The 115,343-nt window shown below is 43.3% G+C and carries 103 protein-coding genes (2 of these 103 only partly in view); 61 read left to right on the top strand and 42 right to left on the bottom strand.

Annotated elements, in window-relative coordinates; all coding sequences use genetic code 11:
• The 8 genes from ACQY73_RS27405 to ACQY73_RS27370 form a co-directional block, all read right to left on the bottom strand.
• On the bottom strand, positions 1–700 hold the beginning of the coding sequence (locus tag ACQY73_RS27405) for a ThuA domain-containing protein (RefSeq protein WP_428657323.1). Its footprint begins 2,750 nt before the window's first position; the window shows 700 of its 3,450 coding nt (coding positions 1–700); its start codon is at positions 698–700; its stop codon lies beyond the left edge, outside the window.
• Positions 701–986: 286 nt separating this feature from the next.
• Entirely contained in the window at positions 987–1,379 is a 393-nt protein-coding gene (locus tag ACQY73_RS27400) for a response regulator (protein ID WP_428657322.1), read from the bottom strand.
• 7 nt (positions 1,380–1,386) lie between these two features.
• Positions 1,387–1,974 carry a chemotaxis protein CheB gene (locus ACQY73_RS27395; RefSeq protein WP_428657320.1) on the bottom strand — a complete coding sequence of 196 codons (588 nt, stop codon included), beginning with the start codon at positions 1,972–1,974 and terminating at the stop codon, positions 1,387–1,389.
• The gene (locus ACQY73_RS27390) at positions 1,956–2,765 is read right to left on the bottom strand and encodes a CheR family methyltransferase (protein ID WP_428668542.1); all 810 of its coding nucleotides are present in this window, start codon (positions 2,763–2,765) and stop codon (positions 1,956–1,958) included. Before ACQY73_RS27390 ends, ACQY73_RS27395 begins: the two co-directional genes overlap by 19 nt.
• A gap of 14 nt (positions 2,766–2,779) precedes the next feature.
• Positions 2,780–3,145 carry a response regulator gene (locus ACQY73_RS27385; RefSeq protein ID WP_428657318.1) on the bottom strand — a complete coding sequence of 122 codons (366 nt, stop codon included), beginning with the start codon at positions 3,143–3,145 and terminating at the stop codon, positions 2,780–2,782.
• A gap of 58 nt (positions 3,146–3,203) precedes the next feature.
• Positions 3,204–6,806 carry a response regulator gene (locus tag ACQY73_RS27380; RefSeq protein ID WP_428657316.1) on the bottom strand — a complete coding sequence of 1,201 codons (3,603 nt, stop codon included), beginning with the start codon at positions 6,804–6,806 and terminating at the stop codon, positions 3,204–3,206.
• Between the two features lie 73 nt (positions 6,807–6,879).
• Complete coding sequence (locus ACQY73_RS27375; protein WP_428657314.1) at positions 6,880–8,451, bottom strand: hybrid sensor histidine kinase/response regulator; 1,572 nt, start codon at positions 8,449–8,451, stop codon at positions 6,880–6,882.
• A 311-nt stretch (positions 8,452–8,762) separates the two neighbouring features.
• Complete coding sequence (locus ACQY73_RS27370) at positions 8,763–9,113, bottom strand: hypothetical protein (protein WP_428657312.1); 351 nt, start codon at positions 9,111–9,113, stop codon at positions 8,763–8,765.
• A 371-nt stretch (positions 9,114–9,484) separates the two neighbouring features.
• Between ACQY73_RS27370 and ACQY73_RS27365 the strand changes: the two genes are divergently transcribed.
• Positions 9,485–10,447: an SGNH/GDSL hydrolase family protein gene (locus ACQY73_RS27365; protein ID WP_428657310.1), complete on the top strand. Its 963-nt coding sequence runs from the start codon at positions 9,485–9,487 to the stop codon at positions 10,445–10,447.
• 59 nt (positions 10,448–10,506) lie between these two features.
• Here ACQY73_RS27365 and ACQY73_RS27360 read toward each other — a convergent pair whose 3' ends face one another.
• Together ACQY73_RS27360 and ACQY73_RS27355 are read right to left on the bottom strand one after the other, a co-directional pair.
• Complete coding sequence (locus ACQY73_RS27360; RefSeq protein WP_428657308.1) at positions 10,507–10,956, bottom strand: N-acetyltransferase family protein; 450 nt, start codon at positions 10,954–10,956, stop codon at positions 10,507–10,509.
• A gap of 26 nt (positions 10,957–10,982) precedes the next feature.
• Entirely contained in the window at positions 10,983–11,969 is a 987-nt protein-coding gene (locus ACQY73_RS27355; RefSeq protein WP_428657306.1) for a patatin-like phospholipase family protein, read from the bottom strand.
• A 325-nt stretch (positions 11,970–12,294) separates the two neighbouring features.
• Between ACQY73_RS27355 and ACQY73_RS27350 the strand changes: the two genes are divergently transcribed.
• A complete protein-coding gene (locus tag ACQY73_RS27350) occupies positions 12,295–13,269 on the top strand; it encodes a polyprenyl synthetase family protein (RefSeq protein WP_428657304.1) in 975 nt (324 codons plus the stop codon).
• Positions 13,270–13,287: 18 nt separating this feature from the next.
• On the opposite strand, the gene ACQY73_RS27345 is transcribed toward ACQY73_RS27350, so the two are convergent.
• From ACQY73_RS27345 to ACQY73_RS27335, 3 genes are all read right to left on the bottom strand, one after another.
• Positions 13,288–13,638: a transmembrane 220 family protein gene (locus ACQY73_RS27345; protein WP_428657302.1), complete on the bottom strand. Its 351-nt coding sequence runs from the start codon at positions 13,636–13,638 to the stop codon at positions 13,288–13,290.
• A 21-nt stretch (positions 13,639–13,659) separates the two neighbouring features.
• Positions 13,660–13,983, bottom strand: coding sequence for a cupin domain-containing protein (locus ACQY73_RS27340; RefSeq protein ID WP_428657300.1), 324 nt, complete (start codon positions 13,981–13,983; stop codon positions 13,660–13,662).
• A gap of 170 nt (positions 13,984–14,153) precedes the next feature.
• Positions 14,154–16,793, bottom strand: a complete 2,640-nt coding sequence (locus ACQY73_RS27335) for a sodium-translocating pyrophosphatase (protein WP_428657298.1) — start codon at positions 16,791–16,793, stop codon at positions 14,154–14,156.
• A 146-nt stretch (positions 16,794–16,939) separates the two neighbouring features.
• Between ACQY73_RS27335 and ACQY73_RS27330 the strand changes: the two genes are divergently transcribed.
• From ACQY73_RS27330 to ACQY73_RS27300, 7 genes are all read left to right on the top strand, one after another.
• Positions 16,940–17,611, top strand: a complete 672-nt coding sequence (locus ACQY73_RS27330) for a hypothetical protein (protein ID WP_428657296.1) — start codon at positions 16,940–16,942, stop codon at positions 17,609–17,611.
• Between the two features lie 155 nt (positions 17,612–17,766).
• Entirely contained in the window at positions 17,767–19,956 is a 2,190-nt protein-coding gene (locus tag ACQY73_RS27325; protein ID WP_428657294.1) for an ATP-binding protein, read from the top strand.
• Between the two features lie 58 nt (positions 19,957–20,014).
• Positions 20,015–21,064, top strand: coding sequence for a M20/M25/M40 family metallo-hydrolase (locus ACQY73_RS27320; protein ID WP_428657292.1), 1,050 nt, complete (start codon positions 20,015–20,017; stop codon positions 21,062–21,064).
• Between the two features lie 77 nt (positions 21,065–21,141).
• Complete coding sequence (locus ACQY73_RS27315; protein WP_428657290.1) at positions 21,142–21,555, top strand: element excision factor XisH family protein; 414 nt, start codon at positions 21,142–21,144, stop codon at positions 21,553–21,555.
• Positions 21,543–21,884 (top strand): XisI protein, encoded by a 342-nt coding sequence (locus ACQY73_RS27310; protein ID WP_428657288.1) that lies wholly within the window; start codon positions 21,543–21,545, stop codon positions 21,882–21,884. The genes ACQY73_RS27315 and ACQY73_RS27310 overlap by 13 nt, the downstream gene beginning before the upstream one ends.
• Before the next feature lie 110 nt (positions 21,885–21,994).
• Positions 21,995–25,696, top strand: coding sequence for a DNA polymerase III subunit alpha (gene dnaE, locus ACQY73_RS27305; protein ID WP_428657286.1), 3,702 nt, complete (start codon positions 21,995–21,997; stop codon positions 25,694–25,696).
• Positions 25,697–25,864: 168 nt separating this feature from the next.
• Complete coding sequence (locus ACQY73_RS27300) at positions 25,865–26,509, top strand: hypothetical protein (RefSeq protein ID WP_428657284.1); 645 nt, start codon at positions 25,865–25,867, stop codon at positions 26,507–26,509.
• 274 nt (positions 26,510–26,783) lie between these two features.
• Here ACQY73_RS27300 and ACQY73_RS27295 read toward each other — a convergent pair whose 3' ends face one another.
• Positions 26,784–27,092, bottom strand: a complete 309-nt coding sequence (locus tag ACQY73_RS27295) for a winged helix-turn-helix transcriptional regulator (RefSeq protein ID WP_428657282.1) — start codon at positions 27,090–27,092, stop codon at positions 26,784–26,786.
• Positions 27,093–27,265: 173 nt separating this feature from the next.
• Between ACQY73_RS27295 and ACQY73_RS27290 the strand changes: the two genes are divergently transcribed.
• The 13 genes from ACQY73_RS27290 to ACQY73_RS27230 all read left to right on the top strand — a co-directional run bounded on the left by ACQY73_RS27290 (position 27,266) and on the right by ACQY73_RS27230 (position 36,453).
• The gene (locus ACQY73_RS27290) at positions 27,266–27,646 is read left to right on the top strand and encodes a DoxX family protein (protein ID WP_428657280.1); all 381 of its coding nucleotides are present in this window, start codon (positions 27,266–27,268) and stop codon (positions 27,644–27,646) included.
• Positions 27,647–27,775: 129 nt separating this feature from the next.
• Complete coding sequence (locus ACQY73_RS27285) at positions 27,776–28,327, top strand: GNAT family N-acetyltransferase (RefSeq protein WP_428657278.1); 552 nt, start codon at positions 27,776–27,778, stop codon at positions 28,325–28,327.
• Between the two features lie 93 nt (positions 28,328–28,420).
• Complete coding sequence (locus ACQY73_RS27280; protein WP_428657276.1) at positions 28,421–29,347, top strand: NAD(P)H-binding protein; 927 nt, start codon at positions 28,421–28,423, stop codon at positions 29,345–29,347.
• A gap of 13 nt (positions 29,348–29,360) precedes the next feature.
• Positions 29,361–30,278, top strand: coding sequence for a helix-turn-helix domain-containing protein (locus ACQY73_RS27275; RefSeq protein ID WP_428657274.1), 918 nt, complete (start codon positions 29,361–29,363; stop codon positions 30,276–30,278).
• 213 nt (positions 30,279–30,491) lie between these two features.
• Positions 30,492–30,863 carry a VOC family protein gene (locus tag ACQY73_RS27270; RefSeq protein WP_428657272.1) on the top strand — a complete coding sequence of 124 codons (372 nt, stop codon included), beginning with the start codon at positions 30,492–30,494 and terminating at the stop codon, positions 30,861–30,863.
• A 23-nt stretch (positions 30,864–30,886) separates the two neighbouring features.
• On the top strand, positions 30,887–31,810 hold the full coding sequence (locus ACQY73_RS27265; RefSeq protein ID WP_428657270.1) for an AraC family transcriptional regulator: 924 nt from the start codon (positions 30,887–30,889) through the stop codon (positions 31,808–31,810).
• Positions 31,811–31,896: 86 nt separating this feature from the next.
• Positions 31,897–32,358: a VOC family protein gene (locus tag ACQY73_RS27260; protein ID WP_428657268.1), complete on the top strand. Its 462-nt coding sequence runs from the start codon at positions 31,897–31,899 to the stop codon at positions 32,356–32,358.
• A 93-nt stretch (positions 32,359–32,451) separates the two neighbouring features.
• Entirely contained in the window at positions 32,452–33,105 is a 654-nt protein-coding gene (locus ACQY73_RS27255; RefSeq protein WP_428657267.1) for a transglutaminase-like domain-containing protein, read from the top strand.
• A 92-nt stretch (positions 33,106–33,197) separates the two neighbouring features.
• Positions 33,198–33,971 (top strand): helix-turn-helix domain-containing protein, encoded by a 774-nt coding sequence (locus ACQY73_RS27250; RefSeq protein ID WP_428657266.1) that lies wholly within the window; start codon positions 33,198–33,200, stop codon positions 33,969–33,971.
• A 68-nt stretch (positions 33,972–34,039) separates the two neighbouring features.
• Positions 34,040–34,519, top strand: coding sequence for a hypothetical protein (locus tag ACQY73_RS27245; protein WP_428657265.1), 480 nt, complete (start codon positions 34,040–34,042; stop codon positions 34,517–34,519).
• A 138-nt stretch (positions 34,520–34,657) separates the two neighbouring features.
• Positions 34,658–35,386: a carbon-nitrogen hydrolase family protein gene (locus ACQY73_RS27240; RefSeq protein ID WP_428657264.1), complete on the top strand. Its 729-nt coding sequence runs from the start codon at positions 34,658–34,660 to the stop codon at positions 35,384–35,386.
• A gap of 30 nt (positions 35,387–35,416) precedes the next feature.
• Complete coding sequence (locus ACQY73_RS27235) at positions 35,417–35,869, top strand: GNAT family N-acetyltransferase (RefSeq protein WP_428657263.1); 453 nt, start codon at positions 35,417–35,419, stop codon at positions 35,867–35,869.
• A complete protein-coding gene (locus tag ACQY73_RS27230) occupies positions 35,866–36,453 on the top strand; it encodes a putative glycolipid-binding domain-containing protein (RefSeq protein ID WP_428657261.1) in 588 nt (195 codons plus the stop codon). Before ACQY73_RS27235 ends, ACQY73_RS27230 begins: the two co-directional genes overlap by 4 nt.
• A 6-nt stretch (positions 36,454–36,459) precedes the next feature.
• Here the strand turns inward: ACQY73_RS27230 and ACQY73_RS27225 are convergent, their stop codons facing one another.
• Entirely contained in the window at positions 36,460–36,819 is a 360-nt protein-coding gene (locus ACQY73_RS27225; RefSeq protein ID WP_428657260.1) for a winged helix-turn-helix transcriptional regulator, read from the bottom strand.
• A 93-nt stretch (positions 36,820–36,912) separates the two neighbouring features.
• Here ACQY73_RS27225 and ACQY73_RS27220 point away from each other — a divergent pair, with 93 nt between their 5' ends.
• The 6 genes from ACQY73_RS27220 (at position 36,913) to ACQY73_RS27195 (ending at position 41,055) form a co-directional block, all read left to right on the top strand.
• On the top strand, positions 36,913–37,485 hold the full coding sequence (locus tag ACQY73_RS27220) for a hypothetical protein (protein WP_428657259.1): 573 nt from the start codon (positions 36,913–36,915) through the stop codon (positions 37,483–37,485).
• Positions 37,486–37,640: 155 nt separating this feature from the next.
• Positions 37,641–37,997, top strand: coding sequence for a YciI family protein (locus ACQY73_RS27215; protein WP_428657258.1), 357 nt, complete (start codon positions 37,641–37,643; stop codon positions 37,995–37,997).
• Positions 37,998–38,051: 54 nt separating this feature from the next.
• Positions 38,052–39,281, top strand: a complete 1,230-nt coding sequence (locus ACQY73_RS27210) for an RNA polymerase sigma factor (protein ID WP_428657257.1) — start codon at positions 38,052–38,054, stop codon at positions 39,279–39,281.
• 145 nt (positions 39,282–39,426) lie between these two features.
• A complete protein-coding gene (locus ACQY73_RS27205) occupies positions 39,427–39,888 on the top strand; it encodes a helix-turn-helix domain-containing protein (protein ID WP_428654236.1) in 462 nt (153 codons plus the stop codon).
• Entirely contained in the window at positions 39,771–40,496 is a 726-nt protein-coding gene (locus ACQY73_RS27200; protein ID WP_428668418.1) for an IS630 family transposase, read from the top strand. Before ACQY73_RS27205 ends, ACQY73_RS27200 begins: the two co-directional genes overlap by 118 nt.
• A 31-nt stretch (positions 40,497–40,527) precedes the next feature.
• Positions 40,528–41,055, top strand: coding sequence for a hypothetical protein (locus tag ACQY73_RS27195; protein WP_428657255.1), 528 nt, complete (start codon positions 40,528–40,530; stop codon positions 41,053–41,055).
• A gap of 209 nt (positions 41,056–41,264) precedes the next feature.
• On the opposite strand, the gene ACQY73_RS27190 is transcribed toward ACQY73_RS27195, so the two are convergent.
• The 4 genes from ACQY73_RS27190 to ACQY73_RS27175 form a co-directional block, all read right to left on the bottom strand.
• Positions 41,265–44,246, bottom strand: coding sequence for an amidohydrolase family protein (locus tag ACQY73_RS27190; RefSeq protein WP_428657254.1), 2,982 nt, complete (start codon positions 44,244–44,246; stop codon positions 41,265–41,267).
• Positions 44,247–44,439: 193 nt separating this feature from the next.
• Entirely contained in the window at positions 44,440–45,273 is an 834-nt protein-coding gene (locus ACQY73_RS27185) for a ferritin-like domain-containing protein (protein ID WP_428657253.1), read from the bottom strand.
• 13 nt (positions 45,274–45,286) lie between these two features.
• Positions 45,287–45,988 (bottom strand): ferritin-like domain-containing protein, encoded by a 702-nt coding sequence (locus ACQY73_RS27180; RefSeq protein ID WP_428657252.1) that lies wholly within the window; start codon positions 45,986–45,988, stop codon positions 45,287–45,289.
• Positions 45,989–46,062: 74 nt separating this feature from the next.
• Positions 46,063–46,533: a hypothetical protein gene (locus ACQY73_RS27175; protein ID WP_428657251.1), complete on the bottom strand. Its 471-nt coding sequence runs from the start codon at positions 46,531–46,533 to the stop codon at positions 46,063–46,065.
• 255 nt (positions 46,534–46,788) lie between these two features.
• On the opposite strand from ACQY73_RS27175, the gene ACQY73_RS27170 reads away from it, so the two are divergent.
• Positions 46,789–47,052, top strand: a complete 264-nt coding sequence (locus tag ACQY73_RS27170) for a hypothetical protein (protein WP_428657249.1) — start codon at positions 46,789–46,791, stop codon at positions 47,050–47,052.
• Between the two features lie 73 nt (positions 47,053–47,125).
• Here ACQY73_RS27170 and ACQY73_RS27165 read toward each other — a convergent pair whose 3' ends face one another.
• Positions 47,126–48,226, bottom strand: coding sequence for a Gfo/Idh/MocA family protein (locus ACQY73_RS27165; RefSeq protein ID WP_428657247.1), 1,101 nt, complete (start codon positions 48,224–48,226; stop codon positions 47,126–47,128).
• Between the two features lie 150 nt (positions 48,227–48,376).
• On the opposite strand from ACQY73_RS27165, the gene ACQY73_RS27160 reads away from it, so the two are divergent.
• Positions 48,377–50,908, top strand: coding sequence for a M14 metallopeptidase family protein (locus tag ACQY73_RS27160; RefSeq protein WP_428657245.1), 2,532 nt, complete (start codon positions 48,377–48,379; stop codon positions 50,906–50,908).
• Positions 50,909–51,183: 275 nt separating this feature from the next.
• Here the strand turns inward: ACQY73_RS27160 and dapA are convergent, their stop codons facing one another.
• Complete coding sequence (gene dapA, locus ACQY73_RS27155) at positions 51,184–52,068, bottom strand: 4-hydroxy-tetrahydrodipicolinate synthase (protein ID WP_428657243.1); 885 nt, start codon at positions 52,066–52,068, stop codon at positions 51,184–51,186.
• Between the two features lie 87 nt (positions 52,069–52,155).
• Complete coding sequence (locus tag ACQY73_RS27150) at positions 52,156–53,439, bottom strand: aspartate aminotransferase family protein (RefSeq protein ID WP_428657241.1); 1,284 nt, start codon at positions 53,437–53,439, stop codon at positions 52,156–52,158.
• Positions 53,440–53,582: 143 nt separating this feature from the next.
• Between ACQY73_RS27150 and ACQY73_RS27145 the strand changes: the two genes are divergently transcribed.
• On the top strand, positions 53,583–53,984 hold the full coding sequence (locus ACQY73_RS27145) for a hypothetical protein (RefSeq protein WP_428657239.1): 402 nt from the start codon (positions 53,583–53,585) through the stop codon (positions 53,982–53,984).
• Positions 53,985–54,095: 111 nt separating this feature from the next.
• Here the strand turns inward: ACQY73_RS27145 and ACQY73_RS27140 are convergent, their stop codons facing one another.
• The 7 genes from ACQY73_RS27140 to ACQY73_RS27110 form a co-directional block, all read right to left on the bottom strand.
• A complete protein-coding gene (locus ACQY73_RS27140; RefSeq protein ID WP_428657237.1) occupies positions 54,096–55,418 on the bottom strand; it encodes a RagB/SusD family nutrient uptake outer membrane protein in 1,323 nt (440 codons plus the stop codon).
• Positions 55,419–55,444: 26 nt separating this feature from the next.
• Positions 55,445–58,543 carry a SusC/RagA family TonB-linked outer membrane protein gene (locus ACQY73_RS27135; protein WP_428657235.1) on the bottom strand — a complete coding sequence of 1,033 codons (3,099 nt, stop codon included), beginning with the start codon at positions 58,541–58,543 and terminating at the stop codon, positions 55,445–55,447.
• A 445-nt stretch (positions 58,544–58,988) separates the two neighbouring features.
• Entirely contained in the window at positions 58,989–60,185 is a 1,197-nt protein-coding gene (locus ACQY73_RS27130) for a hypothetical protein (RefSeq protein WP_428657233.1), read from the bottom strand.
• Between the two features lie 19 nt (positions 60,186–60,204).
• The gene (locus ACQY73_RS27125; protein ID WP_428657231.1) at positions 60,205–60,447 is read right to left on the bottom strand and encodes a type II toxin-antitoxin system HicA family toxin; all 243 of its coding nucleotides are present in this window, start codon (positions 60,445–60,447) and stop codon (positions 60,205–60,207) included.
• On the bottom strand, positions 60,448–60,660 hold the full coding sequence (locus tag ACQY73_RS27120) for a type II toxin-antitoxin system HicB family antitoxin (RefSeq protein ID WP_428657229.1): 213 nt from the start codon (positions 60,658–60,660) through the stop codon (positions 60,448–60,450). It lies immediately after the preceding gene.
• 62 nt (positions 60,661–60,722) lie between these two features.
• Positions 60,723–61,556: a type 1 glutamine amidotransferase gene (locus ACQY73_RS27115; RefSeq protein WP_428657227.1), complete on the bottom strand. Its 834-nt coding sequence runs from the start codon at positions 61,554–61,556 to the stop codon at positions 60,723–60,725.
• Between the two features lie 192 nt (positions 61,557–61,748).
• Positions 61,749–62,894, bottom strand: a complete 1,146-nt coding sequence (locus tag ACQY73_RS27110) for a Gfo/Idh/MocA family protein (protein ID WP_428657225.1) — start codon at positions 62,892–62,894, stop codon at positions 61,749–61,751.
• Between the two features lie 378 nt (positions 62,895–63,272).
• Here ACQY73_RS27110 and ACQY73_RS27105 point away from each other — a divergent pair, with 378 nt between their 5' ends.
• On the top strand, positions 63,273–66,035 hold the full coding sequence (locus ACQY73_RS27105; protein ID WP_428657223.1) for a putative LPS assembly protein LptD: 2,763 nt from the start codon (positions 63,273–63,275) through the stop codon (positions 66,033–66,035).
• Between the two features lie 21 nt (positions 66,036–66,056).
• On the opposite strand, the gene ACQY73_RS27100 is transcribed toward ACQY73_RS27105, so the two are convergent.
• A complete protein-coding gene (locus ACQY73_RS27100; RefSeq protein WP_428657221.1) occupies positions 66,057–67,217 on the bottom strand; it encodes a T9SS type A sorting domain-containing protein in 1,161 nt (386 codons plus the stop codon).
• A gap of 738 nt (positions 67,218–67,955) precedes the next feature.
• On the opposite strand from ACQY73_RS27100, the gene ACQY73_RS27095 reads away from it, so the two are divergent.
• The 3 genes from ACQY73_RS27095 (at position 67,956) to ACQY73_RS27085 (ending at position 72,189) form a co-directional block, all read left to right on the top strand.
• Positions 67,956–68,504 (top strand): nucleotide exchange factor GrpE, encoded by a 549-nt coding sequence (locus ACQY73_RS27095; protein ID WP_428657219.1) that lies wholly within the window; start codon positions 67,956–67,958, stop codon positions 68,502–68,504.
• Positions 68,505–68,588: 84 nt separating this feature from the next.
• Entirely contained in the window at positions 68,589–69,743 is a 1,155-nt protein-coding gene (dnaJ, locus tag ACQY73_RS27090; RefSeq protein ID WP_428657217.1) for a molecular chaperone DnaJ, read from the top strand.
• A gap of 634 nt (positions 69,744–70,377) precedes the next feature.
• On the top strand, positions 70,378–72,189 hold the full coding sequence (locus tag ACQY73_RS27085) for a sensor histidine kinase (protein ID WP_428657215.1): 1,812 nt from the start codon (positions 70,378–70,380) through the stop codon (positions 72,187–72,189).
• A gap of 37 nt (positions 72,190–72,226) precedes the next feature.
• Here ACQY73_RS27085 and ACQY73_RS27080 read toward each other — a convergent pair whose 3' ends face one another.
• Complete coding sequence (locus tag ACQY73_RS27080; protein ID WP_428657213.1) at positions 72,227–72,529, bottom strand: LytR/AlgR family response regulator transcription factor; 303 nt, start codon at positions 72,527–72,529, stop codon at positions 72,227–72,229.
• Between the two features lie 166 nt (positions 72,530–72,695).
• Here ACQY73_RS27080 and ACQY73_RS27075 point away from each other — a divergent pair, with 166 nt between their 5' ends.
• The 8 genes from ACQY73_RS27075 (at position 72,696) to ACQY73_RS27040 (ending at position 84,617) form a co-directional block, all read left to right on the top strand.
• Entirely contained in the window at positions 72,696–74,648 is a 1,953-nt protein-coding gene (locus ACQY73_RS27075) for a histidine kinase (RefSeq protein ID WP_428657211.1), read from the top strand.
• Positions 74,614–75,255: a response regulator gene (locus ACQY73_RS27070; RefSeq protein ID WP_428657209.1), complete on the top strand. Its 642-nt coding sequence runs from the start codon at positions 74,614–74,616 to the stop codon at positions 75,253–75,255. Before ACQY73_RS27075 ends, ACQY73_RS27070 begins: the two co-directional genes overlap by 35 nt.
• A gap of 75 nt (positions 75,256–75,330) precedes the next feature.
• Positions 75,331–76,683, top strand: a complete 1,353-nt coding sequence (locus ACQY73_RS27065; RefSeq protein WP_428657207.1) for an MATE family efflux transporter — start codon at positions 75,331–75,333, stop codon at positions 76,681–76,683.
• Between the two features lie 166 nt (positions 76,684–76,849).
• Entirely contained in the window at positions 76,850–78,370 is a 1,521-nt protein-coding gene (locus tag ACQY73_RS27060) for a serine hydrolase (RefSeq protein WP_428657205.1), read from the top strand.
• 118 nt (positions 78,371–78,488) lie between these two features.
• Positions 78,489–79,940 carry a TolC family protein gene (locus ACQY73_RS27055; protein ID WP_428657203.1) on the top strand — a complete coding sequence of 484 codons (1,452 nt, stop codon included), beginning with the start codon at positions 78,489–78,491 and terminating at the stop codon, positions 79,938–79,940.
• Between the two features lie 109 nt (positions 79,941–80,049).
• Entirely contained in the window at positions 80,050–81,456 is a 1,407-nt protein-coding gene (locus ACQY73_RS27050; RefSeq protein WP_428657201.1) for an efflux RND transporter periplasmic adaptor subunit, read from the top strand.
• Between the two features lie 128 nt (positions 81,457–81,584).
• Positions 81,585–83,714 carry an OmpA family protein gene (locus tag ACQY73_RS27045; protein ID WP_428657199.1) on the top strand — a complete coding sequence of 710 codons (2,130 nt, stop codon included), beginning with the start codon at positions 81,585–81,587 and terminating at the stop codon, positions 83,712–83,714.
• Positions 83,715–83,735: 21 nt separating this feature from the next.
• Positions 83,736–84,617: a serine hydrolase gene (locus ACQY73_RS27040; protein WP_428657197.1), complete on the top strand. Its 882-nt coding sequence runs from the start codon at positions 83,736–83,738 to the stop codon at positions 84,615–84,617.
• A gap of 23 nt (positions 84,618–84,640) precedes the next feature.
• On the opposite strand, the gene ACQY73_RS27035 is transcribed toward ACQY73_RS27040, so the two are convergent.
• The gene (locus tag ACQY73_RS27035; protein ID WP_428657195.1) at positions 84,641–85,846 is read right to left on the bottom strand and encodes a serine hydrolase domain-containing protein; all 1,206 of its coding nucleotides are present in this window, start codon (positions 85,844–85,846) and stop codon (positions 84,641–84,643) included.
• Positions 85,847–86,048: 202 nt separating this feature from the next.
• A complete protein-coding gene (locus ACQY73_RS27030; RefSeq protein ID WP_428657193.1) occupies positions 86,049–86,453 on the bottom strand; it encodes a DUF1573 domain-containing protein in 405 nt (134 codons plus the stop codon).
• Between the two features lie 273 nt (positions 86,454–86,726).
• Between ACQY73_RS27030 and ACQY73_RS27025 the strand changes: the two genes are divergently transcribed.
• The 3 genes from ACQY73_RS27025 (at position 86,727) to ACQY73_RS27015 (ending at position 90,917) form a co-directional block, all read left to right on the top strand.
• A complete protein-coding gene (locus ACQY73_RS27025; protein WP_428657191.1) occupies positions 86,727–89,135 on the top strand; it encodes an alpha-ketoacid dehydrogenase subunit alpha/beta in 2,409 nt (802 codons plus the stop codon).
• Between the two features lie 282 nt (positions 89,136–89,417).
• Positions 89,418–90,209 (top strand): phosphosulfolactate synthase, encoded by a 792-nt coding sequence (locus ACQY73_RS27020; protein ID WP_428657189.1) that lies wholly within the window; start codon positions 89,418–89,420, stop codon positions 90,207–90,209.
• A 48-nt stretch (positions 90,210–90,257) separates the two neighbouring features.
• Positions 90,258–90,917 carry a DedA family protein gene (locus ACQY73_RS27015; protein ID WP_428657187.1) on the top strand — a complete coding sequence of 220 codons (660 nt, stop codon included), beginning with the start codon at positions 90,258–90,260 and terminating at the stop codon, positions 90,915–90,917.
• A gap of 231 nt (positions 90,918–91,148) precedes the next feature.
• On the opposite strand, the gene ACQY73_RS27010 is transcribed toward ACQY73_RS27015, so the two are convergent.
• The 7 genes from ACQY73_RS27010 to ACQY73_RS26980 form a co-directional block, all read right to left on the bottom strand.
• Positions 91,149–92,111 (bottom strand): MlaD family protein, encoded by a 963-nt coding sequence (locus tag ACQY73_RS27010; protein ID WP_428657185.1) that lies wholly within the window; start codon positions 92,109–92,111, stop codon positions 91,149–91,151.
• 98 nt (positions 92,112–92,209) lie between these two features.
• Entirely contained in the window at positions 92,210–92,995 is a 786-nt protein-coding gene (locus ACQY73_RS27005; RefSeq protein ID WP_428657183.1) for an N-acetylmuramoyl-L-alanine amidase family protein, read from the bottom strand.
• 236 nt (positions 92,996–93,231) lie between these two features.
• Positions 93,232–93,819 (bottom strand): NifU family protein, encoded by a 588-nt coding sequence (locus tag ACQY73_RS27000; RefSeq protein ID WP_428657181.1) that lies wholly within the window; start codon positions 93,817–93,819, stop codon positions 93,232–93,234.
• Between the two features lie 102 nt (positions 93,820–93,921).
• Positions 93,922–95,151, bottom strand: coding sequence for a PSP1 domain-containing protein (locus ACQY73_RS26995; RefSeq protein ID WP_428657179.1), 1,230 nt, complete (start codon positions 95,149–95,151; stop codon positions 93,922–93,924).
• A 78-nt stretch (positions 95,152–95,229) separates the two neighbouring features.
• The gene (gene purD / locus ACQY73_RS26990) at positions 95,230–96,519 is read right to left on the bottom strand and encodes a phosphoribosylamine--glycine ligase (RefSeq protein ID WP_428657177.1); all 1,290 of its coding nucleotides are present in this window, start codon (positions 96,517–96,519) and stop codon (positions 95,230–95,232) included.
• A gap of 102 nt (positions 96,520–96,621) precedes the next feature.
• Positions 96,622–98,862, bottom strand: coding sequence for a DNA helicase RecQ (gene recQ, locus ACQY73_RS26985; protein WP_428657175.1), 2,241 nt, complete (start codon positions 98,860–98,862; stop codon positions 96,622–96,624).
• 331 nt (positions 98,863–99,193) lie between these two features.
• A complete protein-coding gene (locus tag ACQY73_RS26980) occupies positions 99,194–99,667 on the bottom strand; it encodes a DUF4293 domain-containing protein (RefSeq protein WP_428657173.1) in 474 nt (157 codons plus the stop codon).
• Between the two features lie 207 nt (positions 99,668–99,874).
• Between ACQY73_RS26980 and ACQY73_RS26975 the strand changes: the two genes are divergently transcribed.
• A complete protein-coding gene (locus ACQY73_RS26975; protein ID WP_428657171.1) occupies positions 99,875–101,416 on the top strand; it encodes a YifB family Mg chelatase-like AAA ATPase in 1,542 nt (513 codons plus the stop codon).
• A 16-nt stretch (positions 101,417–101,432) separates the two neighbouring features.
• On the opposite strand, the gene ACQY73_RS26970 is transcribed toward ACQY73_RS26975, so the two are convergent.
• Positions 101,433–102,884: a flavin monoamine oxidase family protein gene (locus ACQY73_RS26970; RefSeq protein ID WP_428657169.1), complete on the bottom strand. Its 1,452-nt coding sequence runs from the start codon at positions 102,882–102,884 to the stop codon at positions 101,433–101,435.
• Entirely contained in the window at positions 102,885–103,373 is a 489-nt protein-coding gene (gene folK, locus ACQY73_RS26965; protein WP_428657167.1) for a 2-amino-4-hydroxy-6-hydroxymethyldihydropteridine diphosphokinase, read from the bottom strand. It lies immediately after the preceding gene.
• 191 nt (positions 103,374–103,564) lie between these two features.
• Here folK and ACQY73_RS26960 point away from each other — a divergent pair, with 191 nt between their 5' ends.
• The 14 genes from ACQY73_RS26960 to kdpA all read left to right on the top strand — a co-directional run.
• A complete protein-coding gene (locus tag ACQY73_RS26960) occupies positions 103,565–104,473 on the top strand; it encodes an alpha/beta hydrolase (protein ID WP_428657165.1) in 909 nt (302 codons plus the stop codon).
• A 167-nt stretch (positions 104,474–104,640) separates the two neighbouring features.
• A complete protein-coding gene (locus ACQY73_RS26955) occupies positions 104,641–105,162 on the top strand; it encodes an RNA polymerase sigma factor (RefSeq protein ID WP_428657163.1) in 522 nt (173 codons plus the stop codon).
• 82 nt (positions 105,163–105,244) lie between these two features.
• Positions 105,245–105,808: an anti-sigma factor gene (locus ACQY73_RS26950; protein ID WP_428657161.1), complete on the top strand. Its 564-nt coding sequence runs from the start codon at positions 105,245–105,247 to the stop codon at positions 105,806–105,808.
• A 35-nt stretch (positions 105,809–105,843) separates the two neighbouring features.
• Complete coding sequence (locus ACQY73_RS26945; protein ID WP_428657159.1) at positions 105,844–106,599, top strand: hypothetical protein; 756 nt, start codon at positions 105,844–105,846, stop codon at positions 106,597–106,599.
• Between the two features lie 20 nt (positions 106,600–106,619).
• On the top strand, positions 106,620–107,900 hold the full coding sequence (locus ACQY73_RS26940; protein WP_428657157.1) for a hypothetical protein: 1,281 nt from the start codon (positions 106,620–106,622) through the stop codon (positions 107,898–107,900).
• Between the two features lie 11 nt (positions 107,901–107,911).
• Complete coding sequence (locus ACQY73_RS26935; RefSeq protein WP_428657155.1) at positions 107,912–109,366, top strand: hypothetical protein; 1,455 nt, start codon at positions 107,912–107,914, stop codon at positions 109,364–109,366.
• A 95-nt stretch (positions 109,367–109,461) separates the two neighbouring features.
• A complete protein-coding gene (locus tag ACQY73_RS26930; RefSeq protein WP_428657153.1) occupies positions 109,462–110,397 on the top strand; it encodes a homoserine kinase in 936 nt (311 codons plus the stop codon).
• Between the two features lie 27 nt (positions 110,398–110,424).
• Entirely contained in the window at positions 110,425–111,909 is a 1,485-nt protein-coding gene (locus ACQY73_RS26925) for a M28 family peptidase (protein WP_428657151.1), read from the top strand.
• Positions 111,910–111,952: 43 nt separating this feature from the next.
• Positions 111,953–112,180, top strand: coding sequence for a hypothetical protein (locus tag ACQY73_RS26920; protein WP_428657149.1), 228 nt, complete (start codon positions 111,953–111,955; stop codon positions 112,178–112,180).
• A gap of 98 nt (positions 112,181–112,278) precedes the next feature.
• A complete protein-coding gene (locus ACQY73_RS26915; RefSeq protein ID WP_428657147.1) occupies positions 112,279–112,587 on the top strand; it encodes a PIN domain-containing protein in 309 nt (102 codons plus the stop codon).
• A gap of 16 nt (positions 112,588–112,603) precedes the next feature.
• Complete coding sequence (gene galU / locus ACQY73_RS26910; protein ID WP_428657145.1) at positions 112,604–113,479, top strand: UTP--glucose-1-phosphate uridylyltransferase GalU; 876 nt, start codon at positions 112,604–112,606, stop codon at positions 113,477–113,479.
• A gap of 100 nt (positions 113,480–113,579) precedes the next feature.
• Complete coding sequence (locus ACQY73_RS26905) at positions 113,580–114,911, top strand: sigma-54-dependent transcriptional regulator (RefSeq protein ID WP_428657143.1); 1,332 nt, start codon at positions 113,580–113,582, stop codon at positions 114,909–114,911.
• A gap of 225 nt (positions 114,912–115,136) precedes the next feature.
• Positions 115,137–115,253, top strand: a complete 117-nt coding sequence (gene kdpF / locus ACQY73_RS26900) for a K(+)-transporting ATPase subunit F (protein ID WP_428657141.1) — start codon at positions 115,137–115,139, stop codon at positions 115,251–115,253.
• 51 nt (positions 115,254–115,304) lie between these two features.
• Positions 115,305–115,343, top strand: partial view of a potassium-transporting ATPase subunit KdpA gene (gene kdpA / locus ACQY73_RS26895; RefSeq protein ID WP_428657139.1) — the 5' portion only. Its footprint extends 1,704 nt past the window's final position; the window shows 39 of its 1,743 coding nt (coding positions 1–39); the start codon lies at positions 115,305–115,307; its stop codon lies beyond the right edge, outside the window.

Raw genomic sequence — 115,343 nt, 5'->3', positions numbered from 1 at the left:
ACAACGGTTCGCTATAACTTTCGTCGGTATGGCCGCTGCCTGTATAAAAGGCGCGCCCACCGTCGTATTCATGGTACCAACTGATGGGGTGATTGGCACCGTTTGTGCCGCCTTCGTAGGTATTTTCGTCTAAGTTGGCTAACACGCGAATGCCGGTAAAAAACGAACGATAATTATACCATTCATCGGTGCGTTCCCAGCGGTCGGGCAGCATTGAGGTAGCTCCGTGGGTTTTGTCCGTTACGTCTACCATCGCTTTTCGAATGTTGGAATTATGCGGATGACTGGCAAAGTGAGCGCCCATGAGTTTTCCGTACCAAGGCCAATCGTACTCGGTATCAGCGGCGGAATGAATTCCCACGTAGCCCCCTCCTGCCTGAATATATCGCTCAAAAGCTGCCTGCTGCTCTCCGTTGAGCACATTGCCGGTGGTATTGTTAAAAATGACCGTACTGTACTTTTTGAGACTGTCGTCGGTGAAATAAGCGGCATTTTTAGTCGTATCTACCAGAAATCCGTTTTCTTTTCCCAATTTCTGAATAGCCGCAATGCCAAAGGGAATAGAAGAATGTTTCCACCCTTTTGTTTTTGAAAAAACCAACACCCGAGCTGTAGGAGCCGGCTGTTTTAAGGCCGTTGAAAACAACAACAACACAATTCCAATCAATCCACCGGAAAGAAATTTAGCTTTTGAAAACATGAGTGCAACGTCGAAAGATGAATACTGAGCAGCCGCTTTGATTACACTATTTCAAGCCTTTTCAGTACTATATCTACTTAAATTTTGTTAAGTGCCTGAGTATAAATTTTTGTGCTATTTGAAATAATATATCGCTTTTCGGTACCCGGTCGGGTTGTAAGCAACCCTCTGCACAGGGACACTCTCCGTGTCGAGGGTTGCTCACAACCCGACCGTTAAAGTAAACTTGAAATGTATAAATGCAAAAAGACCGCTTGCGGCGGTCTTTTTGCAGCACGAATGCCTATCAGTTTTCAGCAATTAAGTTTTCCAGAATATCGCTGAGTGCCTTAATACTGGTAGGCTTAATGATGACATCCGTAGCACCGAGTTGTTTTACTTCCGCCACCATTCTGGGATCGACCGATGTAGAGTAAATATAGGTAGGGACGTGTTTGAGGCGTTCTATTTTTCGTATTTCCACCAAACATTCTTTGCCGTTCATGCGCGGCATGTTCATATCCAGAAATATGTAATCAGGAACAAATGATTCATCTACGTTCAATTTCTCAAGGGCTCTTATTCCGTCATTGGCATATTTACACTCTATGGTTTCAGAAATGCCTTCCAAAGCTATTAAAAATATCTCCTGGTCGTCAGTGTCATCGTCAATTAAAAAAAAGGTCACCGAATTTTCCATAGTACGGCTAGTGATTTAAGAATGAATTAATAAAGGTTGCCAATTCGTTAACGTCAAAAATAAAATCAATTGAATTGTTACTTATAGCCTGTTCAGGCATATAAGCTACTTGGGCGGTCTCGGGTTTCTGGGCTATAATAAGCCCTCCTGCCCGTTTGATGGCTTTCAAACCATTGGTACCATCGGCATTCGCGCCCGATAATACTACACCTACCAACGACGACCCGTACACTTCGGCGGCCGATTCAAAGGTTACATCTACCGATGGGCGACTGAAATTTATTTTCTCGGAACTGTCCAACGAAAATTCATGGTTATTTTCAATCAATAAATGATAGTCTGCGGGAGCAATGTAGATATTGCCGGGTTCCAATACATCTTTGTCTTCCACCTCTTTAACAGGGATGACGGTTTTACTCGCAAACAGCTCTGTCAATGTGGATTCAAGGGAATTTTTACGGTGCAATACAAGGATGATCGCAAACGACAAAGGTACATTTAAGGTTGGTAATAATTTAAGCAAAAAATCAATACTTCCTGATGAACCTCCAATAACAAGGAGCTTACATTCTCTTTTTATCTTATCTTCTGCCATATTTTCTCCTTATTCAATTGCTTAAACTTTGATTGTATGGACGAAAACTTCAACGTTTCTTTGGCTCCCAATGCCAAATAGCCCAATGGCCCTACACTATCGTCAAACAGTTTTAAGACGCGTTCCTGCAAATTTTTGTCAAAGTAGATCAGCACATTACGACAAAGTATTAGATCAAATTCGTTAAAAGAACGATCAGAGACCAAATTATGCATCGAAAAAATCATCTTTTCGGCCAACATTGTGTCAAACTTCGCCTGTCCGTAATGTGCTGTATAGTACTTCGAAAAATCCTGAGCTCCCCCCGAAGCTATATAGTTTTCAGAATATTGCTTCATTTGAGATAGGGGAAAGAGCCCTTTGCGCGCTTTTTCGAGCACGCTTGGATTCAGATCGGTAGCATACAGCAATGACTTTTGGAGAAGATTCGCTTCCTGCAATAAAATAGCCATCGAATAGACCTCCTCTCCTGTGGAACAACCTGCATGCCAGATTCTGATAAATGGCTTGGCCGCCAAATTTTTGATCACATCAGTGCGGAGCGTTCGATAAAACAGCGGATCGCGAAACATCTCCGTTACATTGACCGTGATCTCTTCTACAAACCGCTTCAGGTAGTCGGTATCGGTGCGAATACGGTATCGAAGTTCTACATAACTTGTAAATTTATCAAGCGAGCACAAACGGATAATGCGCCTTTTTAGTGATGCCCTTGAGTAATTGGTAAAGTCGTAGCCATACCAGTCAAACAGTTCAGTCAGCAACAGTTCGACTTCTTCCTCTTCGCTCATTTTGATTCTTTCCATTAAACAACCGACAGCAATTGTAACAATCTATCCACATTGATGGGCTTTGATATGTATTCTGTAGCGCCCGCCTGCAGGCACTTTTCACGGTCTCCCACCATAGCCTGCGCCGTTACTGAGAAAATAGGCGTGGCTTTTCTTTTCTCAATCTTTTTTATGTGCGGAATTGCCTCATATCCGTCCATATCGGGCATCATCATATCAATAAGAACAGCATCTATTTCTTCATCACTGTTCAGAATCTTAAGGGCTTCCTGAGCGCTCAGACAGGAAACGCACTCATACGACTTGGCTCGCAGGGTGGCGACCAAGGCAAAAATATTCCTTGCATCATCGTCAATAATCAATACCCGTTTTTTACGCATTTCCTATTAGTTGTTAAACGTTAAGCAGTTTAATGTTACCCCCTTCTTCCGATAATCTTTACGACCGTTCATACAACCAAACCCGCAGCAAAGAAATCAGTTGGTCTATGTCTACCGGTTTTGTGATGTAATCAGATGCTCCCGCCTGAATACACTTATCGCGGTCGCCGGTCATGGCTTTGGCGGTCACGGCAATGACGGGTAAGTTCCTCCAGTGGTAGTTTTCTCTGATTTTTTTAGCAGTTTCGTATCCATCCATTTGCGGCATCATCATATCAAGCAGCACTACATCAATGGCCGGATTTTCGTGTAATTTTTCCAATGCTTCTTTACCGTCAAGCGCTGTCACTACGTTCATTTTGTAGTTCTCAAGCGCTTTGGTCAGCGAGAAAATATTTCTTACATCGTCATCTGCGATAAGCACCGTTTTACCATTCAGAATCTCACCCAATACGCCTGATTTTTTAGTATCACCGCTTTTCATCGCCGCCTGTTTATTTTCTTCTACCAAATGCAGGAAAAGAGATACTTCATCAAGCATTCGTTGATAAGAGTGGGCAGTTTTGATAATGATGGAATCAGCGTACTTTTTGATTTTCAATTCCTCGGTCATCGACAGGCTTTTTCCCGTAAAAATAATGATCGGAAAGTTTTCCAGTTCCGGATTCTTTTTGGCTTCTTCGAGCAGATCATAGGCTTTCACATCGGGAATACCCATGTCCAGAATCACACAGTTTATTTCTTTCCGTTGGAGGGCTTCAACTCCTTCGGAAATATTGCTTTTGAGTTCGGAACTGATATTAAAGGTCTCCAAATAATAGGCAAGCGCTTTGGCATGTTTTGGATTATCTTCAATAATAAGCACTTTTTTAGCCTTACTGCTCAATACATATTCTATTTTCTCAAACACTTCCTTTATTTGTTCGAAGGCTGCGGGTTTGTCCATAAAATCGACGGCTCCTTTCATCAGGCTTTCATTTTTCAACTTATGAGAAGACATGATATGAACCGGAATATGCCGCGTCAACGGATTGGCTTTCAAGGCATCCATCACTTCCCAACCGCTCATAACAGGCAGCTGAATATCCAACAATATACCTAAGGGCGCATATTTGCCGGCCAACGCCAGCCCTTCATCTCCCCTGACGGCCACAATCCCTTTGTATCCTTTGCGGCGAGCATAGTCGAGCAATGATTTGGCAAAATTGGTATCATCCTCAATGATCAGGATCAATTTATCGGCAGTGGTTATAGCAGCTCTATCGTCAGGAATAGACTCCGGAATCGTTGCACTGATGAATTTAGTATCTGCAGAGAGTGGTTTTGCTGCAACGATAGCAGTGGTTTCTTCCTTCCATTTATAGTCAGATTTGGGTTCAGTGTGAGCAGTATGTATCGGAAGGTACAAGGTAAATTCGCTTCCCTGATTTACTTTACTGGAAAGAACGATTTCACCACCCAATAATTTTGCCAATTCCCGGCTGATCGACAATCCCAGTCCCGTACCGCCGTATTTTCGTTTTGTAGAACCATCGGCCTGTTGGAAGGCTTCAAAAATAAGTCGCTGTTTTTCAGGAGGAATTCCGATGCCCGTATCTTTGACGACAAAACACAGCCTATTGAGCATTTTTGTATGAGGCGTTATTTCAAGCGTAACCGAGCCTTTATCCGTAAACTTAAGTGCATTCGAAATAAGGTTTTTCAGGATTTGCCCCACCCTCATTTTATCTGTTTCAATAATCGAAGGCGTATTTTTTGCGACATCGATTTTAAAGTCCAATTTCTTTTCTTTGGCTAGTGGTCCAAACAATGCCTGCTGCTCCTCCACAATATCATTGATGGCTACCTCAAGGTATTCCAACGTCATTTGCCCCGCTTCAATTTTTGAAAGATCCAGTATCTCATCAATCAGGCCCAACAATCCATTGCCCGACGACTGGATGACCTTGGAATACTCCACTTGGTCTTCGGTCAGGTTCTCTTCGGTATTCTCGGCCAACAGACGGCTCAGCAACAGAATCGAATTGAGTGGCGTACGAAGCTCATGCGACATATTAGCCAAAAATTCCGATTTGTAACGGGTACTCAATTCCAACTCTTTGGCTTTTTTCTGGATCTCATCGTTTCGTTCTTCCAGGAGTGTGCTGCGTTCCTGCAACTCCGTATTGGTTTGTTGCAATTCTTCCTGTTGCACACGAAGCTCTTCTTCCGATGCCTGTAGTTTCTGAGATTGGGCTTCGAGTTCGGCATTTACATTTTCGAGTTCATTGTGCTGCGCCTGGAGTTCTTCCGATTGGGCCTGTGTCTCTTCCAGAAAATTCTGTAATTTCAGATAATCCAGCGCAGAGTTGATACCGATCGCGATGGCCTCGGCGTTATTTTCCAAAAATTCGATCTCAAGCGGATTTAATACTCTCAACAACCCAATTTCCAACACGCCTATGCATTCATTGGCGAATACCAAAGGCACAATGATAACTGAAGCCGGAAGCACAGAACCTAACGAAGAGCTGATTGGCAGGTAATCAGCCGGTAAGTCGCGCAAGATCAGCGTTTTTTTGCTCTCAACGGCTTGACCTATTACTCCTTCTCCGGCACGAATCATTTGAGGAGCATTGATTGCCGCAAAATTCCCCGTTAATTTAAAATAAGCCTGATTCTCGATCACGTACAGGGTTCCCAAAGGCGCATTCACATAACCGGTAATGGTCTCAATCAATCTGTTGGTAAGTAGATTCAGGTCGCGTTCTCCCCGAATAGCGTTGCCTATTTTTACGGCTCCTTCCTGCAACCATGTTTTGTTCCGGAGATCATTGAAGGTTGTTTCCAACGCGCCTGTCATGGTATTCAGCGCTTTTGAAATTCGGCCGAGTTCATCTTCTTTTGTGTCCGAAGCTCTTGCTGCGTAATTTCCTGCCGCTACTTCCTGAGTGAATTTTTCCATTTGCGTAATTCGCCGGGCGGTCTCAATGTATTTTTCATCCGCCAATTTCTGCTCCGCAATTCGAGTGTCAAGATCCCGTTTGATACGCAGGTATGTAAAAGCCGTAATCAGTATCGAAATGATCGCGGCGATCACCAACAATATAGGCGTATAAGTGATGTAAATACGTTGTTGCGCAATGCGCTTTTCAAGCATATCATTTTCTTCCTTTTTGACGCGGTTTATCGCCCCTCTTAAGTCGTCCATGATCTTTTTCCCTCTCAACATTTCCTGATGCCGAATGATTGTATCACTGCTTACGATCCTGTTTTTCCGGGCAATGTCAATAATTCGCTGCATCTGATCAAACTTAGCCTGATACAGTTTTTTTATTTCTTCAAGGTATTTTTGTTGAACAGGATTGTCGATGGTCAAAGCGGTAATTTTGTGGTAGCTGACCGATGTTTTCTCGTAAGCGCCATTGTAAGGTTCCAAAAAAGTCGGATCTTCCGTGATCAGGAATCCCCGTTGACCCGTTTCGGCATCTTTCATGAACGAAATAATATTTTCTGCCTCAATCAGTACCTCATTGGTATGATTTACCAATTCAGAATTTGCGATCAGTTTTTGTGTACTGTAAAAAGAAGCAAAAAGGCTGACTACCAGTAGAAATACAGAAATCGAAAAGACAATTTGTAATTGCCGGATAACAGAATCCGAAGTAGCACGAAGAGGCATAACGAATCGTTTAAATTTTTATCGGGAAATGGTACTGTTTTAAAAGAGAGACTACACTGATTTTTTAATTCACCTATTCTTCCGTTTGTACTACGGGCAATACAATGATAAACATAGCTCCTTCGTTCAAACGGCTTTTAGCCGAAATAAGCCCGTTGTGCATATCAATATTTTTCTTGGCAATAGCCAACCCAATGCCGGTACCTTCGTAACTGGTTCGCTCATTCAGGCGTTGAAAGATGACAAAAATGCGGTCAAGAAACTTTTCATCAAAACCAATACCATTGTCAGTCAACTCAATACGGCAATATTTCCCATCAGGCGACGGCTCTCCGTCAATTTCTTTTGTTTTAATAAACTCAGCACTGAGCTTTATGACAGGTTGCACATCACTTTTGGAGAACTTTAGTGCATTGCTTATCAAATTCTGAAAAACTTGGCGTATTCGGCTCGGAATAATTTCTAAAACGGGCAACTTACCTACGAGGATTTGGGCATTTTTGGCACGTATAACTTCATCAAAATCAATGAGAAGTTCATTAAACAGCACGTTCAGGTCGGTAGGTTGGAAATTAGCAGATACCGATAATTGAGAATATTCCAGCAAATCATTGATAAGCTTCGACATCCGCGCCGACGAGTTGATGGAGCGGTCAACGAGCGTAACGGCAGTTGTATTTTCTTTCAGGTATTTTTCCTTAATCATGTCGTTAAGGATCTGAATTTTGCGAAGAGGCTCTTTCAGATCATGCGACACAACCCAGGCAAACTGTTGAAGTTCATGGTTGGTGCGCTCCAATTCTTCGTTTTTGGTGAGCAGTTCTTTGGTTCGCAGTTCAACTTTTTGCTCCAACAACTCGGTAGCCAGTTTTTGGTCGTGAATATCCGTAAATGTACCCACCCAACGAATCGTTTCCTCTTGCTGCTTAATGGGCGTAATGCGCAAAAAATGGTATCTATAATCCCCGGTGACAAGTTCCCGCAGACGCACCTCCCGGGTGTATTCCAAGTGTTTTTCAAAGTAATTTTCCCATCCCTGGTAGCCGGAATCTTCCGGGTGGGTTTCGGGAAAAGTGTTGGATTGGGAGGAATAAAGATACCAATGCTCGTTCACGTACTCAATTTGGCCTTTGGGGTTGATGGTAAAAGCCATCTGTGGCAAAGAAGCCAGCACCGACCGCAGTTCCTGCATTCGTTCCACCAGATCCTCCTGTGCCTGCTTACGGACTTCCACTTCCTTCCTGAGCGACACTTGTGTGGCTCTCAGTTCCTGTTGCTGTTCATACAGGCGGTGAAGGGTTTTTACTTTTAATACGAGAATATCAGCATCAACGGGCTTAGTGAGGTAATCAATACCTCCGGAAGTATACCCTTTGGTAATGAATTTTTTTTCTTTGTTAATGGCCGAAAGAAAGATAATGGAAGTATCCCGGGCTTTACTGAATCCTGCAATGGCAGTAGCTACTTCAAAACCATCCATTTTGGGCATTTGAACATCCAGAATAATGACAGAATAACTTGTATTCAATACCTTCTTTAATGCTTCTTCTCCCGATTCTGCGGTGTCAACCGAAAAGTGATGCAACTCAAGAATTTTTTTTAACGGTAGAATATTTTCCGGCCTGTCATCAACAATTAGAATCATATTCAAAAGAATGGTTAATGATAACGTTAAAACCGACGAAAGAATGGCCTGCTCAAAAACACCTACTTTTCGGTTCGAGTAAAGCGAAAGGTACCAAAAGTAGTGGTTTGGTTACTTTTGGAACTTTTTGTAAAGATATACTACATATTTGGGTAGCACAAAATCTAACGACAACTATGGGCGACAAATACAGAATTGTTCATTTTTTTTACAATCTCAAAAAACAGTTTTTGCGCTTATCCCCTGACTGAAACTGCAAAAGCCCCCGATTTTCGGAGGCTTTTGCAAAATGACTGATCCGGTAAAGAAACTCAAATCAGCAGGTTGATCATTGCTTTTAAGACTTTCCCTGTAAAAGGCCACGTCAGATATGCCGTAGGTCGATTTGGAATGGGCGAGATCATTAATGGTCCTTCGGTAGAGCCTACAAACACAATTGGGATGTTTTTTTTGATTCTCCGCTCAGCACTCAACACGAGGTTGCTGTATGAGTCTTCACAAATAATCAAGTCGGGTTGGAGCGTAAAAATGCTCTTAAGGAGTTCGTCAGATGCAGAGGCCAATACGCGCAACACTTCGTATCCCGGCTCTTCAATCATCTTTTCAATAGGGTGTACACGGTCGGAATTATCCTGTAACAGGAGTGCTTTAATGTTCGTCATTATTGAGTTAGGGTAAAGTATTAAATTGTAAAAATACAAAATAGTATATATAGTTACTATAAAAGGTATATTTTTTTTGCTTTGGGCTTTTTGCGAGCAAAATACTAAATAGTAACATAGCGAGATTTTAAAAAAATTACGTTGGCTGTTTTTATTTTACGGTCGTTGATTTTGGTCATTATCCAAATCATAGACTTTTTCCATCAGGTATTAAAATCAACTTATATGTAATAATTTATTATTACGTATATTAGACTGAATTAAGATTCTGAGTAACGGTATATTTGAATAAAAATTTATAAAATTTTCAGGATACTTAATTTTGGGTCAAAAACTTGATTGGTATATATTACGGAAAAGTAAAATTCAAAATGGTCTCAGTTCTCAAAAAGGATTACAGTAAGTATTATTGCTGCTTTTTTATCTTCTTTATCTGTTCTTCAACGGTAGTTGGTTATGGCCCGAAACCATTTCCTAAAAAAGTGTGCCGGGTTCTTTTTATTGGAAACAGTATCACTTATAGCGGGCAGTACATTACAGATATAGAAGCCTATCTGACAGTACATTACCCCAAACGGCATTTTGAATTTATTAATGTGGGCTTACCAAGTGAAACCGTTTCGGGGCTTTCCGAAGACAATCACGCGGGCGGAAAGTTTCCGCGCCCTGATTTACATGAACGCTTGGAAAGGGTACTTGCTCAAACCAAGCCTGACTTTATTTTTGCCTGTTATGGAATGAACGATGGTATTTATCTCCCGCTGGATGAAGTTCGTTTTCGTAAGTTTCGAGAAGGAATCAATTGGTTACATGCCCGAATCGAACAAATCGGCAAACCAATTGTTCACCTTACTCCGCCCATTTTTGACGACATTAAGGGCAAAAATGTAGGGTATGGTGCTGTACTTGACGTTTATTCGGAGTGGTTGTTGAGCCGGCGCGATTCACTGAAGTGGGAAGTAGCTGACCTTCATTTTCCCATGAAAACCTATTTAGAAGATCAACGTAAAGTCAAGCCTGACTTTGCGTTGGCAAAAGATGGGGTGCACCCCGATGCGTTGGGCCATTGGATAATGGCAAAACAGGTACTTATCTATCTGGGCGAAAAAGGATTGGAAGGCGTCGAAGACGTAAAAACGACATTGGCATTCCATCCAAACGGGGAAGCGATCTTAAAACTGGTCTCAGAAAGGCAACAAATCATGAAAGATGCCTGGCTTACTTCTACCAAGCACCAACGTCCTGAAATGAAAGTGGGATTGCCCCTTCAAGAAGCCAAGGCAAAATCGGCAGAAATAGAAAAACAACTGCGTAAATTAATAAAGACCAAATAAAATTATTTCTCTAAGTCCTTCATTCACCAACAGTTGTTGTTTCATTTTAAAGTTGATGATCAAAAATCCAAATGGCAATTGATCCACCCTTCATCAAAACGGGCTTCGTATTTTTTATAGAATTGAATGGCAGGTTCGTTCCAATCAAGTACCTGCCACATCATGCCCGTACATTGGGTATTTTTGGCTTCTTCGACGGTAGCATCAAAAAGCTGTTTTCCTAATCCATAACCTCGCATAGACTCCGTTACTACGATGTCTTCGAGGTAAAGGCGTTTGCCTTTCCAAGTGGAATAGCGATAGTAATACAACGAAATGCCCACCACGCGCCCATCAACTTCCGCCACAAAAAGCCCAAAGATCGGGTCGGGGCCAAAGCCGTCATGGAGCATCATTTCAGGCGTATTGGTTACTTGCTCAGGGGCTTTTTCATACAAAGCAAGCTCACGAACCAACTCAAATGCCTGTGGTACATCCTCAGCAGTACCTTTACGAATCCGGATATTCATGTTAAAAAGAAGAGTAATTTTAGTATTTATTCAAATTGGCTGTCATAATACTCATTGGTATCTTTTTTGACTTTTTCGGCAGTTACTTTGGTGCCGTTCAAGAGGGGTAAACCATTTGCCTGAATGTATTCAAATCCGGTTTTATAGCCTTGAACGATCAACCGCACAATATCGTCGGAGTTAAATTTCAGCATATCAAGATCCAACGGTTCGTGAGGGCGCAAAACCGACAATTTCAGTGAACGGCCTTTAAGGCCCTCTTTTTCGACGTATGTTTGCCCCCAGGCAATATCGCTGTTGACGATCTGGTTGACATTGATGTCTTTGACCCGGTCCAGCAATTGCAACAGATTGCGGTAATTAACAGGTTCATTATTATAAATATGCTCTGCATGACAGGCAATACACACTATCTCAGTAGCGCCGTCTTCAAGCGCGGCTTTGAGCGGAGCCACCACTCGAAGGCCGCCGTCCAAAAACGCCGCTTTCCTTTGTCCTTTGATGAGAATTGCGGGCATCAACGTTGGCAATGAACTGCTGGCCATTACATATTCTACAAAACTTTCATCGTCAGGGGTAGCGTAAACCATTTTTCCGCTCACTACATCCACGGCACCTACTTTGAGTTTAACGGGGCTGTTTTTGAGAATAAATTCGTCCAGATTGTTGCGGATCAACGTGTGCAGAGGCGTCGTATCCAGCAGACCGTCAAACCGACTCATGAGGGTATCAATTCCCAAGGTAAAGCGCGACCGTACAAGGGCGATATCTTCCGGGCGGGTAATATTTTTGATCCAGAATTCAATCAATTGACGGCTGATACCGGGCCAATCCACTTTCTTTTTTTCGATGAATTGCTTCCCGGCCTCATTGACCATAAAACCGGCATTCAGACTGCCTACCGAAATACCATAGATCATTTCAGGTTCAAAACCGTTTTCCAACACTGCCTGGATCACCCCCACTTGAAAAGCGCCCTTCAAAGAGCCTCCACCGAGAACTAATGCCTTCATATTTAATTATCTTTATTTATCAACAAAGTGGCTAAACCTGCTCGTCCTGCATTGTGTTTAGTATTTATACACAGCGCCACTCCTACTATCCTACATTTAAAATTATTCGCTTTTCACAAAAATGATGTAATGCTTCTCATTTATTGAATTGCAACTGAAACAAATTATCCAACTTTCGTGTAATGTTAACAGATTTTGTACCAAATTTGGCGTTTGTCTCATAACAAAACAAGAAAAGGTTACAACAGGCTGAATTTGTACATTAGTTTACGGCTGATCTGTCCACCCATTGCTCACGATTTGCCGCAAACTTTCCTCTGAAATTATGTCTCTTTCCATTAAAGATATTCAAGCCCCCATCTCCTCAGAAATGGACGCTTTTGAGCGAAAATTTCGGCAATTTATGAAAAGTGAGGTAATGCTTCTCGACCAGATCATGAATTATATTGTGCGTCGAAAAGGGAAACAACTACGACCTATGTTTGTTTTTTTGACGGCGGGTATCAGCGGCAGCATCACCGAAGCTACGTATCGGGGCGCGGCACTCATTGAATTACTCCATACCGCTACGCTTGTCCATGACGACGTGGTAGATGATTCCAATTACCGTCGGGGCTTTTTCTCGGTCAATGCACTTTGGAAAAATAAAATAGCGGTGTTGGTAGGCGATTACCTATTGTCGCGCGGTCTTCTTCTTTCCGTTGATAATCAAGACTTTACTTTACTGCAAATTGTTTCTAACGCCGTTCGGGAAATGAGTGAAGGCGAACTGCTCCAACTTGCCAAAGCCCGACGTTTAGACATTACAGAAGATATCTACTTTGAAATTATTCGTCAAAAAACAGCTTCGCTTATTTCTTCGTGCTGTGCCGTAGGCGCCCGGTCGGCCGGGGCTACTGATGAATTGGTTGATAAAATGCGCCAATTTGGCGAGAAAGTAGGATTGGCTTTTCAAATCAAAGATGATCTCTTTGACTTTGGAGAGGCCGAGGTGGGAAAACCGCTCGGCATTGACATCAAAGAAAAAAAGATGACCCTCCCGCTGATCTACGCTTTACGCCAAACTACCTGGATCAAGAAGCGTCACATCATCAATATTATCAAAAACCACAGCGACAAACCCCCAAAGGTAGCGGAGGTTATCCAATTTGTACGAGATTCGGGGGGTATTCAATACGCCACTCAAGCCATGCAAAAGTTGGTTGAAGAAGCCAAAGTTATTTTACATTCATTCCCTGAATCCCCTTATCGCACTTCATTGGAAGGCTTGGTTCAATACACCATTGACCGCAGTAAGTAATCTCTCCTTTTTTTACAATTATAATTTGGTACGCAAATACGCCATGAGCAGCATTGCCAATCCACAAACGCTCAGCCCCAGTGACTCGCGGGCGAGTTCGATGTTGATGCTGCGCATTTTCATCTCACCCCAAAATATGCCTTCGTATTGCGGAGGCCATTGTTGATAGGAAGCCACAAAATAAGCTACTGCCATTACTACAAACACATACGTATGAGGTGCTTTGCCGAAGAAGATACTAAGGCAAGCTGCAACGGCAATTCCGTAAATAGGCATCCAAACCTCGGGATCGGGGTCATTGTATTGCACAACTACAAAGTAGACAAACAAAAGAGAAAACAGAAGCGAAACAATTTTGATAGGGCTCATAGTTAAGAAAGTTTCAATGCATTAACGATACTCTTCTCGAACGGGCGAAAATACATCAATTACTCGCACATCGGTCAGGGCCTGTCCATAATGTACGGTATTTGATGGAATCACAGCTACATCCCCTGCTTTACAAATACGCGTTTCGTCGCCAATAGTTATTTCCAACTCTCCTTCCAAGATATTGGAGACTTGTTCGTGCGGGTGCGAATGCCGGGGAAAGGGACTGCCTGCGCTTGCGCGATAATAGGCAATGGTCATTTTTTCGCCGTGGATCATTCGGCCAAACCAATTGGGAAAGATCTCTTTTTCGGGAGTGGTTTCCACATTATGAAAGATAGACATCGCGTAGGGTTTTGTGATTATATAAACCTATAAAGTATGAGTAGCTACAGCATTCATACCTTATAGGTTTGGTTTTGGGCAAATTTACATGTTCAGAGTATTACAAACAAAAAGCCTTGCTCCAAAACGGTCAGAGCAAGGCTTTTTATGATATGAATCAGGAATAATTCCTACTTTTTCGTTACACGAATTGAGATACGGCGATTTTTAGCGCGTCCTTCTTCTGTATCGTTGGATGCTACAGCATATTGATCACCGTAGCCTTCTGAATCGATACGAGTATTATCAATACCCATATTTACTAATTCAGTCTCTACCGCAGCGGCACGATCACTCGAAAGTTTAAGATTGGCGTTGGCATCACCTGTATTGTCAGTATATCCTCCCAATTTAATGTTCACGGCAGGATACGCTTTCAAAATCTCCGATACATTTTTCAATTGCTCCTGAGACTCCGGCTTCAACGTTGATTTACCTGTTTCAAACAACAAACGGTCAAAATCAAACCAAGTTGTTTTATCAACGGCTTTGTCTGAGCGAATGAAGTCGATCAGACCTACCTCGATTGGGTTGCCACTGGCTGCAATGTTGAGTTCAGTACCATTGTCCAATTTTACCGAAGCCGCACTCATTGTAGTGCTTTCCATCATCGGAACTTCCTGTACCGGCGACATCAAATCAGTATGCGCAGATTTCACTGCGATGTAAGGCGCAATGACCAACGAAACGATTGACATCAATTTGATCAAAATGTTCATCGAAGGACCTGACGTATCTTTGAACGGATCACCTACTGTATCTCCCGTCACAGAAGCTTTGTGCGGTTCTGATTTTTTGAAATACATCTGGCCATCGATCATTACGCCTTTTTCGAAAGACTTCTTGGCGTTGTCCCAAGCACCACCTGCGTTTGACTGGAAAATCCCCATCAACACACCTGATACCGTTACCCCTGCCAATAATCCACCCAATACTTCAGGTCCCATGGTAAAACCAACCAATACCGGTGTGATCAACGCAATGGCTCCCGGCAGGATCATTTGCTTAATAGAAGCCTCTGTAGAAATGGCAACGCATTTTTCGTATTCAGGCTCGGTTTTGTATTCCATAATGCCCGGAATCTCACGGAACTGACGACGAACTTCGTTCACCATTTCCATCGCCGCTTTACCCACCGCAGAGATACACAATGCACTGAAAATAAATGGAATCATACCACCTACGAACAGGCCGGCCAATACGTCGGCTTTGTAAATGTCAATCTGAGTAATGCCCGCAATTCCTACGAAAGCGGCAAATAATGCCAACGAGGTCAAGGCAGCGGAAGCAATGGCAAATCCTTTTCCGGTAGCGGCGGTTGTGTTACCAACGGCATCCAAGTTATCGGTACGGCCACGTACTTCCGGAGGCAATTGTGACATTTCAGCAATACCACCTGCATTATCGGCAATAGGCCCGAAAGCGTCAATAGCCAATTGCATGGCCGTCGTTGCCATCATTCCGGCAGCGGCGATAGACACGCCGTAAAGACCGGCAAATTTGTACGAAAGGATAATTCCCGCCGCTAATACTAAAATAGGCAATACGGTTGATTCCATCCCAACGGCCAATCCACCAATGATATTGGTCGCGTGTCCTGTGCCTGATTTTTCAATGATCGACAACACCGGGCGTTTGCCCATAGCAGTGTAGTATTCCGTAATCATTGACATCAATGTACCTACGGCCAATCCTACAAGAATGGCATAAAATACATCCATAGCTCCAAAAGGGATTCCACCGCGAAGCACCATATTTTCAGGTAATAAATAGGTTACCAAGAAATAACAGGCAACCAACGTAATGGCAATCGAAGCCCAGTTACCGATGTTCAACGCATTTTGTACCGACGAATTTTCATCCTTGATACGTACAAAGAATGTTGACACCAACGAAGCCAACAACCCTACACCCGCGATCAACATAGGAAGTAACACCGGAGAAAACCCACCGTAATTATCTGTCACTTCAATTTCCTGACCCAATACCATCGTGGCAAGAATAGTAGCCACATAAGATCCAAATAAGTCGGCACCCATCCCGGCTACGTCTCCTACGTTATCACCAACGTTATCGGCGATAGTGGCGGGGTTACGAACATCATCTTCCGGAATACCGGCTTCTACTTTACCTACAAGGTCAGCGCCTACGTCGGCTGCTTTGGTATAGATACCACCGCCTACCCGTGCAAACAACGCGATAGATTCGGCACCCAATGAAAAGCCTGCCAATACTTCAATGGCGGTTTTCATTTCGTCGGAAGTCAACGGTTTGCCGGCAGCAAAATGATTGTAAAACAAAATGAAAAGACCACCTAAGCCTAAAACGGCTAAACCGGCTACGCCCATTCCCATTACAGAACCACCCGTAAATGAAACTTCCAGCGCTTTAGCAAGCGACGTGCGGGCGGCGTGTGCCGTACGTACGTTGGCTTTGGTCGCTACTTTCATACCGATGTACCCTGCCGTAGCTGACAACAACGCCCCAATCAAAAAGGCAACGGCAATAAGTGGTGAAGAATGGATGGGATTTTCGGGGGTACCTTCCTGCGTACCCAAATACCCTAAAATAACGGCCGTTGGAATGGCGAAATAAGCCAGGATTTTCCATTCGGCTTTTAAGAAAGCAATGGCTCCATCGGCAATGTAACCGGAGAGTTTTTGCATGTTTGCATCACCGGCCGGCTGATTCGACACCCAGCTAAAACGCCAAGCAGTGTACAATAGCCCCACGACACCAAAAGCAGGAACGAGATAAACGATATTATTCATGCGTTGTAATTAGGATATTTAATTTAAGGTTTCGAAAAAATTCGGGCAAATATAGCAGAACCTGCCCCATTTACCCAATGTCCAAGGTAGGAATTTGCTTATTTTATATCGCTTTTGTACTATTTTTGTACTAAACGCTCTTCACTATGAAAACTATCTTTGCTACTCTTTTCGCGTTTGGACTTGGCATTGCCTGTTATGCGCAAAATGATTCTTCGTCAGCAGAAAGCCAATTCAAGCGCACTTGGGCGCTAAGCACTTACGGCGGGCTCAGTCAATTTTACGGGGATTTACGGGAATATAAGTTTTGGCCAATTCCCGAAAACAACTTCGACAGCCAATCAGAGCGCGGAACATGGCACGTAGGAGCAGCACTCAAATACCACATTTCACCCATCTTTGGCGTGCGGGCCGATGCAGGAATGGGCACGCTCAACGGAACCAAACGACGAATCTATTACTCCTATTTTCGCGCGAATTATGCGCAAGCCACTGTCTCAGCTACCTTAGACCTCAAAAATCTCCTGTTAGGAACTACTCGGGCAAATCGCTGGGAGATCGAAATGTACGGTGGAGTGGGCATGATACGCTTCCGTTCCACCGCTTATCAATTGGGCTCAGGTATACTACAGCGACGTTCCAATGATAATGCATGGGCATTCCCGCTCGGTCTGACGGCTTCTTATGCGCTCTCTCAACGCTTTCAGGTCTTGCAGAAACTAGCTATACCAATGTTACTACAGATTTGCTTGATGCCACTGCTCCCACCTCCGGACCCAACAAAATGGACAGCTACGCTTGGGGAGCGTTGGGATTGACCTATCAATGGAAAAAATAGGCCGGTTGTTTTTATTGTTAAAGAAAAATAAATTCAGATGCCTGTTTTTTTACCTTTTAATATGTCGTACAATTACCTGACTTTTCTTACAGAAAGAGATAGTCACTGATGGTAATTCAACAAAACAGCCCCTTTATGAAAAGATTGTCTTTTCCGGCATTCACTTTATTGGCCTATTTCTTATTCTTTTTACTACCCTATCTTTCCCAAAGTCAACAGGCGGGAATCTCTATTCAAACGGGACAAGTCCTTTTCAAAAACGAACAATGGAAATTTAAGGCAGGCGATTCGGCCGAATGGGCAAAGCCAAACTATGACGATCGTCACTGGCAAATATCCACCAATTCCCTCTTAAAAAACAAGGCTCTTTGGAAAGCTAAAAGAGGCTGGTTCAGGTTAGAATTTAAACTATCCAAGAGTAAATTATGGACTGATTACAATTTGATTATCAGACAATTCGGCCGATCTGAGCTATATTTGGACGGACGGCGGCTGGCTCACATAACCGCCACCGATCCGGACGATTCGACATCGCAGCTTGCCATTATGCAACTTCCGTTTGCCATTACCGACACCAATACTCACGTTTTGGCTTTGCGTTATTCATTTCGTTCATCTCCTCTCTACTACGCATCAACCAATCAGGAGGCTTTCAACATTTGGCTTGAGCCATCCAATCAATCTATATTTAATCAACTGTTGAGTACTGCCTGGAATGCCGGTATCGGTGGCATACTGGCCGGCTTGTTCGGGATTCTCTCATTGCTTCATTTCCTTTTTTTTCGGGCCAATCCCAACCAGCGCGTACATTTGGTTTTGGCTTTTTCCACCTTTTTCTTTACGCTCTTTTTCGTGCTGAGCATGATGGATGGATTTACCGGAACCCTTACTCAAAAATCGTTGCTTGATCTGGGGCAAATTTTAAGTATACATCTGGCTTTTGGCTTATTATTGACTGCCGTTTATACCTATTTGAAACGAAGACATGGTTGGTTCTTTTACCTCATCATTGCCTTACTACTTACCGGTTTTACCCATCAATGTTTTATTGGGCCCGTGCCCGACAACTTGGCTTTTGTTCCCTTTATTCTGCTTACGCTTGATTATATCAGGGTTAGTTGGCTGGGTAAACGATACGGCAGTCCCGATGACAAATTGCCTTGGAATTCGCTGCGATTTTCATTTTTTGCCTTTGTGTTGATGATTTGTTTGGTCATCGCAACCGCAATTACAGATATTATTATTGATTTGGATGGCAACGCATTTATCTTTGTTTTTTTTCTTGTTATCTTCGTTTTTGCGGTGATTTTGAGCATTCCCATTGGGTTATCGCTCTCGTTGGTACAGGATTATACCCATGCCTACCGCTCTATGCGCCTGAATCTGGAGGAAGTACAGAAACTATCGGCCAAAACACTCGCGCAGGAGCAGGAAAAACAACAAATTCTGGCTACTCAGAACGAAACCCTTGAACGTCAGGTCAAGGAGCGAACCGCCGAGTTGAACCAATCGCTTGAAACCCTGAAAACCACCCAAACTCAACTCATTCAAAAGGAAAAGATGGCTTCGTTGGGAGAGCTGACAGCCGGCATTGCGCATGAGATCCAAAATCCTCTGAATTTCGTCAATAATTTCTCCGAAGTATCCGGTGAGTTGTTGAATGAATTGCAGGAAGAACGGGCCAAATCACTTAAAGAACAAAACAAAGAATTGGAAAATGAATTGCTGGCCGACTTGCAGCAAAATATGCAAAAGATCACCCATCATGGGCAACGGGCAAGTTCAATTGTGCGCAGTATGCTGGCACACTCACGCACTTCGTCCGGCCAAAAGGAGCCAACCAATCTTAATGCCTTAGTCGACGAATACCTGCGGCTCGCCTACCACGGCCAACGCGCCGCACAAGCAACTTTTAACTGCCAACTGATCACCGATTTCAGTACTGACATTCCAACGATCACCCTTGCCGCTCAGGATATAGGTCGGGTGTTGCTGAATCTGTTCAATAATGCCTTTTATGCCCTCCAACAAAAGCAGCAGCTTGCCGGCACTTCCTATGAGCCAACGCTTTGGGTGAGTACATTCCTGCGGGACAATAACACCGCTGAAATACGTATCCGCGACAATGGCATGGGTATTCCGAAAGCCATTATTCAAAAGGTATTTCAACCGTTTTTTACCACTAAACCAACAGGAGAAGGCACAGGGCTTGGGCTTTCGTTATCGTACGATATTATCACAAAAGCCCATCAGGGAATGCTCGACGCCGTAAGTACCGAAGGAGAAGGGACCGAGTTTATTATTACGCTACCGCTTGATAAGTAAATTTATTTTCAGCGTTTTGGGAGCTTTCTATTATATTAATAAATCCGCATTCATGAACATGAAAAACGGCCACCATTGGTCTTTGACGGCTATTTTTTGGACAATCTTTTCCTTTCAAAGCTTTGCTCAAACCGATGTTTCGCCTGTTTGGGTTTCAAAGGATTTGCTAAAAAAACACGTTTATACCTTAGCTTCCGACAGTTTACAGGGACGTGGAAGTGGCACAGTGGGACAGTTCAAGGCGGCCGATTACTGTGTTAAGGATTTCAAGAACAGCCATTTGTTGCCTATTTTTCAGCTTGATAGCTTAAATTGGTCATTTTTGCAGAAATATTACTTTACACCAAGTTTAGTAGCTTTTTTTGGCAGAATGGCTGTCACAGCCAAGCGCAGCGAACTATCTGACCCTCCCTCACCTAACTACAGCGATAGCCGGATATTGTTTGCCCATAACGTGGGAGGGTTAATTGTTGGGAAAGACTTGCCTAATGAAACCGTTATTGTTTCTGCCCATTATGACCATTTGGGAAAGATTGGCAGCCTAATTTATAATGGAGCGGACGACAATGCCTCCGGCTCTGCTTCTGTCTTAGCAATTGCCGCCGCCTTTGACAGTTTGGCGCAACAGGGCATCAGACCTCGTAGAAGTGTTTTATTTTTATTGTTTTCGGGCGAAGAAGGCGGACTCATTGGCTCTAAATACTTTGTAGCAAACAGTCCAATTCCCATGAATCAAATCATCTGTGATCTAAATGTAGATATGGTAGGAAGAACCGATTTTAAACACCGAAAAAAGCCTGATTACTGCTATTTGATTACCGGTAAGCAAGACAATGAACTTCGCCAAACTATCAAAACGGCCAATCAAAAATCGGTCAATATCAATGTAGATCACAGTTATGATTCCGAAAACGATCCCAGCTCATTTTACTATCGTTCAGACCATTACAATTTTGCCAAACAGGGTATTCCTATCGCCTTTTTTATGGATGGCGAACATCCTGATTATCACCAACCTTCGGATTCAGCCGACAAAATTAACTATCCATTACTTCAAAAGAGGGCTACTTTAGTATTCCAAACAGCATGGATGATGGCGAATCCGTGAGAAAAAAGTGCCGAAAAGGATCATCAGAATAAACGTCAAAAATGCCTAACTTTGATTTCTATTGTAAAACTGATTAAATGGCCAGAGACAGATACCATAAACTTGTAAAGAATGCCTTGATTGCCGAAGGTTGGACTGTGACAGATGACCCGTTGTATATTCCCACTTTCAAAAGAACTGTACAGGTTGATTTGGGGGCTGAGAGATTAATTGGAGCAGAAAAAGCTAACCTGAAAATAGCGGTCGAGATTAAAAGCTTCATTGGCCTGTCTGAAATACATGAATTTTACAAAGCGTTAGGCCAGTTTAATTATTACCAATTGGCTATCGAAGAAACCCAACCTGAACGTATTTTGTTTTTAGCAGTACCGCTTGATATATATGATACGCTTTTTGAAGAGCCACTTACTCAAAAAGTAATTGAAAGATTCGGCCTTAAAATCATTGTTTATCACGTTCAAGAAGAAAAGATTGAAAAATGGATAAGCTAACATATTACAAATCAGTTATTTTAGATTTAATGAATGATATTATTAAATCGTTTGAAACCGCTTCCAATCCCATTAAAGTACAATTGATAGTGGATGAAAGCCACGGTCAATTCTTATTGTATCAAAATGATTGGCGAAATGAGCGACGTATGTATGGAGCCATGCTCCACTTGGAAGTAACTCCCAATGGTAAAATCTGGCTACATCATGACGGTACAGACCTCGTCATTGCCGAATCATTATTGGAAGCCGGCGTTCCCAGAGAAGATATTGTCCTCGGTTTTCGTGCGCCTGTGGTTCGCCCTGATACCGGATTTGCGGCGGCATAAGCTTAGATATAGAACTACACAAGAAAGTACGAAGTTTATTTAGAGATTTTTAACAACTCTAAAAAAGTCGAACTATCCTTTAGCTCAGAAAAACGACATTTCAAATTAATATGCAATTTTCCCACCTCCATTGCCATACCCAATACTCATTGCTCGACGGAGCCGCTGACATTAAAAAGCTGTTCAAAAAAGCCAAAGCCGACGAGATGCCCGCCATCGCCATTACCGACCACGGCAATATGTTCGGCGTGTTTGAATTCGTGGCCGAAGGTCATAAACAAGGCATTAAACCCATCGTAGGTTGCGAGTTTTATCTGGTAGAAGACCGCCACAAAAAACAGTTTACCAAAGAACAAAAAGATGTACGCCGTCACCAACTGTTGCTTGCCAAAAATGCCGAAGGCTACCGCAATTTAGCCAAGCTTTGTTCATTGGGTTTCATAGAAGGGATGTATGGCAAGTATCCGCGTATTGACAAAGAACTGTTGGTAAAGTACCACAAAGGGCTGATCGCTACCACTTGCTGCATTGGGGCAAGTGTACCGCAGGCCATCATCAAAAAAGGCGAAGATGCCGGACGGCAGGAGTTTAAATGGTGGCTGGATCTGTTTGGCGATGACTACTACGTCGAAATCCAGCGTCACGGAATCCGTGACCAAATTGTTGCCAACGAATCACTGCTCAAATACGCCAAAGAGTTCAATGTCAAGGTAATATGCTCCAACGATAGCCATTATGTGGAACAGGATGATGCTAACGCGCACGATATTTTACTCTGTGTAAACACCGGCGACAAACAGGCGACACCTACCAATAAGGATTTTGACGACGCCAATCCTATGCCCAAAGGCACCCGTTTTGCGTTTTTCAACGATGAATTTTATTTCAAAACCAAATCCGAAATGCTCAAAACGTTCAGCGACCTTCCCGAATCGCTGGACAATACGCAGGAAATCGTCGATAAAGTGGAGCTTCTGAAGCTTAACCGCGACATTCTGCTTCCCAACTTCCCGATTCCGGAAGAGTTCAAAAAGCACAGTATTTCGCAAATGATCGACTTCAACGGTAAGATGAAAGAACTTACCGCCGACGTACTCAATCAGTGGGAATTCCTCAAACACTGGACGTTTGAAGGAGCGCGAAAAAAATACGTTGAAATCACTCAGGAAGTGGAAGAACGCCTCAATTTTGAGCTGAATACCATTAAAAACATGGGTTTTCCCGGCTACTTCCTTATCGTGGCCGATTTCATTCAGGCAGGCCGTGAAATGGGCGTACTCATTGGCCCCGGGCGGGGGTCGGCGGCGGGAAGTGCCGTGGCGTATGCGATTGGAATTACCAATATTGACCCTATCAAGTACGATTTACTGTTTGAGCGATTCTTGAATCCGGACCGTATCTCCATGCCCGATATTGATACGGATTTTGATGACGAAGGCCGTCAGAAAGTAATCGATTATGTGGTGCAGAAATATGGCAAAAATCAAGTGGCGCAGATCATTACGTACGGTACCATGGCCGCCAAATCATCCATTAAAGACGTGGCTCGGGTGATGGATCTGCCGTTGTCAGAAGCCAATGCCGTGGTGAAGTTGGTTCCTGATAAGCCAACGTATAACATGAACTTGGACAAAGTTTTCAAAGTTCCCATCGAGAAAATGGCTGAAATGATCTCGCCGGATGAAGTGGAAAACCTGAAAAAGCTGCGCGAAATGCTCAAAGGCACCGACCTTACGGCTCGGGTTTTGAAAGAAGCACAGAAACTGGAAGGAACGGTTCGCAACGTAGGCATCCACGCAGCAGGAATCATCATTGCTCCTGAAGACCTCACCAATCTGATTCCCGTCAGTACGTCTAAAGAATCAGAGTTACTGATCACACAATACGAAGGAAAGATCATTGAAGACGCCGGTGTTATCAAAATGGACTTTTTGGGGCTGCGAAACCTCACCATCATCAAAGAAGCTCTGCGGATGATCGAGGCCAATCACGGCGTCAAAATAGACATTGATTATATTCCGCTCGACGACCCTAAAGTATTTGAATTGTTTCAACGGGGCGATACCAACGCCGTTTTCCAGTTTGAATCCGACGGGATGAAAAAATACATGCGCGAACTTAAACCCGACCGTTTCGGGGACTTGATCGCCATGAACGCCCTGTATCGTCCCGGCCCAATTGCGTACATTCCCAATTACATTAACCGTAAACACGGCCGTGAAAAAGTAGAGTACGATCTGCCCGAAATGGAAGAGTATCTCGCTGATACTTACGGAATTTGTACGTACCAAGAGCAGTTAATGTTGCTTTCTCAGAAGTTAGGCAACTTCACCAAGGGCGACGCCGACGTGCTGCGGAAAGCCATGGGAAAAAAGCAGATCGAGGTATTGAACAAGATGAAAGGCAAGTTCATCGAAGGTGGAACAAAGAACGGGTTGGATGCCAAAAAACTGGAAAAAATCTGGACTGACTGGGAAGCTTTTGCGTCGTATGCTTTCAACAAATCGCACTCGACCTGCTACGCTTTTGTTGCCTACCAAACCGCTTATCTCAAAGCTCATTATCCGTCGGAATACATGGCGGCAGTGATGACGAGTTCGTTGGGTAACATCGAAAAACTGACTTTCTTTTTGGAAGAATGTAAAGCCATCGGCCTACCCGTACTGGGCCCGGATGTCAACGAATCGGAGCGGCGCTTTGGTGTGAACAAGCGCGGCGAGATTCGTTTCGGACTGGGAGGCATCAAAGGAACGGGCGACGCCGCCGTGGAAAGTATCATCGAAGAGCGCGATAAAAACGGCCCCTATAAAGATATTTATGATTTTATGACCCGCGTTAACCTGCGGACGGTCAATAAAAAAACCATCGAATCATTGGCCTACGCAGGAGCGTTTGACTTGTTTGAGGAATATCACCGAGCGCAATACTTTGCAACGATTGACGGTGAACAACAAAACCTCATTGAAAAATTAACCAGATATGCCAACGCCGTTCAGGCCGATAAGTCCAATGCGCAGGCATCGCTCTTTGCCGGTTTTGGCGGTGGCGGTGCCGCAATTGCCAAACCTAAAGCGCCAATCGTGGAGCGTTGGGGCGACATCGAACGCCTTCGTAATGAGAAAGATGTGGTGGGTTTCTACATCTCAGGCCACCCGTTGGATATGTTCCGTCTTGAATTAGACAATTTTTGCACATGTACTCTTGACCGCGTTATGGCAACCTCCGAACTTATTGAAGCCTCTGATGAGGAGGAGGTAGAAGCAGGCCCAGTCAACGTAGAACTTGGAGGAAAACCGTTATTGTTTGGCAAAGACGTTACAGTAGGCGGAATTGTGAGCAGTTTTCAGATTCGTACCACTAAAAACGGTAATCCGTTCTGTATCTTTAAAATGGAAGACTACGCCGGTTCAATGGAAATGGCGCTCTTTGGTGAAGATTTCGTTAAGTTTTCGGCTTACATCCAAACGGGTCACTTCCTTTTTATCAAAGGCAAAATTCAAAACCGTTGGAAATCGGAAGACCAATTTGAATTCAAAATCACTTCGATGCAATTGTTGAGCGAAGTGCGCGAAAAACTGACCAAAGAGATTCGTCTGAAATTGGATCTGGAATTGCTCGATGAAGTGCTGGTTTCCAAACTCAACGCAGCCGTGCAGGCTTACCCAGGCAGTTGCGCGTTGACGGTTTCTGTGTTCGATGATGTTACCCGCACAGAGGTCAAGCTTCAATCGCGCAAACACCGCGTAGCACCTACCAACGAGTTTTTTAAACTGATCGAAACAATGGGCGGCGTGAAGTTTTCGGTGAATTGATACAGTATAGAAGAATCTATAAATGCGCATTTTGTATTGTTTTTCCATCCGTGGATTCACAATGTAAGATGTGCATTTTGTATTATGAGGTAAGACAATTCAGTTCGTCGTTCTAAAACCAACCTTCCTCTATCAATTCAAATTCAACAATTATAAAACATATTAATTATGAACGGAAGACTAAAGGAATACTTTGAATCAAATATTATCACCTCAGAGGAAAAAATACTTGAAAATATTTCTATTGAGTGGATTGCGGAAATTTACAAGAATGCAAAACTAATCAATAGACATACTGAAGCAGACAGAATTTTTAGTGAAATCCTTACAAATTGTAATGAATGGTGGATAAACGAAACAAAAAATATAAATCCGGAAGAAAAATTATATTGCATTTTCTTTGAATATGATTATATCTATTCTGAAAATCTTGATGCTGTTGCTTACGGGATTAATATTGGTGATTTCAGAAAATTACAATTAGAACCATATGATATTGGCCTTTCATACGATTTCGCATCAGGATTCTATGCTTGTCCCGGATTTACAATTAAAACATTTAGTCCCTTATCAAATCTTGGGATTGATATTTGGGAAGAAACTTTGCTTGAGAATGGATTGCCTATTGCTTACACGCCTGAATGGGAAGCGATTGTAAAATATTATAAAAATATAACTTATTCTATTGTTCATAACGCCTTAGAATTATTTGTCAAGACAGACGCCTTCCAAAAAATCAATAAACATGACTCATTTCAATTATTGATTCAAGAACATGATATGGGAGAATCTCAACCTGTATATTTTGTTTAGATTTTCAGTCGACGCGAAATAAAAATAATCCTGCCCTTGATCATAGTCGTCAAGTCAAGAACCTCGGAGAGGCTTAACCTTTGTAGATTTGTATAAATGATTGAGTTTTTTTAAAGGCTTCGGAGAAGCCTAACCATAACCATAAATTAATGTTAGGCTTCTCCGAAGCCTTGTAACTGATTATTGGTTGGCAATCAATTACTACAAAGGTAGGGCTTCTCCGAAGCTGTTTTGAAGCCCTTGGTCTTTGGCATAATAAGATGAAAACAGACAACTATTTCCCAATAACCTCCCGGCGATGAGCCAATCCCCAAAAATGAAGTTCGTCTATCACTTTTTCAAGTGACAAACCATGCGGAGTGATGGAATACTGAACGGTTGGCGGAAACGTATCGTACACTTCCCGAACAACAAGCTTGTTCGCTTCCAGATTTTTTAATTCCTTGGACAGCGTTTTATCCGTTATTCCACTGACTTCTCTTGCTATTTGCTTGAATCGTTTTGGACTTTCTGACAACGAAAATAAAATAAGTAACTTCCATCTTCCCTCAACAGCTTCAAGGGCATCTTTTATGGAAAGCATTGTTTTTGGGCAACCGCCTTTCGCCAACATGTCTTTTCAATTTTTACATTACTTCCTGTTTGGATAGTGCTTTCCGAACAGGAAGTGCTATCGTTTGGATAGCAAATGTAAGTAATTTTGGCCCCATAAAAAGAAAAGACACTATGGCAAGCGCACAAAAAACGTCAAAAACAATGAACATTCTCCTCTGGATAGCGCAGGTACTTTTAGCAGTTAGCCTTATTTGGTCAAGTACCATGAAACTGTTTCAACCGGCCGATAAATTAGCCGAAATGTGGCCGTGGACCGTCGAGAATGCAAACTTAGTTAAGCTGACAGGCGTATTGGATTTTCTGGCGGGCATTGGGTTGGTTTTTCCGTCATTGCTTCGTATCCAACCCAAACTGACCATTTATGCCGCCTACGGAACGATTGCGCTCATGATCGCTGCCGGCATTTTTCACATCGTAAGAGGGGAAGCCTCTCAAATTGGCGTAAACATTTTCTTTGCGGTTTTTGCCGTTTTCATTGTGTGGGGGCGGCTAAAAAAAGCACCGATCACTCCTAAGCCTTAAAATTGATTTACCGTCTGTGCGGCGAAACTACCTAATTGTTGAATTTTGATGCTTCTCAGCAACGATAATACAAAAACAAAATCATAAATTGTTCGTGGTCAAACATTGAAAAATTCATCATAGGACATCATGCTGAACAGAATTTTTACACCTTTCCCAACTTTGGCAACTGAAAGACTTACACTTCGTCAATTAGTAATGAATGACCGACAGGGAATATTTGCGTTGCGTTCCAACAGTGAAATAAACAAGTATCTTGACCGGCAACCAAGCAAGACACTCAAGGATGCAGAAAACTTTATCAATAAGATCAATGATACTATTAAAAAAAATGACTCCATCTATTGGGCAATAACGTTGACCGATAATAATACATTTGTAGGTACAATCTGCCTTTTGGGCTTTTCAGATCAAAATGACAAGTGTGAAATCGGCTATGAACTTTTGGTTGATTTTCAAGGGCAGGGAATAATGAAAGAAGCGATAGAGAAAGTTATTGAATACTGTTTTCAAACAATGCAACTTCAAACAATTGAAGCATATACACATAAAGACAATCAGCGTTCTGCAAAGCTTTTAGAGAAATCTGATTTTATAAAATCACCGGCATCAGATAACCCACATCACAACTATCACGTTTTCACCTTGGTGCATTCAAATTGGCAACCTAACCGTTACTGAACTCAATCCTGACAACGAATTTTCACAAAACGCATTTTTTGACTACAACAAAAGGCGATTTGGCTACATCTGTCTATTTGCGACTGCGGACCTTTGCAGAAACAAAAAATACAGAAAATGAAAATCGTACTAACAGGTTCTTTAGGGAACATCAGCAAACCGCTGGCCATTGATTTAATAGAAAAAGGTCACCATGTAACAGTAATCAGCAGCAAAACCGAAAGACAAAAAGACATTGAAGCTCTTGGCGCAACAGCGGCAATAGGCTCAATGAATGACATTGATTTTCTAGCAGATACTTTCAAAGGTGCCGATGTGGTTTATCTGATGGAAGCACTTGCTCCGGGCAGTTTCTTCAACCCAAATCTTGATGTTGTTGAAGCTGTAACCAAAATTGGGAGCAATTACAAACAGGCTGTTGAACAATCCGGCGTAAAGCGTGCAGTACATCTCAGCAGCATTGGTGCCCATACCGACGTTGGCGTTGGAATGCTTAAATTTCATTATAATGTAGAAAATCTATTGAAGCAATTGCCGGAGGATGTTGCAATTAAATTTATGCGGCCTGTCGGGTTTTACTATAATATGTTGGAATTTATTCGTTCCATAAAAACACAAGGTGTGATTGCCACAAACTACAATGCGGCTTATAAGGAGCCCTGGGTGTCGCCATTGGACATTGCGGCTGTTATTTCCGAAGAAATCGAAAAACCTTTCGACGGTAGGGAAGTTCGTTACATAGCAAGTGATGAAAAAACGAGCGATGAAATTGCCGCTATCTTGGGAGGAGCCATCGGTAAACCCGACCTGAAATGGGTAGCCATTCCTGATGACCAATTATTGCAAGGAATGATTGCCGCAGGGATGAACCCAAAAACCGCTCAAGGCCTGATAGAGATGAATATGGCAAGACAAAGCGGAACATTGTTTGAAGATTATTATCTCAACAGACCAACATTGGGCAAGGTAAAAATCGCAGATTTTGCACACCGGTTTGCAACGATTTACAACCAAGAATAACTATCTTAGCAATGTGAACAGACAACCGCAACGAATAAAGACAATCAGCGAATTCCATCAATTCAGGGGTTTGCCGAGACCCGAACACCCATTAATCAGTGTGGTAGATTACAGTGCTATAAAACATTCACCTGATTCGGGAACAACAAGTTGGTTTTTGGATTTTTATTCCATATCAATAAAACGAAACGCCAATGCCAAAATAAAATACGGCCAACAGGAATATGATTTTGATGAAGGTATCATGTTCTTTATGGCTCCGGGTCAGGTTTTCAGTGTTGAAGTTGATAAAAATTTTCCACCAAAACATTCGGGATGGATGCTGCTCATTCATCCCGATTTTCTATGGAATACGTCTTTAGCCAAAACCATCCGACACTACGAATACTTCGACTACTCGGTAAACGAAGCATTGTTTCTTTCCGAAAAAGAAGAAATCACCCTTGGGGGAATTATGGAAAACATTCAGCAGGAATACCATTCCAACATTGACAGATTCAGTCAGGATTTGATCATTGCTCAGCTTGAATTGTTGCTTAAATATTCAGAACGGTTTTATCAACGTCAATTCATCACCCGGAAAATAAGCAACCATAAGATTCTTGATCGTCTGGAGGCTATTCTGACGGACTATTTCAACAGCAATGCTTTGATAGATAAAGGATTGCCCACGGTTCAATCCATTGCCGAATCCTTAAATGTATCGACCGGTTATTTAAGCAGCCTGTTGAAAGTGCTGACCGGTCAAAGCACCCAACAACATATCCATAATAAACTCATCGAAAAAGCTAAGGAAAAATTATCCGTTACTGACTTATCAGTGAGTGAAATCGCGTACGAATTAGGGTTTGAACATCCGCAGTCGTTCAGCAAGTTATTTAAGACAAAGACCAATTTTTCTCCTCTGGAATTCAGGCAATCGTTTAATTGAAACAAGGATAGCTGACGAGTAAAACCGTTATCACTAATTAAAGCAATCTTCCAATGGCGAAATTGCTCTGAATTATTTTGTCTGACCCCGTACGGGGTCACATATTTGTAGGAGTAAAGCTTTTTCTACAAACGTTTGACCCCGTACGGGGTCAGACAAGACGCAAATAATTTAAAGTAATTTAAAAAAGCACTATAAAACAAAAAACGAGCTATGAAAGTAGGTGCCTTTTCGATAAGCCTTAGTGTCAAGGACATTAAAGCTTCAAAAGAATTTTATGAAAACCTGGGCTTTAGCGTCTTTGCCGGAGACATTGCGAGAAATTACCTCATCATGAAAAATGGGAATGCACTCATTGGATTGTTTCAGGGAATGTTTCAAAACAACATTTTAACCTTCAATCCCGGCTGGGATGAAAACGCCGGGAAAGTTGAAGCATTTGATGATGTTCGGGAAATTCAGCGGGAGTTAAAACAAAAAGGTGCCAATTTAATAACCGAAGCTAACGAAAATACTTCCGGCCCTGCGAGTTTTATGATCACCGACCCAGATGGCAATATTGTTCTATTTGACCAACATGTTTAGCATTTAACCCAAGGAAGCGACCTATGCTGCAAACAACGTTAGACAGCAAAACAATTGACACTCTTCGGGATATTCCCGACCTTATTCCCGTCTATCGTGAGTATTATGAAGACTGGAATATTCGCGTATTCAACAGGAAGCAGCATGAATGCCGAAATTATCTGTCGCCCAACCGGCGGGAATTTTACAAAATTCTCCTTATTACTGAAGGTGTCGGGGTATTTACCATGGGACTGAATACCTACTACATTGAAGAACCCACTATTTTATTCATTCACCCCAACGACATTATTTCCTGGAAAAATATGTCTAACGAAAGCGGTGGATTTTATTGCCTGTTCAAAAAGACATTCATCAATGAACATCCCCAATTAAAAGCGACCATTGACAAATACAGCCTGTTCAGCGATAAAAACAAAAGTGTCATTCGTTTAAAGAAAAATGAAGCTGCAACGTCGGAAAACCTTTTTTCCCGAATGCAGGAAGAAGAAGTTTCTGCTTCCGCCTATAAAGAAGATGCGATGCAGGCCTACTTACAATTGCTGTTGATAGAAAGTATCAAAGTGGGCAATTTTCCAAAACCTGACCATGTTTCTGACGAATTCAGGTATGTTCACGCGTTTTTCCAATTGCTGGAGCAGGAAATCACCGGCATTAATTATACCACTCCGATCCGTATCAAAACCGCTAAAGAATTTGCAACCAATTTATCGGTTCATCCCAACCATTTGAATGCGTTGCTGAAAAAGCATACCGGCCAAAACGTAAGCACCCATATTCGTAATCGATTACTGGAAGAAACAAAGGTGTTATTGCTCCAAACTGATTGGAGTTTACAGGACATCGGGTACAGTATTGGGTTTACGGAACAGTCCAATTTCAATTTGTTCTTCAAAAAAAATACCGGAATTACGCCCGCCGAATTCAGAAAAAGCGCCCATCTTTGAAATTCATAAAACCTCCTTTACTTTCCATACAAAACGATTTTTGAATTGTATCCACCTTTGTATCATCAATTAAATACAAAGCAAAAATGGAAAACATAAAAATTCAAATCCCTGCAAAGAATACACAAAGTGAATTCAGCAGTATGCGCGGCGCCCACGTTGCCTTACGCGTTCCCGATTATGAAGCAAGTAAAAAATGGTTTATGGAAAAACTTGATTTCAGGGTTCTGCACGAATGGCCTTTCGGCGATATGCAGCTCGCTTATTTAGCCCCCGCCAACGACGACAATTTTTGGATAGAGCTTTTAGCCGGCGGAAACCCTGCTCCCAAAGCCGACTATTCAGACTTGGGCGAAAGTTTGCAACCGGCAGGTTATCACCACATTTGCATGGATGTAAAAAGTGTAGACGAAACGCTTGCCGAACTGCGCAAAAGGGATGTAACCATTGTGGGCGAAGCATTTGACCTTCCGGTCATTGGAAAACGACTCGGTTTTTTTGCTGACCCTTGGGGCAATGTCATTGAATTGGCCGAAGTGTTAAAATAAATCACTTCTAGATTTTAAGAAAGGGAATCATTGTAAAATTGGGGCGGATGTACTAAATTCATGCAGCCCCAATTTTACAAACCTTTACGTACAATGAAGCAACCACTAAAGTTTATCTTTTTCTTTTTTTCTTGCCTTTTCTTCACTGAAATAAAAGCACAAACCCTTAACGGGCAATTAAAGAAATTGTCAGACGCAGCTGATAATTCAAGCCTCCAACCTTCTGAATTCTCTAATACGATTTCTTATGAAGCCGTAACAAAACAATGGAAGAACGTAGCGGAGGTGAATCAATGGATAAAAGCAAACTTTAGCTATAGTATCGAAAGGGCCAAACAACTGGCCGAAAACAGCTCTACAAGGGAACAAACCCATATATACACGCCGGCGGAACTTTACCAACTCAAAAAAGGTGTGTGTATTGATTTAAGCCGGTTTGCCGTTGAAACACTCAACCGAATTGATACTTCAAAAGATGTTCAATACCTAATGATCGAATTTGAACCGATCATTATCGACAGCAGTATTATCAGGAAACATTGGTTGGCCGCTTATCAGGATACATCAGGTTATTATTTATTTGCCGACAGCAAACGTCCCGGTCATCTCGCCGGCCCTTACAACAGCATCGACGATTTCATCACTGAATATCAAGCCTTCAGGGGCAGAACCATCGTTTCCCGGAAGCTTTTGCCGAGTTATGAAAAGAAGAAAATAAAAAAAATGCTGCAACAAAAAAAAGCATAGCCTAACCATAATTGATACCGAAAGCGGGAACTTATTCCCGTCCACCAATTGTAAGTACGGTTAAAAGATTCCGGCAAAAACGTATCGACAAAATGAAAATGGAGGCTTACTTACCGACAGCATTGCTAAGGCCGTTCGTGAAGTCTTACCTGATCATCGAAAGTCAGGAAGAATTGGTGAACAGGGTGCTGCCGGGCACTTCACTCGCCGTTGCTTTCAGGATTAAGGGACAGGTAAACTATCTGACAGAGAGCAATTCCACCGTTCTGCCTTCTACCGCCATTTCAGGTTTACGAAAATCGGTACGGCTCATCAATTATTCAAAAAATACAGCCACACTCATCGTTTCCTTTACCGAAACAGGAGCAAACGCCTTTTTTAAAGAGCCGCTCCACGAACTGTTTGAAGAAAGTATTTCGCTTGATAATTTCATTCCGCAGCACAAATTATCGATCATTGAAGAACAACTCGCCGAAACACAAAATAATAACCAACGAATTGCCATTGTTGAGCAGTTTTTAATGTCCAAAATAGGCAATTCAACGCCTGACAAACTGATCCTGAACGCAATTTATCGGATAAATGCCGCCAAAGGCAGTATCAAAATGAGAGAGTTGGCGGGCACGCTTTACATAAGTCAGGATGCGTTTGAGAAACGATTCCGAAAAATTGTCGGCACCTCGCCCAAGCAATTTTCCTCTATTATCCGTATGAAATCTGTCATTCATCAAAAACAACCGACTCAGAGTCTCACTGAAATCGCCTTTGATGCCGGCTATTTTGACCAACCTCACTTCAATAAAGACTTTAAGTTATTTACGGGCCAAACCCCCACCGACTTTTTCAAATCTTCTGTTTTCTGGTAAATCAATGATTTTTTACAATGATTGAGCTCAGGCATTTCTCAATTTTGTCACAACAAAAATGAAGAAAAATGAAAGCAATCATCAACATCAGTCTTACGCTCGCGGTATCGCTTATGTGTATATCTACGCGTTCGCAAGCACCTGTTAATCAATCATTCACCAAAACAAAACAGGAAGTTAAAATGGAAAATCAGGAAATGAAAGAATTTATTTTGTTGGTTCGCGTACCGCAAAATTATGGGTCAGATCAGGCCGTAGAAGTGAGAGTCCAATGGAATGCACTTCTCGAAAAATGGAAAGCAAACGGCACCTATATCACAAGTTTTGTTTATCCCAACGATGGTTATCTGGTGACAGGTTCAACAAAAACAATTACCAAAGAAGGCGTTATATCCAACAATTTCAAGTTGGTAAGTAACATGATCTTAAAGGCCGCAAACTACGAAGCTGCCTTGGAATTAGCCAAAGAATGCCCGGTATTGGCGCAAGGCGGAATGATCGAAGTACGCGAAATTCAGCCTCGCCCGGCCGCTCCTGCCAAAAAATAAAACCAACCGAAAGAGTCTGCCGGAAATGCATCGTACGTTGCGCTTCCGGCAGACTCTTTAGTATATTTGTACGAAACGCCCAACTTCAGTAACGTTAAGTGGAAAATCCCCACACCAAACTATTTTCAATCAAAAGAAATGAAACTTTGCGTAGCTCAAACAAGACCTGTTAAAGGCGATATTCAAAGCAATATAGAAAATCACAAAAAGTTAATTCAGTTGGCGGTTGCCAATGGAGCGGAAATCATTATTTTTCCTGAACTATCCATTACAGGTTATGAGCCAACGCTTGCCGATAAGTTAGCTACGATTCCGGATGACGTTCGGTTTGATGATTTCCAAAAGATCAGCGATGCAAAGCATATCACAATTGGAATTGGAATGCCGTTAAAAACTGATTCGGGTTTAAGTATCAGTATGCTCATTTTTCAGCCCGGAAAAGCAAGGGAAATCTATTCCAAAAAATACCTGCACGCGGATGAAGAACCCTATTTTATCAGCGGCAAAAGTACAATTGGTTTGATTGGGTCCGAGTCCAACATTTCATTCGCCATTTGTTATGAACTATCCGTGCCCGAACATTCGGAAAATGCGCATAAAGCCGGCGCGGAAATTTACATTGCAAGTGTGGTTAAGACGGTTCCGGGTGTAGAAAAAGCCATTAAAACCTTAACTGATATTGCTCAAAAATACGCCATGACGGTGCTAATGGCCAACAGCGTTGGAGTGTGCGATGGTGATGTCTGCGGCGGAAAAACCTCTATTTGGAATGCTGACGGAACATTGGCGGGACAATTAAATGATACTGACGAAGGCATACTGATCATTGATAGTGAGACACACGCCTTGATTGAAAAAACAATATAAAACAAGGATTCCATTCCAAAAACAGTTAAAATGCTGATAAGAAAATACATAGACGCCGACAGAACACGAATACCGGAACTATTGCGCCTCAATACGCCCGAATATTTCTCCCCCAATGAGGAAGAAGATCTCGTTTATTATTTAGACAATCATGTCGAAAATTATTATGTGATTGAGATAGATGGCGTTGTGCAGGGATGCGGCGGTATCAATATATCGGATGATGGTGAAACAGCCAAGCTCTCTTGGGATATTGTTCATCCTGAATACCAAGGAAAAGGCTTGGGCAGCGAATTGACCAAATTCCGAATTGAGCGAATCAAAGAAATGGAAGGCATTAAAATGATCTCGGTCAGAACGTCGCAACTTGTTTATCCTTTCTACCAAAAATTCGGTCTTGAAGTACAGGAGATCGTAGAAGATTTTTGGGATGAAGGCTTCGATATGTACCGAATGGAATATCCAATTACGGATACAGAATGAGTTTAACATTGCAAAAGAATATCCTTTGGACCGGCATAGAATATCATTCTATAGAGAATTGTGTCCTGACGATCAAAGCCAGGCAAGTACTTGTAAACTCCACTATTGTCGGCCTCTACAAAAACATCATTTATAAAGTTGATTATCAAATTAAGACAAATCAAGATTGGGAAGCCTTTTTTGTTAAGATAACAGCCCAACTCAATGCCGACACTAAAATTCGGCGTTTTCAAAGTGATGGAAAAGGCAATTGGACCGTAAATGGACAACTTGTTGAAGAATACAATGGCTGCCTTGACATTGATATTTCATTGACTCCTTTTACCAATACTTTACCTATTAACAGGTTAAAATTAGCCCAAAAAGAAGAACGAACGATTCAGGTTTTGTACGTGGATGTATTGGGAGAGCAACTAAAACCGGTTCATCAGAAGTACACAAGGCTTTCTCGAACTGAATACAACTACGCGAACATTCCAAAGGACTTTGAAGCAACGCTTACCGTAGATGAATCAGGATTGGTCGTAAATTACCCTTCACTTTTTAAGCGTACCTTCATCATGGAAAACAACAGCGGGCAATAACTCCTCTCAAGCCGCCGCTTTCGCGCTTAGATCTTTCAGTCCCCATTCCTGCATGATGTACAATATCGGCATCAGCGTTTGGCCGTAGTCGGTAAGTTTGTATTCTACGCGTGGCGGGATTTCGGCGTAAATAATTCGTTCCAGAATTCCGTCCTCTTCCAATTCCCTCAATTGATTGACCAACATTTGCTTACTGATAACCGGCAGCGCCTTCTGAAGTTTACTGAAACGGTTGCAGTTTTTACTGATCGCATATATGATCAAAGGCTTCCATTTACCGCCAATTTTGTTCAGGCAGTGCGTAACGGGGCAGTTATGGGGGTTAAAATCTTTGTTCTTACGGGCGTTTTTGAGCGTATTTTCCATTAGTCTAAAAAAATGTACTAGTAAAGTTCAAAGTGACTACTTGTGGATTTTAGACAAAGATAAGAACTTTGTTTATCTCAAAAACAAAAGGCAATGACAGCAGAACAGATCAAAGAATTTATTCAGGGCGGCGAATGGGTAAGTATCACGACCGAACTCCGTCCCAGTATTACGAAATCAGCAACCGGAGACATCCAACCGTTTTATTGTTCGAGGGTTTTCACATATTCTCCCAATGACAAATTTGAATGTACCGTAATCAATTACGCAGATCCGAACGGCAAAGTGCCTTTGGTAAAGATCAGGATCAAAGGGCACACTAGTTGGCAAGGCGAGCATCCCCTTGCCGAAGGCGCTTATAAAGTGGATTACGTGGCCGATGAAGCGTATGAAGTGACGCCTTTGCACCAAGGCTTTGCCGACGCCGTGAACTGCGCACCAAGCCAAGGACTCAACAAATGGGAAGTAAATGTGATGCAGGATGTGGTTGGGAAAGCATTTCCTGCCTTTGGCCTTTCAGAAGGGCAGATATATGTTGACTACGACTTAATTTATATTTACAATGATCTGTTTTTCAACGGCAGCAAAAACGTCGATGGGCGCGCTTTTGACAAACCCGAAAATCGACCGACAAATCTACAAGTACCGCTGATCAGAAAGAAATAAGTAAATAACGTTTACCGGAAAATTCAAAGCAGGAAAGATCACTTCTTTTCTGCTTTTTTGTTAGCTGCTAAAAAATTTTCCACGATTGTCCAATTTCCTTGACCTCGTTTGTCATGTAAGTGTAAATAAATCACTCACATATCACTTTTACAGAAATGAAAGAATTTGCATTGATTTTCAGACACGAAGATGGCGGAGCGGTAGCTTCACCGGAACAAATTCAACTATGGATGCAGCAAACGATGGATTGGTTGGGAGGCATCGCCGCCCAAAACAAACTCGTAAGCCGGGGAAATGGGTTATTGTTTGAAGACAGTCGAGTGGTACGGCCTAACAATGTGGTGACCAACGGGCCTTTTGGCGAAATCAAAGAAACCATCGGCGGCTACGTGATCGTGCGGGCCGAATCGGTGGAAGAAGCCGTGGAATTTGCCAAGGGTTGTCCCGTTTTACAAGGCGAGGGCAACAGCGTAGAAGTACGGAAAATTGCGGGTGGAGGCGATTTTCATTAAATAACCTCACCCCGGCCCTCTCCACATTGGAGAGGGTGCTTTTATGTTTTATGTATGCAACAACCGGAATTGATACCACATTTGTTCAGGACAGAGTTCAGAAAAATAACGGCTGTAATCGTTAAAAGGTTGGGAATTGACCACATTGAAACAGCCGAAGACATTGCAAGTGAAACATTTTTGTTGGCAATGGAATCGTGGCCGTACAAAGGCATTCCCGAAAACCCAACGGCTTGGTTGTACACAGTAGCAAAAAACAAGGCTAAAAACTACATTCACCGTCAGCAGATTTTTGACGAAAAGATTGCAGATTCAATTAAAGATTCTTTCTCAGAACCGCTGGAAATCGACTTTGATCTATCTGAAAAAAACATTACAGACAGTCAGTTGCAAATGTTATTTACCGTTTGCCATCCTTCCATTTCCACCGAAGCACAAATAGGGTTGGCCCTCCGGATTCTTTGCGGCTTTGGAATTGAAGAAATTGCCGTTGCATTTCTCACTAATAAAGAAACCATCAACAAACGTCTTTTTAGGGCCAAAGAAAAACTGAGGGCCGAAAAAGTACCCATCGAATTCCCCTCAGATGCTGAAATAAATGCGCGACTGGCACCCGTACTTACTACGTTGTATTTGCTGTTTAACGAAGGATATTACTCTGAAAGTCAGGACACAGTAGTGCATGAAGACCTTTGTCTGGAAGCCATGCGATTGACGTACCTGCTCATTGAGTACGCACCTACTAATCTACCGCCCGTCAATGCATTATTGGCTTTAATGTGTTTTCATGCGTCAAGATTGGAGGCGAGAAAAAACGACAACGGGGAACTCATCTTATACCAAGACCAAGACGAATCTCGCTGGGATCAGGAACTGATAAGCAAAGGAGTTTACTTTCTTCATCAGGCATCGCAAGGCTCTCAATTATCAAAATATCATTTGGAGGCCAACATCGCTTATTGGCACACCCTCAAGGCCGATACCAATGAAAAGTGGTCGGCTATTTTACAACTTTACAATCAACTACTGATTCTTGAATACTCCCCTATTGCCGCTCTCAATCGAACTTATGTACTCTCTAAAGTTTACGGAAAAGCGCAAGCCATTGCCGAAGCCGAAAAACTGAAATTAATAAACAATCATTATTACTTCACTTTATTGGGGGAATTATACAAAGATATTGACAACTCAAAAGCGAAAGTGAACCTTCAAATGGCGCTGGCATTAGCCAAAACCAATACAGATAAGCAGACGATACAGGCGAAATTGAAAAGAATGAAATAAGTAATTAAGAAAAATTAAACGAGACTTTCCAAGTTTGTAAGCACACTGATTATCAAATAGTTATTGAAAAAACTTGGAAAGTCTTATTTCGCATATATACTTAAGTAATCAAGCAAAATTAGTTTAGATTTATTATATTGGCGACATGAGCCGAAAAGAAAAGCATATTGACCTGATAGAATCTGAACAAATTACCTTGCGGGAAGGGGCAAAATATCATCCGAAAGTGGAGTTTAGAGAAAAATGTCGTGCTCTTTTATTGAATCAGGCAGGTGTAACGATTAAACAAATTGCTACCCATCTGGATGTCAATCATAATACCGTCGGAAATTGGATAAATGCTTGGGAAACAGCAGGCATTGTTGGTCTAAATCGCAAAATAGGTCAAGGTCGTAACCCGATTTTGAGCGTCACTAACGCCAGTCATATTCAGCAATTAGACAAGGCAGTTGAGACCCATTCGCAAAATGTGAAAGCGATTCAGGCCGAATTAGTAAAAGAATTGAATACCTCTATGAGTTCAGATACGGTCAAACGCTTTTTAAAAAAAATCATTACTCATGGCGACGCATCCGTCGCTGTACGCATCAAGGCCAAAATAAAATAGTATATGCAGACAAACATGAACGCTGGAAATTATTGCTAACACTTTGGTTATTAGATTATATAGAGCTTTACTTTGCCGATGAGTCCGGCTTTACGATGCAACCCTATGTACCTTACGCCTGGCAAAAAAAAGGAATAACTCAACGTCGATTTGCCCGCAGACAGAAAAATCGCTTAAATGTATTTGGCCTGATGAGTTTGTCCGGTCAGCTAACGGTTTATCACAGTGAAGCCAATCTGGATGGTGCCTTTATTAAGAATTCCCTGGATGATTTTGCTCAAAAATCACACACTAAACCTTACGTCATTGTACTTGATAATGGCCCTATTCATCATGCGAAAGTAGTTAAAGATGAGTTGGATAACTGGGAAAATTTAGGTTTGTCTATTTTTTATTTACCTACTTACAGCCCACACTTGAATCCAATTGAAATTTTGTGGCGCTTCTGCAAATACAGATGGCTCAATAAAACACATTATAAAAGCTGGTCAAAGTTAAAAAAAGTCATTCTTTGTATTTTTAAGGAGTATGGCTCGACATATACCATCAACTTTACAGAGCTTATTATAAAAAATACCCCAATTAATATCAAGCTTAATTTTGCGTGATTACTTAAGATATTTTTCGTAAATTAGCATTGTGAAAGAAAGCAAAGCCATCTATCTCGATTTCGTCGTAGACAAACTGACCAATTCTATTCAGAACACAATTTCGGGTGATAGTTTTGCTACAGAAGTATTACGATTAACAACTTCTGATTTAAAGCAGATTACCAAAAGTAAGGGCTGGAATTTTAATTGGAAATCGGAACTTGAGGACAATGCGAAAGAGGTTTTTAAATTAACCATTGCCAACAATCCAACCATTATTCAAGGTTTACTTAGTCTGACATTAGAACATGATCATGTGTATATGTATTTGCTTGAAAATGCCCCATTTAATGTTGGCCGAAATAAGCTTTATGATGGTGTGGCAGGAAATTTAGTAGCTCATGCATGCAAGGTCTCTTTTCAAAATGGATTTGACGGCTTTATTGCATTTACCGCCAAAACAAAACTTATTGAGCACTATCAAGAAACATTAGGTGCTTATAGATTGAGTGGAAACAAAATGATTATACCCACAGAATCAGCGCAAATTTTAATCAATAAGTACTTTAAATCATAAACAACATGGGATATATTAAAGAACCCGAAGGCGTTGACTTTATTATTAAAAGTGATCCTCTAACAGACGAAGCCCGTAAAGAAATCAGTGCATTCATACAGAATTATAAGAAATCGGCAATCGTAAAAAAAGACAATTCCGGCAAAGCACCCCGGAGACGGACTAAGCAAGTTCCTATTTAATACCAAAACTCTTGGCGTTAATATTTATTACGGACGTTTCAATAACTCTTCCAACGTATACACTTTTCCATTGACCAATACATAACGTACGCGTTGCGTATCGTGAATATCTTGCAGCGGATTGCCCTCTACGACACTGATATTGGCAATTTTCCCTACTTCCAGTGTACCTAAGTCTTTATCAACATTCAGGCTCTTTGCGGCATTGATCATTGATGTTTGCAGTGCCTGAAAAGGCGTAAATCCACTTTCTACATAACTCCATAATTCTACGTGTAAACTCGTGCCATAGGGCATAATGGGCGAATCGGTGCCGCTTGTGATACGCGCGCCGCTGTCGAGCAGACGTTTTGCTACTTTCCCGGTGTTGGCATAATTTAGAATAAGGGCCGTAGGCTGGTTTTTCATTTGTTGGGCCGTTTCAATCGTTCCTGTGCGGTAATACGCAGGATAAAGCTGTCGAAATTGCGGCGTATCAAACAGGCTCGTGTCCCTCGTAATCGTGTTCCAATAACCTCCCGAAAGAGCCAATGTAGGCGTAATGACCATCTTTGATTGGCTGATGATCTGAATCATATCATCATAACTATGGGCCGTCAACGTCAGCTTGGTCGAATACCCCCGTCGGCTTGTGGCACCTAAGTGTTCTACGGCATCCACACCATAGCGTGCGGCAGGAAAAATTTCGTGCGACGATACCGTCATGCCGTTTTGGTGGGCATATTCAGTGATTTTTTTTTGCCATTCGTCAGGCATTCTAACGTAGGTTTTGATGAGATCGTAGTCCAGTTTTTTGGCGCGATTTAGCTCGAGTTTGAGCTGTGCTTCCGAGCCAATAGCCGTAGCCATGTTATAATAAATTCGTCCGCCGTCGGTGAGTGCGCCTGTCAAAAAGTGAAACGGCCCGGGGCGTTTGCCGCTGTGCCAAGCTTCACGTTGCTCCACGGCATCGTAAGGGTCAGAGCCTGGCTCTCGCACGGTGGTAATGCCATATGCCAACCAAATACGTCCCGTTTTTTCGCCAAACTGCGCATCAAGGTGAGAATGAGTTTCAAACAGTCCGGGCATTACGGTCAGGTTGGAAGCGTCGATTTTACGGTAATTGGCAGGATAATTGGTGCGGTGCGGCTGAATCGCTTTGATACGGCTGTCTTCCACCACCAAATCCACATTAGTAAGCAGTTTTTCATTTTTGCCATCAAACAACCTTCCTGCGTGAATAACAGTCGTTCCTTTAGGCTTGGCATTGGTCCACGTCAGATCAAGTGGAATATCTCGCTTGCTTGTATCGGCTACTATTACTTTTCGTAAATGATCGGTGGCAATATAAACCAACGCTTTTGAATCGCCCGTCCAAGTCGGCGCTTCGGCTAACTCAGAAGTAACTGCGCGTGGTTGACCCACAAATTGCCCTTCTTCGGTTACATCAATGACCCATAATAATGCATCTTTGACGTAAGCTAATTTTGTCCCATCCGGCGACCATATCGGGCCGTTTCGGTAGCGCATCGCGGTAGTTTGATACGGTATAGGCGTGTTCAAACTTACCGCCTGACCGCTTTCGGAATTGACCAGTAAAAACTTGCTGATTCCTTCCCGAAACTTTGAAGAATATGCCTCCAATGCCGCCAGCAACACATATTTCCCATTCGGCGACCACGACGGCTGCCCCGGCTGAAACATCGGTTTATACACCGCTTTGGTTGTATTTGTGGTCAGATCCATGATTTGCAGGACGGTTCCGATAGCCAATGTATTACGAAGTCCCTGTTTCATAAACGCGATCTTTTTGCCGTCGGCTAACCACGAACCCTGAAACTCATCGTCAATAGTTTGGGTTAATTGCGTTACTTTTCGGTTTGACAATTCCATTGTAAAAAGATCCATGTTTCCCGAACGATCAGCAGAAAAGAGCAATTTTTTACCATCCGGTGACCACGCCAAATCAGTTTCATAATGCACATCATCGGTTAATTTGACGGGTTTGGGAAGACCAATGGTCAGCAACCATACATCGCCTACTGCAATGAATGCCACTTGTTTTCCATCGGGAGAAACCACAGGACTTCGAATTCCTTTTACCGTTTTTGGAGAAGAACCATCAAAATCGTAGGTTTTTCGTTGATATATGGGCGTACTTATCGTCATCGTAACCTGAAAAGGTACTTCTACATTGCCACCATCTTCTGTCGCCCGTCGTTTAATTTTGCCGTCAGTTACGTACAAAAGCCCGCCGTTGGCTTCCCATGCGGCACGAAAAGGAAATACATCTTCGCCCATTTTGCTCAAATTCACGATTTTCCCCGTCGCCACTTCGACCGACATCAAAGCCGTCTGTGCTACTGTCAGGAGTTGATAGCTGATCCATTTACTGTCTTTGCTCCACGCCGGTGCGCTCGGAACGCTTTTTCCCGCCGGAGCCAATAATTTTTCCGTACCGTTTTCGGCAATGATATAGATACCGGCGCCATCTGCCCTGCTTGACGCGAAGGCCAAGGCCTTTCCATCGGGCGAATAAGAAGGTGTATAATCGTGTTCTAAATGAGTAGTAAGGGCTGAAGCTTCGCCCGTAGTAAGATCAATTTTCCAAATGTCATAATTCCCTTTTCGGTCAGAAGAGCAAACGATGCTTTTACCGTCAGGCGCCCAAAAAGGTTCACGGTGGTCGTATGGGCCTGAAGTATGTTGTTTGAGGTCTTTGCCTTCTTTGTCTACGCTCCAAATATGATACGTCCCGCCTCGATACGACTGAAAAGCAATACGTTGTCCGTCGGGGCTCCAACAGGGTTGGCGGTCATCACCCATTCCATCCGTTAATGGTTTTGCGGTTCCGCCTTTGGCAGGTAGTATGTAGATAGTTCCCTGTAAATCTATAGCAATGGTTTGACCATCGGGCGAAAGCGCCATCGCCATATTCGTACCTTCATTGACCGTAATTTGTTTGGAATCCAAGCGTTGGGCCGCCGCATTGAAGGTTAATAACAGCAGCAAAAGAGGATAAAATTTCATTATTCAGAGATGTTGAGCAAATCTATTGTTATAAAGTAAAAGTACATTACTTTATTCTGAATCATCATCAAATCTCTTATAAATTATTTGGCAAAAGCTTAAAATCATATAAGGCATATAAGAACATATAAGCAATTTTAAATCGCCTTATATGAACTTATATGCCTTATATAGTAAAAGAAAAATACTGAACCTACGAAGCTAAGAATAATGTAGCTACGGCCAGTACCTGTTCTTTGGTCAGTGGCTCGTCAAATGCTTCCGTAGCGGCATTGGCCGAAACACCACTAAGCGTTTTAATATCTACCCCTGCTTGAGTAGTATTTTCTTCGCCGTTGTAGATTGCCTGCACTACTGCATTATCGATACCGCTTGTATTGCCTGTTATCCAAGGTTTTACCAAAGCGCCGTTTGCTTTACGCATCTGACGAAGGTGCGAAGCATGGCGAGCCTCAACCGAGTGGATATTGAGAGCAGCAGTAAGTACGCTGTTTTGTTGTACCAAGCCCGGAGCCTGACCTTTGTAAGCACGAACACCGGTATCTTCAAGCGATTGTGCTACGGCCAGAAACAACTGATAGTTTGAGAATGCAGTTGCGAAAGGACCGGTTCCTGAACCTTGTCCACCCGAGAAGTCAAATTTTGGCTCGTTCACGGGGGTTCCACCTGCACCGGTGATGGCGGTTTTCAGGAAAGCGACGTGTGCTTTTTCGTGGTTCATGATGGTGGTGATGGCAGCAGTAGGTGCTCCCGCAGGAATCAAACCTGCACTTGCCAGCGCTTTTTCGTAGAAACGATACTCAAGGTATTCGAGCGTAAGCGCATAGTTCAGTACATCGACCACATTGACAGTCGATTGGCCATAGGCCTTCTGAAACATGCTGCCCATTGCTACCGGTACGGCAGCCATTGTCAATTTTTTACCCAAATCAGCAAAATCGCGAAGTGCTTGGCGGCGGGTATTGAGGCGCTCACTCATTTCAGGGTCACGCTCCTCAAGCATATTTAATATTTTGAAAAAATCCATGATGTTCCGTTGGTTATGCCAATACGCCGGCGTTGATTTTTGTTTTGATAAATGGTGCTGCCGCCTGTAATACAGCCGACGGATCTTTGGACATTTCCAAACCGTTGGCGTCTACGACGGTGCTGTCGGCAAACGTACCGTTGCTTAGCAAATCACGGATATATGCAGCGTGACGGGCTTCTACCGATACGATTTTACCGGCAATGGCCAGCAGATCGGCAGAAGTCAAAAATCTTCCTGCTCCGTTATACGCAGCTACACCCAAGTCTTCGAATGTTTTAGCGGCGTTGAGTACACTTTCGCGTTTTCCAAAATCTATAGAACTAAAATCAACTTCCAATCCACCAATCGCATTGGTACCGAGGGCAGCTTTGAAAAATTCACGGTGAGCTATTTCATGATCTCTGATATCGGTCAAGAGCGCCGTTTCGTCGGCAGTGATACCTGAGAACTGAGACTCAATGACTTTTTGATAAAAAGCGGCTTCCAATTGCTCCAAAGCATAAGCATAGTTTAATACGGCGTTATCTCCGGTACCAAGATTGGCTTCCCCTACAATAACATCTGTATCATCGTCATTACAACCGGTCAAAATCAGCGATGTTGCTGCTGCCGTTCCTCCTGCCCATTTCAGAAATGAGCGCCGATGCACACCCTTTACCAGCAGACCGGCGCCGGTTTCAAGGGATGGTGGTGTGTTTTTGATAATGTTCATACAATTGGTTTGTTAAAAAATATGTACTATAACTAATAAAGGCTAATGCAGGTATTGATCGTATGATCAGTTACTTAATCTTTCAAATCGCGTTTGAGCTCGTCAATGCTTTTTTGAAAATCTGACTTAAATTCTTTCCAATCGCGCTTCAGGCCACCTTTGAGTTCGGCGATATCATCGTCCACGTCTTTCATACGCGCATCCAATCTCTCTCTTTGAGCACGCAAACGAATTTTTTCGGTATCATTGGCTTTATCTATATCCCGGTCTATCTTCGCAATGCGGTTTTCGATCTCGGTTCTTCTTTCTTCCATTGTTTGCAAAAACTCCCGTTCTTCCTGTTTGAGTTCTGCAGTAATTTCTGCGCGTTTGTCGGCGGCATCTTCTTTTGCGTCCTTCAGATCTTCGGCTACTTCAGCTCTTTCTTCTTTGGCTTCCTGTTTTGCATCGGCTAATTCTTCCTGCGCATTTTCGTTTTTAGTATCACAACTTGTAAACATTAAAGCGCTAACTAACAGACTTACAGCAACTACGTACTTTTTCATAATCTCAACTTTAATTAAACTGATATGTATTTGAATTGACATAAATGGTAAAAACCCCGTACCAACGGGAAAATCATTTCAAAAACATCCAATCGTTACCCCAACTTTCTACAAATGGGGAAATAAACTACCCGTACCGAAATTGGGAGCTTTTACTAATCAGGCATAGTCGGTCCCGGTACAATTATTTATACTATAAGTTATATTATTGTATAGTGTAACAACCGGATTCAACCCCAAAAACACATAAAAGCCATGGAAACGCCAACAACAAACGAGTCGAATACCTCTATCGGGAACCCCGGAAATGAGCAATGGAATCCGGATCCGAATCAACCTCGGGAAAACGCCAATGAGTCATCAAGCGAGCAGAAAAATCCGAGCTTAAAAGAAAAAGATGAGGATGAAACTCCAAGCAAATGGCCCATCGACCAAAATGCGTACGATGAAAGCCAACAGGACGAAGTACACGAAGAATTTTTGACTCCGTCGGGAAATACATTTAACACTAACCCATAAATTGGGACATTTACAAAAGAAAAAGGCTTGCCGATGGGCAAGCCTTTTTTGATTATTGATTTAACCGAAAGTTCTATATCATTACCTTTTTACCTCCTGCTGCAATGGATTTGTAGATCGCTTCCACTACTTTCATATCCTTCAGTCCTTCTTCTCCCGTAATATCAGGATCAGGTTTTCCATTCAGGATGCAATCGGCAATACCGTCCATTTGCCAAGTTTGGTGCATTTTGGAAGTATCCCAACTCATATCACCTTTGTGAGTACGGCCTTTGATGGGGCCATAGCCAAATGCAGGGCTAAGGTCAACAAAGCCTTTTTCGCCTATTACGTAAAGTCTTTCAAAATTGTTAAAATTGTACGTAGTTGCACAGGAGGCAATTGCGCCACTCGGAAAGCCCATTTGCCACGTAATGGTTTCGTCCACTTCTTTAAACTTCACCGGATCTGTTTTGGCTTCTTCTGCCGACACCCAAATGGGTTCTTCGCCCGTGGCATAGCGAGCGCCATTGATACAATAAACACCTACGTCCATCAGTGCGCCGCCTCCTGCAAGGGCTTTTTTAAGTCGCCATTGATTAGGATCGCCGCTTTTGAATCCATCATAGGTATTTACGTGCATAATTTTGCCTAATTCGCCGGCTTTGCGCATCCGTATCAGTTCGCGCGTGTATGGTTCGAAGTGCAGTCTGTATCCAATGTACAGTTTTACATTGGCTTTTTTACAGGCTGCGATCATTTCCTGCGCCTCTTTTACGCTGACGCTCATGGGTTTCTCACAAATGACGTGTTTCCCCATTTTAGCCGCCCGAATCGTAAATTCGTGGTGCATGGAATTGGGCAGCGTAATGTAAACGGCGTCAATGTTAGGATTATCTTTGATCTTTTCGAAGTCTTTATAGTCGTAAAAATTAGCTTTGTCTAAGCCGAATTTCCCTGACCATTTGTCAACTTTCTCGGGTGTTCCCGTTACGCCACCCACCAGTTTTGCCATCTTACAGTCTTTCATGGCCGTAGCCACGCGATCTGCATAACTTCCAAGTCCTACCAGTGCAACACGGAGTTGTTTGTCAGCAGGCGGCACAGCGGCTTCGGCCGGCGTTAAGGCAGATACCAAAGGCAGGGTGAGAGCCGAGCCTCCAATCTTAAGAAGAAAATCACGACGAGATTTCATGAAGCAGTTACAGTTAGTTTCTCTAAAAAGCATCCATACGTCGTTTTCTATGGTTGCTACGGCTAAATTTGTGAAATACTTTCAGGAGAACTTTGTCTATATTTGTTCCAAAACTCTTGAGAAGTACCATTTATCTTCAAACAAAACCAAATGAGAAAAATTACGTTCATGCTGGCAGGAATGTTCCTGGCGTTTCAATCTTTTGCTCAACTCCAATCCCCTCAACAATTTTTCGGTTTTGCCCCGGGCGAACAAATGGTTCCCACGCATCGGCTGTATCAGTACGCTGAACATGCTGCGCAGCAGGCTCCTGCCAAAGTAAAAGTGATGTCGTATGGCCAAACGTATGAAAAACGGCCTTTGATGATGGTAGTGGTCAGTTCTGAAGAAAACATGAGGAATCTGGAACAAATTCGCACCGATCACCTCAAAAGCATTGGGATGTTGGCGGGTCAGCCCACAAGCAAAACCCGTCCTGCCGTGATATGGATGAGTTATAACGTACACGGAAACGAAGCCACCAACTCGGCAGCTTTTCCAAAAGTATTGCATGAATTGTTGGCCGGTGGCACCGTTTCGGAAAAGATCCTGAAAAATGCCATTGTTATTTTAGCTCCCTGCCTCAACCCCGACGGCCATGACCGGTATGTAAACTGGTATAACCAAAAAATAGGAATGAATGCCAACGCCAATACTTCAGCGTGGGAACACGGTGAGCCTTGGCCGGGCGGTCGTTATACGCACTATTTGTTTGACCCCAATCGCGACTGGGCTTGGCAAACACAGGAAATCACCCGTCAATTGATTGCAGCTTATCACCAATGGATGCCACACGTACACGGAGACTTTCACGAAATGGGTCCTAACAGCCCGTATTATTTTGCTCCCTCTGCGAAGCCTTACCATGAAGATATTACCACTTGGCAACGTGAAATGCAGGAAGTGGTGGGAACATACAATAAACGTTATTTTGACCGTAACAACTGGCTTTACTATACCCACGAACGTTTTGACCTTTTCTATCCAAGCTACGGTGACACGTGGCCTACCTACAACGGCGCCATTGCCATGACCTACGAACAGGGCGGCGGCGGCATAGCCGGTTTGGCCTACGAACGCACCGATGAAGGTGACACGCTGCGTCTTACCCACCGCGTAGCCCACGTAGCCACCGCAAGTATTGCTACCATGGAAGCTATTTCTGACCGTTCGGCCAAAGTAGTGGACGAGTTCATCAAATTTTATGAGCGCAGTCAAAACAACCCCATTGGAACTTATAAATCGTACGTGGTTAAAACTGCCGGCGACGAAGGTCGCGTAAAAGCAATGAAAGAATTGCTGGACAAAAACCAAATTCGCTACGGATATGCCACCGAAGCCCGGTCATTGACCGGTTATAATTACCTGAACCAGAAAGACGAAGCCTTCAAAACAGAAGCCGGCGACTTGGTCATCAGTGCTTATCAGCCGAAGTCTAATCTTCTGAAAATATTGTTCGAGACCAAACCCATGCTCGAAGACTCAATCACCTATGATATCACTTCTTGGTGCGTACCATTGGCTTTCGGCGCAAAAACCTACGGCGTCAAAGAGCGACTTACTCCCGGCGCACAGCCCGCAGCAAGTGCCCAACAACCTGCCATCAGCGGAAAGCCTTATGCTTACTTAGTGAATTGGAAATCGGCAGAAGATGCAAAATTCTTAGCCGCCATCCTGAAACAGAAGATTCGCGTTCGGGCGGCAGAAAAACCATTTGAGATTGGCGGAAAAACCTATGTTCAAGGCACGCTCATCATTACCCGTGCGGGCAATGAACCATTGGGCGATAATTTTGATAAAATCGTTCAGGCCGAAGCAGCCAAGGCGGGAATCGTACTTAACGCCACTGAAGGCGGCGGCGCTACAAAAGGCTCTGATTTTGGTTCTGATTTTGTTTTTAGACTGAAAGCGGCTCCACGCGTGGGTTTGATTGCCGGAGACGGCACCTCCATGACTACCGTGGGTGAAGTTTGGCATCTTTTTGACCAAGAGTTAAAATATCCGATCACGCTTCTTGACCCCAACAGTCGTTTCAACAGCGCCATTCCTTTTTCAAAATTGGATGTGTTGATCGTTCCCACTTCGTTTGGCGGCAATATTTTACGGGAAAATCAGTTTCCTGCCCTGCGCGAATGGTTGCGCGGAGGCGGCAAATTGATCCTTATGGAAAACGCTACCGCATTACTGGCAGATAAAGAAGGCTTTGGCCTTAAAAACAAAAAAGAAGACAGCAAAAAAGCCGATAAAAAAGCCTCTGCTGACTCCCTGAAACTATACGCGAATCGTGAGCGCGAATCGGTTTCCGATGATACCCCGGGAAGTATTTACAAGATCAAACTGGACAATTCTCATCCATTGGCCTTTGGCTTTCCTGATCATTTCTTTGCTTTAGTAAACAATACCTATAATTACGACTTCCTGAAAGATGGTTGGAACGTAGGGTATTTGAAGAAAGAAAAAGAAGGTTATGTCGCAGGTTTTACCGGTAAAAACGCCAAAGACAAACTCCAAAATGCGCTGTTTTACGGTGTAGAAGACATGGGGCGCGGTAAGATCATCTACATGGCCAACGATCCTCTTTTCCGTGGTTTTTGGTACAATGGGAAGTTGCTGTTTTTAAATGCGGTCTTTATGGTGCCTTAGGATCGTCTCCGCTATTCGGGATTTGAAATCCCGAATCAGACTGCTTTCGGATTTAAAATCCGAAAGAGCAAGACAAACACGAGGTTGTGAGCAACCTCAACGCAGGTTTTGAGAAACCTGCTGCACATACATACATGTTGGCGGTTTCTCAAAACCGCCACTCAGTAAGGAAGACTGCTCAAAAGAAATTTTAAACAATCTGCTGCATACTTATAAAAAGTAAAAGCGTCTGACTAAGTCAGGCGCTTTTACTTTTTATAAGTGCTTAAAGAAATTTAGAACAGTCCTTCTTTCTCCATAACCGCTTTTAGCGTAACGCCCAATTCATCAGAGGCTTTTACCAACGGCAACCGCACTTCGCTGCCGCAAATGCCTTTGATTTCCAAACACTTTTTGATTCCTACGGGGTTTGATTCAGCATAAAGCGGCGCATCCATATCCAAAAAACGATACTGAATAGCGGCTGCTTCGTCCATCCGTCCTTCGATGGCATGCCATGTCATTTCGGTAAATTCTTTCGGAAATGCATTGGCGATCACCGAAATAACGCCTCTCCAACCTACGCTTACCATTGGTGTAACGTGGTTATCATCGCCTGAGATCAAAAGGAAATCCTTTGGACACTCACTGGCCAGTTCCATGTACTGGTCAAAATTCGCACAGGCATCTTTGATGCCGATGATATTTGGGTGTTTTGCCAATTCCACGATCGTTTCCACTTTCATATTGACTACCGTGCGTCCGGGAACATTGTACAAAAACACAGGTACAGGGCTCACGTCAGCAATGGCGGTAAAGTGAGCGATCAGGCCTTTTTGCGAAGGTTTATTGTAATAAGGACATACCGACAAAACAGCATCAACGCCCGTCAGATCGGTCTGCTTGAATGTTTCCAATACAGCTCGGGTATTATTTCCTCCCAATCCATACACAAGAGGGAGCTTTTTAGGATTGTTTTCCTGCACAAACTTCAAAAGATCAAGCTTTTCCTGAGCAGTTGTAGTAGAAGTTTCGCCCGTAGTACCCTGAACAACAAGGTAATTAACACCATTATCGCTTACAAAATGAAGGAGTTTTTGGAGTGCCGGAAAATCAATATCATGGTTAGCGTCAAAAGGGGTTACAAGCGCAACGCCTACGCCTAAAAATCGGGTGTCCATTGGGTACTTTGTCCGTTAGTTATTAATTGAGATTGGTGGAGGTTAAAAGTCGAGGTATGACTTTCGCTGCAAAGGTATCAAAATTTGTTAATCAATTACTTCCAAAATTATCGCACAGGCTTCGCGTATCTGCTCCTCGGTGATGATCAACGGTGGGGCTAATCGCATCGAATTATCACAAAATAAGAACCAATCTGTAATAACGCCCGTAGGGGTCTTTTGAATGGCTCGGTCAATAATGGGTTTCAAAACTTCAAACGACTCAAACTCTACCGCTAACATTAGCCCCCTTCCCCTTATCTCTTTTATTTTAGGGTGTTTCAAAAGGCTGTGTATCAATTCACCCTTTTCGGTGATGGATAGCTCTCTACGGGATGACAAAGTATCCTGCACAACTTCCAGCGTAGCCAACGAAGCCGCACAACTCACCGGATGCCCTCCAAATGTAGTAATATGCCCTAAAATGGGGTTATTTTTAAAAACGGACATTACTTCTTTGGAAGCAATAAAAGCACCGATGGGCATCCCGCCGCCCATCCCTTTGGCACACAGCAGCACGTCCGGTACAACATTGTATTGCTCAAAAGCCCAGAAGCTGCCTGTTCTGCCGAAACCGGTTTGGATTTCGTCATAGATCAGCAATGCACCTGTTTCATCGCAGCGTTTTCGCAACGCCTGATGATATTCTTCTGTAGGTACACGCACGCCCGCCTCTCCCGAAATTACTTCAATAATTACCGCAGCAGTACGGGTCGTAAGCTTATCCAAGTCTTCTATAACACCGTGCCGAATATGATGAACATCAGGTAACAAAGGTCGAAAACTGCGTTTGAAAAACTCCGCTCCTGCTAAGCTCAGTGCCCCCTGTGTAGATCCGTGATAGGCATTAAAACAGGAAATAATTTCAGAACGGCCTGTAAAACGCTTAGCCAGTTTCATGGCCCCTTCTACGGCTTCGGTGCCGGAGTTGGTGAAATAGACATTGTCTAAACCCCACCCTAACCCTCCCCTGAAGGGAGGGGATGAAATGGGTACTACCCCTCCCTCACCGGGGAGGGGCAAGGGGTGGGGTTTGATTGTTTTAACCAATGCCTCAGCCAATTTCACCTGCGGTGTTTCGATATATTCGCCATACACCATCAAATGCAGGTATTTATCCAACTGATCTTGAATCGCTTCCAATACTTTAGGGTGTCGATGGCCTACATTACTCACGGCAATACCCGAAATCATATCGACATAACGTTGCCCATCTTGACCGTATAGATAAATGCCCTCGGCGCGTTCGATGTCCAATGCCAAAGGAAAATCGGACGTTTGGGCGAGGTGATTGTAAAAAAGTTGCTGACGATGAGAAAGTGCGTTGGGCATTGGGATATGGTTTTCAGCTGCAAATATCAACAAAAAGCCTGTTGTGCGTAAATCAGTAAAATACTTTTACAAAAACAGTCTGTTATCTGCTATCCAAGGTAGGAATAGGTTGCCTGCACCTTTTCAATAAAATAACACTTATTATGGAAATTGATTTGCGGGCCAACCTAAAGGCAACAAAGTATACAAAGCTTCTAAAAAATACGTTGGTTGATTTGTTTGATATAGAAGAAGCCGCGTTTGACAGCTTTGCTTATCAACAAAAATTGTACAATCAATTACTGCTTATTCAGAAAGAAATACAAGAGTTAGAAATAGGTAATGAGGGCACAATAGACTTACTAAAGAGAAAAATCACGGATTACAAAAAGCAGTTGGAAGACAGCAACGAATCATTAAAGAGTCTTTACGAGTTGCTTAATAGTGCAAAGAAAATTCATGAAGAAAAATTAGAGCAGGAGCTTATTTTTCAAGAGAAAGAAAAGAATGGATATGAAGCTTATATCGAATACTATGAGGTGCTATTGAGGGAGAACCAAAAATAGAGAAATCAACTATATTTTATTGATTTTTAACAACTTCCCATAAAACAAAGAACCTTCGGCCAAGGCCGAAGGTTCTTTGTTTTTACCAATAACGATTATTAAAACAGGTTTCTAGTAACCTGCATTTTGCGTCAGTTTTTTGTTCACATCAATTTCGCGTTGCGGAATTGGGAGAGTCAAATTATTGCTGTTGTAAGGAGTTGTTCCAACCGTTCCTTTGGTACGTTTGATGTCATGAATTTGCTGCCCTTCAAACGCCAGTTCCAACTTACGTTCTTTCAGAATAGCCGGCAATGTCAGTTGTGCTGCCGTCAAAGCCGTTAGTCCGGCGCGGGCACGAATGACATTAACATCGGCCAATGGAGCGGCCCCTACCGTTGTTCCCAAACGGAAGTTTGCTTCGGCCCGGGTCAGATACATTTCGGCCAAACGAATCACGATCACATCTCCAAAGCGGTCGTTGAATTTGCTGGTAAAGGTTCTGGAACCGGCATTGCTGGTATCGAAAAACTTACCGCGGATATCCGCTGCTTCGTACAAAGCCAAATGTTTTGACTGCACACGCATATCGCCCCGACCTTGATTAAGTGCAGAAGCATAATAGGTATTCATCGCGTTTGAACCATCTTGGTCAGTGACAACAATACTAAACACGGTTTCTGTACTGCCATCCGTAAAAGCATCGGCAAATGTACTTTCGAGTGCATATTCTCCACTCGCAATAACACGGTTAGCCGCATCACGGGCCAATGCATAGTTTCCCTGCGTCAAATATACACGAGACAGCATAGCTGCCGCAATGGGGTTTTTATCCAGTTGTTCGCTTTTTGTAAAATCATCAATAACTTGTGCATATACTTCGGCAACACTGTTGCGGGCTTTAAAATCGGCATCCGTAATGGAACGCGTAGGAGTCAATACCAACGGCACACCGGGATTAGTGGCATTGTCACCATCGCCCCAAGATTTTGCAAACAACCGCACCAATTCGAAATACATGGCACCTCTGATGAGTCTCGCCTGCCCTTCAAAACTGTTCTTATTGGCAGCGCTCACTTTGTCTAAGGCACTCAGCACGTTGTTTGCCCGGTTAATTGTTGTGTAAGCAGCAAGCCATGTATCTCTCACCTGTGTGTTACCGACAGTAACGGTTTTACGCCAAAGCTCATCCAAAACCGCAAACGTTCCGCCAAAAACGATCTCACGATCATCTCCGAGAAGCTCACCGGAAAACTGAATACCTCCGCCGTAAAGGTTCGTACTGCTCATACCGTCGTACGTCCCAACCAATGTTACCTGCACATCCTGCTCGGTAGCCAGCGCCGTTGACTCATCAATACTTTGAGTAGGTTGAACATCCAGCTTATCATTACACGAAGCTACACTCAAAAGGAGGGCTCCTGCAAACAAGGAATTTTTAATATATATATTCATGATTTCTTTCAGTAAAAATTAGACAATTAAAAACCAATGTTTATACCTCCTGTGATAGTTCTTGCCTGAGGAGCTGTATAAAAATCATACCCCTGCGCAATGTTTGATACCACATCGTCTGCATTTACTTCCGGATCCCAACCGGTATATTTGGTGAAGGTCAACAGGTTTTGGCCTGTCAGGAAGAAACGCACGCTGTTGATCTTGGCTTTGTTCACCAACGCTTTAGGAAGGCTGTAAGAAAGCGTTACGTTACGCAAACGGACAAAAGAACCATCCTGAATAAAGCGGCTTGAAGGTTGAGCACCATTATTATAAAATAAACGTGCTTCCGGGAATTTGGCGTTAGGGTTCTCTTTTGTCCATGAATCAAGTTGATCCACGGTCTGATTGTCTTCAAAACGTGCATTTGCTGATGAGTAACGTCCTACCCCATAGAAATTGATCTTATTGCCAAATATGCCGTTGAAGAATACGGTTAGATCAAAACCTTTATAACTGAACGTATTGGTAAAACCGCCAATTAATTTAGGCTGAGGATTTCCAACCACTACACGTTGCGCAAGGTTATAATTGTTTGTGGTAGAATGGTCGATAGATCCATCGGTATTGGTTGAGTTTTTGTACCATAAAGCATCCCCATTGGCCGGGTCAACTCCTGCATACTCTACCGTAAAGAACGTACCCAAAGGCTGTCCTTCCACGGCACGGCTCATGCTGTTAAGCCCTCCTTCAATGATCTGTCCCTGTGCATCAGTAGGATTGCTCTTTAAATTGGTGATCTTATTTCGGTTGATCGCCAAGTTAAGGCTCGTTTTCCATTTGAAGGCTCCTACCAGGTTATCGGTATTTAACACAAACTCAAACCCTTTATTTTCAAGACTTCCGACGTTTTTAACCTGTGTAGTAAAGCCCGTTGTACCCGGTACGTTTACGTTCAGCAAAAGACCGGTCGTTTGTTTGTTGTAATAATCGATCTCGCCACTGATGCGGTTATTGAAGAAACCAAAATCAATCCCAATATCCACTTGGTCAGAAGTTTCCCAACGCAGATCAGGGTTAGCCAATTGCGACGGACGTTGTCCCGGCTGACCGGCATAAGCCGCATCCCCTGTGTACAAACCTAATTGTGGGAAGTTGCCGATCTCAGCATTTCCTGTACGACCATAACTGGCTCGCAATTTCAGGAAACTGATAAATGCGCTGGTTTTCAGGAAGTCTTCTTCCGTAAGTACCCAACCTGCCGAAGCTGCCGGGAAGAAACCGTAACGACTGGCGCTTCCGAAACGCGATGAACCGTCGAGGCGCGCGCTCAAACTCAGCAAATAACGATCATTGAATTTGTAATTGGCGCGGGCAAAATAAGATAAGAAACGAAAATTGGTCTCGGTAGAACTTCCATCGGTTTTACGAGCCGCACTGGCAATCATACGATAAGCATCCGAAGGAAAATCCTGCCCCTGAGTCGTGTTGAACTTCTCTTGAGATTGTTGATAAGACATCCCTAACGTTCCATCAATCGCATGTTTACCAAAGACCGTTATGTAGTTAAAATAGTTGTTGGTATTATAGTTTTCAACCCGCGTAAAGGCATTTTCACCAAAACCTTTAGGAGCGCCAAAGTTACGCTGAGTCTTACTGTTGTAATACGATTCTTCCTGCTGGTTCAATACGTCTATGCCAAGTTCCGAACGGAAGCTAAGTCCTCTGGCAATTTGAAGTTGACCATACACGCTGCTGATGCTGCGGTTTACGGTAGTGTTATAATACGCATTACCAATATTGATCAATGGGTTATAATACGTTGGAATAGAAATATCTCCCGGAGGCGTACCAGTCGGCAATCCGGTCTCGGGGTCAGTGGAAGGTGTCATTGGAGGCAAGGCCACCATTTGAATAGGGTTATCAAACTGGCGGTCACCGGATAAACGTTTGTTTAAGGTGCGCGCCATGCTCATATTGATTCCCATGCGGAATCTGTCGGATACTTTTTGATCCAAATTGATACGTCCCGACATACGATTGAGCGCATTTCCGATCAAAATACCTTTTTGGTCAAGCAATTGTCCTGAGACAAAAAAGGAAGTTTTATCATTACCGCCGCTGATATTAAGATCATACTGACTCATTGGGGCTTTTTGATACGCCAAACCACCCCAATCGGTACTGACTTGTTTAGGTGTACCGAATGTTCCCAAACTTTGCGTTTGGAAAAAATCTTCCATATACGTCGTATACGAATCAGGATCGTTGGCTTCGTATCCATCAATACGGTCAGAGTTAGCCGCCGCTTGACGATACAATTTCAGGTATTGATCCGTATTCAGGAATTTTACCTGTTTTGTAGGTTTGCTTGAACCCATTTGGTACCCGAAATGGATATTGGTACGGCCCGATTTACCACGTTTGGTGGTGATCAAAACCACCCCGTTGGCTGCCCGCGAACCATAAATAGCTGCTGCCGAAGCATCTTTCAGTACTTCAATAGATTCAATATCCTGTGGGTTAATATCGGCCAAAGGGTTAGTTGCAGCACCGTTATTACTCAAATTTTGAGTTGTTACCGGAATACCGTCCAATACATAGAGCGGTTGGTTGGAAGCAGAAACCGATGAGTTTCCACGCACCCGTACCTGAATCGCCTGACCCAATTTAGACGAACCCGCATTCACCTGCACCCCCGCTGCTTTTCCCTGAATAGCTTGATCAAAGGTATTGACGGGCATATCCTGAATATCAGAAGGGCGAATTTTGGCAATGTTTCCGGTAAGTTCTCTTTTAATTTGTGACCCGAAACCCGTTACCACAATCTCGCTGAGGTTTTTGGCATCCGTCGCCAATTGAACATTAATCACCGAACGGCCATTTATTTTTTCTTCTATAGGAGCAAACCCAACAAAACTGAATACCAGAGAAGCGTTGTCGGGAACTGAGATGCGATAATTCCCGTCACCGTCTGAGTTAGCACCGCGAGTAGTACCTTTTACTGAAATCGAAACGCCCGGCATACCGGTACCATCTTCGGATGAAGTAACCTTCCCGGTCACAACCTTGTCCTGCGCTCTTACCGCGACGAACGACAGACAAAGCAGCATCCATAAGCTAATGCGTAAAATGTGTCTCATGCAATTTGATTTGTTTAGAGTTGATAAATAATAAAAATGGATAACATACTAAATCCTGTAACAATCAGCCTATTACAAGCAAAAGCTTGACCGCCGATCGTCAGGGGCAAATCGTAACCGGTAAGAAAAATGATTTTTGGTAAGTGTATCTACAAAAAAGTAAGCAGTGATTGTTTAGGTTAAGCTCCCGGGCCGATTCACGTAGACAATGAACAGCGACCCAACAACAGAAAGTACAAATTTGCATATAGGAACGATACCACAAATCACCCTTTTTTAGGGATATTACTTTCTGATGTACTAAACGCTACATTAACTCTTTGTGCAGATAACTCTGAATACGTCTCAAAGGTACTGATTGCTACTTAAAATATCAAAATTCTCCGATTATTCGCTTTTATTCAATCCCCTGAAAAAGGGGATATTATAGTTGCGACATCCCCCATTAAGGTTGATAAAAACAGGTAGTTCCACCCACCCACGTAAAATCTTTGTTAAAACGTACCCCGATCATTTCACCTCTGCTCAACCGGCTTAAACTGGTCAATAACTGCGGTCTGGGCGCATTATCCTTCCAAACATACAGCATTCTGATCTCGCATTTGACCAGGCCATCAGGGGCTTGGATGATGGGTTCGTAATTTACTTTTCGTTGTAAAATCCAATTTTCAGGATCGGTCACCTCAGCGATGTCCTTAGCAGTTACATGAATTTTTACGCCGCTTCCGGCAAACGAAAAGAGTGGTTTGAGGACGTAATTTTCCAGATCTTCTGGAAAATTATCAATATACTCACTCAGAAAATGGGTATCAGGTACATAAGGGCTTTTCAAATACGGAAGTGTATACTTGCTGATTCGAAAAAACCAGTTGGGATGCCCTACCCACTTCACATCTACGTCATCGGTGAGTTCAAACTCTGTTTGGAGATCGGGGAAATTGGTTAGATCATCAAAGATCAACCTGTTATAAATCCGCTTAATTTCAACCTCAAGGCCGTCTTTTTCATAAAAAAGTTGACGACCTACTTTCTTGACCTTGGTATAGCAAACCGCCTTAATGCCCAGTAACGCTTCGGTCACTGCAAAATCAATGCGGGTTTTTTGCTGTTCAGGATAAATTTCCAGAAGAATAACATTTTCCGGGTTTTCATCGCCAATGATCACTTCTTTCAATTTAGCGATGTATTCTGCCTGATTGGCCACGCCGCTGAAGTAATTGCTGTAGTCTTCCGGTATAGGAAAGTAGTCACGGAATTTTTCGGTCACGTAACTTTGAAAGCCAAAGATCGACGGAAAGCCCTGCAATTCGATCAATTGAGGCGTTAGTTCTCCATTTTCATCTTTGCAAATGGCAAAGTCAATGGCTAAGAAAGACGCGTGTTCGTTTTCATGCGGCACAAATTGTCCGACCGGAATAGCGTGCTGTGTTTTGGCCTTATAATGCGGGCCAACGATCACATCTACAAATGATTCACATGCTTCGATCAACTTATTTTTGAGCGCAGCAGGCACAAAAACGGGTGTTTCGGCCACCCGAAATTCCAGTTGCCCCGGCCAATCGGCATGAATGCCATTGATAAATTCATTGTATTTTTCTTCGCTGAATGCAGCGTTGTAAGCTTGTCGCAGGGAAGGAATCATAGGTTGTAGTTAAAGGCTTTTACCCAAACAAGATAGCAATAAGTTGTTCTTTTGTTATTCCAAAGTGAGCAGAAATGTTATTCAAAATGGCATTTAATGTTCCAATTTTTATTGGAATATGATTAGGAATTGTCTCCTGATGTTGGCCTTTTTGCTCAGTTCTGATGCGGATATGACTTCCTGTCTGCCGAACAACCTGATAATCTAATTTTCTAAGCAGTTTAACAAGTTCTGCGCCTGTAATATCTCTCGGTACTTTCATTTAAAGCGCAAAAACTTCTTCTTTTACAAAATGCATTCGAATTACCTTAGGCGCTAAATCAGGAGAATCAAAATGACACGCTACCGCATCTCTTATCATTTCTTTCAATTCCTCCATCGTTTCACCTTGGGTGAAGATATTTTCTCCTAAAGCACGTGCCGTATATCCCCCTTCCGGATCTTCTTCGACTACAAAAATGAGTTCGCTCATCATGGTCAATGCTCAAATATTTATATCAAAAATAGCTAAGAAAATGATAAAACCAAATGCAAATCCTACACTAACTGCACTCCTACCAACTGCTCAGACGCTCGTTGAAGAAATGAAGGAATAATGACGGATTCAGTACGCATGATCTTTTCAGGGTCTTGCAATGAATCGACCATGTCGTTGTATTTTTCTTCACCGTAATTTTTGACGATAAGCGTCCGTTTTTCTTCTTTCTGAAAATGCCGCAACATTCCTTCTCCGTCGGCTTCGGGGTGAAACTGTGTTCCAAAGATTTCCCGCGAAAACCGTACCGCCATCACCGCCCGCTCCAAATGCGCCACATGAGGACGTTCTTTTTCGATGCAAAGCACTTTGGCACCTATTCGTTCAAGTTCCTGATAGTTGGGGTCAATAACCTGGTAATCACGCGAATCAACGGCATAGAATGGGTCAGGTAATTGCTCAAAAAGATCTTCTTTCAATCCAAATTGCGTTTTGTGCATTGGGAAAATTCCAAAAGAAGTAGAACGACGTTTACATACCAATCCGACACCCCAATGCAAACATGCCATTTGATACGAATGACAGATCAACATCAAGTGTTTTTTACGTGGATGGAATGGTTGGCGATTGTGTTGCCAAATTTGATCCAACAATAGAAAGAAAGGCTTTTCCCAAACTTCTCCCACGGGAACAGGATTGCCGGGACCGCCCGATGAAATATAAATATCGTAGCTTAGATCAGGCACCTCGCATTTTTGACGAACATCAAAAACGTCATAACTGCCTGCAATTCCTTCCTGTGCCAAAAAATTCTCTACCAATGCTTTAATACAACGCATCCCCTCATTGGCATGGCCGTCGTACATATCCAAAACCGCAATCTTAATCCGCTCCATGAGCTTATAGGTTATTTGTAGTGCTGAAAATAATAAAAAACGTACCGTTACATCACTTAAATTCTTACAGAAAAGAGTTTAAAAGCTGTAACGGTACGATGCTTACGTCGCTAAAACACTCCGCAAAGTTACGGAAATGTTATCACAAACAAACGATTATACGATTGGAACGGTTCAACAATTCCACCTATCCTATACTTGAACCCAACGTTGTTCGCGGCTGCTTTGAACGATCTTATCGCACAATTTCAACTCACGAAGTCCATCGGCAAAGGTTGGGTACGTTGGTTTTTCGGGGCGTCCGTTGCGAATAGCGGCGTATACTTCTTTGAACAATTGCTTCGAAGTATCGGGAAACCCTTCGTTGTGGCCGCCGGGGAAAGTGAGCAAAGAACGTACTTCTTCGTGTACTAAGGCCGGGTCACGGATCAACGATTGGTTGTAACCATCGCGACGGCCGATCCACATTTCGTTGGGCGCTTCTGAGCACCAGTTGAACGTTTGGTTAGAACCGCTGATCTCCAACGTTGCGCGGTTTTTACGTCCTGCCGCTACCTGACTGACGGTTGCTACGCCTTTGTTGCCGTTTTCGAAACGATACAAAATAGAAGCATAATCTTCGGTCGTGATGGGTACTTCTTCGTAATCTTCTGCCTGAAGCAATTTACCCGAATAGGTAGCAATCGCTTTTTTAGGCTTCATCCGGGTTTTATGGACGGTGTTAAAGTCGGCCATTACTTCAGTGATGTGTAAGCCCGTAATGTACTCGATCAGGTCAAACAAGTGCGAACCAATATCGGCCACCGCCCGTGAATCACCTGACTGCGAAGGCTCAAGACGCCAGTTGTAATCGGTAGGCAGGAAAAGCCAATCCTGAAGATAGCTGCCCTGTACTGAATACACATCGCCCAGTTCGCCTTTTTCACGCATGGTTTTCATCTGACGAATGAGCGGATAGTAGCGCAAATTGAAGTGAACGGCATTGACCAATCCCAGTTTATCGGCCAATTCGACCAGTTCTTCGGCTTCTTCGGTATTGGTAGCCAGCGGTTTTTCGCACACTACATTTTTTCCCGCCAACAACGCTTTTTTAGATTGCTCGTAGTGCAGGAAGTTGGGCGTACAAATGTGAACGCACTCAATGGAATCATCTTTCAACAGATCATCAAATGAATCATACGCTTTCGGAATTCCCAACGACTGAGCGCGGGCCTGAGCGATTTCGGCCGAAAAATCAGCAATACCTACTACTTCTACATCCGGCAGGCGACGAAGCGCTTCGATGTGTGCGGGGCCAATAAAGCCGAGCCCTACAACGGCTACTTTGGTTTTTGACATAGTATTTTTGGGTTTTGAACGAGGGTTTGAATGTAAGAGTATTTGAGAGTTGACGACAACAATTATTCACGCAAAGTTGCTAAAAGGCAAATTTAGTGGCGCAAGATAAAGTAATTTTAGAAAATTCAGACGGAATTTGGGGCGTTTCCGTTAGCAATAAAAGAGCGTGTCTCATTGAAGTGACCGATTTAAAGGTGTCTTTTTTTAAGGCGCTTTTAACCTGTTTTTACTGATACGGATTTTAAACCGATGGAAGAATTTTTCACCTGTTTAATAACTTTTAACAGTGTTTCGGCCTTTTCAAACCGCGAATGACGTACTTTTGCAAATAAAGCATGTGTAAAATTGTTCTCTTCTAATCGTAAAATTAGTGTACGTGTGGCTGTAGGCCTCTTATGGCTGATCCTTTTGGGGGTTAGTTCTGAGGCTTTTTCACAGATTTTAGTTCCTAAACGACTATCCACACCCGTTTTTCTGGATTCCATCAAAAGAGCTACTCCCGTAGTTCCTAAAGTAATTGCCTCTGTTGGTTTAACTGCAGACAGTACTTTGGCAGATTCTCTCCAAGGCGACAGCGACCTCAAAGCCACCGTTCAATACAGCGCCCAAGACTCTACCATCATGGACCCCGGCGGGCAGGAAGTTCACCTGTACGGTAAAGCAAACGTAACTTACGGTGCCATTATCCTTGATGCTGATTACATTCGGCTCAATTGGAAAACCAATGAAGTTTTTGCCCGGGGCAACTACGATTCAACCTCAAAAAAGTGGATTGGGCAGCCTGTTTTTCAGGACAATGGAGAAAAATACGATACCAAAGAACTTCGCTATAATTTCAAAAGTAAAAAAGGTTTTATCAAAGGAATTGTAACTCAGCAAGGCGACGGGAATATTCGGGGAACAACGGTCAAGAAAGACGAAGAAAATAATATGTACGTGCGAGGTTCCATTTACACCACGTGTAATCTGGAACATCCTCACTTTTATATTGCTGCCAAAAAGATCAAGGTTATTCCTGAAAAACAGGTTATTTCCGGGCCTTTCCATTTGGTCGTTGCTGATGTGCCTTTGCCGCTTGGTTTACCATTTGGTTTCTTTCCCGTTCCCAAGAAAAAAGAGATCGGTACTTCGGGGATCATCATGCCGCAGTACGGAGAAGAGCCCAACGGACGCGGATATTACCTGCGCGATGGCGGCTATTATTGGGCCATCAGTGAGAAGATCAACATGAATTTTACCGGACAAATCTATTCCAAAGGAAGTTGGGGCTTGGGAGTTGCTTCTACTTATGCTCAGAAATATCGCTACAGCGGTAGTTTCAGTGCACGCTTTAACCGCAATTTGCAGGGAAATGAGATCAAGATCCTGAACCGACCTCGTAATGATTTTAGCCTTACCTGGAGCCACGCACCCGTTCCGCGCGGCACGTCAAGTTTCGGAGCATCGGTCAATATCGGAAGCAACAGTTATAACCAGTACAACGAATTCAGTACTACTCGCTATATTCAAAATGTGGCAAGTTCGTCGGTACAATACAGTAAACAATTCGGACAATTTGCCCGGATGGGAACCAGCGTACGGGTCAATCAACGCTTTCCCGATCGCTCAAAACAGAAAATAGACACATTAGGAAGGGTAACCAATACCGACCCCGGCTCGTTGGACGCCGGCGTTGACTTCAACTTTGGTATTAACCAAATCGCTCCTTTTGCCCTGAAAGGCGGTACCGGCGCCTGGTACGAAAGCTTTCGCTTGGGAATGGATTTCAGCGGTGGGGTTAGTGCCAATAACTCCATTGTGTATGCTGATACCTCAACGGTACGGCTGGGTTTTACGTTGTTCAACCCACCGGTGGCCATTACCCCCGAATCAGGCACGGCGACTACCTATGCCTTAAACGCCCAAAGTTTGCCGGAGTTCATTAAAAATGCTCAATTTACGGGGCGTTTTTCCGTGCCGATCTCATTGCCAAACATTAAATTATTCCGTTACATCAACATCACTCCGGGGATTTCGCTGTCGGGCGAAACTTTTACCAAGAAATTCAAATACCAGTTCATTGAGTCAAATAAAGTACGCGTAGATACACTGCAAGGGCTCTTTTTTGCGAACAACGTTTCCTTTAGCGCCAGCATGAATACCCGCGTGTACGGTACTTTTATGATACGCGGCAAACGCTTGGAAGCTATTCGGCATACGTTGATCCCTGCCGCCAGTTTCAGCTACGTCCCTGACCAATCAAACCTTTATGAAAAAACGGTTGTGAATGAACGGGGTGATGTTCGTTACCTGAATCGCTATCGAACCATTGGTGGAAACCTCACTACTTCCGGTACTTCTGCCGCCGGTATTTCGTGGAGTTTGAATAACCTGTTTGAGGCCAAAGTACGCCCGAAATCTGATTCGACGGGCAAACAGTTTGAAAAGAAATCAATACTTGACAACCTCAGTTTAAACGGCTCCTACAATCTATTGGCCGACTCCCTGAAAATGTCTGATATCAGCCTTAATGCAAATGCCCAGGTTCTCAAGAATTTAAACTTCAACTTTTCCGCCAATTTTGATCCTTACGCCTACGTTGCCGACGCTTTGTACGGAACCGTAGGGCGAAAGATCAATCGTTGGTCGTTTTCGGAAAAACAAGGATTGGCCCGACTCAATAACCTTAACTTTGCCCTTACCACTCGCTTTGCACCCAAAGGTTCTGATAAGCCCAAAAAAGCCGCCACGCCTAATACTGAAGAGCAACAACGCCTCATCAATGCCAACCCGGATGCTTACGTGGATTTTAATATCCCGTGGACGGTCAACCTCAGTTATAACTACGGATATTCGCGTCAGGGGTTATCCAAGGGAACAAATATCCAAACGCTTCGCGTCAACGGTGACTTTAGCCTAACGCCTAAATGGAAGTTTGTGTTTGATACAGGGGTTGACGTAGTTGCGAAAGCACCTTCCATCACAAACATTGGTATCACGCGTGACCTGCACTGCTGGGAAATGACATTTAACTGGACGCCATTTGCCGGCTCAGGCATTCGAGCAAACAATTACTCATTTGAAATCCACGCCAAATCAGCGTTGCTGCGTGATCTGAAACTTTCCCGTCGCCGTTCTTTCTACGACCGTGGCACTTACTAATCACTTGTTTGCAAAACAGAGTCAGTTAATTTTTAAAATGCGTTGTTGAAAAGTCGCTCCTTTTTTTGTTTTTACCTGGAGCATATACACTCCGTTTTCAATATCGTCCAATTTCAGGTTTTTGGATGAAAACTCTTTTATTTTATGGCCGGTCAAATCCAGTAAACAGGCCGACTCCGGCTCATGATCGACAGGGAGTTCTATCGTTAGAGTAGAAATGACCGGGTTTGGATAGGCTTTAAAAATACCTTCACCGTTAAATTTAGCAGAAACTATGCGGCTATATTCAAATTTACCATCAAAATCAACCTGTTTTAAACGATAATAATTAAGTCCTGATGTTGGAAAAATGTCTGTGTAAGAATACACTTGCTTTACATTGCCGGTTCCTTTTCCAATTACTCGGCCAATTACCTCAAACGTTTGTGCATTGCTGCTTTTTTCGATTTCAAAATGACTGTTGTTAATCTCTTCGCTCGTTTGCCAAGTAAGCTCTATGGTTGTTGCCTGCGTTTCTGACTTGAATGAAATCAGATGTACGGGGAGGGTAGAACTCGTATAACTACAGGTACTGACAGCAGGAGTAAGGACAGAAGCGCTTGTGGTCCAATTAGAAGAGGTATTAATGCTTACCCCAATACTCGACATATTTCCTGATACAACTCCGGCACTGCAATTAAACCGACCATTGTCTTGATTTCCTACCGCAACTGCGTTTGAGCCATTTGCTAAACCGGCAGGTAAAGCCGTAGAATTGGTACTTGCACCGGTATCAGTCCAATCAGTGCTTCCAAAATTAATTGCTGAAATAAACGTAGGAGAGGCCAAACTCCCTTTAAAGGCAAACAATTGATCCCCTGAAGTAGAAAGCGCATACGTGCCGGTCGAAGTAACAGTCCCGGCAGTAACCGTTGTGCCTCCTGACATTGTTACCACAGTTCCTGAAGCAACACCTCCGGCGGGAGCAGTCCAAGTAAGAACGCCTTCATTTGTACGAAAGGAGGTGCCATTCCAACCATTATCTGTAAAAAGAATAGTGGCGCCCGCAGGAATAGGTACCAATGCTACCCAAGAAAAAGAATCGGGCGTGTCTGATTGAAATGCTGTAAATGCAATTTCTCCGGCACAGTAACTTTTAAACCAAACCAATAACAATAATAAAAAGAGATAGAATGTCTTCACAGGATATAAAATTAGAATGAAAATAAAATCAACATTTCACTAAGGAGCATAGGCAGCGATTACATCCATTTGGCTGCCCATTTTAGCCGTTAGCTTTTTCACTTGACCAATCGTATGGAGTTTTGGGAATCTGTACGTCCTTTTGGACAATGATGGGTGCTTTTCTGTAGTGTTTAAATCTCTATTCATACCTTATAAAATTTTCTATCAGACGGCTTTTTTTGGATAAGGTCACCAATCATTATTAGACATTCAAAATATCACATATTGAAGAGAACTGTCTTATTACAGAAACTATCCCTCGAAAGAAAACGTGAAGTATAATTATTATAGAAATATTGGTACATTTAAAAATTAAAGCCGATTTACAAGGATGTTTTTAAGTTAATTGGTCGTAATTAATAAAGAAAAAAAATTAAATTAAATTTTAAAGGCTTCATTAAAAGCCATAAAATATTAGCATTAATAGCTGAAGAAACATTGCAGGAACAGTAAATAGTACAGTTTAAAATAACGGGGCAACAATGAATATAAATCATCATTTTGTTCGGTCTGAAAACCACTTATCGGCGTAATAATGACATAAGAAAGGTAAAGCGATTCTTAAAGTCCGGACGTTTCGGCTGCTAACCGGCAATGGAAGTAATTATCCTGCCAATCTGTCAGTTTTTAAGGTAGTGGCAAAGAAATTGCCGACATTTGTAAAAAAGACAGAACAGTAGCGTACATCTATTTATTATGACAATGAACAACGGAAATGACATAACTACGGACGAAACGACAGCACCCGTAGAGGGCACTGAAACTCCCGTTGAGATCGCTCAGGAAACCGAAACAACGGATATGCAAAAATTAGAGGCCGAGATCACAGAATTGAAAGACAAATACCTGCGCCTATATGCTGATTTTGAAAACTTCCGTCGTCGCACCGCCAAAGAAAAATTAGAGCTGATCTCAACCGCCAGCGAGGACCTCATGAAGGCGGTATTGCCCGTCGTAGACGACTTCGAACGTGCCATGTCTTCCTTTGAGGCAACGACCGATATTGTGCCGTTAAAAGAAGGGGTTGGCTTGATCTATACAAAGTTTTCAAAAACGCTGGAAAGCCGCGGCCTTAAGCCGATGATCGCCAAAGGCGAAAAATTCGACGCTGATCTGCACGAATCCATCACTCAGTTTCCCGCTCCAACCGAAGACTTAAAGGGCAAGGTGATCGATGAAGTAGAAAAAGGGTATTTATTGAACGATAAAGTAATTCGCTACGCTAAAGTAGTCGTTGGAAGTTAATAGTGTTATCCGGTATCTGTTTACTCTTATTCGAAATTAACAGTCAGATAAACGGATAGCGGATAACGATTGAAGAATAAAGAAATGGCACAAAAAAGAGATTATTACGAAATCCTTGGCGTTGGCAAAACGGCGGCTGAAGACGAAATAAAGAAAGCCTACCGTAAGTTGGCGATTAAATATCACCCCGACAAAAACCCTGATGACCCTTCAGCCGAAGAGAAATTCAAGGAAGCTGCCGAGGCATATGGCGTATTGAGTGATGCCGAAAAACGCAAACGTTACGACCAATTCGGCCACGCAGGCATGGGGAGCAATGGCGGTCCCGGCGGCGCTCAGGGCTTCGATATCAATGATATATTCTCGCAGTTTGGCGACATATTTGGTGAATCATCTCCTTTTGGTGATATTTTTGGAAACGCCGGCGGTGGTGGCGGGCGGCGGGTTCGTCGCGGCACTGATCTTCGCATTAAGTTAAAGCTGGATTTACGCGAAGTGGCCGATGGTGCCGAAAAGAAAATCAAGGTAAAACGCTATGTAAGCTGTAATACCTGTGGGGGCAACGGTTCCAAAAATGGAGCATCTCTTAAAACCTGTACAACCTGTAACGGTAACGGTCAGGTACGAAAAGTAGTAAGCACAATGCTTGGGCAGATGGTATCGACCAGCACTTGTCCTACTTGTAACGGTGAAGGCAAGATCGTAACGGAACGTTGTGAGGTCTGCGCCGGCGAAGGCCGTGTGTTGGAAGAAGACGTGATCAGCATCAAAATCCCGGGCGGTGTAGCTGATGGTATGCAGCTTTCGATGAGCGGGAAAGGAAACGTACCACCCCGAGGCGGAGTTGCCGGAGATTTGCTTATCGTTGTGGAGGAAGAAGAAGACGAACACCTAAAACGAGATGGTAACAATCTCGTATATGACCTTCATCTCAACTTTGTAGACGCTGCACTCGGTACTATCGCTGAAGTTCCTACCCTTGATGGGAAAGCTCGTGTTCCGATTGAAGCAGGTGTACAGGGCGGAAAAATACTGAGACTAAAAGGAAAAGGGATCAAAGAGCTCAACGGCTACGGGCGCGGTGACCAATTGATCCACGTCAATATCTGGACGCCTAAGCAACTAAGCAGCGAAGAGCGTACCATTCTCGAAAAGCTAAAATCCTCTCCCAATTTCCAGCCAAAACCGGGCAAGAACGAAAAAGGGTTCTTTGAAAAGATGAAAGATTTTTTTCACTAGGATTTGGGTAGACATAACGACAAAACGGGGGGCTAAGGCCCCCCGTTTTGTCGTTATAGTCATTAGCAAGTGTGAAACATACCATCACTGCCAATGTTTATTGTTTAGCAAAACTAATTGCAACCCAATGTACCTGCCAAACGGTCTCCAAGGCGTTGCCGGTGCGAAGAAAGCCGGGATTACTTCCATCTATACTGAAAACCTGTAAACCCAACAGCCATTTACTTTACCAACCGAATAACCGGTGAATAATTCCAAGCTAAAACTATAGACGATCCAAATAGGGATACCCTTACATCGTTAAAAAGTCGGTCGTAGGCCATAGCATTATCAGCGTTGACGATGTCGTAGTATCTGACGGAAATTATATAAAATAAAGTGCAAAAATCTAAAAACATTAATAGCATTGCCACGGGATATTTACCTTTTCCGGAGCAGTAATGTCCCGATTACAAAGTTTGCAAATTTAGTCCTCGGAATTCAATACCCCGATGGGGGTGTTTTTTGCATAAATTAAAATTTCTTTCTTTGCAGACAGTTAAATCGCTATATGCCCGGAGCAGACAATATAAAGAAAACCAAGAAACTTATCGGAATTACAGTATACCTATTTGCAGTTCTATACTTCTCCACTATGACACAGGCCCAAAAGCCTGTCAGCATTACAACAAATTTTACGAGGCTTGATGTAACGGACGAACTTTGGATCTATACAGATACAACCCACCGGGAGACTATACATACTGTTTTGGGCAAAAAGGATCTGTTCAAACCATTCCTAAAAACGTATCCAAACAGCTTATCGCCTCATTGGTGTTTTTTTACCGTCAAAAATCAATCTGACAGACCAAAAAATCTCATTCTCAAATACGAACAGATTTTTGCTGATACACTTCTTGTTTACACAGTGGAAACAAGAGGAATACAGCAAATCGATTCACCCCAAAGCTGGAAAATTCCTACCCCGGAGCGCCCATATCCCTATATCCGTTACCCTGTTTTCAGTTTAACCATTCCCGCAAATACCTCCTGCACACTATGGATAAAGCTTCTCAAACGCGACGGCACCGTTTTGAAACTTCCGTTTTCCATTTGGGATGAGGAGGCGTTTTATACGTATTATAACGATGAAAATCTGTTCAGAGGCTTTTTTTACGGATGGCTTTTTTTGGTCAGTTTATTTTCACTTCTACTGTTTGTTTTCCTGCGTGAGCGCATTCATTTATACTATAGTTTAAGCGTACTGTTTCTTATATTAATTCTGGCCACTACGGGCGGCACAGTAAACCAGATGGGATGGTTTCTTCCTGCCTACATATCCGGACCGGCAGGAAATTCATTTTTTAATATGGCCTATACTGTATTTAATCTTCGCTTTACCATTGTATATGTTGGGGCAAATTATTTGCCCAAATGGTTATTACGTGGCTCAAATTATTTTACAACCTTGTGTATAAGCCTCTTTTTGGCGCTGATTTTCTTTGATTCTGTCTATAATCTACCCGTTGTTTATACCCTCTTTTCTCTCATTTCGATCATCTATGTCAGCACCATACTTATCTTACTGTTTTATGGGGTAATGCGCCGATCAATAGGAGCAAGATTCTATTTGGGTGCAGTCTCTCCGTTATTTATTTCATCATTATGTTACTGGCTGGCTTCCATTGGAGTAATTAGTTATGGAGAATGGATCATCACGAGTTTTAAGGTAGCTGTATTGATTGAAATTTTTATTCTTTCCATTGGCCTCGCGTATCATTATTTCAATGAAAGAAGGGAAAAACAACTAATTCAGGATAAATTGATAGGGTTACAGGTAGAGGTCATCAAAACCCAAGAGTTTGAGCGGCGGCGCATTGCAGCTGATCTACACGACGATCTGGGAGGAACGCTCTCCACCATACGTCGTCGAGTCAGCGACATCCTATCTGATCTTAAAGGTTCGGAAGTTGCCCGGGAGCTGGCAGATATTGAACATCTCATTCAAAAAAGTAACGACGATCTCCGGCACATTTCACATAATCTCATGCCCCCCGAGTTTGCCCGACTTGGCCTTGGGAATGCCCTGCAACAACTCGTCAGGGCGCTGCCAAGGCAACCAACCCAATTTGATTTTTTTATTTCCGGAAAAGAGCGAAAACTGGCTACTGATCTTGAACTTAACACCTATCGCATTGTATCTGAGCTTATTCAAAATATTATCAAACACGCTCAAGCCACAAAAGCAGCGATCCAGTTGATCTACTACGACGATCTGCTTTCCATAACCGTTGAAGATAATGGCATCGGCAATCGGCACTTGCACAACACTACAGCGGAAGGTATCGGCTTACAAACCGGCAACCTTCGCGCCGAATACATCGGTGCCAAATTGCATCGGGAAACAAGTTCGGGAGGTACATTGGTGATTCTGGAAGTGCCTTTCGGCAATGAAATCATCCCATGAACTTTCCTATAAATCCGTGAATTTGAACGCTGTAGCTCTATTTCATCAGCGTTTTTTCAAGTAATATTCTCATTGCTACCCATTTTCTGCGGGCCGGTACAATGATTTTTCCATTGCTTAGCATAATTTCTCTTTCAAAAGATTGAATATGGGCGAAATTTACTAAATACGAGCGATTCACCCTCAGAAAATGCCCATTATCAAACAGTTCTTCAAACCTCTTGAGATTCTTCGACGACAACAGCTTACGGCCATTTTTTAGGCAAATATTAGTATAGTTTCGGTTCCCTTCCAAATATATAATTTGGTCAACCGGAATTTGGGCAATTATGCTTGTCATAGTAGAGTAAAGTAGTTTCAAAATTGTTACCACCGGATACCTGCCCGGTTTACTTTCTACAAAGTTTACCTTTTACGAGTGCGGCTTCAATACCTCGATGGGGGTATTTTCAACGTAAATTAAAAACCCGTTCTTTGCATGAATCTTAAACCGGGCAAGTTGCTTTATGAAGTGGAGAGGACATATACTTCCGGCGGGGCTACTCTTCCTTTGGCTGTATAATGCTCAGGCACAGACTATTTTCCTATCTAATACCCGTCGGCTGCACTTGCTTGACTCCCTCAAGCAGGCAATGCAATCGCTAAATCGGCAACCGGCAGGTTTTCTACGCGACACTGCTTTATTTTATACCATCGACCGTTATAATTACCATTTTTTCGAGATCAACCGTTCCTTTACCGAACAAACCGGAAAAATGTCTTTTTACCCCGATTCAATGTATCGGATTGCCAAGCGACATCAATGGCAAAAAGGGATTGTGATCAGTGCTATTCGACGTGCCGACGCCATTGCCTACTTGGGAGATAAAGCTACCGCCATCGGCTTGTACAAAGAAGCCCTGAAAATCTGCGAGAAACTCTACCTTCCCCACGAGCAAAGTTTAGCTTTTATCAATTTAGCTATTTGCTACGCCTACCGAAAAAACGTTACTCCCAACGAGTGGAACAAAGCCATGAACTACATGGCTACCGCCTTAAAAATTGCCCTTAAAAGCAATGACGTAGAAAATATCCATCAGTACTATAACTTCATGGGCGATTTTCGCGTGATTCGAAAAGAGCATGACAAAGCATTGCCCTACTACGAAGCCGAGCGCCCGTTGATGCTCAAACACCGTCATTTGATAGGCTCTCGCACCAATTTGGCTTACCTGGGCATTTGTTATTTACATACTAATCGGGAAGAAAAAGCCTGGCAGTATTTAAACGAATTCTTCAGTGTCAATAAGTCAGATGAAGGCTCTTATGCTACTTATCTGCACCATCATGTACTTTATGAAATCAGCACCTATTACCTGCACAATCGTAAGGACTATGCTAAGGCCCTTAAATACCAATTGCAGTATGAAAAAAGCATGCACGAGTGGCCGATCTTTAACCTCGCCTCACATTACGAGGCCATGACGGATATCTACAAAGGACTGAAAGATTATCCCAATGCGTTTCGTTTTCAGCAACTTTACCTTGTTGCTCGGGATTCGCTTAAACTTGAAGAAACAAGTCGAAAATTTGCAGAGATCGAGAACCGGCTTGAGCAGGAACGAAAAGAAAATGAAATTAAAAATCTACAAAATAAAGCACTTAATCAGGAAAATAAGGCCCAAAATGATTATTTATTCTATTTGTGTGTACTCTTTTTATCTGTGCTTATTATAGTCGGATTGGCGTTTTATTCTAATTGGCTTAATAAGAAAAAAGCAGAGTCAGAACTTCGATTGGCCGAGGAGCGAAAGGAGGCCAACAACAGAATCATTCAAACGCAGGAATCAGAACGCCAACGCATTGCGGCTGATTTGCACGATGACCTAGGCGGTACGCTGGCAACCATCCACCGCCGAATTAACGATATTCGCCAAAACCTGCAGGACCCAAAAGCTGCTAAGGATTTTAACGACCTCGAACCCCTTATTCAAAAAAGCGGCAACGATCTGCGACGAATATCGCACAATTTGATGCCTCCTGAATTTGCTCATTTTGGCTTGGCCATTACCCTCCAACAGTTTATTCGGGCAATTCCTAAACAACCTACTCATTTCGAATTTTTGATTTCAGGCAAGGAACAAAAATTTCCTGTTGATGTAGAACTCAACATATACCGAATCGTATCTGAATTGGTGCAAAATATACTTAAACACGCACAAGCAACCCGCGCGTCCGTTCAATTGATTTATTATGCTAACTTACTGTCTATCACTGTTGAAGACAATGGAGTAGCTAACCGCTTGATAACAAAAACCAAAACGGCGCCGGGAATAGGGTTAAAAAGCAGTAATTTACGTGCTGAGTACATCGGTGCCACGCTACGTATAGAGACAAATACAGGAGGTACTCTGGTGATTTTAGAAATTCTGTACCCAAGCAGTAATGATTCTACGCCCTACAAAGATTTTACTCATTGATGATCACCTGATCTTCAATAACGGCCTCAAGCTGTTACTTGATGAGCAGCCTGATTGGAAAGTTTGCGGACAGGTCTTCCATCCAAAAGATGTTTTTTTTTCCATCCAGGAGCAAAACCCTGACCTAGTTGTCTTGGATATCAATCTGCAAGGTATAAACGGTATTGAATTGGGTAAAAAAGCCGTCAGTAATTTTCCAAACCTAAAAGTGATTATTCTTACCATGTATAATCAGTCCAAATTGTTGGAAGAAGCACGGAAGGCCGGATTGCACGGGTACATGCTGAAAGACGCCACCACACCTGAATTATTGACCGGATTACGGGCTGTACTGGGAGGAAAAACGTATTTTGATCGAAAAGTGGCCGACTGGGAACAAACCCCTGATGATCCTTTCGGCGATGATTTTGCACGAAAACTTAACCTAACTTTCCGTGAACTCGAAATCATTCAATTGGTCAAAGAAGGACTTAACAATGAGCAAATGGCTGAGCGGCTTGGTGTAAGTTTTTTTACCATCAAAACGCATCGTAAAAACATTCATTTCAAGCTCGGAATCAACAATGTTGCGGAATTAATTCAGTTTGCCATCAAACACGGAGTGTAGAAATCAAACTATTTTCTGAAATCTTGGGTTGAAAAACCGTAGTCTTTTACAAAACGAATTATTCCAAGATCAGTAATGCGGCGCGAAATTCTCGAAACAGTTAGGTTAAGTATTCCTATCATCATTGCTCAACTCGGCGTCATTCTCATGGGTGTCACCGACAATCTTATGGTTGGTCGCTTTTTGGGAGCGGTGCCTTTAGGCGCCGCAGGTTTAGCCAACTCACTCTCTTTTTTGGTGTCAAGCATTGGCATGGGAGGATTAGGCGTAGTGGCTACCCTTATTTCGCAGGCGAAAGGCCAACAAAACGACGCCGAAATCGGGCGGTTGTTTCGGGCGGGGATTCAGGTATCCATTCTTTTAAGCATTTTTCTGGGACTCGCGGGGATAGGCATGGCCACGGGATTACATTTTTTTGGTCAAACGGAAGAAGTGACTCGCTTGGCGCAACCTTTTCTCTATATTCTCAGCATTTCGACCATTCCTATGCTGCTGTTTGTGGCGGCTCGCCAACTTGCTGATGGTTTGTCGTTTACGCGAGTGGCTATGTTTGTAACGGTTACAGCATTACTTGTCAATGCCTTTTTCAATTGGGTGCTTATCAACGGTGTATGGTTCTTCCCAAAAATGGGTCTTAACGGCTCGGCCACGGCTACCCTACTGGCCCGTATCTTCATGGCTACGGCCATACTGCTGTATGTTTTAAAAAACGCTTTTTTTAAAATATATCTCCGTGCTTCGCAAGGGCTGGTATATGGAGATCTGGTCAAAAAAATCCTACGTTTGGGTATTCCGGTAGGCTTTCAGTTTTTCTTTGAAATTGCCGCTTTTTCGTTGGCCGTAGTGATGATCGGTTGGCTCGGTGAAAGCCAATTGGCAGCTCATCAAATTGCCATCAATTTAGCATCTACTACTTACATGATGGCCACCGGTATCGCTTCGGCGGGTGCTATTCGCGTGGGGCGGGCTTTTGGGGAGCAGCAACCTAAAAAAGTACGCAGTGCAGGAACTGCGGCATTTTTGCTGGTAGCGGCATTCATGGGCGTGTGGTGCATTACGTTTCTGACCGCCAATGATTTTCTGGTATCTCTCTACCTGAAAGACAACCCGGAAGTAACGCACATTGCGGCTACGCTTATGATCTATGCCGGCTTTTTTCAACTCTCCGACGGTATACAGGTCACCGCACTGGGAACGCTGCGCGGCCTGACCGATGTCAATGTTCCAACCTTTATTACCTTGATTGCCTATTGGGTAATTTCTCTTCCGTTGAGTTATATACTGGGTTTTACGTTCAAAATGGATGTAGAAGGAGTTTGGATCGCTCTTTCAGCAGGGCTTACTTTTTCGGCATTATTTCTTACTATCCGATTCTATCGATTGGTACGCACAAAGCGCTCAAAATCCCTCATTTTGCCGACATTTTAGGTTTCAGGAAGGTTAATTTTAGGGCAGACGCAAGAATTTTAGGGCAGACGCAAGGCCTGCCCCTACTTGTTTTCAATTTATTCATCTACTAAATCAAACAATACGTAGCATTTGCGATGTATTTTGCTTTAAGTTTTATGAATATTTGTAAAAACATCGACACCTTATGCGCGCCCTTTACCATCTCATTCTTCTTTTTTCAATCAGTTTTGTCACTTTTGCCCAAAAGAAAACCGTTACTCCCCCGCCCGTTGACCCCCTTTCCGGTTTTGATTCATTTGTGAACCAAATGCTTATTGATTGGCATGTGCCCGGCGCATCGGTCGCGATTGTAAAAGATGGTAAACTTCTATACGCCAAAGGATATGGATTTAGAGATGTAAAGAAAAATTTGCCCGTTACCGAAAAAACGTTGTTCGGCATTGCCTCCTGCACTAAGTCGTTCACTTCGGCGGCATTGGCTATTTTGGCCGACGAAGGCAAGTTGGATTGGAACAAGCCCATCAAAGAATACCTGCCCGATTTTCAATTGCAGGATGAATTTGCTACAAGAACCATTGCTGCACGGGATCTGGTATCTCACCGCACGGGCCTCGCTCGTCATGATCTTACGTGGCTGTATGCCAATCTGGGCCGTCAAAGTTTATACCAACGCCTGAAATACCTGCCGCTTTCCAAGCCATTGTATGCACAATATCAATACAATAATTTGATGTTTATGACGGCGGGCGTACTGATCGAACGAATCTCGGGGAAAAGCTGGGAGGATTTTTTACGTGAAAAAATCCTTCAACCGCTCAACATGAACCAAACGGTGTTGACCTATCCTGAACTGTTTCAAAAAGAGGATTATGCGCTTTCGTATCGCGACCATAACGGTCAATGGGTAGAGCAGGGATTCGGCAGCAATGTCGACGCCATTGGCCCGGCAGGTTCCATCAAATCCAACGCCGTAGAGATGGCCAATTGGCTTATTATGCAACTCAACAAAGGAAAATTCGGGGAGAAACAAATCGTTTCTGCCGCCAATTTAAAGGAAAACCATACTCCGCAAATTGTCGTATATCCTGCTGAGGCACCGTTCAGTGAGTTGGGCTACGCCGCTTACGGCATGGGTTGGAGCATTAATACGTATCGTGGGTACCAACGTTTAGCACATAATGGCTCAATTGAAGGCTATCGTTCACAAATGGCCTTTTTTCCGAACGAAAATATAGGAATTGTCATTCTGACCAATACGGGCGCGGCAGATTATTATTTCGTCAATTCGGTTTGTAATTATTTTTCTGATAAATGGCTCAACTTGCCGGTCATTGACTGGGTTCCTCGTCTCAAAATCGCTCAGGGTGAGGCCAAAGCTAAACAGGAAAAAGCCAAACAGGACAATGCCTCAAAACGCAAAACTGATACCACTCCTTCCCATTCCACAGATTCGTATGCCGGCACCTTTGAGCATCCTGCGTATGGGTCTTTTGTGTTGGAACCTAAAAGTGACGGCACCTATGTAGGTGCTTTTCATGGGTTGCCTTTTACATTGGCGCATTATCATTACGACATCTTTGAAGGAACCGGTGTTTTTGACCAAACAAAATTTGATTTTAAAATCGGTACCACAGGCGAAATCAATCGAGTAATACTCACATTGGGAAATGCGGGAGAAATTGAATTTAAAAAAGCAGTTAAGTAAGCGGAATTTCTAAATCGTTGAAATATAAGCGTTGATATACTTATTTCACCGCTTATCCAAATTTCGTAGAGGGAGCAAATTATGTTTTGTAACCTTGAATCGAAAATCCCAAACAGCGATGAGAAAATGGTTACTCGCCTTTGCGCTGGGTGTTAGCGCATACGTCCAAGCCCAACAAAAATACAATCTCCAACAAAGCATTACGATTGCCTTGGAAAACAATCTGCAACTGCGGCAATTGATGTTGCAGGTACAAACAAATCAGAATGTTTTTGAACAATCCAAATGGCAACGTTATCCGACCCTCAATTTCAGCGGAAGTCAGGGGTTGCAATCAGGACGTAACATTGATCCTTTTACCAACCAATTCGTGGAACAAAAGGTCAATTTTTCGAATTTTTCGCTCAATACAGGCGTCAATTTGTTTAATGGTTATCAACAAAAAAACATCATTAAACAAAATCAATTGAACGTTCAGGCTACCCAAAAAGACGTAGAAGCCAATCGTAACGCACTGGTTTTGAACGTTGCTTCTGCCTACATTACATTATTAAACAATCAGGAACAACTTGAATTTGCCCGTCGGCAGGCCGAAACGACCCGTTTGCAATTGGATCGTACCGACCGATTGGTCAAGGCAGGTTCATTGCCTCAAACCAACCTGTATGATATCCAATCACAGTTGGCAAATGACGAGCTTTCCATCGTAAATGCGCAGAACAACATTGAATTAGCAAAGTTGACGCTCAAACAATACCTCAATTTGCCGGCAAGTGAAGTATTTGAAATAGAAGCCATTAATCTTCCCGCTCCCTCTGCCACTACTCCTTACAGCGCAACACTGGAGCAGGTCTATAACGCAGCCATCAAGTATTTACCCGACTTGGATGCGGCCAATTTACGCATTGAAAGCGCCAAAACAGGCATTGAAATTGCACGGGGTGCCAAATTGCCTTCCATCACGTTGGGCGGCGGACTCAGTTCTTCGTTTTCGAGTGCAGCTCCCAAACAACGCTTTGTGGGTGACGGCGGCGCTTCCACCATAATGGATGTCCCTTCTACTACCCGCTATGTATCGTATGCCGGCTTTTCGGTACCTGTCATCGAAAAAGTAACCGTACCGAGTGGCTCCATTCAGGATTTCGGTTATTTTGATCAATTGAATTTTAACCGAAATGCCTCCATTTCTTTGTCGTTAAGAATGCCTATTTTTAATGGCTATCAGGTAAGATACCGTATTGCGAATGCCATTATTCAGCAAAAAAACCTTGAATACCAGTATCAGATCATTCAAAACCAAATTCGTCAAACGGTTGAGCAGGCGTATTACAGCATGGTAAATGCTGCCAAACGTTACGATGCTACTTCCCGACAGATCGCCTCTCTTGAGCTTTCGTTTAAAGCGGCCGAATTACGTTTTAACGCCGGTGCCATCAATGCTACGGAGTACAACATCGCCAAAAATAACCTGGACCGCTCGCGTGCCAGTTTGATTCAAGCGAAATACGAATTCCTTTTCCGAACCAAAATTCTGGATTTCTACCAAAGTCGATCCATTACGTTGGAATAAAAGAGCAAAATACGCGTCAACAATAACACAAGGTAAAAGGCGGGAATGCAGTAAAATGCCCGGTTTTTCCTAACTCATACACTAAATCACATTTACAATTGAATTAATCATGGCTAAAAAATCTTCTTCTCGTTTATGGTGGATACTGGGAGGCATTGTGTTGGCATTGGGAGCGGGGTTGGTAATTGCTAAACAGGCAGGTTGGATCGGCAAGATAAAACCTACCGAAGTAGAGTTTGCGAAAGTAAAAAAGATAGACATTATTGAGCGCGTAAGTGCTTCAGGGCGCGTTCAACCCGAGATTGAAGTAAAAATAAGCCCCGACGTACCGGGCGAGATCATCGGCCTCTACGTAGAAGAAGGGGACTCGGTAGTAAAAGGGCAATTGCTCGCCAAGATCCGTCCCGACAACTATGATGCGTTGATGGCCCGGGCGCAGGCCGCTGTCAATTCCAGTAAAGCGGAAGTAGAACGCTCGAAGGCCTCCCTGGCTCAATCCAGCGCACAGTTGATCCGGGCAAAAGCTGATTATGAGCGTAATAAAAAATTACAGGCTGATAAGGTAGTTTCAGACGCTGACCTGGAACGAAGTGAGGCCGATTACGGCGTAGCATTGCAGAACGTAGAAGCCGCAAAAGCTGCCATTTCCGCCTCCAAATTCAACGTACAAAGCTCTGAGGCAGGCCTGCGTGATGCTGCCGAGAACCTTCGTAAAACGACGATCTATGCTCCGCAAAGCGGAACAATTTCAAAATTGAACGTCGAACTTGGCGACCGTGTAGTAGGAACATCGCAAATGGCAGGTACCGAAATGATGCGTATTGCCAACCTTAACAACATGGAAGTACGGGTGGATGTCAACGAAAATGACATTGTACGTGTACACCTTGGCGATACCGTAGACATTGAAGTCGATTCTTACGCAGATCGCAAATTCATGGGTACAGTCACCGAAATTGCTAACACAGCCAATGGAATGAACACAACAGGCGCGGCCGCCACGTCAACCGATGCCGTAACTGAATTTGAAGTAAAGATCAAAATCCTGAACTCTTCTTATCGTGATCTGATGGCAAAAAGGGCCAAGAAATCATACCCTTTCAAACCCGGTATGACGGCCGCCGTAGAGATCATCACTGACCGCAAAGTAGGCGTTCTTTCCGTACCGATTGCTGCTGTAACCACTCGTGGAAAAGACACCGGCGAAGAAAACAAAGAGGGCCAGGGACCGGGCGGTCCTCCACAGCAAACCAACGATAATGAGCAAAAAGCCAAGAAAGAAGAAAAAATTAAAGAGCTTGTGTTTGTAAACGATAAAGGCAAAGCCGTCAGTCGTGAAGTCAAAACAGGTATCAGTGACTTTGAAAATATCGAAATTTTGTCCGGGCTGAAAGAAGGCGAAGAAATCATTTCCGGGCCGTTCATCGAAGTGTCCAAGCGTCTTAAAGATGGCACGTTGGTCATCAAAAAAGTCAAGAAGAAAGACGCAAAAGAAGGCGATAAGCCCGAGAACTAGGCTAAAAACAACTTTTTAAGAATCAGTATTTTTAACGGTATGCCGTTCCAACTGCACCGTTAGTATACTGATTCTTTATTTTTAGGGGAAAGTGATTAAATTTGTTCTTCAACACTTTTCCCTAACCGATGAATCGTTCCATTTCTATTTTTCTGCTCAGTTGCCTTGTTTATAGTTCAGGTTTTGCCCAAAACGAGTTTCCTTTAGGGATAGAAGTTCGGGATAAATATACCAAACGTATCCTTATTCCGATCATCTCAGTGCTGGCCGCCAATAGCCCTACTGAATTGTCCGGCCAAATGAACTACGATCAGTACGTTGTTACTGTAACTACCGGCGTTAATTATCAGGTCGTAGTAGCTTTTCAGGAGTATAAAACGTATCGCCAAACCCACACATTCACAAAAAATACAGCCTCTGCTAACGCCAAAACTACGTTGGCCATAGAATTGGAGCCTCTCAATCCGCCTAAAAATGCAGTTATTGCCACTCAACCTCAACAACCGCAAGATCAGAGTATTGTAGTCATTGATAAAAATTCACGCACAGCAATTGCCAACGCAGTTATATCTCTGAAAGAGAGCAAAACGGGAAACAGTATCCCTGTTAAAAAAAGTGCGGCGGTTTCAGGAGGTTGGCTGGCTGTTTTAAAAGCAGATGAAAAATACACGGCGGTTGTAACATCACCGGGTTATCCGTCTTATCAGGAAACATTTGCGCCCAAGCTTGGCGAAGTTACCCAAATTGCCATTGCCCGAATTCCCAAACAGGAGGTTAAGTTTCAGGCAGTGGATGCTTTGACCGGAACGCCTATACCTGCGGCATTTGTACTCACAAACGAACTTAAAGAAAGTTATTCAGGCACTACACAGGCTGCCAATGATGTATTTGCGCCACGCGTACCCGTTCAGCAACAGCCTTATACCCTTAGTGTAACGGCCAACGGCTACCGAAGTTATGAATCTAAATTGGCCCTTTCCACTTTCTCACAGGAAGGATTACCTCTTCAAACCATTCGATTGTCTAAGGGAAATATTGTTTTACGAATCAAAGTGCTGGAGGAACAAACCGGAAGAGCCATTCCTGCCAATTTACGAATAGTGAATGAAGACAATAAACAGGATGTTTTCAATCAGCAACACTCCTTCAACGGACAAATTCCCATTACGCTCAATCCCGTTGGAAAATATACCATAGAAGTTGAATCAAAAGGATATATGCCCTTTCGGAAAGAGTTGGAAAAAGCCGTCATACCTCTTAATGAAATAAATAATTTGACCATCAAATTGGCGAAGATCGGCGATATTTACATCACCCTTTCCGCCGTAAATGCCGCTAACGGCAGAGCAGTCCCTGCCCTTTTCAAAGTAAAAGCCTCATTAACGGGACAAATCAAACAACTGAAAGGTGCCGGCCCTCTCCGACACAAGATTGTTGAACCTGATATTTATCAGATCGAAACAACCGCGCCGGGATATGCTCCGTTAAAAGGTGAAATAGACGCCGAAGAGATCAGCGTAGGACAGGTATTTCATTACGAAGCCAAGCTTATGCCCGCTTCTATGCAAGCAGCCGGCGATGCTCCTATTCAGGCGTTTAACTTTACAATTCTTGATGCTCAAAGCCAAAATCCCATTCCTAATGTACGCCTGAAAATTACCAATCAAGCTACTCAACGCGTCATTGCGGCCAGACCGGTGGGTAAAAATCTACAGGCAAGGTTAAAGACAGACCAGGCATACCTTATTGAGGCTGAGGCCAAAGGATACGAAAAAGCAACCCTACAAATGTCTGCCGCCGAATGGGCAAAACGAGGCGAGTTTTTGACCAATATCTCGCTGGTGCCGGCGGCAGGAACTGTCGCAAGCCCTGCAAAGCGATTTGTCAATGAAAAGATATTTGACAATATCAAGGCAGGCCAATCCGTAAGCATCGAAGACAATATCTATTTTGACCAAAGCAGCTACATTCTTCGGACGGAAGCCTTTGGACAATTGACTCGTTTGGCGGCTATTATGGCCAAAACTCCCGCTATTCAAATTGAAATTGTAGGCCATACCGATAATGTAGGCGATCCGCGTTTGAACAAGATCCTTTCTGAACAACGGGCAAAAGTCATTGCCAATTTTTTAGAAAATGAAGGTGTGGAGGAGTCAAGGCTCATCTACCGTGGCGAAGGCGGCACGAAGCCCATTGCCCCTAATGATACTGACGATAATCGCCGTCGCAATCGACGTGTGCAATTTTTGATAAAGTAATTCAACCATCATCAACATACTATGAAACACCTCTTTACCTTTCTTATGATCGGATTGGCGTTGCCCGCCTTTTCTCAAAAACCTTCGCCTGAAAGTCTAAAAGAGGCTATCATGGCTAAATTGTCTACCGTTGAAGGTGTTTTTGCTGTAGCATTCAAAGACCTGCAAACCAATCAAACCCTGTTTATCAACGAGAAAGAGAATTTTCATGCGGCCAGCACCATGAAAACGCCCGTGATGATCGAAGTATTTAAACAGGCTAAAGCCAATAAGTTCAAGCTTACCGATTCAATTTTGGTTAAAAATGAATTTAAAAGTATTGTGGATGGCAGCCCTTTCAGTCTTGATATCAACGACGACAGCGCCGATGGTATGTACAAACAGATCGGGCAGAAAATGACCATCTATGACCTGACCTACCAAATGATCATTGTCAGCAGCAATCTGGCTACTAACATTCTGATCGATCTTGTGGATGCCAAAAAGGCCAATGCAACCATGCGCGAATTTGGCGCAAACGACATTCAGGTACGGCGGGGCGTTGAAGATGACAAAGCATTTCAATTGGGCTTAAATAATTCCGTAACTGCCTACGACCTATTGTTGATCTTTGAGAAAATAGCCAAAAAAGAAGCTATTGACCAAACGGCTTCAGAAGGAATGCTTCGTATTTTATTTGATCAGAAATTCAACGATGTTATTCCGGCCAAACTTCCCAAAGAAGTAAAAGTAGCGCATAAAACAGGGTCTATTACGGGCGTCCAGCACGACTCAGGAATTGTATTTTTGCCGGACGGTCGCAAATACGTGATCATTCTTCTTTCCAAAGGATTGGTCAAAGGGAAATCAAGTATCGGAGCCTTTGCCGATGTTTCAGAAATGATCTACAATTTTGTAAAGTAAAGTTCATCAACAGCGCAGGTCAACTAGAACATTTCTTCCTCGATCCCCTCTTCTACTTTGCTTTTACCTTCCAAAACCTCCAAAATAGGTTTGATCTGGTAGATACTGCGATTGTAGCGGTTGCTGAGAATGATGATAACAAACTTATTTTTAGGGCTGAACCACATCAACGTATTATAGCCTTTCCACCAACCGGTGTGATAAACGTATTTTGGTTCACGCGTAGCTTCGTTTACGTGCATCCGAAAACCATAACCATAATTTTTTATTCCATGCCTTTCAAAACTTCGCGGCGTGAAAGCCTCTTTCATTGTTTCCGGGCGCAGGATGCAGCCGCCGTTCAGTCCGGCGTACCAACGCAGAATATCATCCATTGTGGAGTATACCCCTTTATCACCTACAACATCGTCAAAATTATCTTTCGCCAACTTACGGTTATACTGATACCCCGTGGTTCGGTATAAATTAAGTGAGTCATTGTGGCTTGTAACCAACCACGTATCCTTCATTCCCAAAGGCTTAAAAATTGATTGACGCAGATAGTCTTCAAATTTCTGTCCTGACACTTTCTCTACGATGGTGGCAAGCAAGGCGTAGTTCGTATTGCTGTAGCTGAAATTACGATTAGGCGTATTGTACAATTTTGGTTTAACAGCGCAATACCAGCGTACAATGTCATCATTGCAGGGATAAGGGTTGCGTTTACGCACACTGTCGGTCAGCACATACGCATAATTGGGCAAGCCGCTGCGGTGCGACAGCAGGGACTTAATTTGAATGCCCGAATATGGAAATTGAGGAATAAATTTTTGAATGGAATCATCCAACTTCAACTTTCCTTCTTCGTATAGTTTCAGAACAGCAACCGCCGTGAATGTTTTTGAAAGCGACGCCAATTGAAATTTAGATTCTGAACGCAACGTGTCTTTGTGTTCCATTTGCGCATAACCAAAGGAATTACGATACAGAACAACCCCTTGTTGTGCGATCAACACATTCCCGTTGAAACGTTCAAGCTTAAATTTTCGTCGAAAAATCGAATCCAGACTTGCAGATTTTTGGTCTGCTCTGATTTTGGTACGAACTTTAGAAATCTGTTCCGGTGTCAGCGTGGCATCGGTGACACAATCGGCCAGCACGTTTTGGAGAGAAACTGCGTGTTGCTGATCTGCGGTATTTTGACAGGAAAAAGCAACAATCAACGCGAGAATGATACCGGTTTTAAACATCTCAAAAGGTTAAAATACGAGGTACTAAGTATTGAGTATGATCGTTACGCAATACTATGCAACACCCGGCCATACCCTCTTTCGTTTACAAAAATAACAAAAAAGGCTTTGACATCAAGCCAAAGCCTTTTTATGCTGTTTAAAATTCAGCGCCTTAAATATCAATTCGTTGACTATCAACTTTTTAGCCAACAATTAATCTTTAGTTTCCGCTTTTCTTAGCTTCAGGAGCTTTGCTGGCAATTACTTCACCTTTCAGGGTTAAGTACAACGTGCCGTTTTCAGCATTGCTTGGAATCGTTACCGTTTTGTTGAAAGGTCCCATTACGCCTGCATTGAACGTAGCTTTAACGGTTCCTTTTTTGCCCGGCATTACAGGCTCACGCGTCCACTCAGGAGTTGTGCAACCGCATGAAGCCGTTACATTTCCTAAAACGACGGGATCAGTACCTGTGTTGGTAAACTCAAACACGTAGCTTACCGGTTTGCCTTGCTCGATTTTTGCAAAATCATGCTCGTTCTTGGCAAACTTTACTACTCCCTTTTGGGCATAGCCTGCTGCACTGAATACCAAAATTGCTACGAAAAATGAAAGAAACTTCTTCATGGTTTTTGTAAAATTTAGTTTTGTAAAAGTTGGTTGCTTGTCTAACAATAATTGTGTGAGCAAAAGTTTTGCCAAACGTTCTTTTTGACAGAAATTTTGTAACAAAGTAACAGAAAAAACTTGTATTTTGAAACCTGACATGTTTTCCATTATATTTACTTGCCAAAACAATGGTACTCAGTATTCGTTAGTAAGTTTTTAATAATTGTTTATTTATTTTACTTTTCATTAGTGAATAACTAACGAAAACCTACTAAAATTTCATCAAGAAACGTGATAGAGAACGAACTCGCGACCGACTTTATTGCCCTTACGCGCCAAGGGATCCTAAACGATTATCGTTTGGTATGTGAAAGCCGCCAGGCCAGCTTATTGGGCCGAAAGGATGTGATGGGAGGCAGGGCAAAGTTTGGAATTTTTGGCGATGGGAAGGAGTTGGCGCAGGTGGCGATGGCTAAAGTTTTTCGCAAAGGAGATTTTCGTTCAGGATATTATCGTGACCAAACCATCGTAGCTGCCCTCAACAATCTTACATGGCAGCAATACTTTTCTCAATTATACGGCCATGCCGACTTGGCTTTTGATCCGCACACGGCCGGGCGTTCCATGAACAACCATTATACAACCCGCTTTTTGGATGAAAATGGTCTATGGAAATCTCAAACAGATACGTACAATCACATCAATGACTTAGCTCCTACGGCCGGGCAAATTCCCCGCTCGGTAGGATTGGCGTATGCTTCCAAACTGTATCGTCAAAATGAAGAATTATGGTCTATGACCGATTTTTCACACAGAGGCGATGAAATTACCTTTGCGACCATCGGCGACGCTTCTACTTCCCAAGGAATGTTTTGGGAAACGATGAATGCCGCCGGAGTATTACAGGTACCGCTGTTGATGTCGGTTTGGGATGATGGTTTTGGTATTTCGGTACCGGTCGAATACCAAACTACGAAGGGAAGCATTTCAAAAGCACTCGCCGGCTTGCAACGCCACGAAGACGAAAACGGAATTGAAATTTTTACGGTCAAAGCATGGGACTATGTAAGTCTGCTCGAAACCTATCGTAAAGCCGAAGAAATTTGTCGCCGTGACCACGTACCGGTGCTCATTCACGTACAGGAAGTAACACAGCCACAAGGGCATTCATCTTCAGGAACACATACCCGCTATAAATCTGCGGAACGACTTACGTGGGAACAGGAATGGGATTGTAATCGTAAGTTTAAAGAATGGATTCTGACCAATGGCTACGCGAGCAACGATGAACTGGAAGAGATTGAAGAGCAAGCCAAAAAGTTTATTCGTTTGCAACGAAATGACGCATGGAAAGCATACAGTGAGGCCATCCTGAAAGAACAAAACGAAGCATTGACCCTTATTCAGACCGCAGCTCAGGAAAGCCGTTTTAAAGCTGAGTTGCTTCAACTCGTTGATGAAGTACAACGAGAGTTTGTTCCGCTTCACCGCTACAATACTACTGCCGTCCGAAAAGCACTGCGTGCGCTTCGTTTTGAATCAAGCCCTGCCAAACAGGCACTCATTGATTGGCTCGAAAAAAATACAGAGATAAATCACGATCGCTTTAGCTCACATCTTTACAGTGAATCGCCAGACTCTCCCCTGAAAGTTCTTCCTGTTGCTCCTTATTACGACGATGAATCGCCGTTTGTGGATGGCCGCGAAGTAGTACGGGCCAATTTTACCGCTCTTTTTGCTAATGATGCCCGAATTGTGGCGCTTGGTGAAGATGTTGGAAAAATCGGCGATGTCAATCAGGGATTTGCGGGATTACAGGAACAGTTCGGAGAACTCAGAATAACCGATACCGGCATCCGTGAAACAACGATTATCGGACAAGGCATCGGGTTAGCCATTAGAGGCTTAAAACCCATTGTTGAAATACAGTATTTTGATTACGTATACTATGCCTTGGCCACCCTCACCGACGATTTGGCATCTTTGCATTATCGAACCAAAGGCGGCCAAAAAGCGCCTGTTATCATCCGAACACGCGGCCACCGTTTGGAAGGAATATGGCACTCCGGCTCACCAATGGCTACTGTGATTCACAGTTTACGTGGCCTTCATGTATGCGTACCCCGCAACCTCACACAGGCCGCAGGAATGTATAATACCTTACTGCGCGGCGATGACCCTGCGATGTTGGTTGAGCCTCTCAATGGTTATCGTCTGAAAGAACGGATGCCCAACAATTTAGGGGAATTTTGCGTACCGCTCGGTCAAACCGAAATCTTGCGCGAAGGGAATGATTTAACCATTGTAACCTATGGTTCCATGTGTCGGATTGTGATGGAAGCCGCCGAAGAACTTTCACAGGCCGGGATCAGCGTTGAAGTCATTGATGTACAAACATTACTTCCCTTTGACCTTGACCACCAAATTCTTGATTCCATTAAAAAGACCAACCGCGTGATTTTTGCCGATGAAGATATGCCCGGCGGCGGCACCGGCTACATGATGCAACAGGTTCTGGACACCCAAAACGCTTATAAGTGGCTTGACTCGGCACCACGGTGCGTTTCGGCCAAACCTCATCGGCCGGCCTATAGCTCAGACGGCGATTATTTTTCAAAACCAAATGTGGAAGATATATTTGAAGCAGTATATGAATTGATCAGCGAATCAGCCCCCGAGCAATACCCAAGTTTCTGTTGATATCGTACAGGTTCTCTGCGCAAAGGCCTTACTCTTCCTACCCTTTTCGTTAGCCCGCAATTTAGGTTGCGGGTTTTTTTATTGTTATAAAATGGTTGAAGATTTTGATAAAAATCTCTCCTGTTGTACCTTTCCAAAAAATCCCAAAAAGGTAAAAAAGTTTTCATCCCATAGGATTTATAGTGATTAATAATTGATGAAAATCAGCATATTTTCTAGTAGGTTGCAATTGTAATCGCTAATTTTGTGCTTCACTTTCAATGACATACCTTACCAATTAGTATGAATTTTAAATTATCTCAAGTACCTGACCGTACCAGTAAACCACGTCAATTCGGGCTAACCATGGTTATGGACAAAGGATTAAGCATTCGTGAAATTGAGGACATGCTTGATATTTCTGCCCCGCACATCGACATCGTTAAATTAGGATGGGCAACTTCATTTGTCACCCCAAATCTGAAAGATAAAATTGCCGTTTATAAAAGCGCCGGGATTCCTGTTTATTTCGGAGGAACATTATTTGAAGCATTTGTGGTCCGCAATCAATTTGAAGATTATCGCCGTTTGATCGATGAGTATCAACTGGAATACGCCGAAGTCTCCGATGGCTCGGTGGATATGCCGGAAGAAATCAAATGCGATTTTATCAAAGTATTGGCCGAACAGGTAAAGGTACTGTCGGAGGTTGGCTCGAAAGACGAAACCAAAATCATTCCTCCCTACAAATGGATACAGTTGATGAAGGCTGAGTTGCAGGCAGGTGCGTGGAAAGTGATCGGTGAATCGCGCGAAGCAGGAAATGTAGGTTTGTTCCGTTCGAGCGGAGAAGTACGCCAAGGATTGGTAGAAGAGATCTTAACGCAGGTTTCTTTCAAAGATATTATTTGGGAGGCTCCCCAAAAAGCACAACAGGTGTGGTTTGTAAAACTCCTCGGCGCTAACGTCAATCTGGGCAACATTGCCCCTAATGAAATTATTCCCCTCGAAACCATTCGTTTGGGACTACGCGGTGATACCTTCGCCCATTTCTTAAACGATAAAACCCGCAAGCGCTGGAAATTAACAAAGTAGCAACGCACCACTTCGCGTTATCATTCTACAACACAAACACACACACACATGGAAATTCTCTCGCAAATCTTAGACTTTTTTCTCCATCTCGACAAGCACCTCGCCGACATCATCAATGAATACGGCACACTTACTTATCTGATTTTATTTTTGATTGTTTTTACTGAAACAGGATTGGTAGTGATGCCACTCCTTCCGGGTGACTCACTTTTGTTTGCAACGGGTGCTTTGGCGGCTTCTACAGGCGCATTAAATCCTTGGTTTGTGATTCCTTTATTGATCGTTGCGGCGCTGATGGGCGATAATGTCAATTACTTTGTGGGTAAATTCCTGGGAAGTACTATTAAGAAACGAGAACGCATCCTATTTTTTAAACGTGAATATTTGGAAGAGACCGAAGCTTTTTATGCCAAACACGGCGGTAAAACCGTCATTATGGCTCGTTTTATTCCAATCGTGCGTACCATTGCTCCTTTTGTGGCGGGTGCCGGCAGCATGACCTATTCCAAATACATTGTATTTTGTATCATCGGAGCTTTGCTTTGGGTGCCGACACTAACCATGTTGGGCTATTTTTTCGGTAATTTACCCATTGTAAAACAAAACTTCGAATTGGTTATTTTCGGTATTATCGGTCTTTCTGTTTTGCCAATGATCTGGCAATTTGCCAAAGCCAAAATGTCTCCGGCTAAAAAGACAACGGCTTAAGTAGTCGAGCAAAAGTTTTCAGGTTTTTACAAGGCAGATATTACTCTAACGAGCGGACGGGTCGGGTTGTGAGCAACCCTTCACACGGAGAGTGTTTCCCTGTGTGGAGGGTTGCTCACAACCCGACCCGCTCGGAGAACCAAAAAAACGACCGCTTAATAAAAAGCCGGTTTGTCAATACACAAAAGAGGCCGCGATCATGATCGCGGCCTCTTTTGTCTCTGAGTCAACTTAATATTTCAACGTCGTATCGGCAGGGCTGTCGGCGGGGCCTTTATCTTTTTTGCCGAATACCGATACGTTTACGTAGCGCTTGGGATATTGACGAAAATTTGTCATCAATTTATTCACACTCACAATCGTGCGATTCAGGTTATCGTATAGGGCTTGGTCTTTCAATAATTTTCCCGCCGTCCCCTGCCCCTGTTCGAGCGCATTAAGCGACTTTTGAAGCGTTGCCACCGCGGCATTTGCCTGTGCCAATGTTTGTCCAAGGCGCAACGCTTTCAACGAATCTGTGGCGGTTTGTAAATTGCCAAGGATCGGCTTTATTCCCTTCTCTGTTTCGATCAAGGCAGCCGATAACGCATTTACATTGGCCAACGTAGCCGAAATAGATAAACGATTTTGTTCCACCATCCCGTTAATCCCCATAGCCGTTTGGTCGGTTGTCGTCAAAAGTTTGTTGAGCGCGTAGCCCGTTTTATCAAATTGATTGATAATTTTATTGAGGCTGACAATCAGTGAATCTGCATTTTTTACCACCGGCAATGCTTTTTCCTGCAACAATGACTGAATCCCCTTTTCGGTCTCAGCCACCAAGGTATCACCTTCCGGAAGTTGTGGGGCACCTGACGGGATCTGAAGCAACAGCGCACTTCCTCCAAGCAACTCCGAAGTAAGCATTGCTTTGGTCCCTTTGGTTAAAATAATATTACGATTGATCTCAAGCGTTACCAAAACGGTATTTCCCCTTTGCTGCAATAATTCAGTCGCTTTTACGATCCCTACGGGAACACCGTTGAGCTTAATGGGATTGGAAGGCTGTAGCGACCCTACATTATCATAAATCACGTAGTATTGATTGGTCGTTGAAAAGAAATCTGAACCTTTTAAAAAATTGAAGCCAAAATACAGCATCGTAATGGTGACAATTGCCAGTATACCAACTTTTGCTTCTTTCGATATTTTCATGGATGTGTATGTATTAAAACGTAAGAGTCAAAAGTTAGGAGTACATTCATAACGCTTAATTATTCAACTCTTAACTTCTGTGTGAAAGGGCAAATTTATCAGTTTTCTTCCACTTCTTCCTTATATTGCTTAAAAGCGCGGAAGATAGATTCAGCTATTTGCTCTTGCCCTTCTTCTGAATTCAGGTACTTTTCTTCCTGCGCGTGGCTCAGAAAGCCTGCTTCTATCAAAACACTCGGCATGGCCGTTTGCCACAACACCATAAATCCTGCCTGTTTTACACCACGGCTGCTGCGGTCGGCGTGTTTTTTGAATTGCCGTTCTATCTTTCCCGCAAAATTCAAACTGCTGGCAATATACGCACTCTGGCGATTGGCAAGCATAATATACGCAAGCGGAGAATTAGGGTTAAAACCGTTGTACTTGTCTTGATAATCTTTTTCCAATAAGATAACAGCGTTTTCGCGCTTTGCCACCTCAAAGTTTTCGTCCGACTTGTGCAATCCCATCACAAAGGTCTCGGTCCCCGCAGGGCTAACTTTGTTCTTTGGAAGAGAGTTGCAATGAATGGATATAAAGAGATCAGCTTTGCGGCGATTGGCAATATTGGAACGTTCGTCCAAATCCACAAACTTATCCGTAGCGCGGGTCAATACGACCTTGACATCGGGCATTTCAGACTTAACTTTGAGAGCCAGTTGAAGGGCAATCTCTAAAACAATGTCCTTTTCACGCGAGATACGCCCGCGTGCGCCCGGGTCTTTGCCTCCGTGTCCGGCATCAATGACTATTGTCTTTATCCCTCCTTCTGCATCAGATTTTAAGGTAAAGCTGCATAATACTATCCAGCTAAAAATCAGTAGGGTTTTAAGAATCGTCGACATGTACGTAATAAATCTGATTAGTTCTGTAAACTAACGTAATAACGTATTAAAACAAAAAGGCTGCTAAATTAGGCGAGCTTTCTATTTGATACGAATTAAAGGGTTTTTAAATTTCAAAAATAAATAACATGCAAAAAACTTTCCAAGATTTTATCCAAAGGTAAAATCTTGGAAAGTTTTTATTGAATTTTCCCACAAAGAAACTCAAAAATAGGATAAATATTGCATAAGAAGCCCTACACTCCTTCTGCAACTACCTCTTTTACATCAGGTACCATTTGCGTAAGCAGATTTTGGATACCCGCTTTAAGCGTCAACGTAGAAGAGGGGCATCCGCTGCATGAGCCTTGTAATAATACTTTTACGGTTCCGGTACCTTCTTCAAAAGAGTGAAAAGAAATAGCACCGCCGTCTGATTCCACCGCCGGACGTACATAATCATCCAAAATGGTCTTGATCTGGCGAATGGTCGGGCTGTCAGTATCTAAAATAGCGGTGTTTTTATCAACTGTTTTTTGCTCAAAAACGGGGTGATTCTCTTCAAAATAAATTTTCAGGAATTGTTTTGTATCCAAAATAACTTCGCCCCAATCCGTTGCATCATCTTTGGTGAGCGTTACAAAATTGGACGCTAAAAAAACGCGTTGAACAAATGGAAACTGAAACAGATCTCCTGCCAACGGGGATGCTTTCCCCTCTACTTGGGCTGACTCAATATCCGGATAATCAAACGAAAGTCCTTGAGGTACAAGCTCGAAGTTCAAGACAAACTTCATCGAATTTGGATTTGGGCTCGCTTCGGTATAAACAAATACAGGTTGCATGGTTGGGTATATTAATCGTTATTTTTGAATGGTCAACTACTAAAGAAAGGGGATAATCTTAAAAGACCATCCCCTCTGCAACAAAAAATTCAGACAATAGGTTTACTTTTTATCCCCTCCCGCTTTGGGCTGATTATTCGGTTTTGCGTTATTGGCGGGATTATTTCCACCGCCACCGCTTTTTTTCTTCTTATTTTTATTACGGTTGCCCGTTTGCTGTTGATCGCGGCTGCTGAATTTCTTATCCATTTTCGCCAGATCGCTGTTGAGCCCGGGAGCAGGAAGCGCCGACACAAGTTCTTCAATTTCTAACACTTCCAAGGAAAGGGGTTTCTGCCCTTTTACGTTAAGGCTCAATATTTTATTGACATTTTCAAGCGAGATCGGGTGCCAAGTGGTACTGTCGTTTTCGTACCCAAACCACATGATCTTCTTAAAAATATCGGTTTTCTGCAAATGCGCATTTCCCTTTTGAGTCTTAAGCGGTGCATCTACGTGCGGAATATCCTTCAGCGCATCAATGTAGGTTTCCAACTCATAATTAAGGCAACATTTCAGTCGGCCACATTGCCCCGACAATTTGGTCGGATTCAATGAGAGATTCTGATAACGGGCTGCAGAAGTGGTAATATTTTTGAAATCAGTCAGCCATGTAGAACAACACAATTCGCGTCCGCAGGCGCCGATACCACCCAAACGCCCCGCCTCTTGGCGAAGACTGATCTGACGCATCTCAATACGTGCCTTAAATTCACCGGCCAATACTTTGATCAATTCACGAAAATCGACGCGTTCGTCGGCAGAGTAGTAAAAAGTAGCTTTGGTGTTATCTGACTGAAACTCCACGTCTGAGAGTTTCATATTGAGTTTCAGGTCTTTGACCAACTCACGCGCGCGGTACATGGTGGTCAGATCACGGGCAATGCTTTGCTCATGTTTCTCCAGATCGCGCGGAGTAGCAACGCGGTAAATGCTTTTCACATTTTCGTCATTGGCTACTTTCTTTTTGACCATTTGCAGGCGAACTAAGTCTCCCTGCAACGATACAGAACCAATATGATAGCCGGAGGCCATTTCGCAAACCACATAGTCGCCGGTATGAAGGTCCAACAGGTTTATATTGCGAAAGTATTCTTTTCTACCACCTTTAAATTTTACTTCTACAACATCGAAACGTTTCATCAGCGGCACATCCATATCACTGAGCCAATCAAAAACGTTCATTTTATTACAGCCACCCGTTCCACAGGCGCCGTTATTTTGACAACCGGCCGTTTTTCCATCTAAGCCGCGAGTACCGCAACCACCGGTTGAACATGATTTACAAGACATATAGTTAGTTGTTAGTCAATCGTCTTCAGTCATTAGAACGGTCCAAGCCAAAAACAACTGACCACTAACGACTTCCGACTAATCATTATAACGAATCAAATCCAATCCAATATCTTTACGATAGTATTTTCCTTCAAATTGTACCGTTGCTGCTGCTTTTTGGGACTTATTTACGGCTCCTTCGAGCGAATTTGCCAAGGCTGTTAAAGTCAACACACGGCCGCCGTTGCTGAGAACTTCCCCATTGCCGTTGGTGGTAGTCCCTGCATGAAAGACGAGCACGTCTTCTATTCTCTCCAATTCTGTAATTTTCTTACCTTTTTCGTACGCATCAGGATACCCTCCCGAAACCACTACGGTAGTAACTGCCGTTTGCGGCGAAATAATAAAATCACTTTCAGCCAGTTTTTGGTCGGCTGCTGCGAGCAGAAGCGTCACAAAATCAGACTGAATTCGTGGCAATACCACTTCTGTTTCGGGATCACCCATACGCGCATTGTATTCAATGACATAAGGTTCACCTTTTACGTTCATTAGCCCAATAAAAATAAATCCGACGTAGCGAATTCCTTCGGCCTGCAATCCGGCCAGCGTTGGTTTAACGATTTTATTTTCTACTTTTCTCAAAAAATTCTCATCTGCAAATACCACGGGCGAAACGGCACCCATTCCGCCCGTATTAGGACCGGTATCTTTTTCACCGATGCGTTTGTAATCTTTCGCTTCAGGCAAAATTTTATAATTTACGCCATCGGTCAGCACAAAAACCGACAGTTCTATTCCTCTTAAAAACTGCTCAACCACTACTTTGTTGCCGGCATCACCAAATTTTGCTTCTACGAGCATATCATTCATGGCTGTTTTGGCCGTAGCAATGGATTCTGCGATAATTACGCCTTTGCCCGCTGCCAGTCCATCTGCTTTCAATACAACAGGTAATGTGTGGCTTTCCAAAAAAGAAAGACCTTCTTCTAAGGTTTCTGAAGTAAAAGTGCGGGAAGTAGCGGTTGGAATGGCGTACTTTGTCATGAAATTTTTCGAAAAATCCTTACTCCCTTCCAATTGGGCCCCTAAGTGATCAGGGCCTACAATTTTGACTCTTGCAAATTCGGGACGGGCTTTCAGAAAATCAACAATGCCGTTTACCAAGGGTTCTTCCGGCCCTACAATCACCAGTTTAATTTTGAAGTCTGTAATTGCTTTGGCGGTTGCCTCGAAGTCATTATAGCTAAAGAGAAGATTGGTCGCTATTTGCGCTGTACCGGCATTGCCCGGGGCTACATATAACTCATCACAGTGTGGACTTTGCGCGATTTTCCAAGCAAAAGCATGCTCACGTCCGCCCGAACCAAGGATTAGAATGTTCATTTTTATAAGATAAAAGGGATCGCTATGGTGTAAGGTTGAGTAATCATAAAAGTAAGAGCAAACACATGTTTGTTCTTACTTTTATGCCGATTAGCTTTCCTCTTAGTTTGCTACTTCTGACAGGAATTTGATACGCATCAATCGGAGTTCATCTTCTGTCACATCTTCTTCTGCCAACTCATCCATGGCAACTGCGATGCTGTCCGTTTCTGTCGCCATGAAATAATCGTAAATATCCCGTTGGCGGTCACGGTCCATGATCTGATTGATGTAGTAATCCAAGTTCAATTTGGTTCCGGAGTAGCAAATGTGTTCAATCTCCTCAATCAATTCGTCCATCCCAAGTCCTTTTGCTTCCGCAATCTCATCCAAATCCACTTTTCGGTCTATCTGCTGAATAATAAAAATCTTCACTTTGGACTTGTTAGCTGCCGATTTTACAACTACGTCCTTAGCGGTTTCTATTTCATTTTCTTCAACGTATTTGGTAATTAAATCAATAAACGGCCGACCAAATTTCGACACTTTTCCCATCCCGACTCCGTTGATCTGGGCCATTTCCTGAGAAGTAGTGGGGTATGTAGTCGCCATTTCTTCCAACGACGGATCTTGGAAAATCACGTAAGGAGGAAGATTCTTCTCTTTGGCTATTTTCTTGCGCATGGCTTTCAGCAAGCCCAAGAGTGCTTCGTCGTACGCATTACCACCGCCTGCGGGAGCAAGATCGCTTACATCTTCTTCTTCGTTTGATTTCTGATTTTCACTTTCGTCAAACGTATGATCTTTAGAGATCGTAATCGGATAAGGGTCTTTAATGTATTTCTTGCCCTTTTCGGTCATTTTCAATACTCCGAAATTCTCCGAATCCTTACTCAAAAACCCAAAGATCACCAATTGACGAATCATTGACCGCCAAAACTCCACACCATATTCTTCGCCTTCTTCTTCGTCTTTGTATTTACCCGCACCGTACATTTCAAGCTTATTGTGCTCGTAGCTTGTTACGTAGATATTGTCCGTAGCAGTGATCAGATCGGCAATGTGGTCACCATCAAACCGTTCATCCGTTTGGTCAATGGCTTTCAGCACCAATACTGCTTCATCCTGAATTCTGGTGCGTTGGGTAGGTTTGATACAATTGTCGCAAAACCCACAGTCTTTCTCCATGTACTCACCAAAATAGCTTAACAACTGACGGCGACGGCACGCTCCAAGATTAGCGTAGGCCACCATTTCATTGAGCAAATGGCGGGCGTTATCCCGCTCAGTTACCGACTTATCTTTGTTGAATTTCTCCAGTTTTTGAATATCGTCGATGCAATAGAACATGACGCAGTTTCCTTCCAAGCCATCACGGCCGGCACGGCCGGTTTCCTGATAATAGCCTTCCAAGGATTTTGGCGCATCGTAGTGAATCACAAAACGCACATCGGGTTTGTCGATGCCCATGCCGAAGGCGATGGTTGCCACGATCACGTCTGCTTCTTCGTTAAGGAAAGCATCCTGATTGTGCATCCGAGTGGAAGAATCAAGTCCTGCGTGATACGGCAATGCTTTTACATCGTTTACATTCAGCAAATTGGCAACTTCTTCCACTGTTTTGCGGCTCAAACAATAGATGATCCCCGATTTGCCTTTATTGTTTTTGATGTATTTAATGAGTTGCTTATTTACATCTCCCAGTTTAGGGCGGATTTCGTAGTAAAGGTTTTTACGGTTGAAAGAAGTTTTAAACATCGCTGCTTCTTCCATGCGCAAGTTTCTGACAATATCCTGCTGCACTTTAGGAGTAGCAGTAGCGGTCAAAGCGATCAGGGGCAATTCCGGGTTGATGTTATCAATGATTCCCCGGATTCGACGGTATTCCGGTCTGAAATCATGGCCCCATTCTGAGATACAGTGTGCTTCGTCAACGGCGACAAAAGAGATATTGGCTCTCTGCAAAAAATCCAGGTTCTCTTCTTTGGTCAACGACTCAGGCGCAATATAAAGGAGCTTTAAGGTTCCGTCTAAAGCATCCTTTTTTACTTTATTGATTTCCGCCTTATTGAGTGTAGAGTTCAAAAATTGGGCATTGATGCCAAATGCATTGAGTTGATCTACCTGATTTTTCATCAAAGCAATAAGGGGCGAGATAACAATTGCAACCCCTTCGGTGGTAATTGCCGGCAACTGGTAACAAAGGGATTTACCCGCGCCGGTTGGCATAATAACGAACGTATTATTCCCCCCCATGATGCTATTGATGATAGCTTCCTGCTCCCCTCTAAACTGACTGTAACCGAATATCTCTTTGAGTCGCTCTTTAAGCGTATGCTGCACGCCTGTGTCTACCTGAATCATCCTCGTGACTTATAAATTTAGTGGCTTTTACTCTCCTGATTTACAGGACTTTGTATAGCTTTTTTGGTGAGTTGAAAAGTTAAAAAATGCTAGTTATGCAGAGTTTCAATGATCTCGTATGAAATGATCATGAACTCTAATATCTAAGTTTGAAATTAGTAAAAATTATCAAATTTGACACAACAAATTTTTCTCCGTAAAAAAAACTTTTTTTTTCATCGGACCACCCAAAATACCTTACAAAGCACTGACAGCCAAAACCTTGCAGGGCTTTTACTTAGTAAAATAAGCAGAAAAACTGTTTAAAAATATATTTATTATGCCTGTTTATTTATCGCATACGTCCTTGCGAGCGAACAAATTTCTCGTCGCGACGGATAAAACGGTTGGCGATTACGTTGGACAACATTGCCAATATAAGGGCATAAAATCCGAGGCCAAAGCTGCCGGTGCTGTTGGGATCAAAAAGATTTTTAGCTTTTCCGAACACAAAATACATGACCAAACCCATTATGATCGTCATAAGGATAGAGTTGGCAGCACACAGTCCGGATTGCAGGAGGCGGTTTTTGTATTGAGATAAAGCAAAAGCGGCCAAAGCAGCCACAAGCGCGCCTAAAGCAGCCAAGTACCATACAGGAGTAATTGCCGAACTGTTGCCTTGTTGATGAATGAACCGCAGGGCAGTCAAATGCACGGATTGGGTAGTATCTAAGGCTGTTTTATCCCAAATGGGTAAGGAAATCATTCCTCCCATTCCAACGGCGACTAATGCTAAAAAAAGTGTCTGAATACGCTGTAACATAACTTGTTAGTAGTTATTCTTATTTGTTTTAAATGATGTACTTAGTAATAAAGGATGGCAAAGGTAATGAATTGAACATAAAATTGATATATGCTTCAGGGGGAAGATGTGAATCCTTCTTTTGAACTCTAACGCCGGACAATAGTGCATCATTTTGATAGATAAAATTTATTTTTACGAAAAAATCAGCTTTTAAAAGAATACAGTATGCTTTCAAAAACCTTCGGCAGTGCAGTATACGGCGTCAATGCCACCATTATTACCATTGAAGTCACGGTAGGACAGGGAATGCGTTTTTTTATGGTGGGCCTGCCCGACAGCGCCGTAAAAGAGAGTGAACAGCGCGTAGAAGCTTCTCTTAAGTATTTCAATTACCGAATGCCCCGTCAAAAAGTGGTGGTAAATCTGGCCCCGGCCGATATTCGCAAAGAAGGTTCCGCGTACGACTTACCCATTGCGCTTTGTGTACTTCAAGCCTCTGAGCAATTGTCTGCCCAAAAGAACCTTGAAGAGTATATCATCATGGGAGAACTTTCGCTTGACGGAAAACTGCGGCCCATCAAAGGAGTTTTGCCCATTGCCATTGAAGCCCGAAAATTAGGGTATAAAGGATTTATTCTTCCCGCTGCCAACGCCCATGAGGCGGCCATTGTCAATAATCTGGACGTGATTCCCGTCGAAAACCTGAAAGATGCGATTGAGTTTTTTGAAGGAACAAAAGAGATTACTCCCGTAACGATTGACACAAGAGATATTTTTCTCAGTACGCTCAACGAATATGAGGCTGATTTTGAGCACGTTCAGGGGCAGGAAAACATCAAACGCGCGCTCGAAATTGCGGCCGCAGGCGGTCATAATGCCATTATGATCGGCCCTCCCGGCTCAGGAAAAACCATGTTAGCCAAACGCATTCCGTCTATTTTGCCGCCATTGACGCTCCATGAAGCGCTCGAAACAACCAAAATACATTCTGTTGCGGGCAAGTTAGGTACAAAAGCGGCACTGATCTCACGACGTCCGTTTCGTGCTCCGCACCATACCGTCAGCGACGCCGCGTTGGTGGGTGGCGGCTCCTTTCCCCAACCCGGCGAAATATCTTTGGCGCATAACGGCGTTTTGTTTTTGGATGAATTACCGGAATTTAAGCGAACGGTCTTGGAAGTAATGCGGCAACCGCTGGAAGAACGTCGCGTTACCATTTCCCGTACCAAATGGGCGGTGGAATTCCCGGCCAATTTTATGCTCATTGCCAGCATGAACCCTTGTCCATGCGGCTACTATAACCATCCTGATAAAGAATGTGTTTGCCCACCGGGAGCCGTGCAGCGTTATCTGAATAAGATCAGCGGTCCCCTCCTCGACCGCATTGACCTGCACGTTGAAGTGACGCCCGTTTCTTTTGATCAAATTGCCTCTACCCGTAAATCCGAAAACAGCGCTGCCATCCGCGAGCGAGTCATCAAGGCACGGGAAATTCAAACAGAACGTTTCAAAGAAAGTGCGGGTATTTATTGCAACGCCATGATGCCCTCTCAGATGGTAAAGGAAATATGCGACGTTAACCCCGCCGGAAAGATATTGCTCAAAACCGCCATGGAACGCCTCGGGCTTTCGGCGCGGGCGTATGACCGTATTCTGAAAGTATCACGGACCATTGCCGACTTAGCGGCCAGCCCCGAAATCAAAATTGAGCATTTGGCCGAAGCCATTCAGTATCGGAGTTTAGATAGGGAAAGTTGGGCGGGATAGATTGATCTAATTTATTCTACGTCACATCTTTATATAATTCTTCCACGACCCGGCGGCCCGTTTCCACTGCGCCGTGAACGGTACCGCTGTGCCCACCGTAATGTGTAGCCTCACCGGCAAAATAAAGTCTTCGTTGAACCGGATATGAAAGCGTTTGGCGATTCAGTAATCCGCCGCCACCCACAATCGGATAAGAATAGGCGCCTTTAATAAAAGGCTCTTTGCCCCAATCCATGAGGCGAGCGTTGGTTAAGGAACCCGTTGCAATGCCTTTTCCATAAACTGCGTCCAAATCTTTCAACATACTTTGAATCGCTGCGGATGCCGATACTGCACTGAGTGCCTCGGCCTTTTCGCCCATTACCAACCCCGTCAACACAAACGATTTGGTGCTGCGTCCGTTTGAACTTACCGAATATTCGGGTACAACTCCCGAAGTATAGACCGAACCCGTGGCAGCATCCCAAAAACGTTGATTAAAAACCAACACGGCTTTTATTCCGGCGCCCATACCTATGCTTTTAATGGACGCGATCTTAGTATCGGGAAGTGCGGGAGTAAACTGTAAATCTGTGCTTTGCAAGACAGAAAGCGGAACAGTAATGATCACCTTGTCCACATAGCGCCGTTGGGCCTGCGCATCTTCCAACATGATCCGCTCGTTGCTGTAATCGATCCGCTTTATCTGAGTATTAAGCACAACTTTTGGAATAACGCTTTTGCATTTTTCTTCTAACACCGAAACCAACGAACGATTGGCCAACGTAAAATCACCACTGCCTGCAGACCGCGTTTGGTTTTCTTCCGTTGCTCCTAAAATACTCAGGCGATTGGCCGAGGTGCCATATTTATTGGCCACCAAAGCTTCCGTAATGTGCCGTACCTTTGCCGCAAGTTTGGTCGACTCCATGTATTGGAGCAATGTCATATCCGTTCCGGAATAATTAATTGCCTGTTGCGCCAATGTCAACGCGGCTTTAAAGTCGCTGTCATTGCCCCATTGCTTTTCAGAAAGCAACTGCGAACCGATCTGATAAAAATCCGTAGAAGTATCGGTAATAATCGAAGCACCGGATTCTTTGACCCAATCGTACCAAACCGACAGGTTGCCGTGAATTTCTTCGGCGCCCAGTTCAATGTCATAATCAGCAAACCCTTTTAAGGAACGAATACGGCCGCCGATTTTATCAGAAGCCTCATAGATAGTATAGTTAGCTTTTTTTCCTTCCAGTAAATATCCCGCATACAATCCCGCCGCTCCTGCCCCAATGATGGCGATTTGTCCTTTATATTCACGCTCGGCATAAGGATCTTTTTCTTTACAACTGCCAAAAGCAATGACTCCTCCGGTGGTAATGATGGTATTCTTAAGAAAATCGCGACGTTGCATAAAAGTAAATGAATGATTGATCAAATGTACTTGCTTTCGACGTTCAACGTCTTTCTTCTCTCTTTTTCTTTTGCCCATTTATTCACAAACGCTGACCTGACTCTCATCTGTACATTCACTAAGTAATTGTTGGTTTGTCTTGTGCAAAACAGGATGGATAAAATCAGGGGCTATTTCTGCCAAAGGCACCAGCGTAAAGCGGCGTTGGTGCAATCGTGGGTGCGGTAAATGCAGGTATTCGGTTTCTAAAACTACATTGTCAAAATACAGCATATCAATGTCTATAACTCGTGCTCCCCACCGTAAGCGCCGCTCACGGCCAAGTTGTTTTTCAATGTCGAGTGTCTGCGCCAATACCTCTTCGGGCGATAAAGTCGTTTCAATTTTAATCACTTGATTCAAAAAAGCAGGTTGGTCGATCACTCCCCAAGGGGCGGTTTCGTATAAGTGCGATTGTGCTGTAACAGGGGCGATTCGTTCCGAAATCAATTGCGTTGCTTTGACCAACATCGCTTCACGCTCGCCCAAGTTGGCTCCTAACAATAAAAAAACTGAATACCGGTTCATGCGGCAAAGTTAGGAAACAATCGTTGCGGTTTCCTTTTCGCTCCGTAATTATGGCATTTTTGAGATATTCCCTTGGCTCTCTGATTTTGATTGTCAAGCAATTACGCTCTATTTTTTCATCTGCAACAAAAATAATAAAAAGAAAACTCGCCCTTTTGTCTTTCAATACAAATAGCTAACGCGCGACACTCATGGGTAACATCACCAAAATAAAATCAATTCTCTTCTGCCTTTTTTCGACACTCACTTGCTTTGCTCAACAGGAAATCCCGTTGTATAAGGGCGCGGTTCCCAATGCGAAAGATGTGCCTAATGAAGAAGTGAAAACTCCGTCGAATGTTGTCTCTAAAGTCTCACAGCCTACCCTTACTGTATTTTTGCCGCCCAAAGACAAAGCGACCGGCGCTGCCGTAATTGTTTGTCCGGGAGGCGGTTACGGCGTATTGGTTATTAAAAGAGAAGGCTACGATGTGGCCGAAGCATTTACCAAACGAGGCATCGCCGCTTTTGTGTTGAAATATAGATTGCCAAGTGATAAAACAATGATAGATCCTTCAATTGGCCCGTTGCAGGACGCGCAGCAGGCCATAAAAACCATTCGGCAACGGGCCGCAGAGTGGAATGTTGATCCTCAAAAAATCGGTATTATGGGTTTTTCGGCGGGTGGGCATTTGGCCGCTACGGCAGGAACGCATTTTGAAAAATCTGCCGTTCCCAACTCAGAAGGCATAAGCGTTCGTCCGGACTTTATGGTTTTGGTGTATCCGGTCATCAGTTTTATGGAGGGCATTGGCCATAAAGGTTCAGGGGTTAATCTATTAGGGAAAACGGCCTCAACGGAGCAAATGAAACTTTACTCCAACGAACAGCAGGTCACTGCTGCTACGCCTCCTGCTTTTATTACCCATGCCAGCGACGATACAGTAGTTCCTGTGAAAAACAGTTTGATCTTTTACGAGGCATTGCAGCAAAATAAAGTTCTCAGCGAACTGCATATTTATTCAAAAGGCGAACATGGATATTTGAAAGTGCCGGCATTTGATGAGTGGTTCGGTCGTTGTCTGCATTGGATGGCTACGGCGGGGTTTGTGCCGCAGTGAGTTTTGGAGTTTTATTATTATTTCTTTGTTTATAATTTCATCTTCAATTTCGTCTTCTTCTTTTTTTTGTTGACGGACGGGCCGTCCGTACCACATTACATTATTTTTATTTCCGATTCCAACCTTTTCTTATGGGTAGTTGCTCTTTGTGATTGAAAGCAAAATTCATGACCGAAAAAGAACTGATTCAACGCTGCCTTTCCCAAGATCGTGGTGCACAACGTCTTCTGTATGACCGTTACAAATCGGCAATGTACACGTTGGCGTACCGCATCACGGGCGATTTTGACGAAGCAAACAGCGCTTTACAGGATACTTTTCTATCGGTATTTCGCAATTTGTCGCAGTATCGCGGTGAAGCAACATTGGGGGCTTGGATCAAGTCGATCTTGGTTCGAAAGGCGTATCGCAACGCTCAATTACAGCAACAGTACATTTTGATGGAAGAAATTCCGACCGATACTACTGCCGTAGACTGGGGAAACGACGCCATTGAAGCTGCCCATTTGGAAAAAGCCATTTTGAGTTTGCCTGAAGGTACGCGCACCGTATTCGTGTTGGCCGAAATTGAAGGATACACCCACCGCGAAATAGCCGAAATGTTAAGTGTATCGGAGGGAACCTCAAAGTCGCAATTATTTTACGCCAAAAAGCGATTGAGAGTGATATTAAAAAGGAGTGAGATTTGAGGAGTAAGAAGTCAGGAGTGCATTAGTGAAGAGTGCGTTGGGATTCTCAAATCCCAACACACGGTACAAAACAAAATGCAAGATGTCAAAGTCATTGAAAGATAAACTTCCGCTTTATTCTCCGCCCGAATCGGTCTGGGAAAACATTGAACAAGGTCTCAATGAAACGCCTTTACAGGAAGCAATACGTAAACTGCCCGTGCATGAACCTCCTACTCAGACGTGGTTTGACGTAAGCGCTCAACTTCCTCACTCTCAAAGAAGTTGGTGGCGATACGCTGCCGCTGCTGTGGTGATTTTGCTGATTGGAGTTGTTGGCTATATAAGTTTACAACGCAGCAACGAAAATGCGATCATCTCGTATTCACAGGAAAAACTCAATCCTAAAACAATGGTTTTACCCAACGAAACTATTGAAAAGCAGTACGCTCACTTACAGGCACTTTGTGAAGAACGCGTAACCGTTTGTGAAAAACCCGAATTCAAAGCCCTTAAACAGGAACTCGACGACCTCACAGTTGCCGGTAATCAACTCAAAGAAGCCCTCGGCGCTTACAATACCGACGCGGCTCTATCGGCTCAACTCTCTGAAATTGAGCAGGAACGCGCCGATATTCTTCGAAAGTTAAATGAACGGATTTTGTAATCGCCAAAGCAAATCATTACACACTGCAAAACGCCATGAAAGAACGAATCATTTTCAATTTATGGAGATTCCCACCACTCATTTTTACATTACTCATTTTACATTTTACATTTTTCGGTTCAACTGCTTCCGCCCAAACGTTGCAGGTAGTGACCAAAACGATAGAGAAAACATTTGACGCCGACCGATACCCGAAAGTAAAAGTATGGGGCGAGCGCAGCGACATAGAAATAGTAACATGGGGCCGCAATGAAATAAAAGCTACCATTGAGCTAACCGCCAAACACCCGGACCGAAACATTGCCGAGAAAGACCTGGAAACGCTGCGCTATACCGCTGATAAGAGCGGCAGAACGGTGAACCTGCACAATTTTGTGGTATTGGCCAAAAACGGAAGTAAACCTCAATCCAACCTTAAAGCACGTTTCACATTATTTGTCCCGGCAAATTGCGCCGTAGAAATTCAAAACAATTTTGGAAACATAGCCGTCCAAGGGCTCCAAACCATCATGCAGTTGCAGACGGAGTTTTGCACTATAGAGTTATCAGACCTGCGCGGAAATATAAATGCCCGAACGCAATTTGGCGCATTGAGAGCCGAAAATCTCAACGGGATACTCAGCTTTGTGACCGAACGCACCGACCTATTGCTACAACAAATCAAAGGGGAATGTCGTGTACGGGCACAGTACGGGAGTCTTGATATTCAGACCGATAAATCCCAGGTAAAATTGGACGTAGAAACCAAAAATACAGAACTCCGCAACGGCACCACTGCCGCCAAGCGTTAAAATATTATCAGCCAAAGACCATGAAATCATCTATCCATCTTTTAACATTTATTATCCTGCTCACCTTTGTCATTCCGACGATAGGAGGAATCTCACTCTTTGCTCAAGATTCCGTTCGCATCACCCACACGCAGGAAACAGGAGCTCTTGAAAAACAGCGGTTTATCGACAAGTATGATTATGTCTTTATGACCAAAGAACCCACTAAGTGGATGCTGAAAGGGTTAATTTCCGCGAGCTATTATCCTGCAATAACGAGTGATTTAGGGTTAAATGGAATAGGTATAGGATATGAATATAAATTAACACCAGGTTGGTCTTTGGGTAGTAATGTTTTCTTCCAAAAATATCAAAAAAACTACCGAATTAACTATGCAGTAGAAGTTTTCAGTCGTTGGTATTACGACATGAATCGTCGTATCCGCAGCGGAAAAAGCGCCAATAATTTCTCAGGCAATTACTTTGGGATTCAATTCAATCATTTTCGTGACGAACCTATCCTAGAGAAAAATAATTCCTATGCATTTTTTCCCCGCTCTTGGATAAATACGGTAGGTTTGCATTGGGGCATACAGCGACGCTTTTTTACTCATGGACTAATTGATTTTAGCCTGAGTCTTAACTACTATGATTCTCATTATACCGACCCGGTGAGTGGATATAACTCTCAACTTTATAGTTCAGGATTGATTCTCGGCAGTAATTGGAGGGCAGGTCTGGCCTTTGGAAACTTCAAAAAACAAAATCGTTTAGAAACTACCTGTGATGTTTTTCAATGTCTCGAAGAGGAACACAGTATGCTGAAAATTGCCCTTCCTTCTTTGAGTCTGAATCTTTTTACACAGCAATTAAGAGGCTCAATAGCTTATGAAAAAAAACTCAAGAATTCTCCCTTTTCACTTAACCTTGAATACCAAACTGGCTTATACTCTTATTCAAGGGTCTATAATCCTATCTTAAAGAAATCAATTGCCGGCTTTTATTATCAATCATCTCATTGGCTAAGTCTTGATACCCGTTACTACTTATTTCAGAAAAAACAAATCAGAAATGGGAGATCAGCCAATAATCTGTCAGGATTTTACGGAGGCTTGCAAGTCGGACTTGGATACACATTTAGTCCTAATCATGACTTATCAACCTATTGGGCAGCACCTATTATAGGATTTCAACAAAAGATATTTAAAAACGGCTTTCTTGATTTTAGGCTGGGATTGCCTATTCAGGCGCTTAGTGGAACTAGGTACAATGTTCCCATCAGTCCGAATGTAAGTGATCTCAAGTTCGGTTTCGCCTTCTAAACTCTACAGCTATGAAAAAACTGTTTCTGTTCATCTGTTTGAAACTATGCCTATTAAACCTCTGCTTTGCCCAAAACGACTCCGCCCGCATCACACACACGCAAGAGGTCGGTACGCTTGAAAAACAGCAGTTTATAAATAAGTATGATTATGCTTTCACGGCAAAAGCACCTTCCAAGTGGCTGGTAAAAGGCTTTGGGGCCATTGGAAATGTACTTAATTCCAGACTTGCTGACAAGGGGTATATTAAAAAAGCTGCTGATTTCAGAATTGGAATCGAACGAAAACTAAGTCCTTCCTTCTCATTAACAATAGATGCTGCACATAATCAAACTTCTATACTCAGAGACAACGGATATGCTGACCATTCTTATTATGGTTTTCTTGATGGCGTCAAACATTGGTTTGCTTCTGCCGAATTGCGATGGTACGTTGATATAGTAAACCGCATTAAACAAGAGGAGAACGGCAACAATTTTTCGGGGAGTTACCTATCCCTTAAAGTTGATAAAGTATGGCATAACGAAACATACATTGGCTCAGATTTTTACAGAACAGAGAATAAATGGGATACTGATTATTTTCGCAACTATTATAAGTCACAAATCAGTCTGAATTATGGAATGCAGCGACGTTTTCTCAGGTATGGTCTCGTTGATTTTTCGGTAGGGTTAAGCCGAAATACTGAACAGCAAATTCATCGCCACCTTACTTTCTCAGACGGAGATAATTCCTATTCAGGACCTTTGAATCGGGCTACTATTCAGGAAAGTATTTCATCATCACAGCAAAACAATTGGACTATTACTACTGATCTCAAAATTGGTATCGGCTTTGCTGACTTCAAAAAATCCACTAAAATCCCTCCCTCTGAGATAGTTCAATGCATTGAAATTGAAAATGAAACCCGAATGTGGAAAATTGCCTGGCCACGAATGAAACTTAACGCTACTTCTCAAATTTTGGACGGAAGCATTGGGTATGAACAAAAAATTGCTCAGTCAGCTTTTTCGATCAATACGTATCTTAACTTTTCATTTTTTCACGCCCAAACCAAAAATACCGACCAATACAATCCAACGAACGGAACATTTTTTAAAGGGAATGGCGAAAATACCACAATCAGCGGAATTCTTTTGATCCAACCACGCTGGTATATTCTAATGAATCGGCGGGTTCATTTAGGTAAAGCAGGCAATAATTTAACAGGCGTTTATACGGGCTTGAACAATATCTTTTCGAGTTCTCATTGGTATACCAAAAACGATCGATATACTATCAACGGCAGTTATAATCCACTTTTTGTAAGCACCGGGCTAATGATAGGATATCAACGAAAACTGTTCAAAAATGGGTTTATTGACCTCAATGTATCGAAAGGATTAGTTAATCATGATTTCTATTATCATTATTTGATGGGGCATGGTCGTTTGATTTTTGATCTTAAACTTGGCTTTGCCCTCTGATAAAGACCATCAAATAAAGCGCCATTCTGTTTTTTGGCGTTTTTACGTACTTTTGTCAAATCAAATGCTGCCTTTTGATCTGATTTGATTTACGAATGAATTACATAAAAGCTTTTGCCCCGGCCACCGTCGCCAACGTAGCCTGTGGGTTTGATATTTTTGGCTTTGCTTTAGACGAACCCGGTGACATCGTAGAACTCCGCAAATGCGACAAACCCGGCGTAATCATCAAAGACATTATCGGTGACGATGGCCGCCTTCCGCGCGAACCCGAACGCAATGCCGTTTCGGTCGTGATGCTTAAATTTCTGCAACACATCGGCTCTACACAGGGAGTAGAGATCGTTCTCCACAAAAATATGCCGCTCGGCAGCGGTATGGGCTCAAGTTCAGCAAGTTCGGTGGTGGGCATTTTTGCCATCAATGAATTGTTGGGCCGCCCGCTTACCCAACGCGAATTATTACCTTTTGCCATGGAAGGCGAGCGCATCGCCTGCGGAGCAGCTCACGCCGACAACGTTGGGCCGTCGCTTTTGGGCGGTTTTGTGGTTATTCGGAGTTATTCACCGCTGGATGTATTCAAAGTAAAAGTTCCTGATGAACTCTACTGCACATTGGTGCATCCTGACGTTGAAGTCAATACAAAAGACGCCCGCTATATTCTACGCAATGAGGTTTCGCTCAAAAATACCATTTCACAAATGGGTAATGTGGCGGGGTTGATTGCCGGTTTAATGCAGGAAGATTATGATTTGGTCAGTCGCTCCATGGTTGATGTGATCATTGAACCTGTTCGCTCTATTCTCATTCCTGAGTTTGACCACGTAAAACACGCCGCGCTTGAAAGTGGTGCTTTAGGATGCAGTATTTCCGGTGCCGGACCATCCATGTTTGCGCTCAGTCGCGGGCGTGACACTGCTGAACGCGTAGCCCAATCCATGAGCGAAGCCTTTGGCAGTGTAGGCATTACCACCAAAAGTTACGTATCACAAATCAACCAAGAAGGTCCCAAAGTATTGGAAACCGCGTAAATAATTCTCTTAATAAAACGTTATACCATGCTTTCTGCAACACTCAAAACGGTCCTTTTTCTGATGTTTACCGCCTCGTCGGTTTTTGCGCAATCGCTCAAAAAACTGCCGGAAGCTCAATTTCCAAAGTCAGAAGTAGAAATGCACATGCGCTTTCTGGCATCTGACGAGTTGCAGGGGCGCCGTACCGGAGAGCAGGGCAATCTGGTAGCAGCCCGCTATCTTGCCGAGCAATTTCGTTCTTTAGGAATCAAGCCCGCTCCGGGTCAGATGGATTATTTACAATCGGTTCCTTTTGTCATTCAAAAAGTTGCTAAAGAAGGTTTACTGATCGCGGGAAATGACACTTTGCATTCCGGCAAAGAATTTGTGATTTTGGGCGGAGGCCCGGCCAATTTCAGCGCGGATATTATTTTTGTGAATTATGGACTGGCAACCGACTATACAACCGATGTAAAGGGAAAAATCGTGGTAGCGCAAGTAGGCACCCCCGAATCCAAAACACCGCAGGAGCTTTTTTCGGCTTCCAATGAAAAACGTAAATTGGCGACTGAAAAAGGAGCCGCCCTGTTGATCGAGTTGTTTACCGCCCAAATTCCGTGGAATTTTGCGTCACGCTATTTCGGTAATGAAAAGCTGAGTTTAGACAACGGCACAAGCACCGGTGTAACCCACGTTTGGGTAAACGGTCAGCAAAAAAAATACGCTGATCTGTTTAAAAGCGGGGCTTCATCGGCTAAATTCCAAACCACGGGGCGCGACCAACAAACCATTACTTCTTACAATGTTGCGGGTATTATTGAAGGAACCGACCCTGTGCTTAAAAACGAATACATTGTTGTAACCGCGCACTTTGACCACGTCGGAATGGGTAAAAAAGGCGGCAATACCTACACCGCCGCCGACAGTATTTTCAACGGCGCCCGCGACAATGTCTTTGGTACCGTTGCCATGTTGACCGCTGCCAAGACATTGAAGCTCCAACCCGCCAAACGCTCCATTTTACTTATTGGTTATACGGCAGAAGAAGTAGGTTTGCTGGGCAGTAAATATTATTCCGAACATCCGCTTGTGCCACTGAATCAATGCGTTTTTAACCTCAACAGCGACGGTGCCGGCGTTAGCGACAAGAGCATTGTTTCGGTCATTGGATTGAATCGAACCAATTGCAAAGACGAGATCGAAACCGCCTGTAAAGCGTTTGGTTTAGGAGTATTTGCCGACCCTGCTCCTGAGCAAAATCTTTTTGACCGCTCAGATAATGTCAACTTGGCCATCAAAGGAATTCCCGCACCTGATTTCGCTCCGGGGCTAAAGAGTTTTGACGCCGAAATCGCGAAATATTATCACCAAGCCGCCGACAATCCCGAATCGGTTGACTTTGATTATCTGCTCAAATTCTGCCAATCATTTGCGTATTCTGCCCGTCTTATTGCCAACAAACCCGTTCGTCCCTACTGGACCGCAGGCGACAAATACGAGCCGGCCGCTAAAGCGCTTTATGGAAAATAAGTGATTGTTTTTTGCTAATTTTGTTAAAAAACTACATTCATTTATGAAAGCAGTTGACCAATTGCCACTTAACGACGTTCAACTCAGCCTTCTTAGAATGTTTGCTCGCCCTATGTCGGAAGAGCAAACACTCAAAATAAGGAGAGCGCTAGTTCAGTTTTTATCCAATGAAGTGGATAATGAACTGGAGAAAGTTGTTAAAGAAAAAAATATTACCGACAAAGACTATGATAAACTGCGCAATCAACATCAACGTACTCCTAAAAAATGAGGGTTGTTATTGATACGAACGTCTTGCGCACAACCATCAGGAAAGGCAATTTTGAACGATTTATTTATGAAGCTTTCAAGGCTGAAGTTTTTGAATAGGTGGTAAGCACCGAAATTTTAAATGAGTATCACGAAAAATTAACTGATTTTTATTCAACTGAAACCGCAGATCTGATTATAAATATCTTAATGGCCGCTCCTAATGTAATCCTTGCCGAACCCGCTTTTCGCTGGAACTTCATCAGTGACGACCCTGACGACAATAAATTTGCTGACTTAGCGATTTCAACAAACGCCTTCTGTTTAGTTAGTTATGATCGTCATTTTAATATCTTCAAAGGAATTTCATTTCCAAAACTTAACGTTGTCAAACCAAAAGAATTTAAAAAAATAATTAATTGGCCATAGCGCCACTAGACCCCACATGATTCGTAAAGCCGTTATACCCGCCGCAGGTTTAGGGACCCGTTTCTTGCCCGCTACCAAATCTCAACCCAAAGAAATGCTTCCTATCATCGATACGCCCACCATTCAATACGTGGTGCAGGAAGCGGTCGATTCAGGCATTGAAGATATTCTTATCATTACCGGTCGCGGCAAACGTGCCATTGAAGACCATTTTGACCGCAATGTAGAGTTGGAAGCCAAATTGGAAGAAAAGCATGACGAATTGCTTTGGAATGAAATGCGCCGTTTATCAGACATGGCCAATATCCATTACGTACGTCAACGCGAAACCAACGGCTTGGGTGACGCCATTTATTATGCCAAACAACATGTTGGCAATGAGCCATTTGCTGTACTATTGGGAGACACGATCATGGATTCGGTCATTCCCGTAACTCAGCAATTGATTGACACTTATGAGCAATACCAAAGTACCGTGATTGCGGTAGAAACCGTACCGCGTGAAAAGGTAAATCGGTACGGAATTGTGGGTGGAACTGCTCTGAGCGATACCATCATGCAATTGGATGCACTGATCGAAAAACCTTCCATCGAAGCGGCGCCTTCTACGTTGGCCATTGCAGGACGTTATATTCTTTCTCCTGAGATATTTACCGCCATTGAGCAAACGGGCAAAGGCAAAGGCGGCGAGATCCAACTCACCGACGCCTTTCAAATCCTGCTGCGTCGCGAAAGTATCTACGCACACCGCATCGAAGGTGAACGCCACGACATCGGAAATAAGCTTGATTTTCTGAAAACCACCGTCAAATTTGCCCTCAAACGCAAAGAATTCTCTAAACCGTTTCTGAAGTTTTTGAAAGAGACGTTGGCGGAATATGATACTAAATAGTCAAGAGATGGTCAGAAGGTGGTCATGAGCAATAACTGTTGTCATTTCTCATTCAAAGTATAAACAACTCATGACCACCCTGCTGACATAAAATAACGTCATGTCCAATCTTCTCCTCATCGACGATGAAATTAAACTCCGTGGGTTGCTTAAACGCATTCTGGAGTTGGAAGGCTATCAGGTCAACGAGGCGGGAGATGCACAAACGGCGTTCAAACTTTTAGAAAAACAGGATATTCAGGTTGTTGTTTGCGACGTAAAATTGCCTGATGCGCACGGAGTTGAATTGACACAACGTATCAAAGAGCAATTTCCCCTCGTCGAAATCATCTTGCTTACTGCCTACGGCACCATTGCCGACGGCGTACAGGCCGTTAAGAACGGAGCCTTCGATTACCTTACCAAAGGTGACGACAACGATCGCATTGTGCCGCTGGTAGCCCGCGCCGTGGAAAAGGCCGAACTCCAACAAAAAGTTAAGCGATTAGAAGAAAAAGTCAGTCAAAAGTTTGGTTTCGGCAGCATTATCGGTACTTCAAAACCGATTCAGGACGCTGTTACGTTAGCCCGTAAAGTAGCCGTCACTGACACAACGGTACTGCTTTTGGGGGAAACAGGTACGGGAAAAGAAGTATTTGCTCAGGCAATTCACCAGGAAAGTCCGCGCCGCGACAAGCCTTTTGTGGCACTCAATTGCAGTGCTTTTAGCCGTGAAATTCTGGAAAGTGAACTGTTTGGCCACCGAGCGGGTGCGTTTACGGGTGCACTTAAAGATAAAAAAGGGCTTATGGAAGAAGCCCACAGCGGCACACTGTTTCTGGACGAAATCGGCGAGATGAGTCTTGACCTTCAGGCCAAGCTCCTGCGTGTTCTGGAAACAAATACGTTTTACAAGGTGGGTGATACAAAGCCTACCCAAGTAAGTGTGAGGTTTATTGCTGCTACCAACCGCGATTTACTAAAAGAAACTGAAAATCAGCACTTTCGTTTGGATCTATATTACCGTTTATCGGTTTTTGAGATCAAACTTCCCGCCCTCCGCCACCGTCTTGAGGATATTTCATTATTAGCAACGTATTTTGTGCAAGTCTACGCCGCTAAAATGAACCGACCTACGCCGAAACTGTCAGCGGCATTTTTAGAAAAATTGCAGCAAAATCTCTGGAAAGGCAATATTCGCGAGCTGAAAAATGTGATTGAACGTGCCGTTATTTTGGCAAATCATTCCGAATTAACACTACAGGAACTTCCCTTTGAAATGCAATTCGGCGCGCTAAATCTCACACAAAGTATAGCCACTTTAGCTGAAATAGAAAAACAGCACATTGCCCGGATGCTGCATCATACGCAAGGTAACAAAACCGAAACGGCTCGCCTTCTCGGCATCGGTCTCACTACGCTTTACCGGAAGATAGAAGAATACGAACTGTAGAGACGCCCTTTCCAAAATGAAAATCAACCCTTCCAAAACGGAAGGGTTTTTTATTGATGTATGAACAATAAAAAATACAACTACCTAATAAATAATCCCTTACATTCTTCTTCTTTCCAATGGCACAGCTTTGGCATACCTAATGGCATCTCATTAAAACAGATTTAATTATGGTTATGCTGATCAGTCTTCTTCTCACGGGCATTGGGTGTTTTGCCCTGTTCTATGGTTCCATTCGATTCTTTGACAAAATCTAACACTATGTTCACTATTCTGTTCATCCTCTCTTTGGCGGTGTTTGGCTACCTGGTGTACGTCTTACTCAAGCCTGAAAAATTTTAATAACCCCGCCCTTGCCCTCCCCTGTGAGGGAGGGTGTAAAATGATACAATTATGTTACAGGAAATTCTCGGTATCGGTTTAATTTTTGTC

The organism is Runella sp. (assembly GCF_965279615.1).
GTDB lineage: Bacteria > Bacteroidota > Bacteroidia > Cytophagales > Spirosomataceae > Runella.
The sequence above is the reverse complement of the archived record's forward strand: the minus strand, read 5'-3'. Positions and strand labels throughout refer to the sequence as shown.

Excerpts from the sequence above, each read along its gene's own strand:
- ACQY73_RS27400 (WP_428657322.1), bottom strand. The coding sequence starts at position 1,379 with ATGGAAAATTCGGTGACCTTTTTTTTAATTGACGATGACACTGACGAC.
- ACQY73_RS27395 (WP_428657320.1), bottom strand. The coding sequence starts at position 1,974 with ATGGCAGAAGATAAGATAAAAAGAGAATGTAAGCTCCTTGTTATTGGA.
- ACQY73_RS27390 (WP_428668542.1), bottom strand. The coding sequence starts at position 2,765 with ATGAGCGAAGAGGAAGAAGTCGAACTGTTGCTGACTGAACTGTTTGAC.
- ACQY73_RS27385 (WP_428657318.1), bottom strand. The coding sequence starts at position 3,145 with ATGCGTAAAAAACGGGTATTGATTATTGACGATGATGCAAGGAATATT.
- ACQY73_RS27380 (WP_428657316.1), bottom strand. The coding sequence starts at position 6,806 with ATGCCTCTTCGTGCTACTTCGGATTCTGTTATCCGGCAATTACAAATT.
- ACQY73_RS27375 (WP_428657314.1), bottom strand. The coding sequence starts at position 8,451 with ATGATTCTAATTGTTGATGACAGGCCGGAAAATATTCTACCGTTAAAA.
- ACQY73_RS27370 (WP_428657312.1), bottom strand. The coding sequence starts at position 9,113 with ATGACGAACATTAAAGCACTCCTGTTACAGGATAATTCCGACCGTGTA.
- ACQY73_RS27365 (WP_428657310.1), top strand. The coding sequence starts at position 9,485 with ATGGTCTCAGTTCTCAAAAAGGATTACAGTAAGTATTATTGCTGCTTT.
- ACQY73_RS27360 (WP_428657308.1), bottom strand. The coding sequence starts at position 10,956 with ATGAATATCCGGATTCGTAAAGGTACTGCTGAGGATGTACCACAGGCA.
- ACQY73_RS27355 (WP_428657306.1), bottom strand. The coding sequence starts at position 11,969 with ATGAAGGCATTAGTTCTCGGTGGAGGCTCTTTGAAGGGCGCTTTTCAA.
- ACQY73_RS27350 (WP_428657304.1), top strand. The coding sequence starts at position 12,295 with ATGTCTCTTTCCATTAAAGATATTCAAGCCCCCATCTCCTCAGAAATG.
- ACQY73_RS27345 (WP_428657302.1), bottom strand. The coding sequence starts at position 13,638 with ATGAGCCCTATCAAAATTGTTTCGCTTCTGTTTTCTCTTTTGTTTGTC.
- ACQY73_RS27340 (WP_428657300.1), bottom strand. The coding sequence starts at position 13,983 with ATGTCTATCTTTCATAATGTGGAAACCACTCCCGAAAAAGAGATCTTT.
- ACQY73_RS27335 (WP_428657298.1), bottom strand. The coding sequence starts at position 16,793 with ATGAATAATATCGTTTATCTCGTTCCTGCTTTTGGTGTCGTGGGGCTA.
- ACQY73_RS27330 (WP_428657296.1), top strand. The coding sequence starts at position 16,940 with ATGAAAACTATCTTTGCTACTCTTTTCGCGTTTGGACTTGGCATTGCC.
- ACQY73_RS27325 (WP_428657294.1), top strand. The coding sequence starts at position 17,767 with ATGAAAAGATTGTCTTTTCCGGCATTCACTTTATTGGCCTATTTCTTA.
- ACQY73_RS27320 (WP_428657292.1), top strand. The coding sequence starts at position 20,015 with ATGAAAAACGGCCACCATTGGTCTTTGACGGCTATTTTTTGGACAATC.
- ACQY73_RS27315 (WP_428657290.1), top strand. The coding sequence starts at position 21,142 with ATGGCCAGAGACAGATACCATAAACTTGTAAAGAATGCCTTGATTGCC.
- ACQY73_RS27310 (WP_428657288.1), top strand. The coding sequence starts at position 21,543 with ATGGATAAGCTAACATATTACAAATCAGTTATTTTAGATTTAATGAAT.
- dnaE (WP_428657286.1), top strand. The coding sequence starts at position 21,995 with ATGCAATTTTCCCACCTCCATTGCCATACCCAATACTCATTGCTCGAC.
- ACQY73_RS27300 (WP_428657284.1), top strand. The coding sequence starts at position 25,865 with ATGAACGGAAGACTAAAGGAATACTTTGAATCAAATATTATCACCTCA.
- ACQY73_RS27295 (WP_428657282.1), bottom strand. The coding sequence starts at position 27,092 with ATGCTTTCCATAAAAGATGCCCTTGAAGCTGTTGAGGGAAGATGGAAG.
- ACQY73_RS27290 (WP_428657280.1), top strand. The coding sequence starts at position 27,266 with ATGAACATTCTCCTCTGGATAGCGCAGGTACTTTTAGCAGTTAGCCTT.
- ACQY73_RS27285 (WP_428657278.1), top strand. The coding sequence starts at position 27,776 with ATGCTGAACAGAATTTTTACACCTTTCCCAACTTTGGCAACTGAAAGA.
- ACQY73_RS27270 (WP_428657272.1), top strand. The coding sequence starts at position 30,492 with ATGAAAGTAGGTGCCTTTTCGATAAGCCTTAGTGTCAAGGACATTAAA.
- ACQY73_RS27265 (WP_428657270.1), top strand. The coding sequence starts at position 30,887 with ATGCTGCAAACAACGTTAGACAGCAAAACAATTGACACTCTTCGGGAT.
- ACQY73_RS27260 (WP_428657268.1), top strand. The coding sequence starts at position 31,897 with ATGGAAAACATAAAAATTCAAATCCCTGCAAAGAATACACAAAGTGAA.
- ACQY73_RS27255 (WP_428657267.1), top strand. The coding sequence starts at position 32,452 with ATGAAGCAACCACTAAAGTTTATCTTTTTCTTTTTTTCTTGCCTTTTC.
- ACQY73_RS27250 (WP_428657266.1), top strand. The coding sequence starts at position 33,198 with ATGAAAATGGAGGCTTACTTACCGACAGCATTGCTAAGGCCGTTCGTG.
- ACQY73_RS27245 (WP_428657265.1), top strand. The coding sequence starts at position 34,040 with ATGAAAGCAATCATCAACATCAGTCTTACGCTCGCGGTATCGCTTATG.
- ACQY73_RS27240 (WP_428657264.1), top strand. The coding sequence starts at position 34,658 with ATGAAACTTTGCGTAGCTCAAACAAGACCTGTTAAAGGCGATATTCAA.
- ACQY73_RS27235 (WP_428657263.1), top strand. The coding sequence starts at position 35,417 with ATGCTGATAAGAAAATACATAGACGCCGACAGAACACGAATACCGGAA.
- ACQY73_RS27230 (WP_428657261.1), top strand. The coding sequence starts at position 35,866 with ATGAGTTTAACATTGCAAAAGAATATCCTTTGGACCGGCATAGAATAT.
- ACQY73_RS27225 (WP_428657260.1), bottom strand. The coding sequence starts at position 36,819 with ATGGAAAATACGCTCAAAAACGCCCGTAAGAACAAAGATTTTAACCCC.
- ACQY73_RS27220 (WP_428657259.1), top strand. The coding sequence starts at position 36,913 with ATGACAGCAGAACAGATCAAAGAATTTATTCAGGGCGGCGAATGGGTA.
- ACQY73_RS27215 (WP_428657258.1), top strand. The coding sequence starts at position 37,641 with ATGAAAGAATTTGCATTGATTTTCAGACACGAAGATGGCGGAGCGGTA.
- ACQY73_RS27210 (WP_428657257.1), top strand. The coding sequence starts at position 38,052 with ATGCAACAACCGGAATTGATACCACATTTGTTCAGGACAGAGTTCAGA.
- ACQY73_RS27205 (WP_428654236.1), top strand. The coding sequence starts at position 39,427 with ATGAGCCGAAAAGAAAAGCATATTGACCTGATAGAATCTGAACAAATT.
- ACQY73_RS27190 (WP_428657254.1), bottom strand. The coding sequence starts at position 44,246 with ATGAAATTTTATCCTCTTTTGCTGCTGTTATTAACCTTCAATGCGGCG.
- ACQY73_RS27185 (WP_428657253.1), bottom strand. The coding sequence starts at position 45,273 with ATGGATTTTTTCAAAATATTAAATATGCTTGAGGAGCGTGACCCTGAA.
- ACQY73_RS27180 (WP_428657252.1), bottom strand. The coding sequence starts at position 45,988 with ATGAACATTATCAAAAACACACCACCATCCCTTGAAACCGGCGCCGGT.
- ACQY73_RS27175 (WP_428657251.1), bottom strand. The coding sequence starts at position 46,533 with ATGAAAAAGTACGTAGTTGCTGTAAGTCTGTTAGTTAGCGCTTTAATG.
- ACQY73_RS27170 (WP_428657249.1), top strand. The coding sequence starts at position 46,789 with ATGGAAACGCCAACAACAAACGAGTCGAATACCTCTATCGGGAACCCC.
- ACQY73_RS27165 (WP_428657247.1), bottom strand. The coding sequence starts at position 48,226 with ATGAAATCTCGTCGTGATTTTCTTCTTAAGATTGGAGGCTCGGCTCTC.
- ACQY73_RS27160 (WP_428657245.1), top strand. The coding sequence starts at position 48,377 with ATGAGAAAAATTACGTTCATGCTGGCAGGAATGTTCCTGGCGTTTCAA.
- dapA (WP_428657243.1), bottom strand. The coding sequence starts at position 52,068 with ATGGACACCCGATTTTTAGGCGTAGGCGTTGCGCTTGTAACCCCTTTT.
- ACQY73_RS27150 (WP_428657241.1), bottom strand. The coding sequence starts at position 53,439 with ATGCCCAACGCACTTTCTCATCGTCAGCAACTTTTTTACAATCACCTC.
- ACQY73_RS27145 (WP_428657239.1), top strand. The coding sequence starts at position 53,583 with ATGGAAATTGATTTGCGGGCCAACCTAAAGGCAACAAAGTATACAAAG.
- ACQY73_RS27140 (WP_428657237.1), bottom strand. The coding sequence starts at position 55,418 with ATGAATATATATATTAAAAATTCCTTGTTTGCAGGAGCCCTCCTTTTG.
- ACQY73_RS27135 (WP_428657235.1), bottom strand. The coding sequence starts at position 58,543 with ATGAGACACATTTTACGCATTAGCTTATGGATGCTGCTTTGTCTGTCG.
- ACQY73_RS27130 (WP_428657233.1), bottom strand. The coding sequence starts at position 60,185 with ATGATTCCTTCCCTGCGACAAGCTTACAACGCTGCATTCAGCGAAGAA.
- ACQY73_RS27125 (WP_428657231.1), bottom strand. The coding sequence starts at position 60,447 with ATGAAAGTACCGAGAGATATTACAGGCGCAGAACTTGTTAAACTGCTT.
- ACQY73_RS27120 (WP_428657229.1), bottom strand. The coding sequence starts at position 60,660 with ATGATGAGCGAACTCATTTTTGTAGTCGAAGAAGATCCGGAAGGGGGA.
- ACQY73_RS27115 (WP_428657227.1), bottom strand. The coding sequence starts at position 61,556 with ATGGAGCGGATTAAGATTGCGGTTTTGGATATGTACGACGGCCATGCC.
- ACQY73_RS27110 (WP_428657225.1), bottom strand. The coding sequence starts at position 62,894 with ATGTCAAAAACCAAAGTAGCCGTTGTAGGGCTCGGCTTTATTGGCCCC.
- ACQY73_RS27095 (WP_428657219.1), top strand. The coding sequence starts at position 67,956 with ATGACAATGAACAACGGAAATGACATAACTACGGACGAAACGACAGCA.
- dnaJ (WP_428657217.1), top strand. The coding sequence starts at position 68,589 with ATGGCACAAAAAAGAGATTATTACGAAATCCTTGGCGTTGGCAAAACG.
- ACQY73_RS27085 (WP_428657215.1), top strand. The coding sequence starts at position 70,378 with ATGACACAGGCCCAAAAGCCTGTCAGCATTACAACAAATTTTACGAGG.
- ACQY73_RS27080 (WP_428657213.1), bottom strand. The coding sequence starts at position 72,529 with ATGACAAGCATAATTGCCCAAATTCCGGTTGACCAAATTATATATTTG.
- ACQY73_RS27075 (WP_428657211.1), top strand. The coding sequence starts at position 72,696 with ATGAAGTGGAGAGGACATATACTTCCGGCGGGGCTACTCTTCCTTTGG.
- ACQY73_RS27070 (WP_428657209.1), top strand. The coding sequence starts at position 74,614 with ATGATTCTACGCCCTACAAAGATTTTACTCATTGATGATCACCTGATC.
- ACQY73_RS27065 (WP_428657207.1), top strand. The coding sequence starts at position 75,331 with ATGCGGCGCGAAATTCTCGAAACAGTTAGGTTAAGTATTCCTATCATC.
- ACQY73_RS27060 (WP_428657205.1), top strand. The coding sequence starts at position 76,850 with ATGCGCGCCCTTTACCATCTCATTCTTCTTTTTTCAATCAGTTTTGTC.
- ACQY73_RS27055 (WP_428657203.1), top strand. The coding sequence starts at position 78,489 with ATGAGAAAATGGTTACTCGCCTTTGCGCTGGGTGTTAGCGCATACGTC.
- ACQY73_RS27050 (WP_428657201.1), top strand. The coding sequence starts at position 80,050 with ATGGCTAAAAAATCTTCTTCTCGTTTATGGTGGATACTGGGAGGCATT.
- ACQY73_RS27045 (WP_428657199.1), top strand. The coding sequence starts at position 81,585 with ATGAATCGTTCCATTTCTATTTTTCTGCTCAGTTGCCTTGTTTATAGT.
- ACQY73_RS27040 (WP_428657197.1), top strand. The coding sequence starts at position 83,736 with ATGAAACACCTCTTTACCTTTCTTATGATCGGATTGGCGTTGCCCGCC.
- ACQY73_RS27035 (WP_428657195.1), bottom strand. The coding sequence starts at position 85,846 with ATGTTTAAAACCGGTATCATTCTCGCGTTGATTGTTGCTTTTTCCTGT.
- ACQY73_RS27030 (WP_428657193.1), bottom strand. The coding sequence starts at position 86,453 with ATGAAGAAGTTTCTTTCATTTTTCGTAGCAATTTTGGTATTCAGTGCA.
- ACQY73_RS27020 (WP_428657189.1), top strand. The coding sequence starts at position 89,418 with ATGAATTTTAAATTATCTCAAGTACCTGACCGTACCAGTAAACCACGT.
- ACQY73_RS27015 (WP_428657187.1), top strand. The coding sequence starts at position 90,258 with ATGGAAATTCTCTCGCAAATCTTAGACTTTTTTCTCCATCTCGACAAG.
- ACQY73_RS27010 (WP_428657185.1), bottom strand. The coding sequence starts at position 92,111 with ATGAAAATATCGAAAGAAGCAAAAGTTGGTATACTGGCAATTGTCACC.
- ACQY73_RS27005 (WP_428657183.1), bottom strand. The coding sequence starts at position 92,995 with ATGTCGACGATTCTTAAAACCCTACTGATTTTTAGCTGGATAGTATTA.
- ACQY73_RS27000 (WP_428657181.1), bottom strand. The coding sequence starts at position 93,819 with ATGCAACCTGTATTTGTTTATACCGAAGCGAGCCCAAATCCAAATTCG.
- ACQY73_RS26995 (WP_428657179.1), bottom strand. The coding sequence starts at position 95,151 with ATGTCTTGTAAATCATGTTCAACCGGTGGTTGCGGTACTCGCGGCTTA.
- purD (WP_428657177.1), bottom strand. The coding sequence starts at position 96,519 with ATGAACATTCTAATCCTTGGTTCGGGCGGACGTGAGCATGCTTTTGCT.
- recQ (WP_428657175.1), bottom strand. The coding sequence starts at position 98,862 with ATGATTCAGGTAGACACAGGCGTGCAGCATACGCTTAAAGAGCGACTC.
- ACQY73_RS26980 (WP_428657173.1), bottom strand. The coding sequence starts at position 99,667 with ATGTTACAGCGTATTCAGACACTTTTTTTAGCATTAGTCGCCGTTGGA.
- ACQY73_RS26975 (WP_428657171.1), top strand. The coding sequence starts at position 99,875 with ATGCTTTCAAAAACCTTCGGCAGTGCAGTATACGGCGTCAATGCCACC.
- ACQY73_RS26970 (WP_428657169.1), bottom strand. The coding sequence starts at position 102,884 with ATGGGCAAAAGAAAAAGAGAGAAGAAAGACGTTGAACGTCGAAAGCAA.
- folK (WP_428657167.1), bottom strand. The coding sequence starts at position 103,373 with ATGAACCGGTATTCAGTTTTTTTATTGTTAGGAGCCAACTTGGGCGAG.
- ACQY73_RS26960 (WP_428657165.1), top strand. The coding sequence starts at position 103,565 with ATGGGTAACATCACCAAAATAAAATCAATTCTCTTCTGCCTTTTTTCG.
- ACQY73_RS26955 (WP_428657163.1), top strand. The coding sequence starts at position 104,641 with ATGACCGAAAAAGAACTGATTCAACGCTGCCTTTCCCAAGATCGTGGT.
- ACQY73_RS26950 (WP_428657161.1), top strand. The coding sequence starts at position 105,245 with ATGTCAAAGTCATTGAAAGATAAACTTCCGCTTTATTCTCCGCCCGAA.
- ACQY73_RS26945 (WP_428657159.1), top strand. The coding sequence starts at position 105,844 with ATGAAAGAACGAATCATTTTCAATTTATGGAGATTCCCACCACTCATT.
- ACQY73_RS26940 (WP_428657157.1), top strand. The coding sequence starts at position 106,620 with ATGAAATCATCTATCCATCTTTTAACATTTATTATCCTGCTCACCTTT.
- ACQY73_RS26935 (WP_428657155.1), top strand. The coding sequence starts at position 107,912 with ATGAAAAAACTGTTTCTGTTCATCTGTTTGAAACTATGCCTATTAAAC.
- ACQY73_RS26930 (WP_428657153.1), top strand. The coding sequence starts at position 109,462 with ATGAATTACATAAAAGCTTTTGCCCCGGCCACCGTCGCCAACGTAGCC.
- ACQY73_RS26925 (WP_428657151.1), top strand. The coding sequence starts at position 110,425 with ATGCTTTCTGCAACACTCAAAACGGTCCTTTTTCTGATGTTTACCGCC.
- ACQY73_RS26920 (WP_428657149.1), top strand. The coding sequence starts at position 111,953 with ATGAAAGCAGTTGACCAATTGCCACTTAACGACGTTCAACTCAGCCTT.
- galU (WP_428657145.1), top strand. The coding sequence starts at position 112,604 with ATGATTCGTAAAGCCGTTATACCCGCCGCAGGTTTAGGGACCCGTTTC.
- ACQY73_RS26905 (WP_428657143.1), top strand. The coding sequence starts at position 113,580 with ATGTCCAATCTTCTCCTCATCGACGATGAAATTAAACTCCGTGGGTTG.
- kdpF (WP_428657141.1), top strand. The coding sequence starts at position 115,137 with ATGGTTCCATTCGATTCTTTGACAAAATCTAACACTATGTTCACTATT.